104 protein-coding genes and 3 tRNA genes (2 of these 107 cut by a window edge) are annotated in these 112,199 nt (G+C 56.8%); 60 read left to right on the forward strand and 47 right to left on the reverse strand.

All coding sequences use genetic code 11. The features are described 5' to 3' along the window. The 6 genes from ACTF58_RS02710 to cysE form a co-directional block, all read left to right on the forward strand. A protein-coding gene (locus ACTF58_RS02710) for a phage tail tape measure protein (RefSeq protein ID WP_438990429.1) crosses the window boundary here: on the forward strand, window positions 1-431 show its 3' portion. The gene continues 229 nt to the left of window position 1, outside the view; the window shows 431 of its 660 coding nt (coding positions 230-660); its start codon lies beyond the left edge, outside the window; the stop codon is at window positions 429-431. A gap of 9 nt (window positions 432-440) precedes the next feature. Beyond that, complete coding sequence (locus ACTF58_RS02715) at window positions 441-1,073, forward strand: phage distal tail protein, Rcc01695 family (protein WP_438990430.1); 633 nt, start codon at window positions 441-443, stop codon at window positions 1,071-1,073. Continuing rightward, window positions 1,073-1,963, forward strand: a complete 891-nt coding sequence (locus tag ACTF58_RS02720; RefSeq protein WP_438990431.1) for a DUF2163 domain-containing protein — start codon at window positions 1,073-1,075, stop codon at window positions 1,961-1,963. The genes ACTF58_RS02715 and ACTF58_RS02720 overlap by 1 nt, the downstream gene beginning before the upstream one ends. Beyond that, window positions 1,960-2,406 carry an NlpC/P60 family protein gene (locus ACTF58_RS02725; protein WP_438990432.1) on the forward strand — a complete coding sequence of 149 codons (447 nt, stop codon included), beginning with the start codon at window positions 1,960-1,962 and terminating at the stop codon, window positions 2,404-2,406. The genes ACTF58_RS02720 and ACTF58_RS02725 overlap by 4 nt, the downstream gene beginning before the upstream one ends. Next, window positions 2,406-6,302 (forward strand): baseplate multidomain protein megatron, encoded by a 3,897-nt coding sequence (locus ACTF58_RS02730; RefSeq protein ID WP_438990433.1) that lies wholly within the window; start codon window positions 2,406-2,408, stop codon window positions 6,300-6,302. Before ACTF58_RS02725 ends, ACTF58_RS02730 begins: the two co-directional genes overlap by 1 nt. Before the next feature lie 147 nt (window positions 6,303-6,449). Further along, the gene (cysE, locus tag ACTF58_RS02735; RefSeq protein WP_438990434.1) at window positions 6,450-7,265 is read left to right on the forward strand and encodes a serine O-acetyltransferase; all 816 of its coding nucleotides are present in this window, start codon (window positions 6,450-6,452) and stop codon (window positions 7,263-7,265) included. A 98-nt stretch (window positions 7,266-7,363) separates the two neighbouring features. Here the strand turns inward: cysE and ACTF58_RS02740 are convergent, their stop codons facing one another. Both ACTF58_RS02740 and ACTF58_RS02745 read right to left on the reverse strand, forming a co-directional pair. Next, window positions 7,364-8,212, reverse strand: a complete 849-nt coding sequence (locus tag ACTF58_RS02740; protein WP_438990435.1) for an alpha/beta fold hydrolase — start codon at window positions 8,210-8,212, stop codon at window positions 7,364-7,366. Next, the gene (locus ACTF58_RS02745) at window positions 8,209-9,585 is read right to left on the reverse strand and encodes a dipeptidase (RefSeq protein ID WP_438990436.1); all 1,377 of its coding nucleotides are present in this window, start codon (window positions 9,583-9,585) and stop codon (window positions 8,209-8,211) included. Before ACTF58_RS02745 ends, ACTF58_RS02740 begins: the two co-directional genes overlap by 4 nt. A 244-nt stretch (window positions 9,586-9,829) precedes the next feature. Here ACTF58_RS02745 and hemA point away from each other — a divergent pair, with 244 nt between their 5' ends. The 3 genes from hemA (at window position 9,830) to ispG (ending at window position 13,908) form a co-directional block, all read left to right on the forward strand. After that, a complete protein-coding gene (gene hemA, locus ACTF58_RS02750; RefSeq protein ID WP_438990437.1) occupies window positions 9,830-11,053 on the forward strand; it encodes a 5-aminolevulinate synthase in 1,224 nt (407 codons plus the stop codon). A 110-nt stretch (window positions 11,054-11,163) separates the two neighbouring features. Further along, on the forward strand, window positions 11,164-12,714 hold the full coding sequence (locus ACTF58_RS02755) for a helix-turn-helix domain-containing protein (protein WP_438990438.1): 1,551 nt from the start codon (window positions 11,164-11,166) through the stop codon (window positions 12,712-12,714). Between the two features lie 72 nt (window positions 12,715-12,786). Beyond that, on the forward strand, window positions 12,787-13,908 hold the full coding sequence (gene ispG / locus ACTF58_RS02760; protein ID WP_438990439.1) for a flavodoxin-dependent (E)-4-hydroxy-3-methylbut-2-enyl-diphosphate synthase: 1,122 nt from the start codon (window positions 12,787-12,789) through the stop codon (window positions 13,906-13,908). Between the two features lie 81 nt (window positions 13,909-13,989). On the opposite strand, the gene ACTF58_RS02765 is transcribed toward ispG, so the two are convergent. Both ACTF58_RS02765 and ACTF58_RS02770 read right to left on the reverse strand, forming a co-directional pair. Continuing rightward, complete coding sequence (locus ACTF58_RS02765; RefSeq protein WP_438990440.1) at window positions 13,990-14,739, reverse strand: DsbA family protein; 750 nt, start codon at window positions 14,737-14,739, stop codon at window positions 13,990-13,992. Next, entirely contained in the window at window positions 14,736-16,067 is a 1,332-nt protein-coding gene (locus ACTF58_RS02770; protein WP_438990441.1) for a M48 family metalloprotease, read from the reverse strand. Before ACTF58_RS02770 ends, ACTF58_RS02765 begins: the two co-directional genes overlap by 4 nt. Window positions 16,068-16,120: 53 nt before the next feature. Here ACTF58_RS02770 and ACTF58_RS02775 point away from each other — a divergent pair, with 53 nt between their 5' ends. From ACTF58_RS02775 to ACTF58_RS02800, 6 genes are all read left to right on the forward strand, one after another. After that, window positions 16,121-17,260, forward strand: a complete 1,140-nt coding sequence (locus ACTF58_RS02775; RefSeq protein WP_438990442.1) for a pyridoxal phosphate-dependent aminotransferase — start codon at window positions 16,121-16,123, stop codon at window positions 17,258-17,260. Window positions 17,261-17,369: 109 nt separating this feature from the next. Then, window positions 17,370-18,539, forward strand: a complete 1,170-nt coding sequence (locus tag ACTF58_RS02780) for an N-acetylmuramoyl-L-alanine amidase (protein ID WP_438990443.1) — start codon at window positions 17,370-17,372, stop codon at window positions 18,537-18,539. 142 nt (window positions 18,540-18,681) lie between these two features. Further along, the gene (locus tag ACTF58_RS02785) at window positions 18,682-21,198 is read left to right on the forward strand and encodes a penicillin-binding protein 1A (RefSeq protein WP_438990444.1); all 2,517 of its coding nucleotides are present in this window, start codon (window positions 18,682-18,684) and stop codon (window positions 21,196-21,198) included. A gap of 85 nt (window positions 21,199-21,283) precedes the next feature. After that, window positions 21,284-22,411, forward strand: a complete 1,128-nt coding sequence (gene prfB, locus ACTF58_RS02790) for a peptide chain release factor 2 (RefSeq protein ID WP_438990445.1) — start codon at window positions 21,284-21,286, stop codon at window positions 22,409-22,411. 213 nt (window positions 22,412-22,624) lie between these two features. After that, window positions 22,625-24,037: an amidase gene (locus tag ACTF58_RS02795; RefSeq protein WP_438990446.1), complete on the forward strand. Its 1,413-nt coding sequence runs from the start codon at window positions 22,625-22,627 to the stop codon at window positions 24,035-24,037. Between the two features lie 139 nt (window positions 24,038-24,176). Next, window positions 24,177-24,947, forward strand: a complete 771-nt coding sequence (locus ACTF58_RS02800; protein WP_438990447.1) for a DUF2189 domain-containing protein — start codon at window positions 24,177-24,179, stop codon at window positions 24,945-24,947. Here ACTF58_RS02800 and ACTF58_RS02805 read toward each other — a convergent pair. Then, on the reverse strand, window positions 24,944-25,690 hold the full coding sequence (locus ACTF58_RS02805; RefSeq protein ID WP_438990580.1) for a helix-turn-helix domain-containing protein: 747 nt from the start codon (window positions 25,688-25,690) through the stop codon (window positions 24,944-24,946). The two genes, ACTF58_RS02800 and ACTF58_RS02805, sit on opposite strands and share 4 nt — an antisense overlap. Window positions 25,691-26,004: 314 nt before the next feature. Here ACTF58_RS02805 and ACTF58_RS02810 point away from each other — a divergent pair, with 314 nt between their 5' ends. Beyond that, window positions 26,005-26,343 (forward strand): hypothetical protein, encoded by a 339-nt coding sequence (locus ACTF58_RS02810; protein ID WP_438990448.1) that lies wholly within the window; start codon window positions 26,005-26,007, stop codon window positions 26,341-26,343. A 24-nt stretch (window positions 26,344-26,367) separates the two neighbouring features. On the opposite strand, the gene ilvN is transcribed toward ACTF58_RS02810, so the two are convergent. The 3 genes from ilvN to ACTF58_RS02825 all read right to left on the reverse strand — a co-directional run bounded on the left by ilvN (window position 26,368) and on the right by ACTF58_RS02825 (window position 29,893). Beyond that, on the reverse strand, window positions 26,368-26,937 hold the full coding sequence (gene ilvN / locus ACTF58_RS02815; RefSeq protein ID WP_438990449.1) for an acetolactate synthase small subunit: 570 nt from the start codon (window positions 26,935-26,937) through the stop codon (window positions 26,368-26,370). Between the two features lie 30 nt (window positions 26,938-26,967). Continuing rightward, the gene (locus ACTF58_RS02820; protein WP_438990450.1) at window positions 26,968-28,722 is read right to left on the reverse strand and encodes an acetolactate synthase 3 large subunit; all 1,755 of its coding nucleotides are present in this window, start codon (window positions 28,720-28,722) and stop codon (window positions 26,968-26,970) included. Window positions 28,723-29,065: 343 nt separating this feature from the next. Further along, entirely contained in the window at window positions 29,066-29,893 is an 828-nt protein-coding gene (locus ACTF58_RS02825) for an arginyltransferase (RefSeq protein WP_438990451.1), read from the reverse strand. Window positions 29,894-30,020: 127 nt separating this feature from the next. On the opposite strand from ACTF58_RS02825, the gene rarD reads away from it, so the two are divergent. After that, window positions 30,021-30,905 (forward strand): EamA family transporter RarD, encoded by an 885-nt coding sequence (gene rarD / locus ACTF58_RS02830; RefSeq protein WP_438990452.1) that lies wholly within the window; start codon window positions 30,021-30,023, stop codon window positions 30,903-30,905. Here rarD and ACTF58_RS02835 read toward each other — a convergent pair. Continuing rightward, window positions 30,881-31,432 (reverse strand): TIGR00730 family Rossman fold protein, encoded by a 552-nt coding sequence (locus ACTF58_RS02835; protein WP_438990453.1) that lies wholly within the window; start codon window positions 31,430-31,432, stop codon window positions 30,881-30,883. The two genes, rarD and ACTF58_RS02835, sit on opposite strands and share 25 nt — an antisense overlap. A 111-nt stretch (window positions 31,433-31,543) precedes the next feature. Between ACTF58_RS02835 and ACTF58_RS02840 the strand changes: the two genes are divergently transcribed. Together ACTF58_RS02840 and ACTF58_RS02845 are read left to right on the forward strand one after the other, a co-directional pair. Next, on the forward strand, window positions 31,544-32,620 hold the full coding sequence (locus ACTF58_RS02840) for a LysM peptidoglycan-binding domain-containing protein (RefSeq protein WP_438990454.1): 1,077 nt from the start codon (window positions 31,544-31,546) through the stop codon (window positions 32,618-32,620). A 67-nt stretch (window positions 32,621-32,687) separates the two neighbouring features. After that, the gene (locus tag ACTF58_RS02845; RefSeq protein ID WP_438990455.1) at window positions 32,688-34,487 is read left to right on the forward strand and encodes an ABCB family ABC transporter ATP-binding protein/permease; all 1,800 of its coding nucleotides are present in this window, start codon (window positions 32,688-32,690) and stop codon (window positions 34,485-34,487) included. A gap of 16 nt (window positions 34,488-34,503) precedes the next feature. Here ACTF58_RS02845 and ACTF58_RS02850 read toward each other — a convergent pair whose 3' ends face one another. Then, window positions 34,504-38,193, reverse strand: a complete 3,690-nt coding sequence (locus ACTF58_RS02850) for an efflux RND transporter permease subunit (RefSeq protein ID WP_438990456.1) — start codon at window positions 38,191-38,193, stop codon at window positions 34,504-34,506. Then, the gene (locus tag ACTF58_RS02855; protein ID WP_438990457.1) at window positions 38,190-39,470 is read right to left on the reverse strand and encodes an efflux RND transporter periplasmic adaptor subunit; all 1,281 of its coding nucleotides are present in this window, start codon (window positions 39,468-39,470) and stop codon (window positions 38,190-38,192) included. The genes ACTF58_RS02850 and ACTF58_RS02855 overlap by 4 nt, the downstream gene beginning before the upstream one ends. A gap of 258 nt (window positions 39,471-39,728) precedes the next feature. Here ACTF58_RS02855 and ACTF58_RS02860 point away from each other — a divergent pair, with 258 nt between their 5' ends. From ACTF58_RS02860 to der, 3 genes are read left to right on the forward strand one after another with little or no spacing between them, the layout of a single operon-like run. Then, window positions 39,729-40,403 carry a tetratricopeptide repeat protein gene (locus ACTF58_RS02860; protein ID WP_438990458.1) on the forward strand — a complete coding sequence of 225 codons (675 nt, stop codon included), beginning with the start codon at window positions 39,729-39,731 and terminating at the stop codon, window positions 40,401-40,403. A 39-nt stretch (window positions 40,404-40,442) separates the two neighbouring features. Beyond that, window positions 40,443-41,783 carry a PQQ-binding-like beta-propeller repeat protein gene (locus tag ACTF58_RS02865; protein WP_438990459.1) on the forward strand — a complete coding sequence of 447 codons (1,341 nt, stop codon included), beginning with the start codon at window positions 40,443-40,445 and terminating at the stop codon, window positions 41,781-41,783. A 48-nt stretch (window positions 41,784-41,831) separates the two neighbouring features. Beyond that, window positions 41,832-43,286 (forward strand): ribosome biogenesis GTPase Der, encoded by a 1,455-nt coding sequence (gene der, locus ACTF58_RS02870; protein ID WP_438990460.1) that lies wholly within the window; start codon window positions 41,832-41,834, stop codon window positions 43,284-43,286. Here the strand turns inward: der and ACTF58_RS02875 are convergent. Together ACTF58_RS02875 and serS are read right to left on the reverse strand one after the other, a co-directional pair. Then, window positions 43,283-43,987 carry a hypothetical protein gene (locus tag ACTF58_RS02875; protein ID WP_438990461.1) on the reverse strand — a complete coding sequence of 235 codons (705 nt, stop codon included), beginning with the start codon at window positions 43,985-43,987 and terminating at the stop codon, window positions 43,283-43,285. The genes der and ACTF58_RS02875 overlap by 4 nt on opposite strands. 31 nt (window positions 43,988-44,018) lie before the next feature. Continuing rightward, window positions 44,019-45,311 carry a serine--tRNA ligase gene (serS, locus tag ACTF58_RS02880; protein ID WP_438990462.1) on the reverse strand — a complete coding sequence of 431 codons (1,293 nt, stop codon included), beginning with the start codon at window positions 45,309-45,311 and terminating at the stop codon, window positions 44,019-44,021. Window positions 45,312-45,495: 184 nt separating this feature from the next. On the opposite strand from serS, the gene yajC reads away from it, so the two are divergent. The 11 genes from yajC to ACTF58_RS02935 all read left to right on the forward strand — a co-directional run bounded on the left by yajC (window position 45,496) and on the right by ACTF58_RS02935 (window position 53,324). Next, window positions 45,496-45,774, forward strand: a complete 279-nt coding sequence (yajC, locus tag ACTF58_RS02885) for a preprotein translocase subunit YajC (RefSeq protein WP_298801720.1) — start codon at window positions 45,496-45,498, stop codon at window positions 45,772-45,774. 40 nt (window positions 45,775-45,814) lie between these two features. Further along, window positions 45,815-47,476: a protein translocase subunit SecD gene (gene secD, locus ACTF58_RS02890; RefSeq protein ID WP_438990463.1), complete on the forward strand. Its 1,662-nt coding sequence runs from the start codon at window positions 45,815-45,817 to the stop codon at window positions 47,474-47,476. 3 nt (window positions 47,477-47,479) lie between these two features. Beyond that, window positions 47,480-48,448: a protein translocase subunit SecF gene (gene secF / locus ACTF58_RS02895; protein ID WP_438990464.1), complete on the forward strand. Its 969-nt coding sequence runs from the start codon at window positions 47,480-47,482 to the stop codon at window positions 48,446-48,448. Continuing rightward, the gene (locus ACTF58_RS02900) at window positions 48,435-49,193 is read left to right on the forward strand and encodes a sulfite exporter TauE/SafE family protein (RefSeq protein WP_438990465.1); all 759 of its coding nucleotides are present in this window, start codon (window positions 48,435-48,437) and stop codon (window positions 49,191-49,193) included. Before secF ends, ACTF58_RS02900 begins: the two co-directional genes overlap by 14 nt. Window positions 49,194-49,196: 3 nt before the next feature. Continuing rightward, the gene (locus ACTF58_RS02905; RefSeq protein ID WP_438990466.1) at window positions 49,197-49,550 is read left to right on the forward strand and encodes an Mth938-like domain-containing protein; all 354 of its coding nucleotides are present in this window, start codon (window positions 49,197-49,199) and stop codon (window positions 49,548-49,550) included. 10 nt (window positions 49,551-49,560) lie between these two features. Further along, the gene (gene ccmA, locus ACTF58_RS02910; RefSeq protein WP_438990467.1) at window positions 49,561-50,178 is read left to right on the forward strand and encodes a heme ABC exporter ATP-binding protein CcmA; all 618 of its coding nucleotides are present in this window, start codon (window positions 49,561-49,563) and stop codon (window positions 50,176-50,178) included. After that, window positions 50,175-50,831, forward strand: coding sequence for a heme exporter protein CcmB (ccmB, locus tag ACTF58_RS02915; RefSeq protein ID WP_438990468.1), 657 nt, complete (start codon window positions 50,175-50,177; stop codon window positions 50,829-50,831). The genes ccmA and ccmB overlap by 4 nt, the downstream gene beginning before the upstream one ends. A gap of 69 nt (window positions 50,832-50,900) precedes the next feature. Continuing rightward, window positions 50,901-51,632, forward strand: coding sequence for a heme ABC transporter permease (locus ACTF58_RS02920; RefSeq protein WP_438990469.1), 732 nt, complete (start codon window positions 50,901-50,903; stop codon window positions 51,630-51,632). Continuing rightward, complete coding sequence (ccmD, locus tag ACTF58_RS02925; RefSeq protein WP_438990470.1) at window positions 51,629-51,787, forward strand: heme exporter protein CcmD; 159 nt, start codon at window positions 51,629-51,631, stop codon at window positions 51,785-51,787. Before ACTF58_RS02920 ends, ccmD begins: the two co-directional genes overlap by 4 nt. Then, the gene (locus ACTF58_RS02930; RefSeq protein WP_438990471.1) at window positions 51,780-52,334 is read left to right on the forward strand and encodes a DsbE family thiol:disulfide interchange protein; all 555 of its coding nucleotides are present in this window, start codon (window positions 51,780-51,782) and stop codon (window positions 52,332-52,334) included. The genes ccmD and ACTF58_RS02930 overlap by 8 nt, the downstream gene beginning before the upstream one ends. Before the next feature lie 159 nt (window positions 52,335-52,493). Beyond that, window positions 52,494-53,324: a bifunctional allantoicase/(S)-ureidoglycine aminohydrolase gene (locus ACTF58_RS02935; RefSeq protein WP_438990472.1), complete on the forward strand. Its 831-nt coding sequence runs from the start codon at window positions 52,494-52,496 to the stop codon at window positions 53,322-53,324. Window positions 53,325-53,403: 79 nt separating this feature from the next. Here ACTF58_RS02935 and ACTF58_RS02940 read toward each other — a convergent pair whose 3' ends face one another. From ACTF58_RS02940 to puuE, 3 genes are read right to left on the reverse strand one after another with little or no spacing between them, the layout of a single operon-like run. After that, window positions 53,404-54,825 carry a uracil-xanthine permease family protein gene (locus ACTF58_RS02940; RefSeq protein WP_438990473.1) on the reverse strand — a complete coding sequence of 474 codons (1,422 nt, stop codon included), beginning with the start codon at window positions 54,823-54,825 and terminating at the stop codon, window positions 53,404-53,406. A gap of 53 nt (window positions 54,826-54,878) precedes the next feature. Further along, window positions 54,879-55,364 carry an ureidoglycolate lyase gene (locus ACTF58_RS02945; protein WP_438990474.1) on the reverse strand — a complete coding sequence of 162 codons (486 nt, stop codon included), beginning with the start codon at window positions 55,362-55,364 and terminating at the stop codon, window positions 54,879-54,881. Continuing rightward, complete coding sequence (gene puuE, locus ACTF58_RS02950; protein ID WP_438990475.1) at window positions 55,361-56,776, reverse strand: allantoinase PuuE; 1,416 nt, start codon at window positions 56,774-56,776, stop codon at window positions 55,361-55,363. The genes ACTF58_RS02945 and puuE overlap by 4 nt, the downstream gene beginning before the upstream one ends. Before the next feature lie 140 nt (window positions 56,777-56,916). Between puuE and uraH the strand changes: the two genes are divergently transcribed. Beyond that, entirely contained in the window at window positions 56,917-57,270 is a 354-nt protein-coding gene (gene uraH / locus ACTF58_RS02955; protein WP_438990476.1) for a hydroxyisourate hydrolase, read from the forward strand. On the opposite strand, the gene ACTF58_RS02960 is transcribed toward uraH, so the two are convergent. Continuing rightward, the gene (locus ACTF58_RS02960) at window positions 57,267-58,172 is read right to left on the reverse strand and encodes a LysR substrate-binding domain-containing protein (protein WP_438990477.1); all 906 of its coding nucleotides are present in this window, start codon (window positions 58,170-58,172) and stop codon (window positions 57,267-57,269) included. The two genes, uraH and ACTF58_RS02960, sit on opposite strands and share 4 nt — an antisense overlap. Window positions 58,173-58,270: 98 nt before the next feature. Here ACTF58_RS02960 and ACTF58_RS02965 point away from each other — a divergent pair, with 98 nt between their 5' ends. Then, the gene (locus ACTF58_RS02965) at window positions 58,271-59,530 is read left to right on the forward strand and encodes a urate hydroxylase PuuD (RefSeq protein WP_438990478.1); all 1,260 of its coding nucleotides are present in this window, start codon (window positions 58,271-58,273) and stop codon (window positions 59,528-59,530) included. A gap of 2 nt (window positions 59,531-59,532) precedes the next feature. On the opposite strand, the gene dddP is transcribed toward ACTF58_RS02965, so the two are convergent. After that, on the reverse strand, window positions 59,533-60,873 hold the full coding sequence (gene dddP / locus ACTF58_RS02970) for a dimethylsulfonioproprionate lyase DddP (RefSeq protein ID WP_438990479.1): 1,341 nt from the start codon (window positions 60,871-60,873) through the stop codon (window positions 59,533-59,535). Between the two features lie 141 nt (window positions 60,874-61,014). Between dddP and ACTF58_RS02975 the strand changes: the two genes are divergently transcribed. After that, window positions 61,015-61,767, forward strand: a complete 753-nt coding sequence (locus ACTF58_RS02975; protein ID WP_438990480.1) for a heme-dependent oxidative N-demethylase family protein — start codon at window positions 61,015-61,017, stop codon at window positions 61,765-61,767. 73 nt (window positions 61,768-61,840) lie between these two features. On the opposite strand, the gene glnA is transcribed toward ACTF58_RS02975, so the two are convergent. Beyond that, window positions 61,841-63,247 carry a type I glutamate--ammonia ligase gene (glnA, locus tag ACTF58_RS02980; protein WP_438990481.1) on the reverse strand — a complete coding sequence of 469 codons (1,407 nt, stop codon included), beginning with the start codon at window positions 63,245-63,247 and terminating at the stop codon, window positions 61,841-61,843. A 36-nt stretch (window positions 63,248-63,283) separates the two neighbouring features. Further along, window positions 63,284-63,622: a P-II family nitrogen regulator gene (locus tag ACTF58_RS02985; protein WP_438990482.1), complete on the reverse strand. Its 339-nt coding sequence runs from the start codon at window positions 63,620-63,622 to the stop codon at window positions 63,284-63,286. Between the two features lie 206 nt (window positions 63,623-63,828). On the opposite strand from ACTF58_RS02985, the gene ACTF58_RS02990 reads away from it, so the two are divergent. Beyond that, the gene (locus tag ACTF58_RS02990) at window positions 63,829-64,689 is read left to right on the forward strand and encodes an NAD(P)H-hydrate dehydratase (RefSeq protein WP_438990483.1); all 861 of its coding nucleotides are present in this window, start codon (window positions 63,829-63,831) and stop codon (window positions 64,687-64,689) included. On the opposite strand, the gene ACTF58_RS02995 is transcribed toward ACTF58_RS02990, so the two are convergent. After that, window positions 64,686-65,132 carry a Hint domain-containing protein gene (locus tag ACTF58_RS02995; RefSeq protein WP_438990484.1) on the reverse strand — a complete coding sequence of 149 codons (447 nt, stop codon included), beginning with the start codon at window positions 65,130-65,132 and terminating at the stop codon, window positions 64,686-64,688. The two genes, ACTF58_RS02990 and ACTF58_RS02995, sit on opposite strands and share 4 nt — an antisense overlap. 180 nt (window positions 65,133-65,312) lie before the next feature. Between ACTF58_RS02995 and ACTF58_RS03000 the strand changes: the two genes are divergently transcribed. After that, window positions 65,313-65,396, forward strand: a tRNA-Leu gene (locus ACTF58_RS03000). 325 nt (window positions 65,397-65,721) lie between these two features. On the opposite strand, the gene ACTF58_RS03005 is transcribed toward ACTF58_RS03000, so the two are convergent. The 10 genes from ACTF58_RS03005 to ACTF58_RS03050 all read right to left on the reverse strand — a co-directional run bounded on the left by ACTF58_RS03005 (window position 65,722) and on the right by ACTF58_RS03050 (window position 77,537). Next, window positions 65,722-66,501, reverse strand: coding sequence for an FAD binding domain-containing protein (locus ACTF58_RS03005; RefSeq protein ID WP_438990485.1), 780 nt, complete (start codon window positions 66,499-66,501; stop codon window positions 65,722-65,724). Between the two features lie 13 nt (window positions 66,502-66,514). Beyond that, on the reverse strand, window positions 66,515-68,884 hold the full coding sequence (locus ACTF58_RS03010; RefSeq protein WP_438990486.1) for a xanthine dehydrogenase family protein molybdopterin-binding subunit: 2,370 nt from the start codon (window positions 68,882-68,884) through the stop codon (window positions 66,515-66,517). Window positions 68,885-68,907: 23 nt separating this feature from the next. Next, window positions 68,908-69,393: a (2Fe-2S)-binding protein gene (locus tag ACTF58_RS03015; RefSeq protein WP_438990487.1), complete on the reverse strand. Its 486-nt coding sequence runs from the start codon at window positions 69,391-69,393 to the stop codon at window positions 68,908-68,910. Window positions 69,394-69,429: 36 nt separating this feature from the next. Further along, window positions 69,430-69,966 carry a CoxG family protein gene (locus ACTF58_RS03020; protein WP_438990488.1) on the reverse strand — a complete coding sequence of 179 codons (537 nt, stop codon included), beginning with the start codon at window positions 69,964-69,966 and terminating at the stop codon, window positions 69,430-69,432. A 389-nt stretch (window positions 69,967-70,355) separates the two neighbouring features. Continuing rightward, a complete protein-coding gene (locus tag ACTF58_RS03025) occupies window positions 70,356-71,759 on the reverse strand; it encodes an FAD-dependent oxidoreductase (RefSeq protein WP_438990489.1) in 1,404 nt (467 codons plus the stop codon). Beyond that, window positions 71,740-72,606: an isocitrate lyase/PEP mutase family protein gene (locus ACTF58_RS03030; protein ID WP_438990490.1), complete on the reverse strand. Its 867-nt coding sequence runs from the start codon at window positions 72,604-72,606 to the stop codon at window positions 71,740-71,742. The genes ACTF58_RS03025 and ACTF58_RS03030 overlap by 20 nt, the downstream gene beginning before the upstream one ends. Continuing rightward, on the reverse strand, window positions 72,603-73,223 hold the full coding sequence (locus ACTF58_RS03035) for a cysteine hydrolase family protein (protein ID WP_438990491.1): 621 nt from the start codon (window positions 73,221-73,223) through the stop codon (window positions 72,603-72,605). Before ACTF58_RS03035 ends, ACTF58_RS03030 begins: the two co-directional genes overlap by 4 nt. Next, complete coding sequence (locus ACTF58_RS03040; RefSeq protein ID WP_438990492.1) at window positions 73,220-75,283, reverse strand: hydantoinase/oxoprolinase family protein; 2,064 nt, start codon at window positions 75,281-75,283, stop codon at window positions 73,220-73,222. Before ACTF58_RS03040 ends, ACTF58_RS03035 begins: the two co-directional genes overlap by 4 nt. Then, window positions 75,280-76,974: a hydantoinase B/oxoprolinase family protein gene (locus ACTF58_RS03045; protein WP_438990493.1), complete on the reverse strand. Its 1,695-nt coding sequence runs from the start codon at window positions 76,972-76,974 to the stop codon at window positions 75,280-75,282. Before ACTF58_RS03045 ends, ACTF58_RS03040 begins: the two co-directional genes overlap by 4 nt. After that, on the reverse strand, window positions 76,971-77,537 hold the full coding sequence (locus tag ACTF58_RS03050) for a nuclear transport factor 2 family protein (protein ID WP_438990494.1): 567 nt from the start codon (window positions 77,535-77,537) through the stop codon (window positions 76,971-76,973). The genes ACTF58_RS03045 and ACTF58_RS03050 overlap by 4 nt, the downstream gene beginning before the upstream one ends. Window positions 77,538-77,681: 144 nt before the next feature. Here ACTF58_RS03050 and ACTF58_RS03055 point away from each other — a divergent pair, with 144 nt between their 5' ends. From ACTF58_RS03055 to ACTF58_RS03080, 6 genes are read left to right on the forward strand one after another with little or no spacing between them, the layout of a single operon-like run. Then, the gene (locus ACTF58_RS03055; protein ID WP_438990495.1) at window positions 77,682-78,482 is read left to right on the forward strand and encodes a GntR family transcriptional regulator; all 801 of its coding nucleotides are present in this window, start codon (window positions 77,682-77,684) and stop codon (window positions 78,480-78,482) included. Next, window positions 78,482-79,885: a 3-isopropylmalate dehydratase large subunit gene (gene leuC / locus ACTF58_RS03060; protein WP_438990496.1), complete on the forward strand. Its 1,404-nt coding sequence runs from the start codon at window positions 78,482-78,484 to the stop codon at window positions 79,883-79,885. Before ACTF58_RS03055 ends, leuC begins: the two co-directional genes overlap by 1 nt. After that, the gene (gene leuD, locus ACTF58_RS03065) at window positions 79,885-80,496 is read left to right on the forward strand and encodes a 3-isopropylmalate dehydratase small subunit (protein ID WP_438990497.1); all 612 of its coding nucleotides are present in this window, start codon (window positions 79,885-79,887) and stop codon (window positions 80,494-80,496) included. The genes leuC and leuD overlap by 1 nt, the downstream gene beginning before the upstream one ends. A 59-nt stretch (window positions 80,497-80,555) precedes the next feature. Further along, on the forward strand, window positions 80,556-81,569 hold the full coding sequence (gene dctP, locus ACTF58_RS03070; RefSeq protein WP_438990498.1) for a TRAP transporter substrate-binding protein DctP: 1,014 nt from the start codon (window positions 80,556-80,558) through the stop codon (window positions 81,567-81,569). 57 nt (window positions 81,570-81,626) lie between these two features. Continuing rightward, the gene (locus tag ACTF58_RS03075; protein WP_438990499.1) at window positions 81,627-82,127 is read left to right on the forward strand and encodes a TRAP transporter small permease; all 501 of its coding nucleotides are present in this window, start codon (window positions 81,627-81,629) and stop codon (window positions 82,125-82,127) included. Then, entirely contained in the window at window positions 82,127-83,434 is a 1,308-nt protein-coding gene (locus ACTF58_RS03080; protein WP_438990500.1) for a TRAP transporter large permease, read from the forward strand. Before ACTF58_RS03075 ends, ACTF58_RS03080 begins: the two co-directional genes overlap by 1 nt. Window positions 83,435-83,586: 152 nt before the next feature. On the opposite strand, the gene rpmE is transcribed toward ACTF58_RS03080, so the two are convergent. The 6 genes from rpmE to ACTF58_RS03110 all read right to left on the reverse strand — a co-directional run bounded on the left by rpmE (window position 83,587) and on the right by ACTF58_RS03110 (window position 88,308). Beyond that, complete coding sequence (rpmE, locus tag ACTF58_RS03085) at window positions 83,587-83,808, reverse strand: 50S ribosomal protein L31 (protein WP_438990501.1); 222 nt, start codon at window positions 83,806-83,808, stop codon at window positions 83,587-83,589. A gap of 14 nt (window positions 83,809-83,822) precedes the next feature. Further along, a complete protein-coding gene (gene rplS, locus ACTF58_RS03090) occupies window positions 83,823-84,200 on the reverse strand; it encodes a 50S ribosomal protein L19 (protein WP_438990502.1) in 378 nt (125 codons plus the stop codon). A 233-nt stretch (window positions 84,201-84,433) separates the two neighbouring features. Then, window positions 84,434-85,243 (reverse strand): tRNA (guanosine(37)-N1)-methyltransferase TrmD, encoded by an 810-nt coding sequence (gene trmD, locus ACTF58_RS03095; RefSeq protein ID WP_438990503.1) that lies wholly within the window; start codon window positions 85,241-85,243, stop codon window positions 84,434-84,436. Window positions 85,244-85,252: 9 nt separating this feature from the next. Beyond that, entirely contained in the window at window positions 85,253-85,744 is a 492-nt protein-coding gene (locus ACTF58_RS03100; protein WP_438990504.1) for a retropepsin-like aspartic protease family protein, read from the reverse strand. 87 nt (window positions 85,745-85,831) lie between these two features. Further along, window positions 85,832-86,461, reverse strand: coding sequence for a MarC family protein (locus ACTF58_RS03105; RefSeq protein ID WP_438990505.1), 630 nt, complete (start codon window positions 86,459-86,461; stop codon window positions 85,832-85,834). Next, window positions 86,458-88,308, reverse strand: coding sequence for an ABC-F family ATP-binding cassette domain-containing protein (locus ACTF58_RS03110; protein ID WP_438990506.1), 1,851 nt, complete (start codon window positions 88,306-88,308; stop codon window positions 86,458-86,460). Before ACTF58_RS03110 ends, ACTF58_RS03105 begins: the two co-directional genes overlap by 4 nt. Before the next feature lie 119 nt (window positions 88,309-88,427). Between ACTF58_RS03110 and ACTF58_RS03115 the strand changes: the two genes are divergently transcribed. Then, the gene (locus tag ACTF58_RS03115; RefSeq protein WP_438990507.1) at window positions 88,428-89,615 is read left to right on the forward strand and encodes a multidrug effflux MFS transporter; all 1,188 of its coding nucleotides are present in this window, start codon (window positions 88,428-88,430) and stop codon (window positions 89,613-89,615) included. A gap of 80 nt (window positions 89,616-89,695) precedes the next feature. Beyond that, entirely contained in the window at window positions 89,696-90,118 is a 423-nt protein-coding gene (gene ndk / locus ACTF58_RS03120; RefSeq protein ID WP_089890430.1) for a nucleoside-diphosphate kinase, read from the forward strand. 1 nt (window position 90,119) lies between these two features. Here ndk and ACTF58_RS03125 read toward each other — a convergent pair whose 3' ends face one another. Further along, window positions 90,120-90,452, reverse strand: a complete 333-nt coding sequence (locus tag ACTF58_RS03125) for a TfoX/Sxy family protein (protein ID WP_438990508.1) — start codon at window positions 90,450-90,452, stop codon at window positions 90,120-90,122. A 343-nt stretch (window positions 90,453-90,795) separates the two neighbouring features. Between ACTF58_RS03125 and ACTF58_RS03130 the strand changes: the two genes are divergently transcribed. From ACTF58_RS03130 to ACTF58_RS03145, 4 genes are all read left to right on the forward strand, one after another. Beyond that, window positions 90,796-90,872, forward strand: a tRNA-Asp gene (locus ACTF58_RS03130). 34 nt (window positions 90,873-90,906) lie between these two features. After that, a tRNA-Asp gene (locus ACTF58_RS03135) sits at window positions 90,907-90,983 on the forward strand. 25 nt (window positions 90,984-91,008) lie between these two features. After that, window positions 91,009-91,236 (forward strand): RND transporter, encoded by a 228-nt coding sequence (locus tag ACTF58_RS03140; protein ID WP_438990509.1) that lies wholly within the window; start codon window positions 91,009-91,011, stop codon window positions 91,234-91,236. 63 nt (window positions 91,237-91,299) lie between these two features. Further along, window positions 91,300-92,184 carry a glycosyltransferase family 2 protein gene (locus tag ACTF58_RS03145; RefSeq protein ID WP_438990510.1) on the forward strand — a complete coding sequence of 295 codons (885 nt, stop codon included), beginning with the start codon at window positions 91,300-91,302 and terminating at the stop codon, window positions 92,182-92,184. Window positions 92,185-92,394: 210 nt separating this feature from the next. Here the strand turns inward: ACTF58_RS03145 and ACTF58_RS03150 are convergent, their stop codons facing one another. The 4 genes from ACTF58_RS03150 to ACTF58_RS03165 form a co-directional block, all read right to left on the reverse strand. Then, a complete protein-coding gene (locus ACTF58_RS03150; protein WP_438990511.1) occupies window positions 92,395-93,693 on the reverse strand; it encodes a pyruvate dehydrogenase complex dihydrolipoamide acetyltransferase in 1,299 nt (432 codons plus the stop codon). A 12-nt stretch (window positions 93,694-93,705) separates the two neighbouring features. After that, window positions 93,706-95,091, reverse strand: a complete 1,386-nt coding sequence (locus ACTF58_RS03155) for a pyruvate dehydrogenase complex E1 component subunit beta (RefSeq protein ID WP_438990512.1) — start codon at window positions 95,089-95,091, stop codon at window positions 93,706-93,708. A 14-nt stretch (window positions 95,092-95,105) separates the two neighbouring features. Then, the gene (gene pdhA / locus ACTF58_RS03160; RefSeq protein WP_438990513.1) at window positions 95,106-96,116 is read right to left on the reverse strand and encodes a pyruvate dehydrogenase (acetyl-transferring) E1 component subunit alpha; all 1,011 of its coding nucleotides are present in this window, start codon (window positions 96,114-96,116) and stop codon (window positions 95,106-95,108) included. A 591-nt stretch (window positions 96,117-96,707) separates the two neighbouring features. Continuing rightward, entirely contained in the window at window positions 96,708-97,007 is a 300-nt protein-coding gene (locus ACTF58_RS03165; RefSeq protein WP_438990514.1) for an FtsB family cell division protein, read from the reverse strand. 163 nt (window positions 97,008-97,170) lie between these two features. Here ACTF58_RS03165 and ACTF58_RS03170 point away from each other — a divergent pair, with 163 nt between their 5' ends. Continuing rightward, the gene (locus tag ACTF58_RS03170) at window positions 97,171-97,614 is read left to right on the forward strand and encodes a PaaI family thioesterase (RefSeq protein ID WP_438990515.1); all 444 of its coding nucleotides are present in this window, start codon (window positions 97,171-97,173) and stop codon (window positions 97,612-97,614) included. A 223-nt stretch (window positions 97,615-97,837) separates the two neighbouring features. Here the strand turns inward: ACTF58_RS03170 and ACTF58_RS03175 are convergent, their stop codons facing one another. After that, window positions 97,838-99,031: a phosphoglycerate kinase gene (locus ACTF58_RS03175; RefSeq protein ID WP_438990516.1), complete on the reverse strand. Its 1,194-nt coding sequence runs from the start codon at window positions 99,029-99,031 to the stop codon at window positions 97,838-97,840. Between the two features lie 179 nt (window positions 99,032-99,210). Between ACTF58_RS03175 and ACTF58_RS03180 the strand changes: the two genes are divergently transcribed. The 3 genes from ACTF58_RS03180 (at window position 99,211) to ACTF58_RS03190 (ending at window position 101,317) form a co-directional block, all read left to right on the forward strand. Further along, window positions 99,211-99,717, forward strand: coding sequence for a peptidylprolyl isomerase (locus tag ACTF58_RS03180; RefSeq protein ID WP_438990517.1), 507 nt, complete (start codon window positions 99,211-99,213; stop codon window positions 99,715-99,717). Then, entirely contained in the window at window positions 99,710-100,270 is a 561-nt protein-coding gene (locus ACTF58_RS03185; protein ID WP_438990518.1) for a peptidylprolyl isomerase, read from the forward strand. The genes ACTF58_RS03180 and ACTF58_RS03185 overlap by 8 nt, the downstream gene beginning before the upstream one ends. Before the next feature lie 87 nt (window positions 100,271-100,357). Next, a complete protein-coding gene (locus tag ACTF58_RS03190) occupies window positions 100,358-101,317 on the forward strand; it encodes a DUF3179 domain-containing protein (RefSeq protein WP_438990519.1) in 960 nt (319 codons plus the stop codon). A gap of 113 nt (window positions 101,318-101,430) precedes the next feature. Here ACTF58_RS03190 and ACTF58_RS03195 read toward each other — a convergent pair whose 3' ends face one another. The 3 genes from ACTF58_RS03195 to ACTF58_RS03205 all read right to left on the reverse strand — a co-directional run bounded on the left by ACTF58_RS03195 (window position 101,431) and on the right by ACTF58_RS03205 (window position 104,789). Continuing rightward, on the reverse strand, window positions 101,431-102,981 hold the full coding sequence (locus tag ACTF58_RS03195) for a trimethylamine methyltransferase family protein (protein WP_438990520.1): 1,551 nt from the start codon (window positions 102,979-102,981) through the stop codon (window positions 101,431-101,433). A 281-nt stretch (window positions 102,982-103,262) separates the two neighbouring features. Then, the gene (locus ACTF58_RS03200) at window positions 103,263-103,604 is read right to left on the reverse strand and encodes a VOC family protein (RefSeq protein WP_438990521.1); all 342 of its coding nucleotides are present in this window, start codon (window positions 103,602-103,604) and stop codon (window positions 103,263-103,265) included. A gap of 9 nt (window positions 103,605-103,613) precedes the next feature. After that, a complete protein-coding gene (locus ACTF58_RS03205; protein ID WP_438990522.1) occupies window positions 103,614-104,789 on the reverse strand; it encodes a pyridoxal phosphate-dependent aminotransferase in 1,176 nt (391 codons plus the stop codon). Window positions 104,790-105,048: 259 nt separating this feature from the next. Here ACTF58_RS03205 and cysS point away from each other — a divergent pair, with 259 nt between their 5' ends. The 3 genes from cysS to ACTF58_RS03220 all read left to right on the forward strand — a co-directional run bounded on the left by cysS (window position 105,049) and on the right by ACTF58_RS03220 (window position 108,989). Next, window positions 105,049-106,488 carry a cysteine--tRNA ligase gene (gene cysS / locus ACTF58_RS03210; RefSeq protein WP_438990523.1) on the forward strand — a complete coding sequence of 480 codons (1,440 nt, stop codon included), beginning with the start codon at window positions 105,049-105,051 and terminating at the stop codon, window positions 106,486-106,488. A gap of 108 nt (window positions 106,489-106,596) precedes the next feature. Further along, window positions 106,597-108,204, forward strand: coding sequence for a citramalate synthase (gene cimA, locus ACTF58_RS03215; protein ID WP_438990524.1), 1,608 nt, complete (start codon window positions 106,597-106,599; stop codon window positions 108,202-108,204). Further along, complete coding sequence (locus ACTF58_RS03220) at window positions 108,201-108,989, forward strand: squalene/phytoene synthase family protein (RefSeq protein ID WP_438990525.1); 789 nt, start codon at window positions 108,201-108,203, stop codon at window positions 108,987-108,989. The genes cimA and ACTF58_RS03220 overlap by 4 nt, the downstream gene beginning before the upstream one ends. A 115-nt stretch (window positions 108,990-109,104) precedes the next feature. Here the strand turns inward: ACTF58_RS03220 and ACTF58_RS03225 are convergent, their stop codons facing one another. After that, a complete protein-coding gene (locus tag ACTF58_RS03225; RefSeq protein WP_438990526.1) occupies window positions 109,105-110,400 on the reverse strand; it encodes an MFS transporter in 1,296 nt (431 codons plus the stop codon). A 185-nt stretch (window positions 110,401-110,585) separates the two neighbouring features. Here ACTF58_RS03225 and ACTF58_RS03230 point away from each other — a divergent pair, with 185 nt between their 5' ends. The 3 genes in view from ACTF58_RS03230 to tatC are tightly spaced (at most 6 nt apart) and all read left to right on the forward strand, a layout consistent with a single transcriptional unit that may run on beyond the window. Further along, window positions 110,586-110,801: a twin-arginine translocase TatA/TatE family subunit gene (locus ACTF58_RS03230; protein ID WP_438990527.1), complete on the forward strand. Its 216-nt coding sequence runs from the start codon at window positions 110,586-110,588 to the stop codon at window positions 110,799-110,801. A gap of 6 nt (window positions 110,802-110,807) precedes the next feature. Next, window positions 110,808-111,464, forward strand: coding sequence for a Sec-independent protein translocase protein TatB (tatB, locus tag ACTF58_RS03235; RefSeq protein WP_438990528.1), 657 nt, complete (start codon window positions 110,808-110,810; stop codon window positions 111,462-111,464). Next, on the forward strand, window positions 111,461-112,199 hold the 5' portion of the coding sequence (gene tatC, locus ACTF58_RS03240; protein ID WP_438990529.1) for a twin-arginine translocase subunit TatC. 257 nt of this gene lie beyond the right edge of the window; only the first 739 of its 996 coding nucleotides appear in the window; it begins with the start codon at window positions 111,461-111,463; its stop codon lies beyond the right edge, outside the window. The genes tatB and tatC overlap by 4 nt, the downstream gene beginning before the upstream one ends.

Here is a 112,199-nt window from a genome sequence, read left to right on the forward strand (position 1 = left end):
TGCTTGGCACGGTGGCGCAATCCATGATCAGCGCGAGCTATTCGGCGGCTGTGAAGCCAGTGACCGATCATTTCGGCGGGCTGATTGCCAATAGTATTGGCAGTGTGATGGGCGGGATTTTCCCGTTTGCGCAGGGGGCCAGCTTTGCGCAGGGCAGGGTGATGCCGTTTGCCAATGGCGGTGTCGTGAGCAGCCCGACGGTCTTTCCGATGCGCGGCGGCACAGGGCTGATGGGCGAGGCGGGGCCAGAGGCGATTATGCCACTGGCGCGCGGGGCCGATGGCAAGCTTGGCGTCAGGGCCGAGGCGGGCCGCGCCATCAACGTGGTGATGAATATCACAACCCCCGATGCCGAAGGCTTTCGCCGCAGCCAAAGCCAGATCGCGGCGCAGATGGGCCGTGTGCTCGCCCGTGGCAACCGCAACAGATAGGAGAAAACCATGCAGTTTCATGAGGTTAGATTTCCAACGAGCCTGAGCTTCGGGGCGTCTGGCGGGCCAGAGCGGCGCACTGACATTGTGAGCCTTGCCAACGGGCTTGAGGAGCGCAACACCCCTTGGGCGCATTCGCGCCGCCGCTATGACGCGGGCATGGGGCTGCGCTCGATGGATGATATTGACGCGGTGCTGGCGTTTTTTGAGGCGCGGCGCGGGCGGATGCACGGCTTTCGCTGGAAGGACTGGACCGACTTTCAGACGGGGCGGCCTTCGCGCGAGGTCGGCTTTGAAGACGAGATCATTGCGATTGGAGATGAGGTTACGACCGTTTTTCCGCTTGTGAAGGTCTATCGCTCTGGCGAGCAGACCTATGCGCGCCCGATTGTGAAGCCTGTGGAGGGCACTGTGCGGATCGGTTTTTCGGGCGACGAGAAGAGCGAAGGGCTTGATTATACTGTAGATTATACCACGGGGCTGGTGACGTTTGTGCATCCGCCGAGCGTGGCTGTCGAGATCACCGCGGGGTTTCATTTTGATGTGCCTGTGCGCTTTGACAGCGACCAGATTGTCGCCTCGGCGGCAACATTTGAGGCGGGCGAAGTGCCAAATGTGCCGGTTGTGGAGCTTCGGGTCTGATGGGGGGCGTGAAGGGCGATCTGCTCGCGCATTTGCAGACGGGGATCACGACGGTGTGCCGCTGTTGGGCGCTGACGCGCCGCGACGGCGTGGTCATGGGCTTTACCGATCATGACGGGCCACTTGCTTTTGAGGGCATCCGCTTTCGGGCTGATACGGGGATGAGCACGACCACGCTTCAGCAGGCGACGGGCCTGTCTGTGGACAACACCGAGACCATGGGCGCGCTGAGTGATGCAGCCATCTGTGAGGCCGATATCGAGGCCGGGCGCTATGACGGAGCCGAGGTGCAGAGCTGGTTTGTGAACTGGGCTGATGTGAGCGTGCGCCACCTGATATTTGCCGGATCGATCGGCGAGCTGCGGCGGGGCAACGGGGCGTTTCATGCCGAGCTGCGCGGCCTCAGTGAAGCCTTGGGGCGGCCTGTCGGGCGCGTCTATCAGAAGCCCTGCACCGCCGTTTTGGGCGACAGGAGCTGCGGCTTTGACACGGGGCGCGAGGGCTATTTTGTCGAGCGCGCTGTCGAGGCCGTTGAGGAGGGCCGCGTCTTTCGCTTTGAGGCGATGACGGGGTTTGACGAAGCGTGGTTTGCTTTTGGCACGTTTGAAGGGCTGAGTGGCGCGTCTGAGGGGCTGAAAGGCGTTGTGAAGCGCGACTATTTTGAGGGTGCAACCCGTGTGATCGAGCTTTGGCATCCGATGCGCGCGCCGATTGTGGCGGGCGATCAGGTCCGCCTTGTGGCAGGCTGTGACAAGCGGATGGGGAGCTGTCGTGCAAAGTTTGACAACCTTCTGAATTTTCAGGGCTTTCCCGACGTTCCGGGGGACAGCTGGCTGGCCGTGCAGCCGCATAGCGCCGGCCAGACCGGCGGCGGGAGCAGACGCGCATGAGCGAGATTGCCAAAGAGGTGCTGACGGAAGCGCGGGCGTGGATCGGCACGCCGTATCATCATCAGGCCTCACAGAAGGGCGTCGGCACAGACTGCCTTGGCCTGCTGCGCGGGGTTTGGCGGCGTGTTTATGGCGCAGAGCCTGAGGCCGTGCCAGCCTATACGCCGGACTGGTCCGAGCCACAGCGCGAGGAGCGGCTCTGGGCGGCGGCGGCGCGGCATTTGCGGGCTGTGCCTTTGGCAGAGGCCGAGGCGGGGGATGTGCTTTTGTTTAGAATGCGCAGTGATGCTATGGCCAAACACCTTGGGATCCTGTCGGCCAGTGGGGCGGCGCCCAGATTTATTCATGCCTATTCGGGTCATGCGGTCTTGGAAAGCCCGCTCACCCCGCCTTGGCAGCGCCGCGTTGCGGCTTTGTTTCGTTTTCCTGAGGAGATCAGCTAATGGCAACCATACTTCTTTCTACGGCGGGTGCGGCGATTGGCGGCTCTCTGGGCGGCTCTGTTCTTGGCCTTTCGATGGCGGCGGTCGGGCGCTTTGCGGGGGCCGTGGCGGGCCGTGCGATTGACCAGAGGGTCATGGGGCAAGGCTCTGATGTGGTTGAGCATGGCCGCGTCGAGCGCTTTCGCCTCACCCGTGCGGGGGAGGGCGACCCTGTGGCGCAGGTTTACGGGCGGATGCGCGTGGCTGGACAGGTGATCTGGGCGAGCCAGTTTGCTGAGACGGTGACCACAACGGGCGGCGGCGGCGGCAAGGGCGCGCCTGCGCGGCCTGTGACCCAGAGCTTCAGTTACAGTGTGAGCATGGCGATCGGGCTGTGCGAGGGGGTGATCTCGGGGGTGGGGCGTGTCTGGGCCGATGGGGTCGAGGTCGACCCAGAAAGCCTTGGGATGCGGGTGTATCGCGGCTTGGCCGACCAGATGCCCGACCCGAAGATGGAGGCTGTGGAAGGCGCAGGACAGGTGCCTGCCTATCGCGGCACGGCTTATGTTGTGCTGGAAGAGCTGGCGCTTGAGCGCTTTGGCAATCGTGTGCCGCAGTTTGAATTTGAGGTCATGCGGCCCACGCAGGCGCATCTTGAAGATGCGGGCGAAGACATGGCCCATGCGGTGCAGGCGGTTGCTATGATGCCGGGCAGTGGGGAATATACGCTCGCCACGACCCCTGTTCGCTATGACTATGGCGCGGGGCAGGCGGCGCTTGCCAATGTCAATACGCCTGCGGGCAAGGCCGACTTTCGTGTCGCCACAGAGCGGATGGTGACAGAGCTGCCCAAGCTGAAGGCCAGCTCGCTGATTGTGAGTTGGTTTGGCGGCGATCTGCGCTGTGGGGACTGTGAGCTGCGCCCGAAGGTTGAGCAAAAGCTGCATGACGCAAGCGAGATGCCTTGGAGTGTGGCGGGGCTGACGCGGGGTCTGGCTGAAGAGGTCGTCAAGGACGCTGACGGGCGACCGCTTTATGGCGGGACGCCTTCTGATCAGTCGGTCATTGAGGCGATCACGCATCTGCGCGAACAGGGTCTTGAGGTGCTTTATTACCCATTTATCCTGATGGATCAGCAAGCGGGCAACAGCCTCCCCGACCCTTACACAGGCGCGACGGGCCAGCCAGCCTTTCCGTGGCGGGGGCGGATCACGCTGGCAGGCGAAAGCGGGACTGCCGCCGCCGATGCAGAGGTCGCGGCCTTCTTTGGCACTGCCAGCGCCAGTGACTTTTCTGTGGCCAATGGCGTGGTGACATACTCGGGCCCTGAGGAGTGGAGCTACAGTCGCTTTATTTTGCACAACGCGGCGCTCTGTGTGGCTGCGGGGGGCGTTGACAGCTTTTCTATCGGCTCGGAAATGCGCGAGCTGACGAAAATCCGCGGCGCGGCGGGCTTTGCTTCTGTGGCGGCTCTCAAGAGCCTCGCCACTGAGGCGCGCGCGCTCTTGGGGCCAGATGTGAAGATAGGCTATTGCGCAGATTGGTCGGAGTATTTCGGCTTTAACGCGGGCGGCGACCGTCTGTTTCATCTTGATCCGCTCTGGGCGGATGACAACATCAACTTTGTCGGGATTGACAACTATATGCCGCTCAGCGACTGGCGCGATGAGGCGGGCGAGGCCGACGAGGCCTATGGATCGATCTACAACCTTGAGTATCTGGAGGCCAATATCCTTGGCGGTGAAGGCTATGACTGGTTTTATCATTCGCCAGAAGCCCGCGCGGCGCAAATCCGCACGCCGATCGAGGACGGGGAACACTCCGAACCTTGGGTCTGGCGCTATAAGGACATTGTGAGCTGGTGGTCATCTGATCACCACGAGCGGGTGGATGGCGTGCGCTCTGACACGCCCACAGAGTGGATACCGCAATCCAAGCCGATCTGGTTTACCGAACTTGGCTGTGCGGCGATTGACAAGGGGACAAACCAGCCCAACAAGTTTCTGGACCCAAAATCGAGCGAAAGCAGCCTGCCGCATTATTCCAACGGGCGGCGTGACGACTACCTTCAGGCGCAATACTTGCGCGCGATGCACCGCTTCTGGGCGCGGCCCGAGAACAACCCTGTTTCGGTGGAATATGACGGCCAGATGCTGGATATGAGCCGCGCTTTTGTCTGGGCTTGGGATGCGCGGCCCTATCCGCATTTTCCAGCGCTGGAGGCTGTCTGGAGCGATGGCGGCAATTATGACCGCGGTCACTGGATTACGGGGCGGGCGTCATCGCGCAGTCTGGCTTCTGTTGTGGCAGAGCTGTGTGAGCGTGCGGGGATGACGGCCTATGATGTAGGCGATCTCAAAGGCGTGGTTGAGGGCTATGCTGTGGGGCAGGTGGAGGAGGCGCGCGCTTCGCTTCAGCCTCTGATGCTGGCCTATGGTTTTGACGCGGTCGAGCGCGACGGGCGGCTTGTGTTTTTGATGCGCGACGGGCGCATCGACCATGCACTGGAGGCGCGTGCTGTGGCGTTGAGCGAAGAGCTTGAGGCGGATGTGGAGCGGCTGCGCGCCTCGGAGGCCGAGCTTGCGGGGCGTGTGCGGCTGCGCTTTATCCAGAGCGGTGCCGATTTTGAGACGGTTGCCGAGGAGGCTGTTTTGCCTGATCAGGCCACACAGGCTGTGGCGGTCTCGGAGCTGCCGCTTGTGATGGGGCGCGGCGCTGGGCGTCAGATTGTCGAGCGCTGGTTGTCAGAGGCGCGGGTGGGGCGCGATACGCTGCGCTTTGCGCTGCCGCCCTCACGGCTTGATGTGGCGGCGGGGGATGTGCTGCGCCTCGGGTTTGAGGGCACAGAGCAGCTCTTGCGCGTTGATCGTGTCGAGATCGGGCGGGAGCAGATTGTCGAGGCGGTGCGGATCGAACCCGAGAGCTACAGCCCTTTGGATCTGATAGACGATGCGCCTTTGATGTCCGGATTTATGCCGGCTGTGCCTGTGTTTCCGCTGTTTCTCGACCTGCCGCTCATGCGCGGCGATGAGGTGCCTCATGCGCCGCATCTTGCGGTGACGGCAGAGCCTTGGCCGGGCACGGCGGCGCTTTACCGCTCAAGTGACGGGGAGGGCTATAGTTTTGACAGGTTGATCACGGCGCGCAGCACTGTGGGTGTGCTTGAAGCCCCTCTCAGAGCCGCCTGCGCAGGCCTCTATGACCGTGGCGCCGGGGTTAATGTGCGGCTGACGGCGGGGCATCTGGCCTCAGTCAGTGAGCTTGCGATGCTGAATGGGGCAAATCTGGCCGCGATTGGCGATGGCAGCCCCGAAAACTGGGAGCTGGTGCAGTTTCAAAACGCCGAACTTGTGGCCGAGAACACCTATCGGCTGACGCATCTTTTGCGCGGGCAACTTGGCAGTGACGCTTGGCAGCCTGCGGACTGGCCGGAGGGCAGCTATTTTGTTTTGCTTGACGGGCGACCCGAGCAGCTCGGTTTGCAGCCTGCGGAGCGCGGGCTTGGACGCTATTACCGTGTCGGGCCAGCGCGCCGTGGCTATGATGATCCGTCTTATACCACTGTTTTGCAGTCTTTTGACGGGGTGGGCCTCAGGCCGCTCAGCCCCTGTCATGTGCGGGGGAGTGCCGACGAGACCGGCTATCGGACGCGCTGGATCCGGCGGACGCGGATCGGGGGGGACAGCTGGGAGGCCCTTGAGGTTCCGCTCGGGGAAGAGAGCGAGCAGTATCTTGTGCGGGTCAGCCTTGGCGGCGTTGTGCGTCGGGAGACTGTTGTGACAGAGCCGAGCTGGCACTACTCTCAGGAAGATATGGCCTTGGACGGCGTTGTCGGGAGCGGATTTGAGCTTTCTGTGGCGCAACTCTCTTCAGTCTACGGTGCGGGCGCGTTTGGCACGCTTGATGTAAGTCTTTGAGGGGCACGCGAGGGGGGTGTTTGACGCGGCCAGTGGGACCTCTGGCCGCGTCTGTGCATTATTGCACATAGCTGTCGCGGGGATTTGGGTTTGTCACTCTCGTGTGGTTGGCGCTATATTGGGGCCGCAAGCGCAAAGGATAAAGTGATGCCGCAGCTCCAAACCAACCTCGCCAAGCTTGACCCTGTTTGGGCACAGATCAGAAGCGAGGCCGAGGAGGCCATCACGGCCGAGCCGCTGCTCGGCGGTTTGGTCCATGCCTGTATCCTGCATCATAACTCTATCGAGAAGGCCTTGGCCTATCGCATTTCGACAAAGCTTGCCTCAAGCGAGATGTCAGAGCAAATCTTGCGCGAAATTTGTGACGAGGCTTACGGGGCGGATGCCAGCCTTGCGATGAGTGCGCGCGCCGATATTGTCGCGGTTTATGACCGTGACCCTGCCTGTCACCGCTTTTTGCAACCGATTCTGTTTTTCAAAGGGTTTCAGGCGGTGCAGGCCTATCGTATTTCCAACTGGCTCTGGCGCGAGGGGCATAAAGACCTCGCCTATTTCTTCCAGATGCGCAGTTCGGAGTGCTTCGGGATTGATATTCACCCCGGTGCAAAGATTGGCAAAGGCATCATGATCGACCATGCGCATTCGATTGTGATCGGGGAAACCGCTGTTGTGGGGGACAATGTTTCCATGCTCCATTCCGTGACGCTGGGCGGCACCGGCAAGGAAGAAGAAGACCGTCACCCCAAGATTGGCGACGGCGTCTTGATCGGGGCGGGGGCGAAAGTGCTTGGCAACATCAAGGTTGGCAACTGCTCGCGGATTGCGGCGGGCTCTGTTGTGCTTGAGGATATTCCCGCGAAGAAAACTGTTGCCGGTGTGCCTGCCCGCATCGTGGGAGAAGCGGGCTGCGCGACGCCGTCGCAGACGATGAATCAGGTGATTGAACGCGGGTTTGACGACTGAGCCTTGGCGCTGATCCAAAGGCGTGCCTTTGGCACACAGGTTTGTGTGTGAGAGGGGCTTTGCCCCTCTTGGCCTTTGGCCAATTCACCCCAGGATATTTAGGGCAAAAAGAAAGACTGAAGGGCGTCTGCCGTCTCTTTAGGAGCGGTGTCGGGGAAGAAGTGCCCGCCCTGCATGGCTTGGCCTGTCACCTTTGAAAACCTGTCTTGCCATGTGCCGAGCACATCATAGGCTTTGGCCATGGGGCCATCGGCACCATAGAGAACAAGCGCTGGGATATCGAGCTTGCGCGCCATATCGGCGGCATCCATGGCGAAGTCGATCTCAAGGGCTGCGCGGTAGTCGTTGCACATGGCTGTGATGGTGTCTGGATCGCGCCAGCGGTCTCGGTAGGCCGCGAGCTGATCCGGGGCGAAATCCTCTAGGGCTGTGCTGCCCCAGCCTGTCAGGCAGCTTTCAAAGTAGTGATCGGGATCATGGCGGATCAGGGTTTCGGGAAAGGGCGCGGGCTGGGCCAGAAAAAACCAGTGGTAATAGGCTTTGGCGACGTCTTTGGAGAGGTCGCTGAGGAGAAGGTGGGTGGGAATGATGTCAAGAAGTGCGAGTCTGCTGATCCGTGCGGAGGCGTCAAGCGCCATGCGATAGGCGGTGCGCGCGCCACGGTCATGGCCGGCGAGCGCGAAGGTGTTATGTCCGAGATCGGCCATCAGCTCCAGCATATCACGGCCCATTTCGCGGAAAGAATAGGCCGCCACCCCTGTGGGCTTGGAGGAGGCGCCGTAGCCGCGCAGATCGGCTGTGACGATTGTGAAGTGCTCTGCCAGTTCGGGCGCGATCTCATCCCACATCGCGCGGCTTTGAGGGAAACCGTGCAGCAAAAGGAGCGGCGGGCCGTTGCCTTTTACATCATAGGCGATCTCGGCTCCCGAGCTTTTGAAGCGCTTCATTGTTTGGTCATTTCCTCGAGCACACGCGCCCAAGAGCGGATGCCTTTGTGAAAGCTTTCCAGATCGTATTTTTCGTTCGGGGAGTGGATCTGGTCGTCATCCTTGCCAAAGCCGATGAGCATGGCATCCATATCGAGGATATCCTTGAAGAAGCCCGCAATCGGGATCGAGCCGCCGCAACCGACATAGGCCGCCGCATCGGGCCATTCATCCGAGAGCGCCTTGCGGGCCTGCTCGAAGGCGGGGTGGGAGACCGACATTTGCGCGGCGGGGGCGCCTTTGTCGCCCTTGTAGGCCACCTTGTAATCAGAGGGGATATTTGCCTCCACATGGGCCTTGAGCGCGGCAACGATCTTGGCGGGGTCTTGCTGCCCGACGAGGCGGAACGTAAATTTGGCATGGGCTTTGGAGGGCAGGACCGTTTTGGATCCATCGCCCGTATAGCCGCCCCAGAGGCCGTTGACTTCGCAAGTCGGGCGCGACCAGAGCTTTTCAAGCGGGGTGCGCTCGACTTCGCCGCCTTGCTCGGTAAGGCCTATATCGCCAAGGAATTTACCATGATCAAAGCTGAGCGCCTGCCATTGGGCGCGGATCTCGTCGGAGAGCTCGGGCACATCATCATAAAACCCATCCAAGGTGATGCGGCCCGTCTCGTCATGTAGCCCTGCGATCAGGCTTGACATAACATGAAGCGGATTGCGCACAAGGCCGCCATACATCCCCGAATGCAAGTCGCGCTCAGGGCCTGTGATTTCGACTTCAATGCCAGCGAGGCCGCGCAGCATGGTGATGATCGCGGGCACGCGGCTTTCAAACAGCCCTGTGTCGCAGATCAGGGCGATGTCGGCTTTAAGCTCTTCGGCGTTGTCCTTCATGAAGGGAATGAGCGAGGGGGAGCCGCTTTCTTCCTCGCCTTCAAAGAAGAAGGTGATCTGGCAGGGCAGGGCGCCGTTGACCTCGCGCCAAGCGCGGCAGGCCTCAACGAAGGTCATGAGCTGGCCCTTGTCATCAGATGAGCCGCGCCCGCGGATCACACGGCCTGCGGGTGTGTCTTCAATTGCAGGGTCAAACGGGTCGCGGTCCCAAAGGGCGAGCGGATCAACGGGCTGCACATCATAATGGCCATAAAACAGGACATGGGGGCCGTCGCCTGCCACATGGCCAACGACCATCGGGTGCCCCGGGGTGTCGCGCTTTGTGGCTTTGGCACCGATGCTCTCAAGGTCGGCCACGAGCCAGTCGGCGGCTGTCTGGCAATGGGCTGCAAAGGCGGGATCGGTGGAAATGGAGGGAATGCGCAGAAGCTCAAGCAGGCGGTCTGTGGCGGCGGGAAGATTGGTGTCGATCTGCTCGAGCACGGCTTTGAGTGACATAGCGCTGTCCTTGGATTGAGGTAAGGTGATAGGAGCAAACCTAACTCGGGGCGCGGCAATGTCCAGACGAGAAAAGATGTAACAGAAAAGCTGGTTTTCTTGATCTGGGTCAAATAAGAAGCACGCGGCAAAATGTAGCCTGTCGCTCTAGGGTGGCGCGATGTAGAGTTATTCACTATTATGAATACGGGAATCTGCTCGCGCTCTAGCGAACACAGGACAAAAGACCAAAAGGGGATCGCGCGTGGATTATTCTGCCAAGCTCGACGAAGCGCTGAACAAACTGCACGAAGAGGGACGCTACCGGACCTTTATCGACATCGAGCGCAAGCAGGGCCAGTTTCCCCACGCGACATGGCGCAAGCCTGACGGGTCTGAGACGCCGATCACAGTCTGGTGTGGCAATGACTATCTGGGCATGGGCCAACACCCCGCTGTTATGGCGGCGATGCATGAGGCGATTGAAGCCACGGGCGCTGGCTCGGGCGGGACACGCAACATCTCTGGCACCACGGTTTATCACAAGCGCCTTGAGGCCGAGCTGGCCGATTTGCACGGCAAAGAATCGGCGCTTGTTTTCACGTCGGCCTATATTGCCAATGATGCGACGCTCAGCACTTTGCCAAAGCTTTTCCCCGGCTTGATTATTTATTCTGATGCGCTCAATCACGCCTCGATGATCGAGGGTGTGCGCCGCAACGGTGGCGCGAAGCGTATTTTCAAACACAATGATCTTGCGGATTTGCGGGCCAAGCTTGAAGCAGATGATCCGTCCGCGCCAAAGCTGATTGCATTTGAATCGATTTATTCGATGGATGGCGATTTTGGCCCGATCAAAGAGATCTGTGATCTGGCGGATGAGTTCGGCGCGATGACCTATATTGATGAGGTCCACGCGGTCGGTATGTATGGCCCCCGTGGCGCGGGCGTGGCCGAGAAGCTGGGGTTGATGGGCCGTATTGATATTATCAACGGCACGCTGGCGAAAGCCTACGGTGTGATGGGCGGCTATATCGCAGCCTCAGACAAGATGTGTGATGCGATCCGCTCTTATGCGCCGGGCTTTATCTTTACGACATCTCTGCCGCCAGCCATTGCGGCGGGTGCGGCGGCGTCTGTTGCGCATCTCAAGCAGGACCAAGGCTTGCGCGAGAAGCATCAGGAGCAGGCGGCCAAGCTCAAGCTGCGCCTGAAGGGCATGGGTCTGCCGATTATTGACCACGGCAGCCATATTGTGCCTGTGATCGTAGGAGACCCTGTGCACACCAAGGCGCTGTCGGATATGCTTCTTGAGAGCTACGGGATTTATGTTCAGCCGATCAACTTCCCGACTGTGCCGCGCGGCACGGAGCGCTTGCGCTTTACACCATCGCCTGTGCACGGTCCGCGGGAAATGGATCAGCTTGTAAACGCTATGGATGAGTTGTGGGCGCATTGTGCGCTGAATCGTGCCGAATTGGCGGGTTAAACACTCTGTTTCGTGCAAAATCCCTTGTGATGTGCTACCGATCGATCAATTAAAGGGGCAAGCCGCTGCTTTCGCAGCGCGATTCGCGATACGCGATAGGGGCAGCACGCATGATCAGGCGCAAAAGCAAGCGCAGCGATGCAAATGAGAACGTCGAACCACGCTGGTTCGATGATTTTGAATTGCGACTGGGCGATATCATGCGCGGCGAACGCGCAACGATGGGCAAATCCCTTCTCGATGTTCAGCGCGAATTGCGCATCAAGGCAGGCTATATTGCTGCCATTGAGAATTGTGATCCGGGCGCGTTTGACACACCTGGTTTCATTGCGGGCTATGTGCGCTCTTATGCGCGCTATCTCGGGATGAACCCTGACCGTGCTTTTGCCGCCTTTTGTGCGGAAAGCGGTTTTTGCACGGCGCATGGTATGTCTGATGCGGCCTCGTCCGTGCGCAAAGATACGAAACCTCCCAAACAAAAGAAGCGCTCTGAGCGTGACCCGATGTTTGAAGGGGCGACACCGTTTGCGCCCGGGGCTGAGTCGGTCTTCTCCCGCATAGAGCCGGGCGCTGTTGGGTCGCTCCTTGTTCTCGTGGCCTTGGTCGGGGCTTTGGGCTTTGGCGGCTGGACGGTTTTGAACGAAATCCAGCGGGTGCAACTGGCACCTGTTGAAAACACCCCTGATGTTTTGGCCGATCTTGACCCGCTGGCGCAGGTGCAAGCTGGTAGTGCAGACGGCTTTGGCGACATCAGCCCTGAAATGGCCTCCGCAGCAGACCGTCTTGACCGTCTTTACCGCCCTCAAGCGCTGGATGTGCCTGTTCTGGTGGCGCGCGATGCGCCGATTGTGACGCTTAAGCCAAACGAAAACGGCAGCTTTGCCAATCGCCCCGCAATAGATAGGGCCACGGGCGAAACTGTCGCGCCTGTGTCGCCTGAAGGCGTTCGGATTGTTGCGGCCCGCCCGTCTTGGGTGCGCATCAGTGACGCAACGGGGGGAGAGCTGTTCAGCGGCATTCTCAACACGGGTGATACTTTTGATGTTGCACAAACTGAGAGCGCAGCACCCGCCACGATCCGCGTCGGCGAAAGCGGATCGATCTATTATATCGTTGATGGTAAAACGCTTGGCCCGACAGGCCCACGCGGCGCGATCACAGAAGGGTTTTCGCTGGCCTCCGCCGATCTGGTCGCGGCACTGCCCGAAGCCAATCTGGCGCGCGACCTTGATCTCTCAACCGTTCTGGCAGGCCTAGGCGCGCCTTTGCCTCGCGATGTGGAGACTGTGCCGCAGGTGTTTGAGCAACAGCAAGGCGTTGTCACCGTAATAGCCACCCGTGAAGTCTGGCTGCGGGTGCGCGCCGCCTCTGGAACGATCCTGCACGAGGCTGTGATGCAGCCGGGCGATTTTTATACGGTTCCGCAAACAGCAGACCCTTCTACAATCCGCGCAGGCGACGCGGGCGCGGTCTATTTTGCGACCAACGGCAGCACCTATGGCCCTTATGGCGCACGGGGGGCCGTTGCCGACAATCTCAAGCTGACAGCCGAGACTGTGACAGCTGAGCTTGGCAAAGCTGACTGGGAAACCATCGAGCCACTGGCCCGTGCGGTGGCCCAGATGGACGCCGAGGGTGCATTTGGCGTGCTTGCCGACTAAGCCACGAGTTGCACAGTCATGGCTTTCTCCCTATGTCATGGCCATATCCGAGCTTGAGAGCATGAGGCCCCTATGTCGCTAAATCCTATCCGTCCTTGGCGTAACATTTACCGCCGCAAAAGCCGTCAGATTATGGTGGGAAATGTGCCTGTTGGAGGCGATGCGCCGATTTCGGTCCAGACCATGACCAACACACTGACGACCGACGCCAAGGCCACGATTGCACAGGTGCAGGCGGCGGCAGAGGCGGGGGCTGATATCGTTCGGGTCTCTGTGCCTGACGAAGCCAGCTCCAAGGCGCTTAAAGAGATTGTGCGCGAAAGCCCCGTGCCGATTGTGGCGGATATTCACTTTCATTACAAACGCGGGATCGAAGCGGCCGAGGCTGGCGCGGCCTGCCTACGCATCAATCCGGGCAATATCGGGGATGAGGCGCGTGTCGCCGAAGTGATCCGTGCCGCGCGCGATCACAATTGCTCGATCCGGATCGGCGTCAACGCGGGCAGCCTTGAAAAGCATCTGCTCGACAAATATGGCGAGCCTTGCCCTGATGCCATGGTTGAAAGCGGGCTGGATCATATCAAAATCTTGCAAGATCACGATTTTCACGAGTTCAAGATCTCCGTAAAGGCCTCTGATGTCTTTATGGCAGCTGCAGCCTATCAGCAGCTGGCCGAGGCGACAGATGCCCCCATTCACCTCGGGATCACGGAGGCGGGCGGGCTGACCTCTGGCACTATCAAATCCTCGATTGGCATGGGCAGCCTCCTGTGGATGGGCATTGGCGATACGATCCGTGTTTCGCTCTCGGCGGACCCGATCGAAGAGGTGAAGGTCGGCTATGAAATCCTGAAGTCGCTTGGCCTGCGCCATCGCGGCGTCAATATTATTTCCTGCCCCTCCTGCGCGCGACAAGGCTTTGATGTGATCAAGACGGTCGAGGCTTTGGAAAAGCGCCTTGAGCACATCAAAACGCCGATGAGCCTGTCAATTATCGGCTGTGTGGTGAATGGCCCGGGCGAGGCGTTGATGACAGATGTCGGCTTTACGGGCGGCGGCGCGGGCGCTGGCACGGGGATGGTCTATATGGCGGGCAAGCAGGACCACAAGCTTGGCAACTATGATATGGTTGATCATATCGTTGACCTCGTTGAAAAGCGCGCAGCAGAGCTGGACGCCGCAAGCGAGAGCTAGGCAGGGGCAGGTCTGCGCCAGAAAAAAGGCGCTCCCCAGTTGAGAGCGCCTTTTCGGTTTGAGGGATCATAATCCAAGGGTTTAGTTTGCGCGGATGGCGCCTGCTATTTCCTGCATCTGGGCGAGGGGCAGATAACCCCTCAGGATTTGATCGCCCATCACAAATGTAGGCGTCCCCGAGATATTGAGGCGCTGTCCAAGCGCACGGTTTTGCGCGATCACCGAAGTGACATCGTCACTGTCCATTTTTGCAAGAATGACGTCAGCGTCGAGCGCAAGAGAGCTTGCCAAAGCGCGCAAGACGGGTTCGTTTACGTCTGACTTGAGCGTGATCAAAGCGTCCGAAACCGCCTTATAAGCCTCATCGCCCGCAATCATTCGGGCCGCGATCGCAAAGCGGGACGACAAAACCGAGGCCTCGCCCAAAATGGGGAATTCTTTGACAATAAAGCGGATGTTTCCATCTGCTTCAATGAGTTGCGCCACTTCGTCATGGGCCTTGCGGCAATAGCCACAACGATAATCGACAAATTCGACAAGCGTCAGATCCCCTTCAAGATTGCCGCCAGCAAAAGAGTTGGCATCTTCAAAAAGATCCGCGCCGTTCACTTGCACAAGAGAGGCATCTGCATCCGCCTGTTGGCCGGCCTGACGCTCTTCCAGAACAGCGACCGCCTCCATGATCACCTCGGGGTTTTCCAACAGATAGGCGCGGATTTCGCCCTGAAAGGCGGCGCGCTCCGCATCACTCATCTTTTCAAGATCAAACGCCGCAAGCGGGCTTGTGAAAAGGCTTGCAACAAGGGCAAAGGCGGCTGTGTGTCTGATCATTTCTTTCTCCGTTGTGTATCGGCATTTTCAGAAGCTAAGAGCACATCTTGGGCACGTTGCCAACCGGGTGAGCCGCGTTTGAGCAGGCCAAGAGCGCGCTTGGCGTGAAGACTGGCGTCTTTTGGCCGGCCGAGCAACGCATAGCGTTCTGAGGTCAAGAGCGAGGCCATGCCGTTTTGCCCAAGTCGGGCATAAGCGCCGCCCAGATCGCGCAGGACCCGTGCATCACGCTGTTCCAGATTGGCCGAGCGCTCCAGATAGGGCAGAGCGGCTTTCGGGTTGCCCGACACAAGCAGGGCATGGCCGTATTGCCCAAGGATCAAAGCGTTCTTTGGCGCAAGCGTCACGGCTTTGCCATAGGCTGCGAGGGCCGCCTTATAGTTTCGACGTTCAAGCAGGATTTGGCCGTGTAACTCATGCAGATAGGGGTCTTTTGGCGCAGCGGTGATCAGGCGTTGCATCGCGCTGAGCGCCTCGGTTCCTTTCCCCGAGCGGTGCCAGGCGATTGCTTTTCGCATATCTTCGATGTCTTTATGCCCGCTGTCGCCTGCGCGGCGCAGGGTCCATTTGGGTGCACGGTAAAATGCGCCGAGCTTGCCTTTGGCGCGGGCAAACCAGTAATTGGCCGTGGGGTTGCTTGGAAAGCGGCCCTGATAGGCGCTGGTGGCGGCCTGCATGGCGCGCAAGCGGTCACGCGACAAAGGATGCGAGCGCGCATAAGGGTCTTGGCGCCCCGCAGAGAGAAGCTCTTGTCCGGCAAACATATCCATCACTTCGACAGACCCCTCAGGGTCAACCCCTGCGCGGGTGAGATAGCGGATCGCTGATTGATCGGCAGAGGCTTCCTCGGCGCGGGTGTGAGCAAAGAACGAGCGCTGTGCCGAGCTTTGAACGCCAATCCCGATGGCAAGTCCTGCGTCGGAATGGCCTGTTGCACTGGCTGCGGCGGCAAGCGCCATCCCGAAGGCCGCAAGATTTTGGGCGGCGCGCGCGTTGGCGGGGCGGCGGGCCAGATGACCGTTCGCGATATGGGCTGCTTCATGCGCGATGACGGATTGGAGCTGTTCGGCGGTTTCCAGCTTGAGCAGCAGGCCCGCATGAATGAAAATATGCTCACGATCAATCACGAAGGCATTGAGCGATGACGCATCCACCACCAAAACCGACATCCGCCCAGAAGGCAGCCCTGCCGCGTTGAGCACGGGGGTGGCGAGTTGTTTGAGGCTGTGCTCGATATCTGGATCGCGCAACAACGAGACGGCCCAAGCGGGCAAGGCAAGGGCGCACATGAGGCTTGCGGCAATAACAGATTTCAACAGGCTGCGCATTGACCTTACTCTTCACCCTCTTCAAAAGCTTTGGCCAGAGTAGGAGAAAAGTCATGCAGAACTCAAGGCGCGGTGCGGTTGATCCCTTTATTGTGATGGACGTGATGGAAGAGGCCCGCGCAGCAGAGGCGGCGGGGCGTAGTATTATCCATATGGAAGTCGGCCAGCCGAGCAGCGCGGCACCCAAAGGCGCGCGTGCCCGTCTTGGTGCAGAGATGGAGGTCTCGCCGCTGGGCTATTCGGTGGCGCTCGGCCTGCCAGAGCTGCGTGCCCGTGTGGCGCAACACTATCTTGAAAAACATGGCGTCAGCCTCTCCCCCGATCGGGTGATCATTACCTCAGGCTCCTCTGGGGCGTTTATCTTGGCGTTTACCGCCCTGTTTGATGCGGGCGCACGTGTCGGGCTTGGCGAGCCGGGATACCCGAGCTATCGCCAGATATTGAAAGCGCTGGATGTGGTCCCCGTCGGGCTGCCGACCAGCCTTGAGAATCGTTTTCAGCCGGTGCCTGAAGATTTTGCCACTGAAAAGCTTGACGGGCTGCTTGTGGCATCTCCTGCCAACCCATCAGGCACGATGCTGAGCCGCGAGGCGATGCAAGCCCTGATTGACGCCTGTGCCGCGCAAAATACCGCCTTCATCTCGGATGAGATTTATCAAGGCATTGAATATGAGGGCGAGGCCGTCTCGGCGCTTGAGCTGACGGATGATTGCTATGTGATCAATTCCTTTTCAAAGTATTTTTCGATGACAGGCTGGCGCGTTGGCTGGATGGTTGTGCCCGAGAGCCATGTCCGCCTGATCGAGCGGCTCGCCCAGAATATGTTTATCTGCGCGCCCCATGCGAGCCAGATTGCCGCCCTTGGTGCATTTGACTGTTCCGAGGAGCTTGAGGCCAATCTCAGGGTCTATACAGCCAACCGTGCCATGATGATTGAAGAACTGCCCAAGGCGGGGCTGCATAACTTTGCTCCGCCTGACGGGGCGTTTTATATTTATGTTGATGTCAGCCATATCACCCATGACAGCCGCGCGCTGGCCTCTGATATCCTGCAAAAAGCAGGCGTCGCCCTCACACCCGGGATCGATTTTGACCCCGCGCGAGGGCACACAACGCTGCGTCTGTCCTATGCGCGCTCAACCGAAGAGATCCGTGAGGGGCTACGCCGCCTTAAGGCTTATTTTACCTCATAGAAGCTTCCCTGACAGAGGCTTTCGCGCTATGCTCGCGCAAAAGAAACAGGCGGTCATGAGCGGTCCTTTCAAAGTCTTTATGTTGGTATGCGCCCTTTGGGGTGGTTTTATGACGCTTGCGCCAAACGTGAGTGCGCAAGCCCTGAGCGGCTTGGCGCGGGTTGACCCGTCTCAAAGCCACGCGGCCCAACGCGGCCAAACCGTGACACTCAAGCTCGCCTTAAGCCAGCCTGTGCCCTATCGCCTCTATACGCTCGATGCGCCGCGGCGCTTGGTCTTGGACTTCCGCGAGGTCGACTGGGCGGGTGTTTCCAAAGAGATATTCGCCAAGGCGAGCACTCTCACAGAGGTGCGCTTTGGCGGGTTTCGCCCGGGCTGGTCGCGGCTGGTGGCCGATCTGGATGCACCATTTGCGCTGTTGTCCTCCCAGATGAGCCGCGATGCCCAATCAGGGCGCGCCTTGCTCACGGTCGTTTTGAAAAAAACCAGCGCCGAGGCCTTCGCCGCCCAAGCTGGCCCGCCCAAAGGCGATGTCTGGCCTGATCCCGTCCCAACGCCCCAGCAAAAAGAAACAGGCCGGATCCTTGTGGTGCTTGATCCGGGCCATGGCGGCATTGACCCCGGGGCCTCGCGGAAAGGACAGACAGAAAAAGACCTCATGCTCACCTTCGCGCGTGAAGTTGCACAAGAGCTCAAGCGCCTGCCCAATGTTGACGTTCTTCTGACCCGCAATGACGACAGCTTTGTCTCTCTTGAGCGCCGTGTGGCTCTGGCCCATCAGGCAGGGGCCGATCTCTTTTTGTCGCTTCATGCCGATGCGCTCAGTGAGGGGCGCGCCCACGGGGCGACAGTTCATACGCTTGCGCAGGACGCGACAGATGAAGCCAGCGCGCTCTTGGCCGAGCGCCACGACCGCGCCGATATGCTCTCAGGCACAGACCTCAGCGGGCAGGATGATGTTGTGGCGGATGTGTTGCTTGATCTCGCCCGCCAAGAAACTCAGCCGCGCACCGAACGGCTCGCCAAAGCCATTGTCGGCGGATTGAAGCTCAAAGGGGCACCGCTCAACAGGCGGCCGTATCGCGCGGCGGCTTTTTCTGTTCTCAAAGCCGCAGATATTCCCTCGATCCTTTTGGAAATAGGCTTCCTCTCAAGTGATCGTGATTTTCAAAACATCATAAATGCAGAGTGGCGCAGGGCCATGGCCGAAGGCATTCGCGACGGTATCCAAGCTTGGATTATCTCCGATGAAGCGATCCGTCGTGTGGTGCGCCAATGAGGCGGGCGACAATACCGGATTTTGCGCGCGTCTTTGCACCCGTCTTGGCACTGGCGAAAACCAGCCCAGCCTCACTGTCAGTTGATTTTGACCTCGCACAGCCTTGGGCGTATAGACAGGGCGCGCGTATCAGGGGAACCATGTGTTAAGATTCTTGTTTTCGGCCCTTGGCGGCCTCTTCAGCCTTATCACGCTCGGTCTCATGGCCGTGGCGCTTTCTATTGGTGCGATTTTTTATATTTATGGTCAGGACCTTCCGAGCCATGAGAGCCTGTCGCAGTATCAGCCTCCCACGATCAGCAGGATTTATTCAGGCGAGGGGCGGATGCTTGACGAATTCGCGCGCGAGCGTCGCTTGTTTACCCCCGCAGAAGAAATTCCGCAGCTTGTGAAATATGCCTTTATCAGCGCAGAAGACAAAAACTTTTATGTCCACCAAGGCTATGACACCCGTGGCATTGCCTCTGCCGCAATCGACGCCTTGAAGGGCGGCAGTGTGCGTGGCGCCTCGACGATTACCCAGCAGGTTGTCAAAAATTTCCTGCTCTCCGCCGACCGAAAAGCCGAGCGCAAGATCAAAGAAATTATTCTCGCCACCCGGCTGGAGGAGACGCTGAACAAAGAGCGCATCCTTGAGCTCTATCTCAACGAAATTTTTCTCGGTCAAAACGCTTTTGGCGTGACCGCCGCCGCGCAGGCCTATTTCAACAAAACGCTGGGCGAGCTTGCCCCCCATGAGGCGGCCACTTTGGCCTCCATGCCCAAAGCACCGGGGCGGTTTCATCCTGTGCGCAACAAAGAGCGGGTTTTGCAACGGCGCAATTTTGTGCTCAAGGAGATGTTTGAAAACGGTTATCTGCCCGAGGCGGTCTACAAGGCAGAGCGTGATCTGCCGTTGCGCTCGGTTCAAAACGGCGACTTTGAGCCGTTCAAAGACGGGCTGCCACCGCGTGACTATTTTACCGATGAAATCCGCCGCCAGCTGTCCAGTGATTTTGGCGAAGAAGAGTTTTTCACAGGCGGTATGACCGTGCGCGCCACAATCGACCCCGAAATGCAGGCGCTCGCGGCGACGTCTTTGCAGCTGCAACTTGAGCAATTTGACCGCGAGGTTGGACTCTGGCGTGGCACGCGCAAAACCATTGGCTCGGAAAACCTTGGCCGTGAAGAAGACTGGCGCGCAGCGCTCGCAAACACGAATGTGCCGCGCGATATCCATCTCGCAGGAGATTGGCACCCCGCTGTTGTGCTCGAGATTGGCGCGCAGGCTATGCGCATTGGGGTTGAGGGCATTGTCGAGACAGAGGCCGAGCCCTTCACGGTCCCCCGTAAGGATATCTCATGGATCAAAGGTGATTTTGCCGCAAACTTCAAAATTGGCGATGTGGTGCTTGTGCGCCGTATGACCGAAGGCAAGGATGGCGAGGGCGCCTTTATCCGCTGGACCCTGCGCCAAGTGCCCGAAGTGCAGGGCGGCTTTATGGCGATGGATGTGAACACAGGCCGCGTGATCGCGATGCAGGGCGGGTTTTCCTATCAGCATTCTGTCTTCAACCGCGCCACACAGGCCAAGCGCCAGCCCGGCTCTTCCTTTAAGCCGTTTGTGTATGCCTCCGCGCTGGACAGCGGCTACACCCCCGCAACAATCGTTGTCGATGCCCCGATCGAGATCAACACCCCACAAGGCCTTTGGCGTCCGCAGAATGCCTCCAACCGGTTTTATGGCCCAACGCCCCTGCGCACCGGCATTGAACAATCCCGAAACCTGATGACGATCCGCCTTGCTCAAGAGGTCGGGATGGATGTTGTCGCCGATTACGCCGAACGCTTCGGGGTCTATGAGGGCATGGGCCGCTTTCTGGCCAACTCGCTTGGCTCTGAAGAAACTACACTCTACAAAATGGTTTCGGCCTATGCGATGTTTGCGAATGGCGGCCAGCGCGTTGAGCCGACACTGATTGACCGCGTGCAGGACCGCTACGGAAAAACCGTCTATCGCCACGATGACCGCGAATGCCCTGATTGTGCCAGCCCCACGCTGCCCCGTTCGCAAGCGCCACAGATCGTGAACAATCGCGAGCGCGTGATGAACGCCGTCACAGCCTATCAGCTGACGTCAATGATGACAGGCGTTGTCAGCCGAGGCACCGCCAGCCGAACCGTCAACCTTGGCGTGCCTGTGGCTGGCAAAACAGGCACAACCAATGACGCCAAAGATGTCTGGTTCATCGGCTTCACCAACAATATCGTCGCGGGCTGCTATATCGGCTATGACAACCCGCGCTCGCTGGGCCGTGGTGCCTCTGGCGGCGGAATGTGCGGCCCCGTCTTCCAGCGCTTCATGAGTGCGGCCATCCAGAAATACGGCGCAGGCAAGTTCCGCGCCCCGCAAGAATGCGAATTCATCAAAATTGACCGCTTCTCAGGCGCGCGCCTTTCTGACAGCGCCGAGGGCGACAATGTGGTGATCGAATGTTTCCGCGAAGGCGAGCAGATCGACTTTGGCATAACCTTTGATGGCGGCTTTGCCATGGGCGCCAATCTGCCGCTGGTGCGCGAAACAGGCTCCGCAAAACAGGTCACAACCTCAACAGGCAAAAAAGCCGTGGTCGGCCCCAAAGCCGGCTTTGGCACGCTCAGCTCTGGCGGCCTCTACTAAACCCGAAACCGCCCTGACCCTGCGCTTGCCGCTGGCTCGGCGCTGCGCTATCAGTCGGGCCTGAAATGTCATCCAAGGAAGCCCCATGCGCGCAGAAATTCAGGGTATTGTCGCCGAAATCGAAAAGTCACTGGCGCTTCTGGGCCAGCGGATGGACCGTGAGACAGCCCCCCACAGGCTCGAAGAGTTCAATGCCCGTGTGGAAGATCCAAGCCTCTGGGACAATCCCGAAAACGCCCAGACCCTGATGCGCGAGCGCCAGTCGCTGGTTGATGCGATGGAAAGCTATGACCGTATCGCTGCCGATCTGTCCGACAATATCGAACTGATCGAGCTTGGCGAAATGGAAGACGACGGTGATGTTGTTCAGGAGGCGGAAGACGCCTTGAAATCTCTCAAGAAAAAGGCAGCTGAAAAAGAGCTCGAAGCTTTGCTGGACGGCGAGGCCGATGCCAATGACACCTTCCTTGAGATCAACTCGGGCGCAGGCGGCACCGAGAGTTGCGACTGGGCCTCGATGCTCGCGCGGATGTATGTCCGCTGGGCCGAAAAGAAAGGCTATAAAGTCGAGCTGCAGGCCGAAAGTGCAGGCGAAGAAGCCGGCATCAAATCGGCCACATATAAAATCTCGGGCCATAATGCTTACGGCTGGCTGAAGTCGGAAAGTGGCGTGCACCGGCTTGTGCGCATTTCGCCCTTTGACAGCGCCGCCAAGCGCCACACCTCCTTTACCTCGGTGGGGGTCTATCCCGTGGTCGATGACAATATCGAGATCGAAGTCAATCCGGCCGACATCCGTATTGATACCTACCGCTCCTCGGGAGCAGGCGGCCAGCACGTCAACACAACTGATTCTGCGGTGCGGATCACACACGCTCCCACAGGGATTGTGGTGACAAGTTCTGAGAAATCACAGCACCAGAACCGCGATATTGCCATGAAGGCTCTAAAATCGCGCCTCTACCAAATGGAGCTTGATCGCCGCAACGCCGCGGTCAATGAAATGCACGAAAACAAAGGCGATGCAGGCTGGGGCAACCAGATCCGCTCCTATGTGCTGCAGCCCTATCAAATGGTCAAAGACCTGCGCACCAATTACGAAACCTCCGATACAAAAGGCGTCCTTGACGGCGATCTTGATGGCCTCATGGCGGCCACTCTGGCCTTGGATGTGGCGGGCAAATCACGCTCCGAAGCGCAAAGCGATAGCTGACCCCGCACCCCCCCCAAAAAAGCCGCCCCCGTCTTCCTCTTTCCCTAAGTATCCCGGGGGTGTGGGGGCTGGCCCCCACTGAAACCTGCGTGTGGGGGCTGGCCCCCAGACGCTGGTCGCCTTGTGCGCAGCACAAGGCGAAACGGTGCAATCCGCCTTGCACTCGGCGCAAACCCGCGCCAGCATATGCCAGGCGCGAAAAAGGATACGGCGATGAGTGAAATCACAAATATGACAGCCCTTGACCAATCACAGGCGATGGCCGAAGGGCAGCTCAGTGCAGCCGAACTGATGCAGGCAACCTTGCGTCAGATCGAAAAAACCAATCCCGAGGTGAATGCCATTGTCTCGCTGCGGGCCGCAGATGATCTGATGGCCGAGGCCCGCGCCGCTGATGCCGCGCCGCGCAAAGGCTGGATGCACGGTCTTCCGCTCGCCGTAAAAGATCTCGCCAATGCCAAGGGCCTTGCGACCTCGATGGGCAACCCGATGTTCGCCAAAACGATTGCCCCCAATGATGATCTGGTCGTGGCGCGGATGCGCGCCGCAGGCGCGATCATTATCGGCAAGACCAATACGCCCGAATGGGGCCTTGGCTCTCATACGTTCAATCCCGTGCACGGGGCCACGCACAACCCTTACGATCTGTCGCGCAGTGCGGGTGGCTCGTCTGGCGGAGCGGCGGCGGCTCTGGCAGCGCGCATGGTCGCCCTTGCGGATGGCTCCGACATGATGGGTAGCCTGCGCAACCCCGGCGCATGGAATAACGTTTACGGCTTTCGCCCGACATATGGCCGTGTGCCCTCCGAAACCGAGGGTGACACGTTCCTGCACCAGCTGGCCACGCTTGGCCCGATGGCGCGCACGCCGCGCGATATGGCAGCGCTGCTGGATACCCAGTCTGGCGCTGATCCGCGTCAGCCGCATGGCGCGCGCTATGATCTGACGCTGCCTGGCATCGACGCCTCTGTCAAAGGGCGTCGGATTGGCTGGCTTGGTGATTGGGGTGGCGCGTTTCCAATGGAAGCGGGCCTCATGGCCCACTCCGAAGCGGCTCTTCCCGAACTGGAAGCGCTTGGGCTTTCGGTGGAGCCTGTTCTGCCGCCGTTTTCGGCCGAAGCGATCTGGGAGAGCTGGATCACCCTGCGGTCTTGGGCCATTGCGGGAGGGTTGTCTGTCTTTTACAACGACGCTGCCAAGCGTGACCAGCTCAAGCCCGAAGCGATTTGGGAGATCGAGCGGGGGCTCTCTTTCTCGGCGATGGATGTGCACCGCGCCTCTGTTATCCGTTCACAATGGTTCAAGACCTGCGCCAGCCTCTTTGAGCGCTTTGATGCGCTCGTGCTGCCGACAACACAGCTTTACCCGTTCCCTGTGGAATGGACCTACCCCGAGGAGATTGCGGGGCAGGGGATGGACACCTATCACCGCTGGATGCAGATCGTGACACCCGTCGGCTTGCTTGGGCTGCCGTGCATCAATATTCCGCTTCAGATGGGGGAGAAGGGGTTGCCTGCGGGGCTGTCGCTCTTTGGCCCGCGCAACAGTGACGCTGCGCTGATGCAGCTCGGCGAAAGCTGGCATCAGGCCTATCGCTACGCTGAAAACCGTCCGCCGCTGGCCTGATCGGGCTGACCGCTGTCCATATAGCTTGCCATACAGGCTGCCCCATAGGCTGCCCTACACAAAAGATGAGTGAAACAAACATCTTTTTGAATGTCACCTTTGGGTCTTAGACTGTCATAATAGAGGTGGGGAGAGACAGATGAAACTCAAACAACAGGGTGTTGCAGACCTCGGGTCGGTTACGTTTTATGATTTGAAATCAGCGCTTTACAAGGGGTGGTCCGATATGCGCCGCGCCCCCCTCTACGGGTTTGTTGTCGCGAGTATTTGTGTTGCCTTCGGGTTTTTGCTGCTCTGGGTCACTCTCGCGACGGGCAAGAGCTATTGGCTGGTCTTCGCCGCCGTCGGCTTCCCCCTCTTCGGCCCCTTCACAGCGGTCGCTCTTTATGAAGTCAGTCATCGATTGGAATACGGCGAACCTCTTGTTTTTTCAGAGATTTTTGGCGTCGTTCTGGGGCAGGCGCGGCGTCAGCTGCCCTCGCTTTGTGCTATAATTCTGATGGTTTTCCTGTTCTGGTTCTTCCTCGCGCATATGATATTCGCGCTGTTTCTCGGCCTCTCCACGATGACAAATGTCTCCACTTCGCTCGATGTTTATCTAAGCTCTGACGGGCTGACCATGATCGCTGTTGGAACGCTCGTTGGCGCTTTGTTTGCGCTCTTGCTGTTCATGATAACCGTCTTTGCAATGCCCATGCTCTTGGACCGTGAAGTTGACTTTGTGAGCGCGATGATTGCCAGTTTCACTGCGGTTCAGAACAACCTGATTTTAATGGTTTTTTGGGGCGCCGTCATCGCTGTCATGACGTTTTTGGCAATGCTTCCAGCCTTCTTCGGACTTTACTTTGTCTTGCCACTTTTCGGGCACGCAAGTTGGCATCTTTACCAAGCGTCTCAAGCTCGCGCCTAGCGAAAGGCCTGTCCTGGACGCATGAGGCGTGCATGATACCCAGGCAGCTGGCTGACATCGCAAAACCCTGAATTGCGCGCCATTTTGAGGGCCTCTTTCCAACCCCCTTGAATATGTTCGACAACAAAGCGAACAACCCTCTTTCCCGTTATGCTCTCGGTTGCTGTTCGGGTCGCGTATCCCTCCCAGAAATTGTTATGAAAAGAAGGCGCTTGGGCAAGATAGCTGAAGGAACACGTGCTTGCGCCCCGCCGTGCAGCAATCAGCACAAGCCCTTGTTCTTGCTTGAGTGTTATGCCCCTGAACTCTCGGTTGTAAGTGGTGCTTGAGAGCCCTTGATCGTTCATTGCTTCTGGAAGTTCGAACCCGCGCACAAAGGCACGCCCGTCTTCCCGAAAGACCCAAAACATCCCGACAACAAACCTGTCATCCTCCACAAAGCTTGGCCTGCTAAAGCGGTAGAAGCCGTTTGGCAATTCGTCTTCTGTGACAGGATCAACCGTTTTCCCAAGGTAGTTTTGAACAGCGGGATGACCAAACAAATCGGCAGGCTTGTTTGTGATTTGCTCGACAGGTTCCAGCAGAATACGCGCATCCACATTGAAAAATGTGCATATTTTATGCAGCACATCGGGCCTTGGAAAGCTTTCGGCTGCAAGATATCGGTTAAACTGTGTGCGATTGATACCCAGCTCGCGACAGAGGCTCGCAACGGAGGGGAAAGGAGATGTTAACTTTTTCAGGTTATCTCCAAATACAGCTCTGAGCTGGACCGGATCAACAGAGTTTTTGGGAGAACGCGATGGGGGCACAGGCTTCTACTCTTTAAGATAACACAATCAACAGAATCCAATCTTACGCTTATTTTTCGAAAAAAGTAATATGAACTGCACCACTCTGATGCGATTTCACGTCTAGCATGACGCCAATTCGCGTCAAATGGGTTCAGGCAAGACACAATTATCAAGCGCACGACACTCTTTATGGAGTTCCGCTTTGTAATTTTTTTTCTAAAAATTATAATTGCGAAGGGTGTTTTTTATGATTGGGGTTTTCGATGTATGGTGTTGTCCTCTGGAGTGATCAGGCCGAGCAAAAAGCTGTGATCTGGTGCGAAGACCATGGCGATCTCGCCTATTATGGCGGCTCTGCCTCATCGCTCTTTGACGGACCTGTTCTTGACGCTGGCGATTTGATCGAATTTCAGCTCTTGGAAAGTGCCACGCTGCGTCTTGTGCGCAATCCAGAACTGATTGCCGAGCAACACGCTCCAGCAATTGCCGAACGCTTGAAAGCAACGGCAGACCCTGTCTCGTCACCGCTCCCTCAAAATTTGAAGGAGCGGCAGACAAGTATCTGTAATGTATTGCAATTCCCTGCGTTGCGGACAGCTTGAAACAGATTTAGCCGCTCGATCCCGTTAGAAATTGACGGTCCCGCGGGCCAGAGCCGCCACACCCGTTCTTGCCACTTCTGATAGCCCAAGAGGGCGCATCAATTCGCTGAACGCATCGATTTTTTCTGGTGTGCCAGTGATCTCAAACACGAAGCTTTCCAACGTGCTATCGACCACGTTGGCGCGGAAAATATCGGCCAGCCGCATGGCCTCGACACGTCGTTCGCCCGAGCCTTCCACCTTGAGCAAGGCGAGTTCGCGCTCAACAGCGGCGCCTTCCACAGTCAGATCATGCACCTCATGCACCGGCACGATCCGTCCGAGTTGTGCTTTGATTTGCTCGATCACCTGCGGTGTGCCTGTTGTCACAATTGTGATCCGCGAGCGGTGCCCCTCATGGTCGATTTCAGCCACCGTGAGGCTTTCGATATTGTAACCGCGCCCCGAGAAAAGCCCGATTACGCGGGCCAGAACGCCTGCTTCGTTGTCAACAACCACAGCCAGAGTGTGCGACTCAACATGGTCGCTGAAGGTTGGCCGCAGGTTGTAAGCCGAGTGCTTGTTAGAGCCTTTTTTAATATTGAGAGCAGACATAGTGCTTCCTTCTTTCGCTGGGTGCGCGGCTCAAACGAGCACAGCGCCGCTTGTGCTGATGGCGTCTTTGGTGCTGGCCTGCCCAAGGAGCATTTTGTTATGCGGCTCGCCTGACGGGATCATCGGGAAGCAGTTTTCATGCTTCTCCACAAGGCAGTCGAGAATGACAGGGCCGTCATAGGCGATCATTTCCTTGATGGCCTCATCAAGATCTTCAGGGTTATCAACGCGAATGCCTTTGGCTCCAAACGCTTCGGCGAGCTTCACAAAATCAGGCAGTGCTTCGCTCCAAGAGTGCGAATAGCGCTCGCCATGTAGCAGTTCCTGCCATTGGCGAACCATGCCAAGGCGTTCATTGTTCAGGATAAATTGCTTCACAGGTAGGCGGAACTGAATGGCTGTGCCCATCTCTTGCATATTCATCAACCAGCTTGCTTCGCCTGCAACATTGATGACCAGACTATCAGGGTGTGCCATTTGGACACCGATTGAAGCAGGAAACCCGTATCCCATTGTGCCGAGGCCGCCTGAGGTCATCCAGCGGTTGGGGTCCTCAAAGCCGAGATATTGCGCAGCCCACATCTGGTGTTGGCCAACCTCTGTGCAAATGTAGCGGTCATGATCTTTTGTCAGAGCCTCAAGTCGGGCAAGCGCGTGTTGTGGCTTGATGACAGACCCTGTCTGCTCGAACTTGAGGCAATCTACTTTGCGCCAGTCATTTATTTTGCCCCACCATTTCTCAAGAGCCGGACGGTTTGTTTTGCGTCCACGTGCCTTCCAGACTTTTAGAATGTCTTCCAGAACGTGACCCACATCTCCAACGATCGGTATGTCGACACGAATAACTTTGTTGATCGAGGAGGGATCAATGTCGATATGTGCTTTTTTGGAATTGGGGCTGAAGGCATCTAGACGGCCAGTGATGCGGTCATCAAAGCGCGCGCCGATGTTGATCATCAGATCACACCCATGCATCGCCATGTTGGCTTCATAAAGCCCGTGCATTCCGAGCATTCCGAGCCATTTTTCGCCTGACGCAGGATAGGCGCCAAGGCCCATGAGGGTCGACGTGATCGGAAAGCCTGTGGCGTCGACAAGTTCGCGCAAAAGCTGGCTTGCAGCGGGGCCAGAGTTTATCACTCCGCCGCCTGTGTAAAATACAGGCTTTTCTGCTTTTTCGATGGCGTCGACAAGCTCTTCGATAGAGGTCATGTCGCCCTTCACGGGCGGCTGGTACCGGCTCACCTTGGCTTTGTGTTTGGGGGTGTATTCGCCAGAGGCAAACTGCACATCCTTTGGAATATCAATCAGAACAGGACCGGGACGCCCCGAGGTTGCGACATGAAAGGCTTCATGCACAGTCGCCGAAAGAGAGGCCGTATCTTGCACAAGCCAGTTGTGCTTGGTGCAGGGGCGAGTGATGCCGACGGTGTCTGCTTCCTGAAAGGCGTCAGTTCCGATCATAAATGTTGGGACTTGGCCTGTCAGCACGACAATCGGAATTGAATCAAGCAAAGCATCGGTTAGACCGGTTACCGCGTTGGTTGCTCCCGGGCCAGATGTCACCAGCACAACACCTGGCTTGCCAGTTGAACGGGCGTAGCCCTCAGCGGCGTGCACAGCGCCCTGTTCATGGCGCACAAGGACGTGGCGAATGCCGTTTTGTTGGAATACTTCGTCATAAATTGGCAAAACTGCCCCACCAGGGTAGCCAAACACAACCTCTACGCCCTGATCCTTCAGGCATTCTACGATCATTTTTGCGCCGGTCATTTGACGTGACATATCTAAGCTCCATTCCAACTTCGTTATACGCATAAAAAAGCCCCCGATTTTCGGGGGCGCATGGGGTTACCTAAGGGTGTCCGTTACCGGCCCATGCGCCTTTTTCTCACGATGACCACTAGCTCTACCATGCTGGGTGCCTTTTGCTGCGTTTGCGAGACCTTAGAAGTGCTGGCTTGAGGCGTCAACCGCCAAAACCCGAATAATCGAACTCTGAGGGCGGGTTTTTTGTTCAATAGTTGCGTTTTGCGCCCTTATTTTGACAGAAAATCGAAAAACCGCGACGATATGCGGCATCCAACGCCACTTGATGGCGTCAGGGGTGCAAAAACGAGCGCTTGAATTATGGCTTGTGGCGGTGAGCTTGTAGATCGGGCAATGAAATATTTGCAACCTGCTCTGCGATGGGCGCGGTCGAGAGCGGGTGTGTGTCCACTTCGTGCTCTGAGGCGGTGCCAATCGGGCGCCACTCATTTTGTTTGAAGATTTCCAAGGCCGCAAAATTGGCCTTGTAGCCCATCTTTGGACTGCCAGGGACCCAATACCCCAAGTAAACATATGGCAAGTCGCTTGATCGGGCGATCTCAATATGATCCAGAATGATATATGTTCCCAAGGAGTGTTTTTCATAGTCAGGGTCAAAAAACGAATACACCATCGAGATGCCGTCTTTTAAGACGTCTGTCAGACAAACGGCCACAAGCTGTTTGGTGTCTTGGTCAACATATTCGATCACACGCGAGCGAATAGGTGTTTCCTCAATCATGGCTGCAAATTCGAAGACGTCCATATCGGCCATGCCGCCATCTGAATGCCTGCTGTCGAGGTAACGTCGAAAAAGCTCGTATTGGTCCTCTGTGGCCCATGGCGAGCTGACGCGGCGTTCAAGGCGCTGGTTACGCTTTAGGACGCGCTTCTGGCTTTTACTGGGCTTGAAGTCAGCCGTGATGATGCGGGCTGACAAGCACGCGGCACAATCTGCGCATGAGGGGCGATACAAGACATTTTGAGAGCGGCGAAATCCCTGACGGGACAGGCCGTCATTGAGCTGTTGGGCGCTCTCGCCCTGAAGAGATGTAAACAACTTGCGCTCCATCCTGTCTGCCAGATAAGGGCAAGGCTGGGGCGCCGTCACATAAAATTGGGGCGCAAACGGCAAAGTGTGTCGCATTTACCAGTGTCCTGTATGATCTGTGCAAACGATAACAACGAGTTGAAAATTCGCCAAGAATTGAATCTGGTTAAGCTTAATTAATAAACAAAATATAAAGCCAGTCCAAGAAAGCACAAAATACAACATGAAGACCGAAAGTGCAAAAGGCGTTCTGGCAATGATTGTTGCCTGTTTGATATGGGGGTTTTCCCCGCTGTATTACAAAATATTGTCCCATATCCCGCCGATTGAAATCCTCGCACATCGCACGATTTGGTCTTTTGTAATTTTTGCCGCGATTCTTACTTTGCAAGGCCGTGTTTCGGCATTGTTCGCTTTGTTTTCAACGCGCAAGAGTGTTTTGATCGTGGGGGTGGCCGCGGTCATGATTTCAACAAATTGGTTTGCGTTTATATTCTCAATTCAGGCGGGTTATGCCGTTGAGGCTGCAATGGGCTATTATATTTTTCCGCTTGTCGCCGTTTTGCTCGGCCGTGCTGTCTTTGGCGAGGCGTTGACGCGTCTGCAATGGGGAGCCGTATGCTTGGCGGCTGTGGCTGTCGCACTTCTGAGTTATGGCCTGGGTGTTGCGCCTTGGATTTCTCTGTTGGTGGCGGGGTCTTTCGGACTCTATGGGTTGGTCAAAAAGCGCCTGACTGCGGGGCCAGTTGTTTCTGTGACAGGGGAGGTCGCTTTGCTGGTGCCTGTTGCGCTTGCGGTCTTGGCAGTTGTGCATACGCAGGGACAGGGACATTTCGGGACAGCGGCTTGGGAAAACATCATGCTTATCTTCTCTGGCGTATTAACGGCGACACCCCTTATTCTGTTTTCATACGCAACACAGCGTAACAGGCTCTCTACCGTTGGAGTGCTTCAATACATAAACCCAACCGCCCAGTTTATTTGTGCGGTGGTCATCTTTGGCGAACCCTTCGGGTTTTGGCACGGTCTTGCCTTTGGGCTGATCTGGGTCGGCTTGGCGCTTTATTCGGCCTCAAGTCTGGCTCAGGAGAAGGCGCGCCGCAAATAAGCGGTCGCTTCGTTTACGCTTTTGCAAACTGTGTATAGCTTTTTGAGGCTTGGATCTGCAAAGCCTTCATCTATCACGTGATCAATCAGGGCAATCAGAGGGCCCCAGTAGTTTTCAGTGTTGAGTAAGAGGATTGGTTTTGTGTGGAGATCCAATTGTGCCCATGTGAGGACTTCGAAAAACTCGTCAAGCGAGCCAGCGCCACCAGGCAAAACAATGATTGCGTCAGCATTCATAAACATGACTTTTTTGCGCTCATGCATATTTTCAGTCACGATGAACTGTGTGAGATCGACTTTTCCGACTTCTTTTTTGAGCAGGTGGGTTGGAATAACACCAAATGTGTTGCCGCCTGCATTTTGGGCGCTGCGCGCCACGGCTCCCATCAGGCCGATGTCACCCGCCCCGTAAACCAGCCGCCAGTCTTCCTCTGCCAGAGCCGCTCCAAGGGCATTGGCGGCTTCACTATAGGCAGGAGATTTTCCTTCTCGTGAGCCACAATAGACACAGACAGAGCGGTTTTGCATGGCGGCCTCACTTTTAAGAGCTTGTTAACGGACTTCTTTTGACCACTCTTACCCATCTTGCTATGGTCGCTCAACCCGCAGGATGCGCGGCAAGGAATATTGGGGACTTCCATGAGCAAACTATCAGGTTTTATGGCGAGTAATGGGGCTGCGCTGGCCGCAACTGTGGCTGTGGTTTTGGGGCTCACGGGGATTGGCATTGTTTATAAAGACCAGTTTTTTAAGGCTGAGCCTGAGCCGAAACTAGAATTTGTGATCAAGCCCAATGATCAGCCCCAGCCTGACATCAAAGCCGAGGAGGATGCTGTTTCCAATACAGTTTCAAGCGGGCTTGCGCCTAAGTTTGATGTTGCTCGGGTTGAGCCGGATGGGCAGACCTTGATTGCGGGGGCGGCCTTGCCGGGGGAGATTGTTGAAGTGCTTCTGGATGGTTCGGTCTTGTTGGAAGTGCAGGCGGGCACAACGGGAGAATTTGTTGCTTTTGCTGAGCTTTCCGCTGATTCAAACGCGCGTGTCCTGAGCTTGAGAGGAAAAACCAGCGGGCAGGAAAGCCAAAATACGATTATTATTGCCCCGCTTCAGGCTAAAATAAGCGGTGTGGCAGAGTATGTGGCTGAGAGTATGGCAGGCAGTATGGCACGTGAAGAGACAGCCGAAACGCCAACCGAAACGCCCGTGGCTGTGCTTTTGGCGGGAGAAGATGGCGTCACGGTTTTGCAAGCTGCGGCGGCACCAAATGTGATGAGCCAGGTTGCGCTGGATGCGATCAGTTATTCTGACAGTGGCGAGGTCCAGCTTTCGGGGCGGGCGACCACTGAGGGGTTTGTGCGGGTCTATCTTGATAACCGTCCGATCAAAACCGACCGGATTGAAGCCAATGGGCAGTGGCGCTCGGATTTGCCAGATGTGGAAACGGGGATTTACACCCTGCGCGTCGATGAGGTCGATGCGGCGGGACAAGTCACAAGCCGTGTTGAGACGCCGTTCAAGCGCGAAGAGCCTGACAATCTTGTGCAGCAAGGCGGCGCAACGCTTGTTACGGTTCAGCCGGGGGCAACGCTTTGGGCGATTGCACAGAACAGATATGGCACAGGTCAGTTGTATGTTCAGCTTTATGAAGCCAACAAAGACCAGATCCGCGACCCCGATCTCATTTTCCCCGGTCAGGTGTTTGACATTCCGGAGTGAGGACCGCTGGCAATCGGCTTGAAAGGGGACTATCTCTGCGCCGCTATAGGCGAGAGGTAAGGTAAGCATGAGCAGCGATATCGAAAAACAAGAGCGTGCGTCTGGCTGGCGCACGATCAAGCGTGTCACCCCCTATCTTTGGCCTGAGGGTGAAAGCTGGGTCAAGCGCCGTGTTTTGATCGCCATGGCTGCGCTGCTGCTCTCCAAGGTGATTGCGGTTTATACCCCCGTTATCTATCGCGATGCTGTCAATGCCCTGTCGGGTGATGGGCTGTCTGATCTGATGCTTGGCGCTGTGGGGCTCACGGTTGCCTATGGTATGGCGCGGATTTTTGCGGCGGGATTTCAACAGCTCAGGGACGGAGTGTTTGCAGCTGTGGCGCAGAGGGCTTTGCGCCAGCTTGCGCTGGAAACCTTCACTCATATTCACAGACTTTCGATGCGCTATCACATCACGCGTAAAACCGGCGGCTTGAGCCGTATTATCGAGCGCGGTGTTAAGGGCGTTGATTTCTTGTTGCGGTTTTTGCTGTTCTCTGTTGGGCCGCTCATTCTCGAATTGGCGCTTGTGGCGGGCATATTCTTTTTCTTGTTTGATGTTTGGTATCTCGCTGTCGTGGTCGGGACAATTTCGCTTTATGTCTGGTTTACCTTCACGGTGACAGAGTGGCGGGTGAAGTTGCGCCGCGAGATGAACGATCGCGATACTGATGCCAATCAAAAGGCGATTGATAGCCTGTTGAATTTTGAAACAGTCAAATATTTCGGCGCGGAGCGACGTGAAGGCGCGCGCTATGATGAGGCCATGGCGGGTTATGAAACGGCCGCGATCAAGACCGCCTCATCGCTCGCTTTTTTGAACTTCGGGCAAGCGCTTTTGATCACCTGTGGCTTGATTGCAGTGATGGTCATGGCGGCGTTGGGTGTGCAGCGGGGCGATCTGACCGTGGGCGACTTTGTTATGGTGAACGCCTATATGATCCAGATCACCTTGCCTTTGAACTTTTTGGGCACGGTTTACCGCGAGATTCGCCAAAGTCTTGTGGATATGGGCGAGATGTTTGATTTGCTCGGCCAGCCTGCCGAAATCCAAGACGGGGCCAATGCCAAAGACATCAAAGTGTCAGGCGGCACGGTTGTGCTTGAGGATGTGTTTTTCGGATATGATGCGGCGCGTCCGATCTTGAAAGGGGTGAGCTTGCAAGTTGATGCGGGGGCGACTGTGGCGATTGTCGGGCCGTCGGGGTCTGGCAAGTCGACCATCGGGCGCTTGTTGTTTCGCTTTTATGATGTGTCCCGTGGCAGCGTGACAATTGACGGGCAAGATGTGCGCGATGTGACGCAAGAAAGCTTGCATGGCATCATTGGTGTGGTGCCACAAGATACGGTCCTGTTCAACGATACGATCCGCTACAATATCGCCTACGGGCGGGATGGTGCGACGGAGGAGGAGATTATTGCCGCTGCGAAAGCCGCCCAAATCCATGATTTTATTTCGGCTTTGTCCAACGGCTATGACACGGCAGTCGGCGAGCGTGGGCTAAAGCTGTCGGGCGGCGAGAAGCAGCGGGTCGGGATTGCGCGGACCTTGCTCAAAGACCCGCCTGTTTTGTTGCTGGATGAAGCCACGTCAGCGCTAGATACCGAGACCGAGCGCGAAATCCAGTCTGCCTTGCGACAGGCCGGTGAGGGGCGCACGGTTATTACGATTGCACACCGTTTGTCGACGATTGCGGATGCGGATGTGATTGTTGTTCTGGAAGATGGCGAAGTCGCCGAGCAGGGCACGCATGAGGCCCTCCTTCACCGTAAGGGGCGTTATGCGAGCCTTTGGGCGCGCCAAAGCAGTGACGAGGACGCCGCCTAAGGCGTCCTCGTCTGCTTTATTCGGCGGCCTTTATGTTGGCGCTTTTGAGGCTGCCTGACGGCTCTTCTGCGTCTGGCTCTTCTGCTTCGGGCTCGGCTGTCTGGGCGGCGTCATCGACCCTGTCCCAGATGATTTCTGGCGGGGCTATGCGCCGCACTGCTGTTTGCAGAGCCATGTCGCGCGCAACGCGGCTTGCGCTGCCGAGGGAGAGGGCTGCGAGGGCGCGGGCGGCCCAGCTCAGATAGGTCGAGATCCAGACACGCAAGGCGAGCATGGAGGGCGTGAAAACAAGCGTGAGCACTGTGGCAATGCCAAGGCCGAAGACGACCGCTGTTGCCAGTTGCTTCCACCAGAGCGCTGTCGGGCTATCAATCGAGTAGCCGCCATTGATAAAATCAAGGCTCAGGCCGAACATCATGGGCGCGAGGCCCGCCATTGTTGTTATGGTGGTGAGGAGAACGGGGCGGATGCGGTCTTCTGCGGTGCGCACGATGGCTTCGACGCGCGGCATATAAGAGGAATACTCCTGATAGGTATCAATCAGAACAATATTGTTGTTCACAACGATCCCTGCCAAGGCGACGATACCTGTGCCTGTCATGATGATCGAGAACGTCTGATCCATCACCAACATCCCGATGAGCACGCCTGCTGTGGACAGAACCACCGCCAAGAGAACGAGAACAGAGTTATAGACGCTGTTGAACTGGGCCAGCAAAATGATGAACATCAGGCCAAGGGCGCCCATAAAGGCAGAGCCGAGGAAGGCTTGGCTTTCGGCTTCGTCTTCCTGATCGCCGGTCCATTCCCATGCGACGCCGTCGGGAAGCGGGGTGTCATTGAGCCAGTCTGTGAGGGCTTCTATTCTGTTGGCTGGTGTCAGGGGGAGGGCTGCGAACCCTTCTCTTTTGCTTTTGACTTGTAGCTCTTCGTCGTCAGACCACTGTGCCGCAGGGATAAGACGCGTCTCGCCTGTCTCGGCGTTTGTCAGGAGCATCGTGGCGCTGGCGACGCCTGCTTTCACATCAAAATAGCGCATCTGGTCAGAGCGGTTGATTTCGGCGAGTTTGGCAACGGGTTTGCGTGTCAGGAAGTTTGACAGAGGGATCAACCCGTCTTTGGTGCGCAGCTTGAGGGTGTCTAGCGTGCTTAAGACGCGGTCTTGCTCGGGCAGGCGAACACGGATCTCGATCTCTTCATCAGAGCTGTCGACGCGCATTGTGTCCAGAAGAATGCCACGGGTGACGAGCTGGATCATGCCGCCAATGGTTTGCACGTCGGCCCCGTAACGGCCCGCTTCTTGAACGTCGACATCCAGTTGCCAGTCGATCCCGGGGAGGGGGAGTGTGTCTTCTTGCAGCGTCAGGCCTGCTGTTTCGTCAAACTTTTCCCGAACCAGAGACGTGGCCTTGATCAGGGTCTCCCAGTCATCGGACTTCAGCCGCAAATGAACCGGCTTGGCCGAGGCAGGGCCGCGCGACGCGGCGAGGATTTCGATCTTTGTGCCGGGGAGGGCGGATAGCTGTGCGGTCAGCTCGTCCAAAACCAGATCGCCGTCAAGATCGGGGCGCTCGCGACGGTCTTCCCATGGGATTGTTTCAAACTGGATTTGACCGATCGTATCCTTCGGGGGCTGGGCGCCGCCTGTGTTGGTGTTGAGGCCGCTGTCGCCCGCAAAGGAAAACGCATTGTCCACACCAGGGTGGGCGAGCACAATTTGCTCGGCGCGTTTGATCAGGGTGTCTTTTTGCTCCAGAGACAGGTTGCCTCTGGCGCGGACATAGACAATGGCCATTTCGGGCTCGGATTCGACGAAGAATTCTGTGCCGTTGTTGTTGGCTCCGTAATAGCCAAAAACGGACATCACGAAGAAAAATACGGCCGCCACAGACACGACGGGCATGATCGGGTTGCCTGTTATCAAATGAATGAACTGGCCGAAATATGTGCGCCTTCGCCCTGCGACGACGGCTTTCTTCTTCCACGTGACTTGGGCCGCGCCCAGTGTGACCGAGGCGGCAAAGCAGCCCAGCATAAAGAGGACGATCCCTGGCAGGAGTGACATCACCCCAGACGCCACAGGGCTGCCGCCAAAGAGATAGCCCGGGTTGAGCGTTTGCATGGCCCCCAGAAACACCATGTAAAGCGAGGGGACAACCAAGGCGGCCCGAAGCCACCATGGCGCTGCGGCGCGCAGTTTGTCGGACGTGTGCCCGAACAGGCGGCTCATGCGGCCTGTGACGCCGCCCATGACGGGGAGGTAGATCAAGGCCACAACCAAGGAGGCTGACAAAACAAAGATCAGCGTGACAGGCAGCATTCCCATGAATTGCCCCGGCACACCGGGCCAGAACAGCATCGGCAAAAAGGCACAGAGAGTTGTGGCCGTCGAACTGACAACAGGCCAGAACATCCGCTTGGCGGCCTCGACATAGGCGTGCATCGGACCTGTGCCTTCGGAAATACGTTTGTCAGCATATTCAACCACAACAATGGCGCCATCCACCAACATACCCACGGCCAGAATAAGACCGAACATAACAATGTTGGAAATCGTCACACCCATCAACGCCAGAAGCGCAAAGCAGAGCAGGAATGATGTTGGAATGGCGAAGCCGACAAGCAAGGCCGGGCGCACGCCCAGAGCGGCGAGGATCACAATCATAACCAGCGCAATTGCTGTTAGAACCGAGCCTTCCAGCTGTGAAATCATTGAGCCAACCACGCGGGATTGGTCATTGGAGGTTCCGACATAGACGGCTGATTGCAGTTCGGGCGGCCAGTCTGCATTGGCCTCTTTGACCACGGCTTTGACAGCGTCGGCCATATCCAGAAGATTGAAGCCTTTGCGTTTGACCACCTGAAGTGCCACCGTGGTTTCGCCGTTAAAGCGCGCGGTTCCCAGTCTGTCTTCAAAGGTCAGACGGATTTCGGCAAGATCGCCCAAAGTGACGATACGGTCGCCATTGACCTTAACGGGCAGGCTGTAAATATCTTGTGGTTCATCAAAGCTCGACGGGATTTTGACTGCAAAAGCTCCCGTGGCGCTTTCCACTTCGCCCGCTGCGATCAGCTGGTTGTTGTTGCGCACAACGTTGATCAGCTCGCCTGCGGTTACGTTATAGGCCTCAAGCTTGAGCGGGTCGATCAGGACTTCAAGCATTTCATCACGCTTGCCGGCAATGCCTGCCTCAAGCACGGCGTCCAAGCTCTCGATTTTGTCCTTTAGGTCTTCGGCCACGCGCGACATGGTGCGCTCGGGCACATCTCCGGTCAGATTGATGATCAGGACGGGAAATTCGGAAAAGTTGATCTCGTTGATCGAGTATTTTTCGGCTCCGTCAGGAAAGGCTGCTTCGGCGGCGTTCATGGCTTCGCGGACATCGGCCATGACGGCTGATTTGTCCCAGCCAAATTCAAACTCGAGGAAGACACCAGCATAGTTTTCTGCGGCGGTGGATGACATGGACTTTAGCCCGTCCAGATCGGCCACCTCGGTTTCGATCACTTTGACAAGCAGTGTCTCGCTATCACTTGCCGAGATGCCGGGGAAGGGCACAGAGACAAACAGCCCCGGGATTTGAATGTCGGGCTCGCCCTCTTTGGGCAGGTTTGCGTATGCGAAGCCGCCGACCAGCAGAGACAAGCCGATAAACGCCAAAATCATTCGGGCGCGGGATGCGGCCCAGTCAACCAAACCTGTCATTGTGCGATATCCTGATACTCAGGCGCGACAGGCACACCCTGAATGACATATTCCTGACCGATGATGATAATGTCGGCTTGCTCGGGCAGCCCTGTCAGCCAAACGCCCTTTGTGTCGTCGCGCAAGAGCGTGACCTCTTGAAACTGGGCGTTCATCTTCTCGTCCACAAGGCGCACGCCCAAGAGGCCGCTGTCATTCAGGGTCAGAGCGGATTGCGGGACCAGATGCGCGGTGCGCCCCTCGGCACCAATCAGGATTTCGGCGGTTTGGCCGTCGCGGATTGTCAGCTCAGGGTTTGGAACTTCAATTTCGACACGAAAGGTTCGGGTGAGCTGGTCGGCGCTGCGGCCAAGGAAGCTGACTGTTCCCGTGAGCAATTGCCCTGTTGTGAGGCGGCCACCAGCTTTTGCGCCGACTTTGACACGGTTGACCTGTGCCTCTGGCACGAAGCCGACAAGCTTGATCGGGTCAAGCTGAATCACAGTGGCGCAGGCGCCGCCCGGTTGAATAAGCGAGCCGAGCTCTGCCGTATCGCTTTCAAGCAGGCCTTTGAACGGCGCTTTGATCTCGAGGCGGGATATTTCTTTTTCTGATGCGGCGACGTTGGCTTGGGCGGATTCTATCGCCGCTTGAACGCCAAGCATTCCTGACTGAGCCGTTTTTAAAGCGGCTTCGGCAGACTTTACCGCGGCTTCTGCGCCGCGCACTGCCGCAGCTGTGGCAGCCACGCGCGAATCCGAGGCAAAGCCGCCTTTGGAGAGTTTGCGGGCGGCATTGTCATTGATTTGGGCTTCTTCGAGCTGGGCCTTGGCTTGTTCAAGCTGCGCGGCGGCGCGAGGAACTTGTGCTTCTGTCTGGGGAATGCGGGAGCGGGCTTCGGCCAGACGCGCTTGGGCTTCGGCGAGGCTTGATCTGCGGGTGCCTGCGTCGAGCTGGCACAGGATTTCGCCTTGTTCGACAAAGGTGCCTTTGCGCAGAGGTTCGGAAACCACCAATCCTGATGTTTCGGAGCGGACATCAACATCGCGGGCGGCTTCTGTTTGGCCGCGCAAAATGATGGCGCTGTCTATTTCTTGAGCCATGGAGCGAATGGCAATTACCCCCACGCGCTGGCGTGCATCGTCGTCTTCGACCACATCCTGAGAGGCTGACGGGCTTGTTTCTGTCTCTGTTGCATCTGTGCCTTTTGCAAAGCTCAAAAGGGCCTCTCGTTGAACGACGAGAAAGAATAGAAAGACAGTGACCAGAATGGCTGTCAGAATTGGGACTAACCGCATTGCGCGCCTCTTTGTTAGGTAGATGGCTTATATTTTAGCCCTTTGATTGGGTATACGACCCCAGAGTTTGGATAGATCAGTTTTGCTAAACTGTCTAGTTTAGTTTGGGCCTGTTGGTGTGTCTGCTGGTGTGTCTGCGCGGGCGGGGGCTGCTTCTGCTTCGGGCGGAGAGGGGCGTAGGATATGTGCCACGTGACGGCAGGTCTTGGCACTGGGCAGCCAAGGCTGTAAGAGGATCAAAAGCATGAGGGCCAAGGCGTGAGCGATACCGATAGTTTTATTGAGGAAGTGACGGAAGAAGTCCGTCGAGACAGGCTGTTTGCCTGGATGAAGCGGTATGGCTGGATCGTCATATGTGCTGTGCTGGTGATTGTTGGGGGCGCGGCTTTCAACGAATATCGCAAGGCGCAGATTACGGCCCAGACGCAAGCTTTTGGCGATGCTATTCTGAGCGCGTTGGACAATGATGATCCTGAGGCGCGTGCGGCAGCTTTGGCGACAGTCAGCGCGAGTGGCGCTGGTGCGCAGTCTCTTTTGGGGCTGCTCCAATCCAAAGAACAAATCGAAGCAGGCAATTTGGAAGCGGCGAAGCAGGTGCTTCAGTCGGTGTCAGATGACAGTGAGGCTCCGATTATTTACCGTCAGGTCGCGAGCTTCAAGCTTTTGTCTTTGCAGGCCGATGATCTGGATTTGAGTGACCGTCAGGCGGGCTATGAAGCGCTGATGGGGGGCAATCCGAACCTTCAAATTCTGGCAGAAGAACAGCTTGCTTTGATCTTGATCGAGCAAGGTAATACGCAAGAAGCGATTGCGGCATTGACGCGCATCGTTCAGAATGAGCAGGCCACGGCAGGGTTGCGCCGCCGGGCGACGCAGCTCATTGTTGCGCTTGGAGGCACTGTTCCTGACTTGGCGGACGTGCAAAGCGAGTAATGGGCTTAGACGCCTGAAAAAGGCCAGAGGGTGAACTCGATGAAGAAACATTTGCCAAGCTTAGGACCTTTCGTTTTGGGGGCTGCCTGTTTGCTCGCGTTGACGGGGTGTGAAGAGCCAGAGACGATCTTGGCGGGCAAGCGGGAAAATCTTCGCGCCGAGCAGAGCGACTCAAGCCTTGTGGTGCGTGATCCGTTCGCTCCAAATCTCAGCGCGCCTGTTTCCGTCGGCCCCGAGCAGGCGAATACCGCGTGGCTTCAGCGGCACAATAGCCCGAAGACCCGCATTCAACATCCCGCATTCAGCGGCGCGATTGTGCCTGTCTGGAGCGCAGATATCGGCTCGGGTGACAGCCGCTATGGTCGGATTACATCGGAGCCTGTGGTTTATAACGGTAAGGTTTTCACGCTTGATTCCGAAGCGCGCGTGAGTGCGACGAGCACCTCTGGGAGCGCGGTGTGGAGTGTGAGCCTTGTGCCTGAAAGAGACGCAGGCCGCGATGCAACGGGCGGCGGGCTTGCGGCGTCTGAGGGCGTGATATTTGTCACCTCCGGATTTGGCACTGTGACGGCGCTTGAGGCCGAAACCGGCGATCAGCTCTGGCAGCAAAAGCTGCAAGCCTCTGGCACAGGGCTGCCGACCGTGCGTGACGGGATTGTCTATCTCGTCGCGGGAGATGCTACCGCTTGGGCGCTCAGTGCCCAGAGCGGGCGCGTTTTGTGGCAATTGGGCTCGACGGCGGACAAGAACAACATTCTCGGGGGCGCGGCACCTGCTGTTTCTGATAGCCTTGTGGTTTTTTCCTTTGGCTCAAACGAGTTGCAGGCGGCCTTCAAGCAGGGTGGATTGCGTGTTTGGGACACTGTGATCTCTGGACAAAGGCGTGGATATACGCGCAGCCGTATCAGCGATATTACAGGAGACCCTGTAATATCGGGTGGGCGCATCTTTGCCGGCACACAATCGGGCCGCATGGTTGCGCTGGAGGCGGACAGCGGCGCGCGTCTTTGGACGGCAGAAGAAGGCCCTATGAGCCCAGCTTGGGTAGTGGGGGGCGCTGTTTTTCTGGTGTCTGATGGAAACGAACTTGTTCGGCTCGACGCAGACACGGGCGAACGGGTTTGGGGCACGAAACTGCCGTTCTTTACCAAAGACCGCCCCAAGCGTCAGAACACTGTCTTTGCCCATTATGGGCCTGTGCTGGCGGGCGGGCGACTGTATGTTACCTCCAGTGATGGCCTGATCCGCGCTTTTGATCCGACAAATGGCGTGTTGCTTCAGACAGGTGAGATCCCCGGTGGAGCCACCACAAGCCCGGTTTTTGCCGATGGCATGATGTTTGTTGTGAGCGGCAAGGGTCAACTTTTCGCTTTCCGTTGAGATGAAACTCGGATAGGTGCGGCTTTCCGCGACTGGAGCGCTTTTAGAATGAGCTTTACTTTGGCCATAGTCGGCCGTCCCAATGTTGGCAAATCAACCCTTTTCAACCGTCTGGTTGGGAAACGGCTTGCTTTGGTTGATGATCAACCTGGTGTGACGCGCGATTTGCGGGAAGGGGAGGCGAAGCTCGGCGATCTGAAATTTACGGTGATTGACACCGCAGGTCTGGAAGATGCGACCGATGACTCGCTTCAGGGCAGAATGCGGCGGCTCACGGAGCGCGCGGTGGAAATGGCCGATGCTTGCTTGTTTATGATTGATGCGCGCGCAGGCGTAACCCCGACTGACGAGGTTTTTGCCGACATTCTGCGCCGTAAAGGCTCGCCTGTTTTTGTTGCGGCCAACAAAGCAGAAGGCATGGCGGCGGATGCGGGCGTTATGGAAGCCTATGGCTTGGGTCTTGGTGATCCCATTCGGCTCTCCGCCGAGCACGGCGAGGGCCTCAACGAGCTCTATTCGGCGCTGATGCCACTTGCGGACCAATATGAAGAGCGCGCCAAAGAGGATGCGCCCGAAGTTGATGTGACCGTCCATGAGGACGAGGATGCGCCGGATCATACTCCGACAGTGAAGAAGCCGCTTCAGATTGCTGTTGTGGGGCGCCCGAATGCGGGCAAGTCTACGCTGATCAATAAAATTCTGGGCGAAGACCGCCTTCTCACTGGACCCGAGGCTGGTATCACACGCGATGCCATCTCGCTGACGCTGGAGTGGTCTGGCACGCCGGTCAGAATATTTGACACGGCTGGAATGCGCAAAAAGGCCAAGGTTCAGGACAAGCTTGAAAAGCTCTCTGTGTCTGACGGTTTGCGTGCGGTTAAATTTGCTGAAGTTGTGGTTGTTTTGCTAGATGCGGCCATTCCGTTTGAACAACAGGATCTTCGCATCGCCGACCTGGCGGAGCGGGAAGGGCGAGCTGTTGTTGTTGCCGTGAACAAATGGGACGTTGAGGACGACAAGCAAGACAAGCTCAAGGAGCTGAAAGAAGCCTTTACGCGTCTGCTGCCGCAATTGCGGGGTGCGCCGCTGATCACGGTTTCGGCCAAAACGGGACGCGGGCTTGAGCGCTTGCATGATGCTGTGCGCAAGGCGCATGATGTTTGGAACAAGCGCATTACCACGGCACATTTGAACCGCTGGCTTGATGGTATGGTGCAGGCGCATCCGCCGCCCGCGCCACAAGGCAAGCGCATCAAACTGCGCTATATGACCCAAGCCAAAACGCGCCCACCCGGATTTATTGTGATGTGTTCACATCCTGACAAAATGCCTGCGGCTTACTCGCGGTATCTTGTGAACGGGTTGCGCGAAGATTTTGATATGCCTGGCACGCCGATACGCCTGACCATGCGGGGGCAGAGCGATAAAAACCCCTACAAAGGCCGCAAGAAAGCGCCGCCCTCAAAGCTGCGCAAGCACACTCTGGGCCGCAAGAAAGACTAGCCTTTCAAGCCTTTCAGAAGGCCTATGAGCAGGTAGGTTATGCCAACTGCACAAAGGCCAAGCACGCTTGTGTTCAGCGGCTCCAGATTGCTGATGACAACTCCGATCAAGGCCCAAATGACAGCAAGGGGGTAGGAGAGAGACTTGGGGCAAGCCTTTTGCATGGCAACCGCAATGACGAGTGCAAGGAAGAGGCCAATATAGGCGGCCATTCCTGACGTGGTATAGCCATAGCCCGCCAAGAGAAGGCCGATCGAGACGCTTGACGCCGCTGTGAGCCAGCCTGCATAAGCGCCGATTGGCTCTCTTTGCCACCAGATATCCTGATCACTGGCCCGCAAAAACGCGGCGAGCGCGGCGAGGAGCATGATCCAGATTTGCACCGTGGCCCAGATCACAGATATCTGGGCGACAGCGATCCATGATGTGCCCAAAGCGAGGCTGATCAGCAGGGCGGGTCGTGCGGCATCCCAAGCGGGGTCATGTCTGCGTTTGAAAAAGCCAAACCCTGTGCCTGCGATAAGCCAGAGATACAGCACGCCCCAAATCGAGAAGGCATAGCCTGCGGGCTGAATCGGCGGATCAATTTGCGGCACAGGAAATTGACTGGCCTCAAATCCATTAAAGCCCGTTGTGAAAAACGGCGAGACGGCAAACAGAACCGCTGCTGCAAAGGTCGCGATGGGAAAATATCGGGTCATCAGATCAGGCTAGGCGCTAAACCTTATGGGTTCAAGACAGGGTTCCGTCAGGGTTCATAACGCTTTTGCCGCCGAGATAGGGCGTGAGAACGTCGGGAAGCTTGACCGAGCCGTCTTCTTTTTGGCCGTTCTCCAAAACGGCGATGAGGGCGCGGCCAACAGCCAGACCCGAGCCATTCAGCGTATGGACATATTGCGGCTTGCCGCCGTCGGCGGGCTTGAAGCGGGCTTGCATTCGACGGGCCTGAAACGCGCCACAGACAGAGACGGAGCTGATCTCGCGGTATTTGCCTTGGCCAGGCAGCCAAACTTCGATGTCATGGGTTTTGATCGCGCCAAAGCCGATGTCTCCCGTGCAGAGCACAACTGTGCGATAGGGCAGTTCTAGCTTTTCCAGAATGCCTTCGGCGCAGCGCGTCATGCGGTTGTGCTCTTCAAGGCTTTTGTCTGGGTGGGTGATCGACACCATTTCGACTTTCTCAAACTGGTGCTGGCGCAACATTCCCGAAGTGTCGCGACCCGCGCTGCCCGCTTCGGAGCGGAAGCATTGCGTATGGGCGACAAAACGGCGTGGGAGGCTGCTTTCTTCAACCGTCAAGCCATTGACAATATTGGTCAATGTGACTTCGGCTGTGGGCACGAGCCACCAGCCATTGGTGGTTTGATAGCTGTCTTCGCCAAACTTGGGCAGCTGACCTGTGCCATACATCATTTCTTCTTTGACGAGCACAGGGGTCCATGTTTCGGTCAGGCCGTTTTCTTCGATATGTGTGTCGAGCATAAACTGCGCCAAAGCGCGATGAAGGCGCGCAACGGAGCCTGACAAAACGACAAAGCGGCTGCCCGAGAGTTTGGCTGCTGTTTCAAAGTCCATGCCGGTTTTGACGCAGTCCAGATCAAAATGCTCGCGGGCTGCAAAGCCCAGCTCTTTGGGCGTTCCCCAGCTGTGAACCTCTGTGTTGTCATCTTCGTCGGCCCCGTCAGGGACATCAGAGTGCACCAGATTGGGCAGGGCGGCGAGCATTTCCGTGAGCGCTGCGTCAAGCGCCTTGGCTTCGGCCTGCATTGCGCCGACAGCGGCTTTTTGGGCGGAAACCTCATCACGCAGGCTTTCAAACAAGGCTGTGTCGCCTGAGGCTTTTGCTGCGCCGATATCTTTTGCGGCCTTGTTTTGGGCCGCTTGCGCTGTTTCGGCCGCCAAGATTTTGGTACGGCGCTCTTCGTCGAGCTTCAAAATCTGATCTGAGACAGGCGGAAGCCCTCGGCGCGCCATGGCGGCGTCAAAATCGCTGGGGTTTTCACGGATCACGCGAATATCATGCATCTCACTTGTCCTTTTGAAGAATGAGTCTTGTTGCCGCCTTATGACCGATTTTGCAGGCGAAGGTAAACGGGTGATTGTCGGTGGGCCTGATCGCCTTTGCCCATTGCAAACAATCGATATCGAGCATAGGTAGGTCTCGATTTAAAAGGGCTTTGCCCTCAACCAGACCACGACGGGGGCGTATATGAGACCTGGTGACTTGCTGATGTTGGCCGCGATTTTCGCGATTATGTATTTCCTGCTGATCCGACCACAGCAGAAGAAGATGAAAGAGCATCAACAGATGATCGAAAACATTCGCCGTGGTGATCAAGTGATCACGCAAGGCGGAATTGTTGGAAAAGTTGTCAAAGTGCGCGACGATGGCGAACTTGAAGTTGAGATTGCGGACGCTGTTAAAGTGCGTGTGATCAAGGGCACGGTTGCTCAGGTTTTGAACAAAACAGAACCAGCCAAAGCGTAAACTTTACCAAAGCACTCAAAAGACACGAGGCGGAGTCCGAATGCTTCAGATTGATAGATGGAAACGGGTTCTTATCTGGCTCGTGGTGGTTGCTGGTGTTTTGCTTGCTTTGCCGAACGGGTTTTACACCCGTGTCGAAACCCACAATGATGCGGTCAAAGCCATTGAGGCGGGCGGCACGGCTGCCGGCCTTGAGGAGCAGGCCGCACTTTGGCCGAGCTTCTTACCGTCTAGCTTGGTGAATTTGGGGCTTGATTTGCGCGGCGGGGCACATTTGCTTGCCGAAGTGAAAGTGCAAGATGTCTATGCTGCCCGTATCAAGGGCAGCTGGCCGGAAATTCGGGATCTGCTGCGCGAAGAGCGCGCAACTGTTGGCACGGTGCGTCTACAGAAAAGTGCGAGTGACGAGCTGCGCATAAAAATATCCAAGCCCGAACAGCTTCAAAACGCGGCCAGCCTGATCAGGGGGCTTGCGCGCCCCGTTTCGGGCTTGGCCGCGGCAGGAGCCAGCGATATTGAAGTCACTGTGGAGGGCGACGCTATTGTTGTGCGCCTCTCGGAGGCGGAGAAGATTGCCACGGATGAACGCACGGTGCGTCAGTCGCTTGAAATTATTCGCCGCCGTATTGACGAAGTGGGAACGCGCGAGCCAACCATTCAGCGGCAGGGCGCTGACCGCATTCTCATTCAGGTTCCAGGCCTTGGAAGTGCAGGCGAGCTGAAAGCTATTATCGGCACCACCGCGCAACTCACGTTTCATTCTGTTGTGAGCCGAGCCAGCAGCGCGGACGAACCCGCAGGCGCAGGGAACTATGTGCTGCCCTCGCTGGATGAAGAGGGCGTTTACTATGTGCTGGAGGAGGCTTCTGTTGTCTCTGGTGAGGATCTTGTCGACGCACAGCCCGACTTTGACCAAAACGGGCGGCCGGCTGTTTCGTTCCGCTTCAATACCTCTGGGGCGCGGCGCTTTGGCGATTATACCGCCGAGAATATCGGCTCTCCCTTCGCGATTGTGCTCGACAAGGAAGTCATTTCGGCGCCTGTCATTCAAAGCCATATCGCAGGCGGTTCCGGGATTATCACCGGTAACTTTTCGCTTGAAGAGAGCACAAAGCTTGCGGTTCTGTTGCGTGCGGGTGCTTTGCCTGCGGGGCTTGAGTTTTTGGAAGAGCGCACGATCGGCCCTGAGCTGGGCGCGGATAGCATTGAGGCCGGCAAGCTTGCCTGTATCGTGGCCTTTGTCGGTGTGCTGATCTTTATGGTCTTGAGCTACGGAACCTTCGGGGTTTTCGCTAATATTGCTCTTATTTTTAACGTGGTTCTGATCTTTGGCTTGCTCTCTATGTTGGGCGCGACTTTGACCCTTCCCGGGATCGCGGGAATTGTCTTGACGATCGGTATGGCTGTTGACGCCAATGTGCTGGTGTTTGAGCGTATTCGCGAAGAGTTGAAGTCTGCAAAAGGCCCAGCCCGCGCGATTGACCTTGGATATGAAAAGGCACTGTCGGCTATTATCGACGCCAATATCACGACCTTTATCACCGCCGTTATTCTCTATGCGGTTGGCTCCGGTCCGGTGCGTGGCTTTGCCATTACACTCGGGCTCGGGATTCTGACATCGGTCTTCACCGCCATTTTTGTAACGCGGCTGATTGTTGTGATCTGGTTTGAGCGCCGTAAACCCAAAACGATAGAGGTCTGAGCCATGCGATTGAGACTTGTTCCAAAAGAAACAAACGTGGATTTCTTCGCGCGTTACAAGCTTTGGCTTGGGATTTCGGCCTTTATGATGATTGTTGCGTTCGCGAGCTTTGCCTTGCAAGGGCTGAACTATGGTATTGATTTCAAAGGCGGAACGACAATTCGCACCGACAGCAGCCAAGAAATTGATATTGCCGCATACCGGAATGCTATCGAGCCATTAGAGCTGGGAGATGTCACGATCACCGAAGTTTTTGACCCGAGTTTCGGGGCCGATAAAAACGTCGCCATGATCCGTATTCAGGCACAAGACGGCGAAGAGGCGGTTACCACTGCTGTTATTGAGGCGGTGGAAAAAGCGCTTAAAGAGCAGGCTCCAGACATCACATTCAGCTCTGTCGAGAGTGTCGGGCCAAAAGTGTCTGGCGAGCTTATTCAGACGGCAATGATTGCGGTTGTGTTGGCGATTGGTGCGGTTCTGATTTACATCTGGCTGAGATTTGAATGGCAATTCGCTGTCGGAGCGGTTGTGGCCTTGGTGCACGATGTATTGCTGACCATCGGGATCTTCTCAGAGCTTCAAATCAGGTTTGATCTGGCGATCATCGCTGCGCTTCTGACCATTGTTGGCTATTCGCTCAACGATACGGTTGTTGTGTTTGACCGCGTGCGTGAAAACCTGCGCAAATACAAAAAGAAACCGTTGAAAGAGGTTATGAACATCTCGATCAATGAAACCCTCAGCCGAACCATGATGACGTCGGTCACAACACTCTTGGCGCTGATCGCCTTGTTTGTGCTTGGGGGAGATGTGATCCGTGGATTTGTGTTTGCCATGATCTGGGGCGTGATTGTCGGCACATATAGCTCTATTTTTGTTGCCTCAACAATATTGCTCTGGCTTGGTGTCAAGCGCGATTGGACGAAATCCAATGATACCACGGGCAATCAATTCGCCAATGTTGATGCCTGACCTGCTCCGTCAGGCTGTCGCGCTAGACAGCTTGGGCTGGTTGTTGGTGGTGGTCTTCTTGGCAGGCATGGTGCGTGGATTTTCCGGCTTTGGAACGGCAATGATTTTCATTCCGTTTGCCAGCAAAGTCATGGAGCCTGTTTCTGTTTTGATTGCGTTAACCGTGATGGATATTTTTGGCCCCATACCCAATTTGCCTCGTGCGTGGCGCGATGGTGAGCCCGCGAGCGTTGCGCGGCTGGGGCTTGCCACATTAATATCATTACCTTTGGGAGTTTACCTTCTCCTTGCTGTGCCGACAGAGGTGTTTCGATATGCGGTTTCGATACTGGCAATCGTGGTGCCGATTTCCTTGTTGGCGGGGCTGCGCTACCGTGGTGAGATTACACCAAAGGTTCTATATGCAGGGGGCGCAGTCGCGGGGATGACGGGCGGAGCCGTCGGACTGCCAGGACCGCCTGTTATCATGCTGTTTGCGGCCAGCACGAAGGCTGTGGGTGTGATCCGCGCCAATATTATGATGTATTTGTTTATCTTTGATATTTTCCTGTTGTTTTGGTTGGGTGTGAAAGGGCAGCTTGCCGTCTTTCCTGTTGTTCTGGGGCTTTTGTTTTTTGTGCCCTCAGTGGCCGGAAATGTCTTGGGCGCTGCCATTTTTGACCCTGCGCGCGAAAAGCTGTATCGGGGGATTGCCTATGCGGTGATTTTCACGGCGGCACTGACCTCACTACCTCTCTGGGATTGAAATATGAAACTCACTGAAATGCACTTTTCTGAAGCCCAGCCTGTCGAAAGCTATGGGGCTGGTTTTTTCAAAATCGGCGGGCAACGTGTTGAAGGCGGAATGCTTGTCGCAAATGAAAGCGTGCAGTCTTGGGCGGGTTATGAAGAGATAGAATCCCTCCTTGCGCTTCAAGGGCGGGTGGACGTTATTTTTGTAGGAACAGGCGCGGAAATTACGCATTTGCCGGCAGATATGAGGCAAAAAATAGAGCAAGCCGGCATGGGAATCGAAGTTATGAATTCGCCCTCGGCTTGTCGCACTTATAATGTGCTTGCAGCAGAGGGGCGGCGCGTCGCTCTGGCGGCGTTACCTGTCTGAGGATTGAAGAATGGAACTTCAGGTCGATAAACTCTGCGTTGCGCGTGGCGGTTTGGCTGTGTTGAAGGATGTGAGCTTTACAGTCAAGTCGGGCCAGGCGCTTGTGTTGCGCGGTCCTAACGGGATCGGAAAAACCACTTTGTTGCGCACGCTCGCAGGGCTTCAACCTGCACTCTCTGGTCGGGTTAGTCTTGAGGCGGAGGATATGGTCTATGCTGCTCATGTGGATGGCATCAAAACAACGCTCACGGTGAAAGAGAACTTGGTGTTTTGGGCGCAAATTTTTGGAACTAAGACCATTGATCAGGCGATTAACGCATTTTCGCTTTCCGACTTGATAGATAAACCTGCGGGGATGCTGTCGGCGGGGCAAAAACGCCGGCTTGGACTGGCGCGCCTGATGGTTACGGGACGGCCTGTCTGGATTTTGGACGAACCGACGGTTTCTTTGGACCTGACGGCCGTGGTTATGTTTGGAGATGTGATCCAGACACATCTGGAAGGCGGAGGGCTGGCCATTATGGCAACCCATATTGATCTTGGCTTGAAAAATGCAATGTCGTTGGAGCTGGGAGGCTATAAGGCAGTTTCGGCGCTTCAGGATGATTTTGACGAGGCGTTTTTATGATTGCTCTGCTGAATCGTGATTTGCGCCTTGCGATGCGGGCTGGCGGGGGCTTTGGCCTTGGGCTGTCGTTCTTCCTGATTGTTGTGGTGCTTATTCCCTTTGGCGTTGGGCCTGAAACAAGCCTCTTGGGGCGTATTGCGCCCGGGGTATTATGGGTTGCGGCGCTATTGGCGTGTCTCTTGTCGCTGGACCGGATGTTTGCGCTCGATTTTGAAGACGGCTCGCTTGATCTGTTGGTGACGTCACCTTTGCCGCTTGAGGGGATCATTACTGTCAAAGCGATTGCGCATTGGCTCACAACAGGCTTGCCGCTTGTTGCGGCGGCACCTGTTTTTGCACTTTTGATGAGCTTGCCGGCGAATGGCTATTTTGCTTTGGTCCTATCGCTTTTGATTGGAACGCCTGCGCTTTCGGTGATTGGCGCATTTGGGGCAGCCTTGACTGTCGGGATCAAGAGGGGCGGGCTTTTGTTGAGCCTTTTGGTCTTGCCGCTCTATGTGCCAACTCTTATTTTCGGAGCTGAGGTCGCGCGGCGGGGGGCTGAAAGCCAGCCCTATACATCTCCACTGTTGTTGCTGGCAGGGATCAGTTTTGCTGCGCTGGCTTTGCTGCCCTTTGCCAGTGCTGCTGTGCTGAGGGTGAACTTGCGGTGATGTGGCATCTCGGCACTGGTGTTTGGCAACAAATTCAGGCATGGGAATGCGTAACAAGGGAAGAGATCTATGGCGTCGATTTGGGAATATGCTAATCCGCTTAAGTTTATGCGCACAACGGAGGCTGCTCTCCCCTTTATCGGGTGGGCGGCGGCTCTGTGTCTGGTCTGTGGTCTTGTGTGGGGGTTTTTCTTCACACCTGACGACTTTCGCCAAGGCTCAACCGTCAAGATTTTTTATGTCCATGTTCCAAGCGCGATGATGGCGATCAATATCTGGGTTATGATGTTGATCACCTCTCTTGTCTGGATTGTGAGGCGGCATCATGTCAGCGCTCTTGCTGCGCGAGCAGCTGCGCCTATTGGGGCGGTTATGACGCTGATTGCGCTCTTTACGGGCGCGGTTTGGGGCCAGCCGATGTGGGGCACATGGTGGGCATGGGATCCGCGGCTCACCTCTTTCCTGATCCTGTTTTTGTTTTATTTAGGCTATATGGCGCTTTGGACTGCGATCGAAGACGACGATACAGCCGCCGATCTGACTAGCATCCTGTGTCTGGTCGGGTCTGTTTTTGCCCTTCTGTCACGCTATGCTGTGAACTTCTGGAACCAAGGCCTGCACCAAGGGGCGTCCCTGTCGCTTGATAAGAAAGAGAACGTCGCGGATGTCTTTTGGTATCCTGCGCTGGTGTCGATTGCTGGCTTTGTTCTTTTGTTCTTTGCTTTGGTGATTGTGCGCACAAATACAGAAATCAGAGCCCGCCGTGCACGGGCGCTTTTGGCGCGGGAGCGGCTGGGATGATGCCTGAACTTGGGAAATACGCAGTTGAAGTGCTTTCGGCTTACGGCGTTTCGCTGAGCCTTTTGCTGGCGCTTGTGGTGGGGAGCGTCATGCGTGCCCGCCGTGTGAAGGCCGAGCTTGAAGAGATCGAAGAGCGGAGTAAGCCACGTGGCTAAAATTTCTCCCGCCATGCTGGTGCCGCCTGTTCTGTTTCTGGGGTTTGCAGTCTTGATGTTAGAAGGGTTGAAGCTTGAAGACCCTAACGCCTTGCCATCTGTTCTGGAAGGCAAGGCGGCGCCTCATGTTGAGGTGTCTGCGCTTGGCGACCTGCCTACCTTCAGTGACGAGACTTTGAGCAGCGGAGGAGTTAAGCTTGTTAACTTCTGGGCCAGTTGGTGTGCCCCTTGCCGTGTAGAGCATCCTCATCTTGAAGCTTTGGCGGAGGCGGGTATTCCCATTTATGGCGTGAATTATAAAGATAAAGCGCCCAATGCCCTCAAGTTTTTGGCCGATTTGGGCAATCCTTACAAAGCGGTCGGCGCCGATGAGGCGGGGCGGATGGCGCTCAATTGGGGCGTTTATGGCGTGCCTGAAACCTATGTTATCAATTCAGACGGCGTCATTGTTTTGCGCTTTGCCGGCCCGATTACCAAACGTGCGATCGAGACTGAAATTTTACCCGCGATAGAAGCCGCAACCACGGCAACAGACGCACGCGACTAGGCCGCTTTGCTCTTGCTCTGTATTCCGTGTCCTGACAGTTGCACGGCCGATTTCAAGTAAATATTGATAATCCTTCAGGGTATTGGGCGCTGAAAAGGATTGGAAATATTGGGTGAAGGCGTTTCTATAGGGCGAAATATCACTGAAGAGGCTAGGCCATTGAAGACACCAGAGTATTATGCGCCCCAAGGCGGGCTTGCGCCTCAAACCCAGCTTTTGACTGATCGGGCTATGTTTACCGAAGCTTATGCCGTTATCCCCAAGGGAACCTTCAGTGATATTGTGACGAGCCTCTTGCCGTTTTGGAGAGACGCGCGCTTCTGGGTCATTGCGCGGCCTTTGTCTGGTTTTGCGGAGACATTTTCCCAATATATTGCTGAAGTTTTGCCTGGCGGCGGGAGTGAGCGGCCCGAAACCGAAGAGGGCGTCGAGGCGGTTCTTTTTATCGTTGAGGGGGCTATGACGCTCACCCTTGAAGGGCGTGAATACGTCATGGAGACGGGCGGATATGCGTATTTGCCGCCAGATGCGGCTTGGTCTTTGATCAATCATACTCAAGAAGCAGTAAAGTTCCATTGGGTGAGAAAACGCTATCAAGCTGTATCGGGATTGGACGCTCCTGAGAGTTTTGTCACCAATGAGACGACTATCGCACCGACAGCTATGCCAAATACAGACGGGAAATGGGCGACGACACGGTTTGTTGAGCCCAGTGATTTGCGTCATGATATGCACGTGAATGTTGTGACGTTCCAGCCTGGGGCTGTGATCCCTTTTGCTGAAACCCATGTGATGGAGCACGGTCTCTATGTCTTGGAGGGGAAAGCTGTTTACAGGCTCAATCAGGATTGGGTTGAAGTCGAGGCGGGGGATTTTATGTGGCTGAGAGCCTTCTGCCCACAGGCCTGCTATGCGGGGGGGCCAGGCCCGTTTCGCTATCTTTTGTATAAAGATGTGAACCGTCACATGAGCTTTCCAAAGCCTCTCTGAGAGTTCTGACCTATTCTCAAAGTAAAAAAATCGGCGCCATTGAGCGCCGATTTTCATTTTGTGCCTTAAGGCTGTCGGTTTATTTAAGCGATCCGCTGCCGTGGCCGGCGTGTCCGCCAGAGACCTCTTCTGTCGCCTCATCTGCCAATTCTTCTGGCAAGATCAGGTTCAGGATAATGGCAATGGCAGCCGCAGGCAGAAGTCCCGATGTGAGCAAGACCTGAGCGGTTTGTCCCATATGCTGAAGGGCGTTTGGCTCGAGTTGAAGGCCAAGGCCAATCGAGAGTGCGATTGCAAAGATCACCATATTCCGGCGGTTCCAGTTGACGTCCGAGAGCATCGAGATGCCTGCCGCGACAACCATCCCGAACATAACAATCACGCCGCCGCCCAAGACTTCGATGGGCACGGTGCGAATGATGCCGCCAACTTTGGGAATAAGCCCGCAGATGATCAGGAAAATGGCTCCACAGGTGACGACATGACGGCTCATAACGCCTGTCATGGCGATCAGGCCGACGTTTTGGCTGAAGGAGGTGTTTGGAAAGCCCCCAAAGATTCCGGCGATAGCTGTGCCGAAACCGTCAGCATATGTTGCGCCTTGGATTTCTTTGTCGGTTGCTTCGCGTCCAGCACCGCCTTTGCAGATACCTGAGACATCGCCCACAGTTTCAATCGCTGAAACGAAGGCCATCAGGCAGAAGCCTATGATGGCTGCTACAGAGAACTCAAAGCCGTATTTGAAGGGTTGCGGCATGGCAAAGACCGCCGAGCGCTCCCAAGATGTGGCAATTGCATCAAATGTGAGCATCCCGACTGCGAGAGCATATACATAACCAACGACCAGCCCGATCAGAACCGCTGAAATAGACAGCATCCCACGTGTGAAGAACTTCAGGCCCAAGGTCACAACAATAACCACCAGAGCGGCTGACCAGTTGAGCAGGGAACCGTATTCTGGCGTGCCCATGGCAGGAACGCCACCCGCAGCGTATTGAATGCCAACTTTGACCAATGCGAGACCGATCATTGTGACAACAAGGCCTGTCACAAGCGGGGGTAGGGCGAAGCGGATTTTGCCAATGACTGTGCCCAAGAGCGCATGAAACACGCCGCCGATCAAGACGCCGCCAAAGAGCGCGGCCAATGCGTCAACGCCTTTCCCTGCCACCAGCGGGATCATGATCGGCAAAAAGGCAAATGATGTGCCTTGAACAATCGGAAGAGCCGCACCGACTGGTCCGAGCGTAAGGGTCTGCAGGAGCGTTGCAACGCCGGCAAATAGCATCGACATTTGAATGAGATAAAGCAATTCAGGGAAGTCAGGGGAATTGGAGCCAAACCCAAAACCTGCCGCGCCTGCGACAATGATGGCAGGGGTCACGTTGGAGACAAACATCGCCAAGACGTGCTGTATTCCAAGCGGGATCGCCTTTGAAAGCGCGGGTGTATAATTCGGGTCCTTGAGTTGTTCTGGTGTCCCTATTGAAGTGTCAGCCATGGTATCCTCCTATTGACTGTTGGTCTGCCCGCTTCTTTTGGCGGGTGTTTTAATTATGGATTCACAATATATGGGGTAGAAAAAAGGAACTCTTCTAGATTTGGTGTATCACCAATGCGGTCGATAACGATGTATTGACCTGCTTCTTTGACGGGTGCGAGCACGCCATGCCAGACGTTGCGGTGAATATTGATCGTCTGATGAGGCTCTGAGAGAAAAACACGAGGGGTTGAAGGCTTGCCATCTTCATCATCCGCAACGCTCACCAGCATAGGAACCCCTGACAGGGGCACGAAGGCTTGGCTGCCATCGGGGTGGCGCTCCATCATATCTAATGTGTATGGAAACTGCCGCGCTTGGGCGTCAAAGATGCTGATCCCTGCGCGCCCTGATCCGAAGTCGAGTTTGGCAAGGTCGTGATGACGCCCGCAGAGGCCTTGATTGATAAGCTTGTCTGCGGCTCCGCTGATTTCGATCACATCGCCATAAGGGGCAAAGCTCTCTTGAGTGAGGGGGGCGGGGGATAAGTAAACGGTCATGAAAAATGATCCTGAAGTCGAAACTGAGCAATGCGTTCAACTTGACGGCAAGCTTCGGAAAACTCTTGATCATTTGCATTGTGAATGCGTGTTTTAAACGCCTCTAAGATCGTGGCTTTGGTGTGATCTCTCACCGCGATAATAAAGGGAAAGCCATGTTTGGCGACGTAATCGTCATTGAGCTGCATAAAGAGCTTTCGCTCATCATCACTGAGGTAGTCCAAGCCGGCACTGGCTTGCTCTGCTGTGCTCTCATCTGTCAGCTCTCCGGCTGCTGCAAGCTTTCCCGCAAGGTCAGGGTGGGCCTTCAAGACAGCCAAGCGTTCTAAGTGTGTGGCCGAGCGGAAGACACGGCAAAGTGCGTTGTGAACACCTGCAGCACAGTCATGGGCTGGCCCAAGTTCAAGCGCCCAAGCCCGCTTCGCGACCCATGGCGAATGTTCAAAAATACCGCCAAAGGCCTCGATAAAGCGCTCTTGGCTCATTGCACTCGGTCGTTCGGTGCGCGTGTGGGGGTGTGTTGCGGCCCAATGCTGTGCAATCTCAAGGCGGCGTGGGCACCACACATCGTCATGCTGTTGCAGGTGTTTGATAAAGCGTTTGAGGCCCGCAATTTTCCCCGGGCGGCCGATCAGGCGGCAATGAAGACCGACCGACATCATTGCGGGGCGGCCCTTTTGGCCCTCCTCATAAAGCGCATCAAAGGCGTCTATAAGATATTGGCCAAAGTCATCGCCTGTGACCCAGCCAGGCGCCGTGGCAAAGCGCATATCATTGGCTTCAAGTGTGTAAGGAATGATCAATTGGTCATGATCGCCGACCTCCAGCCAATAGGGGAGGTCATCATCATAGGTGTCTGAGATATAATCAAACTGGTGTGTTTCAGAGACCAGTCTAACAGTGTTTTCCGAACAGCGCCCCGTATACCAGCCGCGCGGCGCTGTGCCGACAACCTCGGTGTGTAGCCGTATGGCCTCAACAATGGCGCGACGCTCTTCGTCTTCGGGCATATCTTTGTGCTCAACCCATTTTAGCCCGTGACTGGCGATCTCCCAATCGGCGTCTTTCATGGCCTGAACTTGTTCAGGACTGCGCGCCAGAGCGGTGGCGACACCATAGATGGTCAAAGGGATGTCGGCTTCGGTGAAGAGGCGATGGAGCCGCCAGAACCCTGCGCGAGCGCCGTATTCGTAAATGGATTCCATATTCCAGTGGCGCTTTTCGGGCCATGGGGCTGCTCCGGGAATATCAGACAGAAAGGCTTCTGAGGCGGCATCTCCGTGCAAAACACAGTTCTCACCGCCTTCTTCGTAGTTGAGCACAAATTGAACTGCTACTTTTGCTTTGTTGGGCCAAGCTGCATAGGGCGCGTTTTGGCCATACCCCAGCATATTACGTGCGTACCGTTTCACTTGACGCCTCCGAGTTTTCTTAGTGTTTACTCTTAAACAATTCTTGAGACTTTATCTAAATTTTTGAAAGAGCTTTTTGTCGATTATTGGTGTAATGAGCGAGCCTAACGGCCATCAAGGCCTCGCAGAGGGAGGCGAAAATGACTGGATATCTCACAACACACGTTCTGGATACGGCGCTTGGGGCGCCCGCGGCGGGCCTCAAAATCGAGCTGTTCAGAATTAAAAACGAGGAGCGTAAGCACCTCAAGACATTGGTCACCAATGAAGATGGGCGCACGGATGTGCAGATTTTGCCGGAAGCCGAGTTTGAACTTGGCGTCTATGAGCTTGTCTTCCATGCGGGTGCGTATCTTGACACGCTTGGGATTGCGGCTCCATCCCCGCGGTTTCTGGATGTCATTCCGCTCCGTTTCGGGATGTCTCAAGCGTCGCATTATCATGTGCCTTTGCTGCTCTCACCCTTCGGCTATTCAACGTATCGGGGCAGCTAAGAGGGCATCGCGGCTGTTATGTGCTCAACCATGAAATCGATGAACAAGCGCGCTTTAGGGTCTTGGCGACGGCGGTGCATATAGAGGCAGGCGAGCTGGATGGGGAGCGGCGGCTCATCTTGCAAAACAGGGACCAGCCGCCCTTGTGCCAAATGCTCTGAGACTTCAAAGACAGGCTTGAGAATGATGCCATAGCCTTCCAGCGCCCAGTTGGTGAGAATTTCACCATGATCGGTTTCATACGGGCCAGAAACAGTCACCCGCTTTGTGCCACTCTGGGTTTGTAGCGGCCATTGAAACTCTGGCGCGCCAGGGTAGCGCAAATTCAAACAGTCATGCGCATCGGTTTTGAGATCGTCGCTGCTCTTTGGCAGGCCGCGTTTTTCCAGATAGTCAGGTGAGGCGCACAGCACGCGCGGGCAATCAGCGATTTTGCGAATGCGAAGATTGCTGTCTTGGGGAACGCCTAGAAAAAAGGCCGCATCAAGGCCTTCTGCGGCCAGATCAAGTTTGCGATCAGACAAGCGCAAGCGGATGTTAATGAGTGGATATTGCTCGTGAAACTTTGGCACAGCAGGGGCTATGAACTTTTGCCCAACGCCCAACGGCGCGGCGACATAGAGGGTGCCGCGTGGCGAACGGGTGATGTCGTTGATATCTGCTTCAGCGTCTTCGACGGCTTCAAGGATTTTGAGCGCGCCTTTGTAAAAAGTGTTGCCTTGCTCTGTCGGGTTTAGCAATCGGGTTGTGCGTTGAAACAGACGGACGCCCAAATGGTCTTCAAGTTGTGAAATTCTGGAGGAGGCAACGGCCGCCGAAATGCGCAAATCACGCGCTGCGGCAGACATATTCCCAAGTTCAAAAACTCTGACAAAGGTCTGGATGTTGTCTAGATAGGCCATCTATTATTTGACTTTTTTTGAAGCTCTTTGGGTGTTTTATGCAATACAGGATAAATCCTCAGTAAGCTAGTTAATAGGAAAGCGTCAAAGGAGCGGAAATGTACGAATTTGCAATTATGTGGGACTGGATCGGCTTTGCGATCCGTTGGCTTCATGTGATCACGGCTATTGCGTGGATCGGTTCGTCTTTTTATTTCATCGCGCTCGACTTGGGCTTGCGAAAGACACCTCATTTGCCTGTGGGGGCACATGGGGAGGAGTGGCAGGTGCATGGCGGGGGCTTTTACCATGTTCAGAAATATCTGGTCGCTCCGGAAAATATGCCTGACCATCTGACGTGGTTTAAATGGGAGAGCTATGCGACATGGCTTTCTGGCGCGGCGCTTCTCATGGTTGTCTATTGGGTTGGGGGGGAGCTGTATCTGATTGATGCGGCCAAAGCCGATATCAGCCTTTTGCAAGGTATCTTGATTTCGGCTGCCTCGCTCACTGTCGGGTGGATTGTCTATGACGCGCTTTGTAAATCAAAGCTTGGGGAAAGCCCGACTGTCCTTATGCTTTTGCTGTTCTTGCTTTTGGTAGCTATGGGCTGGGGATATAACGAGATTTTCACAGGGCGGGCCACGCTTCTGCATCTGGGGGCGTTTACGGCAACGATCATGACCGCCAATGTCTTTTTTATCATCATGCCAAACCAGCGCATTGTGGTGAAAGACTTGCAAGAGGGGCGCACGCCAGACGCAAAGTATGGCAAGATTGCCAAGCTCCGCTCGACCCATAACAACTATCTGACTTTGCCGGTTATTTTTCTGATGCTCTCAAACCATTACCCGCTCGCATTCGCCTCGGAGTATAATTGGGTGATTGCGGCGCTTGTTTTCCTGATGGGGGTGAGCATCCGGCATTATTTCAACTCGATGCACGCGGGCAAAAACCGCCCGCTTTGGACATGGCTGGTCACTGGGCTGCTCTTTGTTGCGATCATGTGGCTTTCCACTCTGCCACTGAAATTTGACACGCTGGAGCAGTCAGAGGCGCGCGCCTTGAGCACCACAGAGGAGATATTCGCGTCGGCAGAGGGGTTTGAAGAGGTGTCAGATATCGTGTTGGGCCGCTGTTCCATGTGTCATGCGCGCGAGACGTTTTATGACGGTGTGCCCCGTGCGCCCAAAGGCGTGCATCTTGAAACAACCGCTGACATCGCTGCCTATGCGCGCGACATCTATCTTCAGGCGGGTGTGACACGAGCCATGCCGCCTGCCAATGTCACCTATATCGAACCAGAAGAGCGCGCAGCGATTGTGCAGTGGTATCGCACGGCGGCAAGCCAGCTTCCGCTTTTGCTGGCCACACGCTGACGTCAGCGCCCCATCAGAGCGTCATCAAACGGGTAGGAGGTTAGGTTTTCATAGCCGTCTTCCGTGATCAGAACCTGATCTTCGAGCTTTATCGAAAAGTCGCCCCCGACCTCGCCTACGGCCGCTTCGACACAGAGCACCATGCCTGGCTCAAGCGCATAGTCAAAAGCGCCTGCGACGGCTTGGTCAGGGTAGGCCACAAGCGGCCACTCATCACAGAGTCCGACACCGTGCATCAGACAGCCGTATTTTTGGGCCTGAAACTTGTCGTCAAGTCTGTGGGTGTTTGCCGTCAGCTCGGGGATGGTCACTCCCGGTTTCAACATCTCCATATTGGTCATTATATGCTCATGGGCGTGCTGCATGGCATAGATCATATCGGCACGCGGTTTTTGATCGCCGATCCACCACGTGCGGCTGATATCAATGCAAATGCCGTAGGAGCCGATCAGGTCGGTATCAAAGGCGACAATCTCGTTATTCTGAACGATGCGCGGCCCGCATTCCTGAAACCACGGGTTCGTCCGCGGGCCCGAGGCGAGCAGGCGTGTTTCGATCCACTCTCCGCCGCGACGGATATTTTCTGCATGAAGCACGGCCCAGATATCATCTTCCGACGTAGAGCCGAGCGGCACATTCAGGCGCGCGAAATCTTCCATGGCTTTTACGGCGGTTTCACAGGCATGGCTTGCGCAACGCATGGCCAATATTTCATCGGGCCCCTTTACGGCGCGTGTTTTCTCGGTGACTTCTTCCCCTTCCATGATGTCAAAGCCCTGCGCTTCCAGAGCGCGATAGCCATGCAGCATCGCCTTATCAACGGCGAGCTTCTTATTGTCTCCTGAGTGTTCTGCCATGAGAATACGCACCTCATTGGCAAAGACATCTGCGGCGACATCGACTTTGTCGCCGCGATCAAAGTAGAAGAGGTCGGCACCAGAGCGTTGCTCTCGCACCAAAGGGTTGAACTCGCTTAGGAATGGAGAGTTTTTATAATCCCAGATCACCATATATCCGTCTGCACAAAGTAGCACGGCGCGAAACGGGTTGTGGGTATTCCAGAGCTGCATATTTGTGCTGTCGGTGGCGTAGCGAATGTTGAGCGGATCAAACATGAGCAAACCACCGTAGCCTCTTTTTACGATCGCTTGTGTCAGTCGTTCCCAGCGGAATTTGCGCATGGCGGCAAGGTTTGGCGGGGTCAGGCCTGCCTTTTCCCATTCGCCAAAGGCAAGTTGCGTCGGCCCGATTTCGACGCGGTTCTTGTCGTTTGGGGATCCATCGGCCAAATGAGTGCCTTTGCTCGGATCAATCTTGCGCGTATCGCGATAATGTTCGTTCATGTCATTGGCCTCCCGTTTCGAGAAGCTTGCGAACAAAAAGGGGGGGGCTGGCCGCTTGTTTGCGGCTTGACTGTGTCGTTTTCATTCTCATGTTTGACTGTTGCCTCTTGAAAAGCTGGTGTTGAAGCGTTCAATACGGCCATGATTTTGAACCAGAGCATTCCTTACGATCCATTATCCCCGAAGCCACTGCCCGGGATGTCGCCCCTCGATCCGAAGGATTGGCTGCGTGTGGATGAAACATATGCCGCCCAGCTGGCTGAAAAAGCTCGCGTTGTTGCGGCCGACAGAGACATGGTTCTGGCTTTAGATGAAGCGGCTCGCCCTGCGGCGGAAGAACTCTTGGATATGGTTGTTTCGGCGTTGAGCGACATAGACGGTTTCTATTTGCAAAACATGATGATGCGCTGCCCTGATGGTCGCAACGTGGCCGTTGATCGGGCAGACCCTATGCTGACGCTTTCAAGGCTGATTCAGGAAGACTTTTGTATTTTGCAAAAGACTGGAGATGAGCACGTGCTCACGGGGGCTGTGTTGTGTTTCCCTGCAAGCTGGTTGCTGGCTGAGAAGTTTATGCAGCCTTTGATCGGAATTCATGAACCCGTTGCCTCTTATGATGCGGACATAGCGCGGCGGGTTCAGCGGCTGTTTGATGGTGTGCGTGTGGCGCAGCCGCTTTGGCGGTTTAACGCATTGTGGTATGCAGACCCGGCTTTGCATCAGCCGCGCTCTGCCCATAGCCGCCGCGACGAGCGGTTTGTGGAAGCCGCACAATATATGCGCTCGGAGCTGCAAACGATCCGCCGTTTGCCAGAAACGGATGCGGTTGTATTTGGCATTCACACCTATGTTTTGACGCAAGACAGCCTGAACCGCCGAGCGGCTCTGGCGTAATTAACGAGGCTTGACAGTAGCTAACAAAAAAGGCCCGCCGTTTCTGGCGGGCCTTTCTCGTAATCAGGTCTGTTTAGCAGCTGTAATACATACCGAATTCCACAGGGTGGGGGGTATGCTCATAGTGCAAGACTTCTTCCATCTTGAGGGCAAGATAGCCTTCAATTTGGTCTTTCGTGAAGACATCACCTGCCAGCAGGAAGGCATGATCTGCCTTGAGGCACTCAAGAGCTTCACGGAGCGAACCGCAAACTGTTGGGATCCCTTCAAGCTCTTCGGCTGGAAGATCATAAAGGTTTTTGTCCATGGCTTCGCCCGGATCAATTTTGTTTTTGATACCGTCAAGGCCGGCCATCAAAAGGGCTGCAAAGCAGAGGTAGGGGTTTGCAGACGGATCAGGGAAGCGGGCTTCTACGCGCTTGGCTTTGGGCGATTCTGTCCATGGAATACGCACACAGCCTGACCGGTTGCGGGCTGAATAGGCACGCAGAACAGGCGCTTCAAACCCTGGGATCAAACGCTTGTAGCTGTTTGTCGACGGGTTGGTGAAGGCGTTGAGCGTTTTTGCGTGCTTGAGAATACCACCAATAAAGTAGAGCGCTTCTTGGCTCAGATCAGCGTATTTATCGCCTGCAAAGAGGGGCTTGCCATCTTTCCAGATCGACATATTTACGTGCATCCCTGTGCCGTTGTCGCCATAGATCGGCTTTGGCATGAAGGTTGCTGATTTGCCGTAGGCGTGCGCCACGTTGTGGATCACGTATTTATACTTCTGGATCTCGTCAGCTTGCTTTGTCAGCGTGCCAAAAATGAGGCCAAGCTCGTGCTGACAAGACGCCACTTCGTGGTGATGCTTGTCAACTTTCATTCCGAGGCTCTTCATGGTCGAGAGCATTTCAGAACGCAGGTCTTGTGCGTCATCAATCGGGTTCACAGGGAAGTAGCCGCCCTTGAGGCCCGGGCGATGGCCCGAGTTGCCCATTTCATACTCAGTGTCGGTGTTCCATGAGGCATCAACAGCATCAACTTCGTAAGATACCTTGTTGATTTTGTTTTCGAAACGAACATCATCAAAGATGAAGAATTCAGCTTCTGGCCCCATATAGGCGACATCACCAATACCTGATTCTTTGAGGTAGGCTTCGGCTTTTTGAGCTGTGCCGCGCGGATCGCGCTCGTAGGCTTCGCCAGTATCAGGCTCGACAATCGAGCAATGAAGGCAGAGCGTTTTTTCGGCATAAAATGGGTCGATATAGGCGCTTGCCGTATCGGCAATCAGTTTCATGTCCGAGTTTTCAATCGATTTCCAGCCCGCGATTGAGGAGCCATCAAACATAAAGCCTTCTTCGAGGAAGTCTTCATCAACCAGATCAACATCGACAGTTACGTGCTGAAGTTTGCCGCGAATGTCGGTGAATCTGATGTCGACATAGGCAACGTTTTCGTCCTTTAGCGTCTTGAGAACGTCTTGTGTGCTCATTCTCTTGGTCCTTTTCGTTTGCGGTAAGAAAGTAAATTAAAGCGCTTCTGGGCCGGTTTCGCCGGTCCGGATGCGTATGGCTTGCTCGACTGGGGAGACGAATATTTTTCCATCCCCTATTTTGTCTGTTTTGGCGGCGTCAACGATAGCTTCGACGGCTTGATCGACCAGATCGTCATCAACAACGATCTCGAGCTTCACTTTAGGCAGGAAATCAACGACGTATTCAGCGCCACGGTAAAGCTCTGTGTGGCCTTTCTGGCGCCCGAAGCCTTTGACTTCGATCACAGAAAGCCCCTGAACGCCGACATCTTGCAGCGCCTCTTTGACTTCATCGAGCTTGAAGGGCTTGATAATGGCTTCGATTTTTTTCATCACTCGGCCTCCTTAATCACGGTTCACAGCTTGAAAACACTTTTCACAGAAAGCCTCAAACGAATAGGATGCCTGATGAGCGTCATATGCGGGTCCAACCGATATGTGCCTATTTTTTGTGCGTTTAGATGTAAATTTAAGCGATTATGAATCCGCCTGTGCTGTCATATCTTCACTCCGATGAAGGCCAACGAAAGAAGCCCCTGATGAGCCGAACTCCAAGATTAATCACCCAGAAAAGCATCGGAATTGCTGAGCTGGGCAAGCAGAGAGATCATAAGTTCACTTACGGTCATGCGCTTATTGTGTCGGGTGGGGCGGGCAAAACAGGGGCGGCGCGGCTGGCTGCGAGAGGTGCTTTACGAATTGGGGCAGGGCTTGTCACGTTGGGCGTGCCTCATGAGGCGCAGTGTGAGGCGGCGTCACAGCTGACCTCAATCATGCTGACGGGTGTTGAGACGCAGGCTGATTTGCGTGACACTTTAACAGATGGTCGGATCAATGCCCTCTGTCTTGGCCCCGCCTTGGGGTTGGAGCGGGCCAGACGCCTGTTGCCTGAGGCGCTTGCGGTCCATCGTCCAACAGTATTGGATGCTGATGCCTTATCTGCCTTTGAGGCTGCGCCTGCGTCCCTGTTTGCAATGCTTCACGAAAGCTGTGTTTTAACGCCTCATAGTGGTGAATTCGGGCGTATTTTTCCTGATATCTTGGGAAAAGTGAGTGCGCTTGAGTGCTCTAGAGCAGATGGCGTCCGAGAGGCGGCTGCGCGGGCAGGGTGCATTGTTCTCTTAAAGGGAGTTGATACGCTTATCGCGACGCCAGACGGGCAGTGCAGCCTGCATAGCGCAGCTGGCCTGCGTGCTGCGCCTTGGCTTGCCACCGCCGGAGCGGGAGACGTATTGGCGGGGTTTATAACAGGGTTAATGGCGCGCGGCTTTACCCCGTTTGAGGCGGCCAAAACAGGCGTGTGGCTGCACGTTGAATGCGCACTTGCTTACGGGGCAGGGCTTATTGCAGAGGATTTACCTGAAGTATTGCCAGATGTTTTTAAAGCGTTGCAGGTTTAAGCCACAAGCCTGAGCTTGGAGAGAGTGCGCTCGCAAGCCAGCTCTAACCCGTCCACATAAATGATATGAGGCGCGTCAAAAACCAGCTGAAACAGCCGCGTTTTTTGATTGCCTAGATAGTGAAAAGACCTGCCGTCTATCAGGTGTTTCACAGGAATAAGAGCCGATTTTTCGCGGGCCGATACGTGCTTGTGCGCCTTGCGCAGCAGCAGTTTCTGATCCGCAGGTAAGATGACAGCCTGTTCAGGGCTGTTTCGTTCCAGAGCGCTACGTTCGACCCGCACCATTGGGCACAGAAGGTCAATAACCTCCATATGGCAAAGCGCTGCCATGCCTGTATCCCGAGTGATAATACGATCACCTTCTGTCAGGAATTCCACTGGCAAGGCGCCATCCTGTGTGAGGACCGTACTGCCAATCAATACGCCAGTGCTGTCGGACAAAGTCCGAGCCTGCGCAGAGTCTTCTGCTAAAAAGGGCTTCATTTTGCACCCGTATGTTTTTTACTGCCTCAATTATTAGAAAAGATACGGCAAGAAACTGTAAATGTCGCGTTTTTTTCGCCATACAGGCGCAATTTCCACTCGCAAATCGTTTTGCCCTTGGCTATACGCAGCCCTGTTGCGGGTGTGGCGGAATTGGTAGACGCACCAGATTTAGGTTCTGGCGCCTATGGCGTGGGGGTTCGAGTCCCTTCACCCGCACCATTCAAGAATTTCTTAACATCACATGAGACGATTGGTCGAGTTAGGGGATTGGTTGAATTGGGTGTGCTTTTTTTTGCGCTTCGAGGACCTCTTTAACCTGTCGGTATTCGGTCTCCATTGATGAGGAATACGACTGGTTATCCGCGTGCGTAGGCGTTGCACCTCGGAACAATCGCAGCGGAGTTCAGATCCCATTAAGCTGGGCGACATAGCACTCTGCCGCGACCAAACGCCGCCGATATGAGGCGCATGGGGGCGGTGGCAGCACATTATGAAAAGAGGCCCAGCCAAGCGGGCAAGGCCTCTTTTATTAAGTATGACGCTATTACGCTGCCGCCTTGACGGCCCTTTGCGTCATGACTTTGACCAGATGCGCACGATACTCTGAAGAGCCGTGCAAATCTGAGATCATGTTATCCGCCGCGAGAGCCAGCCCTTCGAGTGCGGGGGCAGAGAAATCAGCAGTTAATGCAGCCTCCGCCTCTTTCCATCGGAAAACCCCTTCGTTTGAAGCCCCTGTCACGGCCACGCGCACACCACTTTTGGTTTGGGCAACAAACACCCCAACCAGCGCAAACCGTGAGGCAGGTTGAACAAATTTTTGATAATTTGCCTTCTCGGGGATCGGGAACTTTACGGCAGTCACAATTTCGCCTTCGTCCAAAGCCGTTTCAAACATTCCTTGGAAAAAATCGTCTGCCGAAATTTCGCGCGTGTTTGTGACAATCGTTGCGCCAGTGCCCAAGGCGGCTGCAGGGTAGCAAGCCGCTGGATCGTTGTTTGCGATTGATCCACCGAGTGTGCCACGGTTCCGCACGGCAGGGTCGCCAATATGGGCGGCCAGATCCGACAGGGCTTTAAATGTCCCGTCTGCGGCCACGTCGGCGTGGCAGGTTGCGCCGCCAATGGTGAGAACGCCGTCTGAGGCGCACAAGCCCTTCAGTTCGGCAATCCCGCTGAGCGAAACCAGCTTGGAAGGGCTTGCAAGCCGCGCCTTAAGTGTCGGGATCAGCGTTTGCCCGCCGCTCAAGGCCTGTGCCTCATCTGTCAGGGCAGCGACAGCCTCTGCAAGTGTTTCAGGGCGCTCTATGTCAAATGCATACATCTGCTTTTTCCTCTCAAGCGTTTTGCATAGCCGTCCACACCCGGTGAGGTGTAACAGGCATATCAATATGGGTTACGTTTTTGCCGCCAGACTGCATGGCATCGATCACCGCGTTGATGACTGTGGGCGGGGAGCCGATTGCGCCAGCCTCACCACAGCCTTTCACGCCCAAAGGGTTGTGAGTGCAGGGTGTGCCCTGACTGTGATCTACCTTGAAAAATGGCAGATCGTCCGCGCGTGGCATGGTGTAATCCATATAGGAGGCACTCAACAGCTGACCGTCTTCATCGTAGGTGGTGTTTTCCAGCAGCGCCTGGCCAATACCCTGTCCAAGCCCGCCATGGACTTGTCCAGTCACAATCATCGGATTGATCACATTGCCAAAGTCATCCACTGCGGCAAAACGGTCAACACGGACCTTTCCTGTTTCCGGGTCAAGCTCGACTTCACAGCAATAGGCCCCTGAGGGGTATGTAAAGTTGGCAGGGTCATAAAACGCGGTTTCCTCCAGACCGGGTTCAATTTGCTCAAGGGGGAAGTCATGCGGAATATAGGCTTTTAAGGCGACCTCGCCGAACGGCACCGACTTATTGGTTCCGATGGCAGAAAAGACCCCATCCTCAAAGCTGATGTCTTTATCAGTGGCTTCCAGCATATGAGCCGCAATCTTTTTGGCCTTGGTGATGACTTTTTCAGTGGCGCGCACAACCGCCGAGCCACAAACCGCAAGAGAGCGCGACCCATAGGTGCCCATCCCGAACGGAATTTTGGACGTATCGCCGTGCACGATATCAATGCTCGCGGCATCAATGCCCAGCATATCGGCAACCACTTGGGGGAAGGCGGTTTCATGGCCTTGCCCGTGGCTGTGGGCCCCGACCATGACAGAAATATTGCCTGTCGCGTTCACCCGCACAGTCGCTGCATCATAAAGACCAACGCGTGATCCAAGGACACCCACAAGATTTGAAGGCGCAATGCCACAAGCCTCGATATAGGCATTTACACCCAATCCACGCAAAAGCCCTTTGGCTTCAGACGCTTTGCGACGGGCCGCAAAGCCAGAAAGATCGCCGACCGCCTCCATTTTGTCCATTAACGCGTCGTAATTGCCGCTGTCATACTCAAGACCTGCTGCGGAAGCATAGGGGTATTGGTCTGGTTTGATAAAGTTTTTGCGGCGCAAAGCGATTGGATCCATGCCCATTTCACGGGCAGCCATATCAATCACCCGTTCCAGAGAATAGGTGGCCTCGGGCCGGCCTGCGCCTCGGTATGCATCCACTGGTGCCGTGTTGGTAAAGACGGCTTTCACGTTTACATAGACGTTAGGCACTGTGTAGTTGCCGGCCATGAGCGTGCCATGCAAAAACGTTGGCGTGGCTGTCGAGAAGTTCGACAAATAAGCGCCGACATTGGCCAAGGTCTCTGTTCGGAACGCCAGAAAATGACCGTCCTTATCAAGCGCCAGTTCAATTGTTGTTACGTGGTCTCTTCCATGCGCATCAGTGAGGAAGGCTTCCGTCCGGTCTGCTGTCCAGGTTACGGGGCGGTTCAGTTTTTTGGCCGCCGCCAAGACGAGGGCTTCTTCACCGTAGTGATATATTTTTGAGCCAAAGCCTCCCCCAACATCAGGCGCAATCACGGTGAGCTTGTTTTCGGGAATGCCCAAAACAAACGCCGAAATAAGCAGGCGGGTCAGATGCGGGTTTTGGCTGGTGGTGTGCAGGATATACTCGTCATTGCCCCGGTGATATTCGGCGCGCGAACTGCGTGGCTCCATGGCGTTTGGCACCAGACGGTTGTTCACCAATTCGAGTCGAGTGACATGATGCGCGCTCTTGATGGCGGCATCAGTTGCCGCGCGGTTGTCTTCGATCCAGCCCCAGTCAAAGCACTGGTTGGTGCCGATTTCGTCATGCACAAACGTGGTGGCGCTTAAAGCCTCTTTCATGTTTACGACAGCAGGGAGTTCTTCAATATCGGCCTCGATGGCTTCAATTGCATCCATTGCCTGCTCTTTGGTTTCGGCAATAACGGCAGCGTAAGCATCTCCGACGTGGCGCACTTTACCGTGCGCCAGAACGGGGCGCTTTGGCTCGTGCATTGGCGTGCCGTCTCGCGAGTTGATGAGCCAACCGGCAGGGTTTCCACCCACTTCTGTGAAGTCATCACCCGTAAAAATTGCAAGAACACCAGGCATGGTAGACGCGTGGCTGATATCAATGTTTTTAATCACCCCATTTGCCACATTCGAACGGGCAAACACGGCCACTGCTTCACCAGAAGCTTGAATATCGTCTGTATAACGTCCCGCGCCAGTCAAAAACCTGACGTCTTCGCGACGCACTGTTGCTGCGCCAATTCCATCATCTTTGGGCATAATATATCCCCCCTCTAGAGTTATTATTCGGCTGCGATGCTGGAAACGTCTTGTCCAGACGCAGCAAGAACCGCTTTGACGATATTGTGATAGCCGGTGCAGCGGCAGATATTGCCCTCAAGATACGCACGCACTTCTGCTTCGCTGGGCTTGGGGTTTTCCTTTAACAAGGCTGCCGTTGTCATCACCATCCCCGGTGTGCAAAAGCCACATTGCAGGCCGTGATGGTCTTGAAAGGCTTGCTGAATAACGTTGAGCGATCCGTCTTCATTGGCCTGACCCTCAATTGTTGAAACCTCTGCGCCGTCGGCTTCTGCGGCAAACATCGTGCAGGATTTAACAGCCCGACCGTTTACATGGACCAAGCAAGCTCCACATTGTGATGTGTCGCAGCCAATATGTGTTCCGGTCAGCCTCAGATCTTCGCGCAAAAAAGCGGAAAGCAGGGTGTTGCCTCCGACATCACGCGAAACAGACACCCCATTCACGCTCATTGTTACTTTCGTCATCAGATTCCTCCCATTAAGTCTTTTTATAAAAGTGTCTTAGCCCCTAAGCCGTTTGAACCAGCCTTTTTTCTGAGTATCTCCAACACTTTGGTCACTCTCATGATCCTCAGCCTCCGTATCATCTGACGGGTCAGGTTCGCTTACGGCAGTTGAGAAATTTTCAAAGAATTGATCCGCCATTTTTTTGGCGAAACCGTCAATAATCCGGCTGCCCAATTGGGCCAGCTTACCGCCGACTTTAGCTTCCACATCATAGTGTAAAATCGTTGTATCATCGACCAGTTCCAGGCGCACATCTGCGGTGCCCTTGGCAAAGCCTGCTGCGCCACCCTTGCCCTCGCCGGTAAGCGTCAAGCTTTGGAGTGCAACCATGTCGCTGAGCACAACACTGCCCTTGAAAGTGGCTTTGACGGGTCCAACCTTCTGCACAACGGTTGCCTCATATCCGTCTTCGGCAGATCCACTTATCTCTGTGCATCCTGGCACAGATGCTTTCAATACATCTGGGTCAAGCAGTGCAGTCCAAACGGTTTCTCCATCAGCTTTGATGACCTGACGTCCACTTAACTTCATGACGCATCCCCTGGTTGTGCTTTTCAGGTTAGGCAAACTGGGGAACATGAGTCAAATAAAACTGCACTTTTCTGACAATTGGACGTTCTGTTTGAGGTGGTTTCTGACCTAATTGTATTAGGTGCAGGTCTAGATATCAGAGCAGAGAGTTGGGCTGTGAGTTATAGTGTGGCACCGGTTTGAGCTGAATACAGCTACAACATGATGGTCCCAGAGCCTATGAGATGTAATCATTCCGTCTGAACTGGTGTTCTGCCACATTACCTTTGCGTCTGGCATTTTGGCAAAAGCTTGTTCTCGTAAGCGACGCGGTCTGCTGTTGTTTTGCGGGTCAGCCTGCATGGTTGTGAGGTTCCCAACAGATATATAAGACTTCGAGGGTAGTGGTTTTATTTTGTGTGCAAAGTGATATCGGCCAGTCTCTCGAACTTATGGCTTCCTGCGATGCTGCCTAAGACCGCTGCTGCAAGCAAGCCGTTGCCTGACAAGTAACCGCTGTCTGAGCTGCCCGAGACACCGCAAGCGGCCCCTCCGCCCGCGTATAAATTGGGGATGGAGCTGCCGTCTTTTGTCATCACCCGAGCGGAAGTGTCAACGCGCAGTCCGCCCTGTGTGTGAAAGAGCGCACCCGTGACGCGCACACCGCAGAAGGGAGCGCAAAGAGCGGTGTCTCCGAAGGATCGTCCAAAACGGTCGGAGCTGTTTTGTGGGATGTCGGCAATTGTATTGCACAAAGCTAGAGCTGGCAGGCCAAGAGCATGGGCGAGGCCTTCGAGTGTTTCGGCGCTTTTGATGGCTCCTTGTGCTTCGGCGCGTTTGAAGTCCTCAAATTGCCGCGCGATTGCGGCGATGCGACCATCAAATATGGCATAAGCCTCGCCATCTGGTTGGGACAGAACGGCGCGCGCGGCTTCGGAGTAGCCTTGCGCTTCGTTCCAGAACCGCTCGCCCGCGGCGTTGACCTGAACGCCGCCCTCTGTGATCGTCGCCCATGTAATGAGAATGCCATGCGGATGGGCGACGTTTCCGTGCCCTTGATAGGCCTCGAGATGTTCGGTTGCTGCGCCGATCTGATCTGCCCAAAGCACAGCTTCCCCACGGTTGCCGTCATGGCCAAACCAAAGCCCGTCTTCAATCTGGGGCATATGCTTTGACACCAGAGACCGGTTGCCGCCAAAGCCGTTGCAGGCAAGGATCAACTTATCGCAACCAATCGTCTCAATGCCGCCGTCTGGGCGCTGAGCGGCAATCCCGTGGACCGATCCATCTGCGAAATAGAGCGTCTCTGCACGGCGTTCGCAGATAATGTCGATACCTGCCCGCTCTGCGGCGCTTCGTAATGTGTCAATCAGTTCGCTGCCCGCACGCGTAGGGAGCCCGTGCATACGGCGGCTTGAGTGACCCGGGTAGTCAAAGTCATCAACGAGCGAGAAGGGGAGGCCGTGTGTTTCTGTTAACCAGTCTATCACCGGCGCAGCATTTTGCGCCAAAAGATCAACCAGATGCTGGTTGTTTTCTTGATGGGCCTTGGCCTGAATGTCGGCGGCGAACTGAGCGGCGCTATCTTTGACACCAGCTGCCTTTTGCAGTGTTGTCCCCGCAGCGGGGATCAATCCGGCAGAGAGCGCCGTGGAGCCTGACGGAACGGCATCGGCTTCGATCACCAGAACCTCTTGCCCAGCCTCGTTTGCGGCAAGTGCCGCAATCAGGCCACAGGCACCAGCCCCGATAATAAGGGTTTCCACAGCAAGATCAAAAGCCTCGGGTGGTGTCTTAACTGTCGGAGCCGTCATAACGTGCGCCTTTTTTGAGCATTTCAGCTGTGCCGATCACGGTGTTGAGGCCGTTGAAGTCAAACATTTGTTCGGCGAAGGGTTTGTTGGAGCCATGTTTGGCAAGGCTTTGATAATAGTCCTGTGCCGTGCGTGCGAGCGCCCGCACGATACCACCCGGAAAGATCACGATCGAAAAGCCAAGGCCTTCCAGATCATCCGCGCCTGTGATCGGCGTTGCGCCGCCTTCGACCATATTCGCCAGAAGCGGAATGCGTTTGGAGAAGCGCTCTGCGATGTGTTCAAGCTGGGCGCGGTCTTGTGGGGCCTCGATGAACAGCACATCTGCCCCTGCTTCAAGATAGGCCTCGGCGCGATCTTCGGCAGCTGTGAAGCCCTCGACGGCAATGGCGTCGGTGCGCGCAATGATGAGCGTTTCTTCAGAGGCGCGAGCGTCGGCCATGGCCGCAATCTTGCCGACCATTTCTTCAGCGGAGATCAGAGATTTGTCAGCCAGATGGCCACAGCGTTTCGGGTAGGTCTGGTCTTCCATTTGCAGCGCGGATGCGCCTGCTCGTTCATAAAGCCGCATGGTGCGTTGCGCGTTGAGAGCGTTGCCAAAGCCTGTATCGGCATCAATGATCACAGGCAGCGAGCTGCGATCTGCAATCAACGTCATAGTATCGGCCATCTCGGAGGCGGTTGTTAGCCCGATATCGGGCCGCCCCAGACGCGTATAGGCCACCGCGGCTCCGCTCAGGTAAAGCGCCTCAAAGCCTGCGGCTTCTGCAAGCGAGGCTGTCAGCCCGTCATATACGCCTGGGGTGACCATGATTTCTTTGTTCTGAAGGCGTGTCTTGAGGCTCATGATGTGCCCTCGATCAAGGCCAGCGCTTTGGCGCAGCTCATTTGCTTGGTGACCGTACCAAGCGAAAGAAGTGTGGCGTCATGCACCTCGGCTTTGAATGCGGCGCAGCCGTCTGTTAGCATAATGGTGTCGATGTTGCGCAGATGTGCATCACGCAGGGTTGAGGCTACGCCTCCATTTGTGACGATCCCACCGACAATAAGATGATCAATGGCTGTGGCACGCATCAGATATTCTAGCCGCGTTTGGTAAAACGCTGAATATGCCACTTTTTCGATCACAAAATCTGCGGGCTGAAGACTGTCCACAAGTGTGTGCCCGAAACATCCAGGGGCAAAATCACCCTTACTGAGGAAAGGGCGAAGCTCTTTCAGATGCGGGGCGATAAGAGGTTCGCCGTCTTTATCGGGGACCAGCGTGAACTGCGCAGAGAAATAACGGCCACCCTTGGCTTGAAGAGCTCGAGCCAGAGGCGCGATACGATCGGGGAGGGCGGTTATGCTTGCAGCACTTTGGCCGGCGCGCCCGTAGGCGCCTTCGGGATGGAGAAAGTCATTTTGCAGATCAATCGTCAGCAGTGCGGTGCGCGAAAGGTCCCATGTGCTTGGATCACTCATGATCGCTCCTCCAAAGGTTCGATTATTGTATTGCCGAAGCGGTCAACGCGGCCTTGCAAGTGAGGCTCAATCAGCACTGTGGTATCAGGCTGTGTCAGGATTGCGGGGCCTGTGATTATGGTTCCCACGGGCAAGGCAAGGCGATCATATATTGCGGTGTCATGCCACGTGTCACCAAAATGCACTTGGCGCTTCCCTATCGCTTTGGCGCTTCCTCCCTCTGATGGTGCTAGGGTGCTGAGGTCGAATTTGGGACGTTTACCCGTCACAGCGCTGCGCAGGTTGAGGATACGTCGCACGCCGTTTTGCAACAGCCTGCCATAGGTTGCTGTATATGTCGCATCAAAAGCCTTTTCGATCTCGGCCCGTGTCGGGGCTGTTACACTGTGCCCGTCGGTCTTCACCGTGAGGGGAACAGAAACAGTATGTGTTTGTCCGACGTAGGCCATATCGAGCTCAAAGCTTAGTTCGCGAGCTTCGAAGTTTGTGCGCGCGGCATCAAGTAACGCCATGCCTTGATCTGCGTGTGTTTGCATGAAATCGCCCAATGTGGCCTCATCCAGCGTCGCGACGAGTGAGTTAATGGTTTGTACAAAATCCTGCCGCATATCTGCAATGACGCAGCCCATTGCAGAGGTCACCCCCGGATAGCGCGGGACAATGGCCCGTGCGATGCCAACTTCAGCCAGCATTGCGCCCGAATGAAGCGCGCCACCGCCGCCAAAAGGCATAAAGGCAAAATTCTTCGGATCAAATCCGCGCTCGATACTGACAAGGCGGATTGCGCCAGCCATACGGCTGTTTGCAACTCTTAAGACTGCCTCGGCAGCTTCGAGTGTCGTGAGGCCCAAGGGGCGGCCCACGTGCTCATCAATCGCGTGGGCAGCGGCGTCGACATCAAGGCGTTCAAGCTTGCCGCCAATCGGATTGTCAGGGTCAATGCGTCCCAAAACAACATTGGCATCTGTTACTGTCGGGCGGGTGTTGCCAAGACCGTAGGCGACAGGCCCAGGGTTGCTACCTGCACTCTCGGGGCCGATGTTGAGCAAGCCGCCCTTGTCGACCCAAGCGATGGAGCCACCGCCTGCGCCAATCGTGGTGATCTCGATCATAGGGTTGCGCACGACCATGCCAAAATCAATCGAGGTCTGAGGCGAAAGCATGGAGTGCCCGTCTGAAATCAAGGATACGTCAAAACTGGTACCGCCCATGTCGCCCGTGATGACATTTTCAAAGCCTGCGGACTGGGCAATATAGGCCGCCGCAATCACACCCGCAGCCGGCCCCGACAGGGCCGTGCGAACAGGCAGACGGCAGGCCGTATCGACAGCCATAACTCCGCCGTTTGATTGCACGATCATGAACTCGCCATCAAAGCCACCAGCTTTAAGCGCATTTTCCAAACGGCCTAGATAGCCGGACACCTCGGGCTGAAGATACGCATTGAGGGCCGTGGTCGAAAACCGTTCAAACTCGCGGATCTCAGGCAATATCTCGGAGGATGCCGAGACGTGCTCATTGTGCCAAACCTCGCGGAGCACAGCGACTGCCGCATCTTCGTTTGCGGTGTTGGCATAGGAATTGGCAAATAGGATCGCGACCCCTTCGCAGCCATTGGCGTGCAGGGTTTTGGCTGCGGCGCGCACAGCATCAAGATCAACGGGGGTGCGCACTGTGCCGTCCGCCAGCGTGCGTTCAGGCACTTCAAGGCGGTTGCTGCGGTCTACCACGGGCTCGAAATCCCCGCGAAGACCCCATGTGCGGGGACGATCTCGGCGACGCATTTCGAGCACATCGCGCAGGCCTTGGGTGCAGATCACACCTGTTTTTGCGCCTTTGCGCTCCAGCAGCGCGTTGGTCCCTGCTGTCGTGCCGTGAACAACGACTGCAATTTCGGAAAGATCACTGACTTCACGCCCGATTCCGTCCAGAAACCCATCCGATTGATCTGGCCGTGTGGTGGGAACTTTGGCCACGCTGGCCGTGCCTTGGGCTTCGTTGAGAACAAAAACATCTGTAAATGTGCCACCAACGTCGACCCCAATCATAAGACCGCTCATGTTCTGCTCTCCCGCCAGTCTGTTCCGTAGGCGGCATCCGCCGCGGCTTCGCTCACCAATCCGCGTGCGACGTCGCGTGCGATGGCTGTATGGTTGCGCTCACCCGCCTTCCCATAGCCTCCGCCACCCGGCGTTTGTAGGCGCACGGCCTGACCTGCTTTTAGCTGTATCCCTCGCATTTTCGAGGCCAACGGCGGGCTGTGCCAGCCGTCATCCTGTTCGTATTCAAACGCATTTAGTGCGGCGTCATTGCCGCCTGCGATCCCCTTAGGGGCAAAGCGGCCACGCTCTCCGAAGAGGAAAGCCTCTGCACCGTTTTCCTCAAGCACTTCAATTTCATATATTGCGCCGATGCCGCCGCGGTGTGCGCCTGCGCCTGCGCTGTCTGGGCGCAGCGCCCATGTTCTGAACATGACAGGGTAGGCGGCTTCCAGAATTTCCAATGGTGGGATTGTGGCGGTCGAGATTGGCGCGTTGCCGTGGTTTAGACCGTCCGTCTCGATAGAGCCACCGTGCCCGCCGCCATAAAAGGAGAACATGACCCAAGGCTGGCCGTTCTTGCGCTTGCCTGCAATGGAGAGCGCGTTGATTGTGCCATAGGCGTTGGCCACGACCCGTTCGGGCGCTGCCTGTGCAAAGGCTGAAAACACCACGTCGATCATGCGCAAGATCGTTTCCGTGTAGCCGCCCGTCGGGGCGGGGAACTTGGCCGCCAAAAGGCTGCCTTCTGGCACGATCACTTCAATAGGGCGCATGACCCCGGCGTTTGCGGGCAGGGCGGGGAAAATATGTTTGACCGCCACATAGGCTGTTGCCACAGTTGTGGGCAGAGCAATGTTGACTGGGCCAGCGCATTGCGGGGCCGAGCCTGTGAAATCAAGGCGCATGGTGTCCCCGTTGATTTCGAGTGCGATTTTGATCTTGAGGGGCTCATCACTGATCCCGTCGTTATCGAGGTAATCCTCAGCTTCCCAGCGACCATCTGGTAGATCGGTAAGTTCTGAGCGCATGAGCGCCTCAGCACGGTGGCCCAGAGCTTCAAGTGCTGCTGTGATTGTATCGCCGCCGTATTCATCCAGCAGCTCGTCCATCCGCTTCACACCAAGATCGAGCGCGCCAAGTTGGCCATTCAGATCGCCCATCGCCGATTGTGGCAGGCGGGTGTTGCGCAGCAGAATGTCAATAATGTCCTGATTGAGCTTGCCTGCGTGTGCGAGCTTTACGGGCGGCAGGTTGAACGCTTCTTGGAAAACATCCGTGGCCGCAGGGTTATAATTGCCTGGAACTGCGCCACCCAAATCATGCCAGTGACCGACAGAGGCGAGATAACAGAAGAGCTTACCCTCCCGGTAATATGGGCGCACGAGGCGCATATCTGACAAGTGTGTGCCGCCGATATGGGCATCGTTGAAGATGTAAATGTCACCATCTTCCAAATCGCCATCCTTGGCGGCCTTCTCAATCACGGCTTTGACTGCGAAGGACATCACGCCAACGAAAATCGGCAATCCTGATTTGCCTTGCACCAGAGTGTCACCAGACACTGCATGATATAGCCCGTGGCTGGCGTCATGCGCCTCGGCGATAATCGGGTTGAAGGCCGCGCGAAACAATGTTGCGTCCATTTCATCGGCAATTTGTTCCATCCTGCCTGCAAGCACAGACAGCGTTATGGGGTCAATCTCGCTCATGTCGTTGCCCTCACTTCGGCCATATCGTTCCAAACATCCTGCTTGGTGATCTTTCCATCAATCACTTCAAACCGGTCAACAAAGCGGATGCCTTCAAAAGAGCTGTCATCATGGTATTCGCCTTGCAACGTGCCGCGGCAATAGACAACGGAGGCATCTCCTGCGCTCTGCATTGCATCAAAACCTTCGTAGGTTTTGGTGACAAACTTGTAGCGTGGCTTGGACCAAGCGATCAGCTCGTCAAGTGTCGTCATCGGTTCGGTGCCTGGGAAGGTCATTGTGAAACCTTCACCCAACACTGCGTTAGCTTTTGCCAGATCACGCGCTTCCATGGCTGTGAGGTAATTTTTGACGATCACCGTCGGGTCGGGCCGCGCCGCCGCTGGAACGCGCTGGATGCGACCGCGATAATAATTTTCAGTTGGTATGTCATGGATCATGACTGTGACAAGCTCTGGCGATGCGGGAACCACGAATCGCACGGCATCTGTAAGGGCTTCGCCAAGGCGTTGTTTTTCTTCTGGATTATAGCCTTCCAAAACGTGCAGCTCAACTACAGGCATCGCTGTCTCCTTCGTATAATTTGTATTACCTGTAATACATATATTGTATCTTGCCAGAATTTTTTTTTGGATATTTTGAATACTAATCCTTGCTTTTGGAAGGAACACATCTACGCTCACCCACGCAGAATTGGGGAATCATGGATGCGGGCTGAAGCTGTTCAGATATTGCCAGAAGGGGTCAAGGCGCGTCGCGTTTACCTATCTTTGCGGGACCAGATCACTGCTGGCGACTTGCGAGATGGCGAGACATTGCCGGGTGAGCAAAAGCTTGCGGAAGCCTTTGGTGTCAGCCGCGTGACAGTGCGTAGAGCGCTTGAAGCACTGGCGCAAGGCGGTCTGATTGAGCGCCGTGCTGGCAGTGGCACAAGAGTTCGGGCGCGCCCCGCAGCAGGCCAGCGCGCCGCGATGAATTTCAATACTCTGATGCCGCAGCTTGTCGAGATGGGTCAAAAAACGACAGCGCGGCTATTGTCTTTTTCGTATAGCGCTGCCCCTGATTTTGTTTCTTCTGCAATGGGATTTGAGCGGGACACAAAGGTTCAGATAGCAACGCGGGTCAGGTTTGCGGGGGATGTTCCGTTTTCTCATTTGACGACCTATGTTCCAGCCCAGATTGCGCAGAATTATTCAGAGAACGATCTAGCCACGACGCCACTGTTTCAGCTGTTGGAGCGCAGTGGTGTGAAGATAAAGGAAGCACACCAATCCGTCAGCGCAACTCTGGCTGGCCCTGAAGTTGCCGAGGCGCTTGAGGTCGAAGTTGGTTCTGCGTTGTTGTCTTTGCGCCGTGTTGTGCGGGATGTGAATGGCGCTGGTGTCGAGTATCTAGCGGGGCTTTACCGGCCTGATATGTTCCGGCTTGAAATGCCGCTCTCGCGTGTTGGCCACGGCTCTACGCGCCATTGGGAGCCTGCCATTGGTCAGGATGAGGGAGGCACGTGATGTCGATCCCGCAAACCATGCTGGACAAGCTTTGGGCTGCACACGAAGTCGTGCAGCGAGAAGATGGCGTTTCGCTGCTTTGGGTTGACCGTCATTTGGTTCATGAAGGCTCGCATCATGCTTTTGCCAAAATCAAAGAACGCCGGTTGCCTGTCGCTGAGCCTGATCTGACCTTTGCTGTCGTCGACCATTATGCGCCCACACGCGGGCGCTCAAAAATTGCTGATCCAGAGATATCACGCATGATAAATACGCTGCGTGAGAACGCGGCTGAAAACAATATTCGTCTCTATGATCTGGATGATCCAAGGCAAGGTATCGTTCATGTGGTCGGCCCAGAAGAGGGCCTGACCCTGCCTGGATTGCTGCTCAATTGTGGGGATAGTCATACCTCAACCCATGGTGCATTTGGTGCTCTTGCCTTCGGCATTGGCGCGACCGAAGTCGCCCATGTGCTTGCGACCCAGACGGTCTGGCAGCGCAAGCCAAAATCCATGAGGATTACCGTCGAAGGGGCTTTGAGGCCAGGCGTCTCGGCCAAAGATATTGCTTTGGCATGGATTGCAAAGCTTGGGACCGACGGGGCGCAGGGCCATGCAGTGGAATACGCGGGCGCTGCGATCAGAGGTCTTTCGATGGAAGGCCGTATGACGCTGTGCAACCTATCGATAGAAGGCGGTGCGCGCTTTGGTCTCATCGCGCCTGATGAGACAACTTTCGCATATATCAAGGATCGCCGCTTTGCCCCAAAAGGTGCGGCTTGGGAAACCGCCTGCGCAGATTGGCGCGGGCTGTCCGGTGACGAAGGCGCCGCGTTTGACCGTGAGGTGGCTCTGGATGCCTCCGAAATTGCGCCCACTGTAACTTGGGGCACAAGTCCGGAACAGGCGCTGCCAATAACGGCCTCATTGCCTGAGGCGTCTGATGTGCCGCCTGCCAAAGCAGAAGCGGCCCGTGCTGCGCTTGAGTATATGGGGCTCAAGGCTGGTCAGACGCTTGAAGGCACGGTTGTCGATCAGGTGTTTATCGGCTCTTGCACCAATGGGCGGATCGAAGACTTGCGCGCAGCGGCACAGGTTCTTAGGGGGCGCAAAGCAAAAATACCTGGTCTCGTGTCTCCGGGTTCGGCGCAAGTCAAAGCTCAGGCGGAGGCTGAAGGGCTTGACCAGATATTCACTGAGGCTGGCCTTGATTGGGTCGCCTCTGGATGTTCGATGTGCGTCGGGATGAATGGTGATCTTGTTGGCGAGGGAAAACGCTGTGCGTCCTCAACCAATCGCAACTTCAAAGGCCGCCAAGGCCGCGGTGCGCGCACGCATCTGATGAGCCCTGCAATGGTGGCCGCGGCTGCGATAACGGGAACGCTGACTGATGTGCGCAAACTTCTTGAGGGGCAGATCTGATGGCAGGGTGGAGCACGCATAGGGGCAGGGCGGTGAGCCTGCCGCAGGCCAATATAGACACTGACCAATTGATCCCTGCGCGTTTTATGTCAGTGCCGCGGGCGCAAGGTTATGGCCCCTATCTATTGCACGATCTGCGACGAGACGAAGCGGGTGATTTGAAGGCTGATTTCCCGCTTAATGCGCATGACGCAACCAGTGTGTTGGTGGCAGGTCGCAATTTTGGCAGCGGATCTTCGCGCGAGGCGGCGGTCTATGCGCTTATTGATGCGGGCATCCGAGCAGTGGTTGCGCCAAGTTTTGGCGATATTTTTGCTGCAAATGCTGTGAACAACGGGCTGTTGCCCGCTCAGATTGACGAGGCAAGCTGTGAGATGCTGGCTGACAAGCTTGGGGGCCGCTCTCAAGACATCGTGATTGATATTGGCGCGCGGAGTCTTCTGCTCGGCTCTATTGGTGCGCAGTTCGCGCTTGATGACAGTTGGGCGCTGAAACTGATCAACGGTTGGGACGACATCGATCTTACACGCAATCATGGCGTTGCCATTGCCGCGTTCAAAAACATTCGACATCAAACCACCGCTTGGGCCTGGCCCAGCGGAGCGGATTGAAAACCGCCATCAGCGCGGGAAACGGGGGCGCAAGCCTCAAAACAGTGGAGAAAGAAACGATGAAGATGAAACTACTGGGGAGCCTCCTTGCGGGGGCAACGCTCGTCGCGGGCACGCTCAAAGCCGAAGAGACAATCTCTGCGGTTCACGCCTTTCCTGAAACTCTGATTTATACCAAGAGCTTTTTGAGCTTTGTTGATAAGGTGAATGAAGCGGGCGCTGGCGTCATCCAGATTGATGTGCGCGGCGGGCCAGAAGCCATTGGTATGTTCCAACAGCCTGATGCTGTGCGCGACGGGATCGTTGATATGGTCTATACGCCTGGCTCGTTTTATGGCGGTGCTCTGCCAGAGAAAGACGCCATGGTGGCATCCAATCTGACAGCAGTTGAAACGCGCGCCAATGGCGGCATTGCTCTTATTGACCAGATCCACCAAGAGAAAATGGGCCTGAAGTATTTGGGCTGGTTTGACAGTGGTGTGTGCTACAATCTCTGGACACGTGAAGAGCCTAAGTTTGATGCAGCTGGCAATCTTGAAGTCGACGGCCTCAAGCTGCGCGGCAACAACGTTTATAACGCCTTCTTCACCAACTACCTTGGCGCGCAGGTCATCGATTTGCCAACAGGCGAAGTTTACTCCGCCCTCCAGCGTGGTGTTGTAGACGCAACAGGCTGGACGCAGATTGGCTTGATTGATCTCAAGTGGAACGAATTCCTGAACTACCGCATCGAGCCTTGCTTCTTCTCGACAGATCTCGGCGTGATTGTGAACAACGAAAAGTGGAACTCCCTGTCTGATGAAGCCAAGAAAATCCTTCAGGATGTCGCGATCCAGCATGAGAAAGACAGTGTTGAAGCCTTGCGCGCCAAGCGGGACGAAGACTTTGCCGCGCTTGATGCGGCTGGCATGAAGGTGATCTCGCTTCAAGGTGAAGCCAAAGCCAACTACCTTGGTGCGGCCCGTGAGAAAACGTGGGAGCGTATGAAAGAGGTTATGGCCGGACAGCCAGGCGGCACCGGAAACTATGATCGCTTGATTGAGCTGTTCTACGATCTTGACGCAGCAAAATAAGTGCTTTTGCAGGCCTGCCGCTTAGCGGTGGGCCTGCGTTTTCTTGAAAGAAGAGCCATGATCAACACCACATATAAAACGCTGCTCTACGGAATGGCCACTATTTCGGGCCTGACGCTGGTCTGGATTATGCTATCTGTGATCGCCTCTGTCGTGATGCGTAATTTTGGGCTTCAGCCTTTTGCATGGCTTTTCACTTCGGCTGAATATGGCCTTCTCTACATGACCATGTTGGGTGCGCCCTGGCTTGTGCGTGAGAAAGGGCACGTTCATATCGAACTGCTCACGGCGGCGTTGTCGGAAGGGCCGCGTCAATTACTGAGCCGCGCTGTCGCTTTGGCCTGCGTTGTGGTTTGCGCTATTCTCACTTGGAAAGGCATAGAGCTGGTTTTGACCAATCTTGAACGAGGTGATTTTGACACCCGCGCCTATTATTTTCCGCGCTGGTTGCTCACAATTGCTTTTCCGCTCTCATTTGGCCTGATGGCCATCGAATTTTCACGCTTCGTATTTGGCTCAGAGCTGATGCACAGCGGTGAAGCAGGGATACACGAATAATGGAATGGTTTGAGGCACTTGCCCTGCTATTGGGCACAATCATGCTTCTGATGGCTGTTGGTATGCCGATTGCTCTGGCCTTTCTGGCGGCCAATATCATCGGCGCATGGATCTTTATGGGCGGAGAGCGGGGCATCACCCAGTTGTTGAACAACGGCCTTGGCTCGCTGACAAAATATGCACTGATGCCGATCCCGTTGTTTCTGCTTATGGGAGAAATATTTTTCCATACGGGACTTGGCGGGCGGATGTTTACCGCGATTGATAAACTGCTGGGCCGTCTGCCAGGTCGCCTAAGCTATGTCACGGTTTTGGGAGGCACAGCGTTTTCAACCCTGTCTGGCTCCTCCATGGGCTCAACGGCCCTTCTGGGCTCTCTTATGGTCCCTGAGATGAGCCGTCGTGGCTACAAATCCCATATGAGCATTGGCCCGATCCTCGGCACGGGCGGTCTTGCGATTATCATTCCACCCTCTGCTTTGGCTGTGCTTCTGGCGACGCTGGCACAGATTGATGTGGCGGCGCTCCTCCTTGCGGGTGTGATCCCGGGCCTTGTGCTGGCCGGATTTTATATTGCGACGATCTGGATTCAGACCAAGATCGACCCGACGGCTGCGCCTGCGTATGAAGTCGAAGATCTTTCCTTGGCCACCAAAATCGGACTGCTCCTCAGGGAGGTAATCCCAATGGTGAGCGTGATGATCATTATCATTGTTCTTATGATACAGGGGGTTGTGACCCCATCAGAAGCCGCGGCCTTTGGCGTTTTGGGCGTGCTTGTCCTTGCGGCGCTGTTTCGTTGTCTCACGTGGGAGGCAATGAAAAAGTCTGTCATCGGGGCTTTGCGGGTAACGTTGATGGCCTATCTTATCGTGTTTGGCTCGGCAACCTTCAGTCAGCTTCTCGCCTTTTCGGGGGCCTCTCGTGGGCTGGTCAGCTGGGCCACCAGCTTTGATCTAGCGCCCCTTGCCATGCTGCTGGTGATGTTTGCTGTGCTCTTGCTACTCGGGATGTTCATGGAGCAGATCTCGATTATGCTGCTCACTGTGCCGATCTTTTTCCCGCTGGCCCAGACGCTCGGATTTGATCCGATCTGGTTTGCGTTGATCATGCTTCTCTCTCTTGAGATCAGTTTTACAACGCCACCCTTCGGGTTGCTATTGTTCGTGATGAAGGGGGTGTCCCCGCCGGGGACGACAATGCGAGAGATATACACCTCTGCCTTCCCATATATTTTCTGTTCTTTGTTTTTGGTGGTGTTGCTGATTGCCTTTCCTCAGCTAGCCCTGTGGCTGCCATCACTTTGAACTCGGACAATCCCGCGACTTGTGGAGGGTTCAGAACAGCTTTGCTTCCCGTCTCGGATGCATCATGGGGGCACCGCATTTTCAAAAATAGCCTCCAAAGCAAAACGCCGCCCCGAGAGGAGCGGCGTTTGTTTTTGTGACCTGGGGGCTGATTAGAAGCCGAGGCCTTCGTATTTCTTTTTGAACTTCGATACGCGTCCGCCAGCGTCGAGAAGGCGCGAGTTGCCGCCTGTCCATGCTGGGTGAACTGTCGGGTCGATATCAAGGGAAAGCGTATCGCCTTCCTTGCCCCATGTGGAGCGCATCTTGAGGATCGTGCCGTCTGTCATTTTGACGTCGACGAAGTGGTAATCGGGGTGGATATCTTTTTTCATGGTCTCTCTCCCGCTTACGCTTCTGCGCGTGGCTTGTAGTTGGTATCTTCGACGATGCGGGCTGATTTGCCGCGACGTGTCCGCAGATAGTAGAGCTTGGCACGACGCACACGACCGCGACGCACAACTGTGATCTCGTCGATGTTGGTTGAGTGGAGTGGGAAAACCCGCTCTACACCTTCGCCGAAGCTGATTTTGCGCACGGTGAACGAGCCGTCAATGCCTTTGCCGTTTTTACGGCTGATGCAAACGCCTTCGTAGTTCTGGACACGTGTGCGCGCGCCTTCTGTCACTTTAAAGCCAACGCGGATAGTGTCGCCTGCTTTGAAGTCAGGAATTTTTTTCCCGAGCTGAGCGATTTGCTCGGCTTCGATTTCTCTTAGAAGGTCCATTGACCATCTCCTAATTTTGCTCGCGGTTTATCCACGAAGTTTTCTCGCGTCCTGTCGCTCCGTGTCTTCTGTCGGGTCCGCATATTGCGCCCGCCGGAGTCAGTCCAACATTGCTTGTCATCTTGCTTGTGTAAAAAGCCGCGCCGAAGAAAACGCAAAGCACAAACAGCCCCGAGCCACAAAAGTGATTCCGAACTCGTGCCTTCTAGGTGCGATAGGTCTTTAGATCAAGGCTAATCTGTCGTTTTTGCGGCCAAAGCAGCTTGCCACATATCAGGGCGGCGGGCTTTGGTGAGGGCTTTCGACATTTCTTGGCGCCATTTGGCAATTTCGCCATGGTGGCCTGACATCAGCACATCGGGAATGTGACGTCCCTGCCATTCGGCGGGTTTGGTATATTGGGGATGTTCAAGGAGGCCATTGGAGTGGCTTTCCTCTTCTGCACTATCTGCATTGCCAAGCACCCCCGGGATCAGGCGCACAGAGGCGTCCAGAAGCGCTTGGGCCGCGATTTCGCCACCTGTGAGGACATAATCGCCCATAGACACCTCAAGGACGCCATAGTGCTCCAAAACCCGCTCATCGACGCCTTCAAAGCGACCACACAACAACGTCACACCTTTCCCCGCCGCAAGGCTCTTTGCCATCGACTGGGTGAACGGCTTACCGCGCGGGCTGAGATAGATCAGGGGCAGGGGCACTTGGGCACGTTGCTTGGCCGCTTCAATAGCTGCGCTGACCACATCGGCGCGCAAGACCATGCCCGCGCCGCCACCCGCAGGCGTGTCGTCTACGTTGCGGTGTTTGCCAATCCCGAAGGGGCGCAAGTCGATCGCATCAAGCTGCCAAAGCCCGTCTTTAAGCGCTTTGCCTGTGAGGCTCTGGCCCAAGACGCCCGGAAAACTATCGGGAAACAGCGTGATAACTTGTGCCGTCCATGTGTTTGCGAGCTGTTCGTCTTCCATCAAGGCGCGTGGCTTGAAGGAGGGGCGCAGGGTTTTGCGGCCATGCGATTTATGGGTGTGTTTGTCGGTATCAGTCATGGCAAAGCCTTAGCGTTCAAGCCGAAGTATGTCACGGGTGATAATGATCTTCTCATATCGTCTGAGGTAGCTCATCCCGAGAAGAGAGCCTTCAAGCTCTCCCTCGTTGACATAGGCGCGCAGATTTTGGTCCTGAAGCCCGTCAACATCAAAGGTTTCAAGGACCACAGGCGCAATACGGACTGTGCCGTTGGCTGTGTTGGCGGTATGAATATACGCAAGCTGATCGGGGCTGAGGCCTGCGCGGGTGGCATCTGATTGGCTCAGGACTATACCTGTCGCTCCCGTATCAACGACAAAGCGGATCTGAACGCCGTTGATCTGTGCCGTGAGATAGTAATGCCCGTTGGCTTCCCGCGGTAATTCTATCACGCCAAGGGAGGCGTCAACGCTTTGGGTGTTGCGAAAGGGAGATATGAGACGGTCACCAAAGCTATAAACGCCCAGCGCAATCGCAATCACCATCACCCAACGCAGCATTTCTTGCCCAAGGGGTGTCATGTGCTGTCGCTTCGGCCACACGCGCCAGACAACGAGGGCCACCAGAACGAGCGCGAGGATAAGAAGGCCAGTCCAGAGGTCCACTGCTCAACCGCCCGCAAAACCGAAGGCGCGCAGCCCATCAAGCACAAATTGGACCGCAAGTGCCGCCAAGAGCATACCCAGAAGGCGTGTTGCGACATTAATACCTGTCTTGCCCAAGGCGCGTTCGAGCAGGGCTGAAGCCTGAAGCGATAAAAACACCACAAAGAGCACCACGGCGACAATTCCGATGACGGCAAATGTGCCTGCGAGTCCGGGGGCTTGACCTGCCAATAGGATCACGGACGCAATCGCACCAGGGCCTGCGAGCAGGGGCACGGCCAGCGGAAAGACCGAGGGATCGTGACTTGGATCAGGCTCATCGCTTGCTTGGTCTTCACGCCGCTTGGTGCGCCGTTCAAACAGCATTTCAAGCGCTGTCAGAAACAGAAGAATGCCGCCTGCGACGCGGAAGGCAGGCATGGATATACCGATAAAATGCATCAAGGCTTCGCCAAAAAAGGAAAACGCGGCGAGAATGAAGAACGAAACAAGACAGGCTCTTAGCGCGATCCTGCGGCGCTCGGGCGTTGGGATGCCTTGGGTGATCGTCGCGAAGATCGGGGTGAGAGCGATCGGGTCAATGATCACAAAAAGCGTTGCAAATGCGGTGATGACAAAGGCGGATGTGATCATGCCTCTGCGGCCTCAAGCTTGGCGAGTGCGCCCTCCCAGAGCGCTTCGGCACGTTTGAGCGCGACTTTCAGTTCGCCATCTTTGCGCTGAAGCTCGGGAACGGCGTGTTTGCGCTCGGAGTAAAGCGTTGGATCGGCCAGCATCTCGTCCATACGGGCGCGCATTCGCTCAAGCTTTTCAACGCGCTCTTCGCATTTGCGGACTTCGGCGCGCAGCTCCAGAACAGACAAACGCGGCGCGCGTTTGGGCTTTGGCGTTTTTTGCGCTTCAACCTTTTTGTCTGATTTTTTTTCAGGCGCGCCAAGCAGGAGAGCACGATAATGTTCCAGATCGCTGTCATAGGGCTTCACGGCTCCGTCTTTGACGAGCCAGAGACGGTCGGCAACAAGGCTCAAGAGGTGCATATCGTGGCTGACGAGGATCACGGCGCCTGTATAGGCTGTGAGCGCCTCGACAAGGGCTTCACGGCTTTCGATATCAAGGTGGTTGGTCGGTTCATCAAGGATCAACAGATGCGGGGCATCAATCGTCGCCAGCATCAGCGAGAGCCGTGCTTTTTGTCCGCCCGAGAGCTTGCCAACAAGCGTTTCGGCTTGTTCGGCACCAATGCCGAAGCCCCCCAGCCGCGCACGCAGGCGCGCAGGCGTCTCGGAGGGGCGCAGTCGGCGGATGTGATCGATCGGGGTTTCGTCAATAAAGAGCTCATCGACCTGATGCTGCGCAAAGAAGCCAACGCGCAGTTTTGAGGAGGTGACCATTTGCCCCTTCATAAGCGCCAACCGACCTGACAGGAGCTTGGAGAGCGTTGATTTGCCTTCGCCGTTACGCCCCAGAAGGGCGATGCGGTCGTCCTGATCTATCCTGAGATCAAGATGGGAGAGGATCGCCTTGCCATCATAGCCAACCGAGCCGCCTTCAACGCGGATAATGGGCGGAGAGAGTTCTTCAGGCGACGGGAAGGTAAAGCGCTTGAGCGCCGCTTCCTCCGGGGTTGTGATCGGCTTGAGCTTGGCAATGGCCTTGATACGCGATTGCGCCTGAACGGCTTTTGAGGCCTTTGCGCGGAAACGGTCCACAAAGCTTTGAAGATGGGCCTTGCGGGCTTCGATCTTGCGGTTTTCGGAGGCGGCAACAGCAAGACGTGCGGCGCGCGTCTCGGCAAATGTATCGTAATTGCCTTGATAGAGCGTGAGCTTTTTGTCTTCCAAGTGCAAGATTGCCCCAACCGCTCGGTTGAGCAGGCCACGGTCGTGGCTGACGATCAGGACGGTATGAGGATATTTCGCCAGATAGCTCTCAAGCCAAAGCGCGCCTTCAAGGTCGAGATAGTTCGTCGGCTCATCGAGCAGCAAAAGGTCTGGCTCAGAGAAGAGAACCGCCGCCAATGCGACGCGCATCCGCCAGCCGCCTGAAAAAGCAGAACAGGGCTGGTGCATCTCATCGGCTGTAAAGCCAAGGCCACGCAGGATCGTCGAGGCGCGGGCTTCAGCGCTCCATGCGTCAATATCGGCGAGGCGCGTCTGGACCTCTGCAATGCGAGCAGGATCGGTGCTGGTGTCGGCAAGAAGCTCTGCGCGCTCCTTATCGGCGGCCAGCACGGTGTTGAGCAAAGATACCTCATTGCCTGGCACTTCTTGGGCCACGCCGCCAATGCGGGCACGGGAGGGCAAACTAAAGGAGCCTGTATCCAGAGGCATTTCACCTCGGATCACGCGGAACAGCGTGGTTTTGCCAGTGCCGTTGCGCCCCACGAGGCCAACTTTATGGCCTGTCGGAATGGAGACTGAGGCGTCCTCGATAAGGTTTCGGCCTGCGACGGAGTATGATATGTTTTCAAGCTTGAGCATTTGGGCGGCTTAGCAGAGCTTCGCGCGCCTTGCCAGTGCTGAAACAGCATGACCACAAGGCTTGTGAGAGGATCAAAAGGGGCGTAACGCTTGTGCATTAGAACACAGGTTAACAAACCATGCCCTCTGCCTCTGGCCCGCGCCGACCCAAGCTGATCACGCTCATTCTTCTGACCGCGCTCTCTGTCTTGTCGCTCAATATGTTCCTGCCCTCACTGGCGCAGATGGCCGCAAGTTTTGACGTAAGCTATGCTGTTATCTCGGTTGCGGTGGGCGGATATATGGTTGTGTCTTCCGGACTTCAGCTGATCATTGGTCCCTTGTCGGATATCTATGGGCGAAGGCCTGTTATCCTTGTCGGAATGGCGGTTTTCGCGCTCGCGTCTCTGGGGTGTTATTTTGCAAATGATGTCATGCTTTTTCTGGCGTTTCGGATGCTACAGGGTGCGGTGATTTCAGGTATGGTTCTGAGCCGTGCTGTTGTGCGCGATATTGCACCGCCCGAAGAAGCGGCGCGGCTCTTGGGAGTGATCGGCACCGCTATGGCGCTTGCACCCTTGATGGGGCCTGTGCTTGGCGGCTTTCTGGGCGAAACATTTGGTTGGCGATCCAACTTTATGGCCTATGCGCTGATGGGCGTGCTTATGCTGGCTCTGTCATGGCGCGATCTGGCCGAGACAAATCTTGCGCCGTCTGCAAGCTTCACGGCCCAGTTCCGCTCTTATCCAGAACTCTTTAGGAGCCATATTTTTTGGGCCTATTGCCTTTGTCTTATTGGTTCTGTTGGCGGGTTTTATGCTTTTCTCGGAGGGGCGGCCCTTGTCGGCGAGGGGCTTTTCGGGCTGACGCCCTCACAGCTTGGTATTGGCATTGGCTCGATCTCGGCAGGCTTCATGCTTGGAAATTTCCTGACAGGGCGGCTGTCGGGGCGTGTTTCGATGCTCAGGCTTATGTTGTGGGGGCGGCTCTCGGCGACGTTCGGGCCATTGGCTGTTATTTGTATCATGGCGCTTGGCGCTATGAATTTCTGGGTGATGTTTGCGGGGGCACTCTTTGTTGGTCTGGGCAACGGGCTGACTTTGCCTGCCGCCAATGCAGGGGTGATGTCGGTCAATCCACGGCTGGCAGGGAGCGCCTCGGGGCTGTCTGGCGCGATCACCATTCTGGGCGGCGCAGGCGCAACAGCGCTCACAGGTGCGCTCGCGGGTGGCCCGCTTGGGGCATATGTTCTCCTTGGGCTGATGGCCGCAAGCTCGGGGTTGGGGCTTCTGGCCGTGCTCTGGATCGGACGGCTCGAGCGGGTTTAACATTCGCTTTTCAAAGTGGATGCAGCGTGATAGCAGAGCGCCAAATCAACACCTAGCAAAGCAATAGGAGCCTTAAGCACATGGCCATTCAACGCACATTCTCAATCATCAAACCAGACGCAACAAAGCGTAACCTTACAGGCCAGATTGCGGCCAAATTCGAGGCCGCTGGCCTGCGTATTGTTGCATCAAAGCGCATCCAGCTGACACTGGCGCAAGCACAGCAGTTTTATGGTGTGCACTCGGAGCGTCCGTTCTTTGGGGAGCTTTGTGAATTTATGATTTCGGAACCGATCGTGGTTCAGGTTCTGGAAGGCGAAGATGCGATTGCCAAGAACCGTGAAGTTATGGGCGCAACAAACCCTGCCGATGCCGCCGAAGGCACGATCCGTAAGGAGTTTGCTCTTTCAATAGGTGAGAACTCGGTTCACGGCTCGGACGCACCAGAAACAGCCGCAGAAGAAATCGCATTCTTCTTCTCGGGTCTTGAGCTGGTCGGCTAAACTAGCCTTTCCTCTCCACCACCCCGATTGCATCAAGGGCCGCCTCAAGCCGAGTGCGGCCCTTGTCATGTCCGGTGGCTTTCAAAGCGTCAAAACGCTTGCGAAGCTCTTGTTTTTCCTTGCCTTTACAGTCGTTCCATGGCCGCCCTTGCAGGGCCATATGCAGCACATAATAGACGATAAAATGAGGCCGCGCGCCAGCTTCGAGAAGCCGCGCATAGGCAGCGTCTGCGCCCATGGTCTGAAACGCCTCGACCGAAGAAACCCCCGCATTCTGGAGCGAAAGCTCCATGGCGGGGCCGATATTGCGCAGGGTTGAAAGCGGCGTTTTCATGCGTTGAGGCTATCTCAAATGCGGCCAGAGGTCATCTTAAAGTGAGGCGTAATCGGTTATGACTGGAGGCTTCGCGGGAGGCTGATTTCGGGTTTGTTTCGGGCTTGGGCGCGGTTTTTGCGATTTTGGCATAAAAACCTCCTTTTTGCAGAGTTTGAAAATAAATTTCAAAAAAATTTTGCGTCAAACAACCGGCCAAAATAAGGCGAAACTGTGAAACGCTGCGGGCCGTGACCTGTGAGGCACAATTTTTGCGAAAAGAGGGGGTTTGAACGCTTGACGCGGGGAGGGGGTGCGCATATGACCTCCCTCACGCTTTGGAGCATCCGAAGTGTTGCAGTGAGCGGTTGTAGCTCAGTTGGTTAGAGTACCGGCCTGTCACGCCGGGGGTCGCGGGTTCGAGCCCCGTCAACCGCGCCACACTGCACACGTTAGGATGCCCCGTTGCTGATGCGCGGTTGTAGCTCAGTTGGTTAGAGTACCGGCCTGTCACGCCGGGGGTCGCGGGTTCGAGCCCCGTCAACCGCGCCACTTTCTTCCTTGTAAGGATCAGACGATGCGAAAGGCTTTGAAACATATTTCATGGCCGATTTCGCTTCTTTTGGCCCTCACATTGGGGCTGGCGCCCTTCTTTCCCGAGCCTCACATCTGGGAGAAGCTGAAGCTTCTCGCTGCGGGCGCGCTCAGCGCTCCTGTTGATATCTTTGATCTTTTGATGCATGGCGCGCCTTGGCTGCTGCTCGTGGCAAAGCTTGTGGAATATGCCTCGCGCTCAAAAAATTGATTCTCATTTTCTGCGCCAGCGGATAGTCTGAAGAAGACGCCCAAAAACAGAGCGAGCAGAGTAATGAGTGACACGAATTCCCATAATATCGCAGCCGTAACCATGCTGCGCGACGACCTTTTTTATCTGAAGATTTGGCTGGCCTATTACGGCGAGATGCTGGGGCGGGAAAACTGCTATATCGTCAACCATGGCCATACGCCCGAAGTTGCTGAAATGGCCAAGGGCTGCAACATTATCGGCATTCCCGGATACCACCACAAAAACTTTGATATGAAGCGCTGGCGGCTTCTCAACAACATCGTGCAGGGGCTGAACGCCTATTATGACCACGTGATCGTGGGGGATGTGGACGAGCTTGTGGTGCTTGATCCCGATCTTGGACGCCTGCCAGACTGGCTCAGAAAGCAAAAGCTGCGCCAAGTCATCACACCGCTTGGGCTTGAGGTCATCCACAGGATTGATCTTGAGGAAAAACCGATTGAAAACAATGTCCTCGGGCCGCGCTCTTATGTCAGGCTTGCGCCCTATTACTCCAAGCCCTGTATCCTCTCGACGGGGGTCAAAATCGCCCGTGGCGGGCATTATACCCAGTATGACCAGATCAATTCGCCTGAGGGGCTTTACCTCTTTCATCTCAAATATTGCGACTTTGCCGAATACAGCCGCGCGATGGACCGTCGCAATGCAGTCACCGAAGAGATCGGGCTGGGCAAAAAACGGACCTCGATTGGCGGGCATTGGTTTGCGGATGCGCGCGGGGAGGACCGCGAGACATTTGAGCGGATTGGGGGCTATGCGCTTCAGGAGGGCTTTGACACCCGCGCTTATCGGAAGGTTATGATCGAGAGTTTTGAGCCACGTGGCGACACCGGCTTTTATCAATTTGACCGTCCGCAATATGAGCTTCAGTTCAAGCTGCCCGAGCGGTTTGTCGGGCTGTTTTGAGGCGGGGTCGTGTGCCGTTAAGGCGCAGCGTAGGGCTGCGTTAACTTTTGACAGAGCTGGGTGATTCTAGGGGGGTGATATGTGTGCACATCCCGTGCACCATGTGTGCACCGCCAAAACAGCGTTTTTGCGAAAAGCCCAAACGTAAACGCCGCGCACGGTCTGAGAACCTTTGCGCGGCGTTTGTTAATCTTTGAGGCCCTTTTGCGCTTAGGCGAGCATTGCCATCGGATTTTCGAGGTTGTCGACGATATGCTTGAGGAGTTCGGCCCCAAGCGCGCCGTCAATCACGCGGTGATCGACCGACATTGTCACGGACATGACTGTCGCGACTGTGACTTGACCATCGTCGCCCACAACGGGCTTTTTCACACCCGCGCCAACGGCCAGAATGCCTGCGTGGGGCGGATTGACGATGGCGTCGAAGTTGTCGATGCCCATCATCCCAAGATTGGAGATGGCGAAGCTGCCTCCAAGGTATTCGTGCGGCGCAAGCTTGCGGTCGCGCGCGCGGGCGGCGAGGTCTTTCATCTCGGTGGAGAGCGTAGAGAGCGACTTCATCTCGGCGTCTTGCAAGACAGGTGTAAAGAGGCCGCCTTCGATGGCGACGGCCACGGCGACATCTGAGGCTTTCATCTGAAGCACACGGTCGCCCGCCCAGACGGCATTGGCCGTGGGCACGGCTTGCAGCGCGAGGGCTGTGGCCTTGATGATGAAGTCGTTGACCGAGAGTTTCACGCCACGGGCCTCAAGCTGTGTGTTGAGCTGGGCGCGGAAGCTGAGAAGCGCATCAAGCTTGATGTCGCGGCGCAGGTAGAAGTGCGGCACGGTTTGCTTGGCTTCGGTGAGGCGGGCGGCAATGGTCTTGCGCATCCCGTTGAGGCTGATTTCTTCATACTCGCGGCCCTCATAGGCGCGGGCGACCATATCGGCGCTTGGGCTTGAGGGCATGGCGGCGGGCGCGGCGGCGGCGGCGGACGCGGCGGCTTGTGGCGCTGGCGCGGCACTTGGCTGTGCGTCCATCACATCGGCTTTCACGATCCGGCCTTTGGGGCCTGAGCCTGTGACAGTGGCCAGATCAAGGCCCTTGTCAGCGGCGATCCGGCGCGCGAGGGGGGAGGCGAAGATGCGCGTGCCGTCTTTTTGAGGCGCGGCGGGGGCTGGCACGCTGGCGGCGGCTTGGGGTGCGGGTGTGGCCTCGGCTGGAGCGGCTGGTGCGGCGGCGGCTTTGGGGGCAGGGCTTGCGCCCATATCCGAGGCGCTTTCGCCGTCTTCGAGCAGAACGGCTATGACCGTGTTGACCTTTACGGCCTCTGTGCCTTCAGCAACCATGAGCTTGCCGATGACGCCTTCGTCGACGGCTTCAAACTCCATTGTCGCTTTGTCTGTCTCAATCTCGGCGAGAAGATCGCCCGAGGCGACGGTATCGCCTTCTTTGACGAGCCATTTGGCGAGCGTGCCTTCTTCCATGGTGGGAGAGAGGGCGGGCATGAGGATTTCTATTGGCATGATCGCGCTCCCTTAGCGGTAGGTGACTTGTTTGACGGTGGCGACGACCTCATCGGTTGTCACCAGCGCGTGTTTTTCAAGATTGGCAGCATAGGGCATGGGAACGTCCTTGCCTGTGCAGCTCAAGACGGGCGCGTCGAGATAATCAAACGCGCGGGTCATGATGGTTGCGGCGAGGTGGTTGCCCATGGAGGCGACAGGCCAGCCTTCTTCGACGGTGACGCAGCGGTTGGTTTTCATCACCGAGGCGATGACTGTGTCATAATCAATCGGGCGCAGGGTGCGCAGATCAATCACTTCGGCTGAGATGCCCTCTTCGGCGAGCTTTTCGGCGGCTTCCAGCGCGTAGGTCATGCCGATGCCGAAGGAGACGATTGTGACGTCTGTGCCTTCGCGCCAGATGCGGGCTTTGCCAAACGGAACTGTGAAGTCATCCATGACCGGCACATCAAAGGATTTGCCATAGAGGATCTCGTTTTCAAGGAAGATCACAGGGTTGGGATCGCGGATCGCGGTTTTCATGAGGCCTTTATAGTCAGAGGCCGAGTAGGGCATGACGACCTTGAGGCCCGGGATCTGCGCATACCATGCGGCATAGTCCTGTGAGTGCTGCGCACCAACGCGGGCGGCGGCGCCGTTGGGGCCACGGAAGACCATAGGCGCGCCCATCTGACCGCCGGACATATAGAGTGTCTTGGCGGCAGAATTTATAATATGATCAATGGCTTGCATGGCGAAGTTAAACGTCATGAACTCGACAATCGGCTTGAGGCCACCAAAGGCTGCGCCGACACCGATCCCGGCAAAGCCGTGCTCTGTGATCGGCGTATCTATGACGCGTCGGGGGCCGAACTCTTCGAGCATCCCTTGGGAAATTTTGTAAGCACCTTGGTATTCGGCGACTTCTTCGCCCATCAAAAACACTGTGTCGTCACGGCGCATCTCTTCAGACATCCCGTCCCGCAGGGCTTCGCGGACGGTTTGCTGCTTGAGTTCTGTGCCTTCGGGCCAGTCGGGCGCGAGATTGGCCACAGGCGCAGCTTCAGGCGCGGCGGCTTTGGCAGCGACGGGTGCAGCAGCGGCAGGGGCGGCAGGCGCTTCGGCGGCGGGGGCCGCAGCCGCAGCCGCAGCCACAGGCGCGGCGCTCATGTCTTCGCCCTCTTCGCCAATGAGGGCGATCGGGGTGTTCACTTTGACGCCTTCTGTGCCCTCGGCAATCAGGAGTTTGCCGATGACGCCTTCGTCGACGGCTTCAAACTCCATCGTGGCTTTGTCGGTTTCGATTTCGGCAAGAATATCGCCCGATTGGACGGTATCGCCTTCTTTCACCAGCCATTTGGCGAGCGTGCCCTCTTCCATGGTGGGCGAGAGGGCGGGCATGAGAATTTCGATGGCCATTGTATGTGTCTCCCTCAGGCGTCTTGTGGAATTTCGGCGGCGTAAATATCGGTCCAAAGCTCGCTCAAATCGGGCTCGGGGCTTTCTTTGGCGAAGTCGGCAGAGGCGTTGACCACGGCCTTGATCTCTTTGTCGATCTCTTTGAGCTCATCCTCGCTGGCGTGTTTGCCTGTGATCAGCATCTCGCGGATGTGCTCGATACAGTCCGATTTCTCGCGGATTTTCTGGACTTCTTCGCGGGTGCGGTATTTGGCGGGATCCGACATGGAGTGACCGCGATAGCGATAGGTCATCATCTCGAGAATATAGGGGCCTTTGCCAGCGCGGCAGTGCGCGACGGCCTTTTCGCCCGCGTCTTTCACGGCCAGAACATCCATGCCGTCAACGGCCTCACCGGGAATGCCAAAGGCGACGCCGCGGGTGTGGATGTCGGGGGAGGAGGTCGAGCGCTGCTGGGAGGTGCCCATGGCGTATTGGTTGTTTTCGATCACAAACACGACAGGCAGCTTCCAAAGCGCGGCCATGTTGAAGGTTTCATAGACCTGACCTTGGTTGGCGGCACCGTCGCCAAAGTAGGTAAAGGTGACGTTGTCATTGCCTTTATACTGGTCGGAAAAGGCAAGACCCGCCCCGAGCGGCACTTGTGCCGCAACAATGCCGTGGCCGCCGTAGAAGTGCTTCTCGGCGGAGAACATATGCATCGAGCCGCCTTTGCCCTTGGAATAGCCGCCCTCGCGGCCAGTCAACTCGGCCATAACGCCGTTTGGATCCATGCCGCAGGCGAGCATATGGCCGTGATCGCGGTAAGAGGTGAGGCGCTTGTCGCCCTCTTTGGCAGAGGCCTCAAGCCCGACCACAACGGCCTCCTGGCCGATGTAGAGATGGCAGAAGCCGCCAATCAGGCCCATGCCATAGAGCTGACCTGCTTTTTCCTCGAATCGGCGGATCAGAAGCATATCGTGGTAATAGGCTTTCAGCTCTTCTGCCGAAGTGTTTGATTTGGCTTTGGTTTTGCGGGTGGCCATAGGCGTACGCCCCTTTCGTAAACAGATAGTTTAGCGTTAAACCATTTGTTACACGAAATTATCTTGCGTGGCGAGATTTATTTTGACGCAGGCGGATTGAGGGCGGCGTTTTGCCAGACGGCGGGGTGAGGTGGGCAGGCGGGCTTTAGCTAGGGGCCAGCCCCCCAGACCGCAGTTTAGCTGGGGGGCCAGCCCCCCAGACCCCCCGGGATATTTCGGGCAAAAAGAAAGGCGGGCGGCGGTTGGAGGATCTGGGGTGGGGGCGAGGCTGAGGCTGAATTGGGAGTGGAGGTGTGGAAGGAGGATCTGGGGGGCGATGAGGACCTCTTGGGGTGTGAGGTTGCTATCGGGCGCAGCCAACGCAAGGCCGATCTGGCAGGTGCAGTTTTTCTGAGACTTGGCAGGTGCGACATCAACGGCGATCAAATGCAGACGGCGCGCGTGCGGCGCGGCGCTCTGGGGCGCGGGGAGGCGGTATGACATTGGGCAACACTCGGATCTTGGGCGCGTGTTGATGTCAGACGGGCAGGCGCGGCTATCTAGCGCTGGAGCGATGAGTTGCTCGGGGCGGCGGGCTGCGCGGCAGTTGGCCTAGCGGATGACGATTTCGTCGGCGCGCACGTAGCCGAGGATGTCGCGGGCGCGTTCGGAGAGGAGGTCAAGATCGAGGTAGTCGTCAGAGAGGCGGGTGGTGAGGTTTTCCATCCGCGCGACACGGGCCTCTAGGGAGGCCAACTCGCGGGCGAGGGTTTTTTGCTCGGCCATGATTTCGGCATGGCGGAAGAGACCGTAGTCGCCCTGAATGGCGGCGAAGGTAAAATAAAGCGTCAAACTGAAAGCAACTGCGAAAAATACCAATGGCCCGAGGGCGGGCGTTTTGCGGGATGTCATTGTCTGCCTCATTGCGCGGTTGCGCTTTTGTCGTGTGGCCTCTGTCGGGCTGGATAGACTTTGGCACAGGGCGCGGGGAAATGGAAGCTGTGACGCGGGGTTTTCGTTGGCTTTCATGTGGTTGCGAGTCCTTATTGCCACAAATGGTTTGGTGGAGGCTTGGATGCAGACCTATGGCGATTATGAGGCGCGGGTGCGTGCGAGCTTTGCGCGACAGGCGATGATGTCGACGCTTGGCGTCGAGATTGTGTCGGTGGGCGCGGGGGAGGTTGTGTTTGAGATGCCCTTTGCGGCAGATTTCACCCAGCAGCACGGGTTTTTGCACGCGGGGGCGATTACGACTGTGCTGGATTCGGCGGCGGGGTTTGCGGCGCTGTCTGTGATGCCTGAGGCGGCCGGTGTCTTGACGATCGAGTTGAAGAGCTCGCTGATGCGGGTGGCCAAGGCGGCGCGGTTTCGCTTTCACGGGCGGGTGCTGAAGGCGGGGCGCTCGGTCTGTTTTGCCGAGGCGGTGGCTTACGGGCTGGAGGGGGAGGAGGCTGTGGAGGTGGCACGGCTGACGGGGAGTATGATGGTTGTGAGCGGGCGTGAGGGCGTGAGCGGGTGAGGCTTTAGGGCAAGTGGGGGAGCAGGGCCCCGCGCTGCAGGACAGGCGGGTCACCTTGCCCCGCACCACAGATCAGTCGGGGGACCAGTCCCCCGCACCGCAGGACAGGCGGGGGACCAGTCCCCCGCACCCCCTGGGATATTTTTAGAAAGAAAAAGGAGGGGTGCGAAAAAGGGGGCGTGGAAGCGCGTGTTGAGTGGAAGGGGGGTAGAAAAGGCGGGGGTTAACCGCCGAGGGCGGCGACGCCAGGGAGGGTTTTGCCTTCCATCCATTCCAGAAAAGCGCCGCCGGCTGTGGAGATATAGCTGAAATCATCCGCCACGCCTGCGGCGTTGAGGGCGGCGACGGTATCGCCGCCGCCGGCCACTGTGACGAGCGCGTCGTTGCGGGTGAGGGCGGCGGCTTTTTGGGCGGCGGCCAGTGTGGCGGTGTCAAAGGGGGCGATTTCAAAGGCACCGAGGGGGCCGTTCCAGATCAGGGTTTTCAAGCTTTCAAAGGCGGTCAGGATCGCGGCTGTAGAGGCTGTGCCTGCGTCAAGGACCATCTGGTCGCTGTCCAGCCGTGTTTCGGGGCCAAGCGGGAGCGTTTCAAAGGGCGCGCCTGCTTTGAAGGCGCGCGCGACGGCACCGTCTTGTGGCAGAATGATCGTGCAGCCTGTGGTTTTGGCTTTTTCCATGATCTCGCGGGCGGTGTCGAGCATATCGGCTTCGACCAGAGAGGCGCCAAGTGCGGCGCCTTCGGCCATAAGGAAGGTATTGGCCATGCCGCCGCCGATGATCAGCACATCGAGTTTTTCCACGAGGTTTGACAGAAGGTCGAGCTTGGTGCTGACTTTAGCACCGCCCACAACCGCGCCGACGGGGCGTTTGGGCTTGGCGAGGGCGCTTTCAAGTGCTGTCAGCTCGGCCTGCATGAGGCGGCCTGCGCAAGAAGGCAAGAGGCGCGCGACACCCTCTGTGGAGGCATGGGCGCGGTGGGCGGCGGAGAAGGCATCATTGCAATAGACATCAGCGAGGCCTGCGAGGCGCGCCGCAAAGGCGGGGTCATTGGCCTCTTCGCCCGCGTGAAAGCGGATGTTTTCGATCAGGATCACTTCGGCGGCGCGGGCCTCTTCGGGGAGGTTTTCGGCGGCCTCCAGCGTCTCGACGAAAGACACTTTGCGCCCCAGCGCTTTTTCGAGCGCGGGCAACACGACCCGCAGGCTGAGATCGAGCACGGATTTGCCTTTGGGGCGGCCGAAATGCGCCACGAGCAAGGGCGTGCCGCCTTTGGCAAGGATCGTCTCGACTGTGGGCACAATGCGCTCGATGCGGGTGGCGTCCGAGACGAGGCCGTTCTGGACGGGGACGTTGATATCAACCCGTGTGAGCACGCGTTTGCCCTTGAGATCGAGATCGTCCAGTGTCATCCAGCCCATGCTGTGCTCCTTGCTGTGTCTTATGCCTGTTTGGAGTGGGGTTTCGCGCGATTGGCGGCGCGCGTCAAGCGTGGCATCGTCGTGGCATCGTCTTTGGGCGCGGGCGGGCTTGCCGAGCGGCGCTTTGGAGCTTAGGTATCTCTCCAATCATTTTGACCAGATCCAGTAAGGAGCGCCTGATGGCCGACTATAAAGACCCCGAAAACACAATCTTGATCGAGCTGAAGGATGGCACGGTTGTCATCGAGCTGATGCCAGATATTGCGCCTGCGCATTGTGAGCGCATGAAAGAGCTGGCGCGCGCTGGCAAATATGACAACGTGGCGTTTCACCGTGTGATTGACGGCTTTATGGCCCAGACAGGCGATGTGGAGCACGCCAATATGGAAGTTGATTACAACCCCGGCCGCGCGGGCACGGGTGGCTCTGATCTGCCTGATCTGCCTGCAGAATTTGGCCGCATCCCGCACGCCCGTGGCAGCATTGGTGCGGCGCGCTCGGCCAATCCGAACTCGGCCAACAGCCAGTTTTTCATCAACTTTAAAGACAATGATTTCCTCAACGGTCAATACACTGTCTATGGCCAGGTCACGAGCGGTATGGAGCACGTGGACAAAATCGAGCGTGGCGAGCCGCCGGTGAATCCGGATCGGATGATCTCGGTGAAAGTGGCGGCCGATGCGTAAGTTTGGCTATGTAAGTGTGGCGGCCGCGTTTTTGGCCGCCAGCCCTGCCTTTGCCACCGGCCTCAAAGTCGAGGTTGCGGGCGAGGCCAATGGCGTGATCCTGATCGATTTGCTGGAGGATGTTGCCCCCAAGCACGTGGAGCAGATTGCTGCGCTCGCGGCAGAAGGCCAATATGACGGGGTGGCGTTTCACCGCGTGATTGAGGGCTTCATGGCGCAGACGGGGGATGTTGTGAATGGCAAGATGGAGGGTGGCAATATGGCCATGGCGGGAACGGGCGGCTCGGACCGCGCGGATCTGCCTGCGGAGTTTTCCGACATTCCTTATGAGCGTGGTGTCGTCGGGATGGCCCGTTCGGCCAATCCGAACTCGGCCAACAGCCAGTTTTTCATCATGTTCACCGAGTATCCTTCGCTTAACGGGCAATATACCGTTGTGGGCCGTGTGACGGAAGGGCTTGATGTGCTGGATCAGATCAAGCTGGGCACAGGGCGCAATGGCGCTGTGTTGGGGGCGCCTGATTATATGAAGAGCGTGACTGTCACCGAGTGATATGACGCGGTGATCACCTTTGCGTGGGGCGGCTAGGCAAGAGCCGCCCCATCGCGCAAGCTTTCTGTGACAGATCGGGAGGCTGCTATGAGATTTCTTTATATTACAGTGTTTGCGCTTTGGGGCGCGGCGGCGGCGGCGGACCCGAGCTTTTGGAAGCACGCGTGGCCCAAGACCGACTTTTCAAAGACGAGCGTTGAAAACTGGGTTGAGATCATGTCGGGGGGGCCTGGCAGGGACGGTATCCCTGCGCTCAGTGATCCCGAGTTTGTGACGGTTGCGGCGAAGACGGGGCTGGGTGCGCGGGAGGCTGTGATCGCGCTGGAGCTGTCGGGCGAGGCGCGGGCCTATCCGCTGCGCTATCTCATGTGGCACGAAATTGTGAATGACGAGATTGCTGGTGTGCCTGTTGCGGTGACGTTTTGCCCGCTGTGTAACTCGGCGGTGAGCTTTGATCGTCGCGTGGGCGGGCAGGTGCTCACGCTTGGGGTGACGGGGAAGCTGCGCGCCTCTGATATGGTGATGTATGACCGTGAGAGCGAGAGCTGGTGGCAGCAGGCGACGGGCCTTGGCATTGTTGGCGAGATGACGGGGGTTGAGCTTGGCACGCTGCCAAGCTGGATGGAAAGCTGGGAGAGCTTTCGCGCGCGCAACCCCGAGGGGCTTGTTATGGCGGAGCCTGAGCATCGGCGGCCTTATGGGCAGAACCCCTATGTGGGCTATGACAGCGCCGCGCGGCCGTTTCTCTATTCGGGTGAGACCCCGCCGCATGGGATACATCCTCTGATGCGTGTGGTGCGTGTGGGGGAGCGGGCTTGGCCCATGGACAGGCTGGCGGAGGCGGGAGAGCTGCGCGAGGCGGGGGTTGTGATCAGCTGGCGCGCGGGCAAGGCCTCGGCCTTGGACAGCACCACGCTGGCGGCGGGGCGCGATGTGGGCATGGTGCGGGTGCGGGACGCTTCAGGGCAAGATCTGGCGCATGATGTGATGTTTGCCTTTGCTTATCATGCCTTCTGGCCTAAGGGCGCATGGATGCTGGGGGAGTAGGGATTGCGCACCAGACGCGCCAAAAGAGGCGGGGGATCTGTCCCCCGCACCACAGAAAAAGCGGGGGACCAGTCCCCCGCACCCCCTGGGATATTTTTAGCAAAAAGAAAGGGTTAGACGCTTAGGTGGATGTTGAAACGGGCGCGCAGGGCGGCGTCTGTGGCGGGGTCAAAGGCAGAGCTGGCGCGGCGCGACAGGATCTCGTGTTTGCGCGCGGTGGCTTTTTCCACGAGGTCTGGCTTGTCTTTTTCGACCCACTCCTTGGGCGAGGTTCTGTCGCCCAATGTCGGGTAGACATGGTCGGTTTGCATCCTTGAGAGGGTTCCGTCTGTGCCGAGGTAGTGGCCCGGGCCGCCGAGGCAGACTTCGCGCATTTGATCCAGCGCGAGGGTGGTGTCATCGACTTCGATGCCGCGCACGCAGCGCTGGGCCTGGCCTATGAGATCATCGGCGAGAATGAGGCTTTCATGGCAGAAGCCGAGCAGGGAGGCGTGCATTCCTGCGGCCTCATAGACCATGTTGCAGCCTGCGAGGCCAGTCATGACGTTGGAGCACATCTGCTCCCAGCCTGCCTGCATATCAGGCAGTTTGCTGTCGCTTGCGCCGCCTGCGGCGCCGCCGGGGAGGCCGTAGAACTTGTGCATCTGGGCGCAACCTGCCGAAAGCAGCGCTTGCTCGCCTGAGCCAACGGTCATTGCGCCTGTGCGCAGATCAAGGCCGAAGGGCCATGTGCCGAAAATGGCCGGGTGGCCGGGGGCGATGGCGTTGACATAGACGATGCCGGCGAGGCATTCGGCTGTGGCTTGGACAATCGCGCCTGCGATGGTGCTGGGCGCTGTGGCCCCCGCCATGCCAGCGGAGAGGAGCAGCACGGGCATACCGCCTCTGATACAGGCTTCCATGACTTCGCAGGCTTCGGTGGCGAATTTCATGGGCGGGACGACGAAGCAGTTTGAGTTGCTCAGGAAGGGGCGCGCGCGCCAGTTGCTTTCGCCGCCTGCGATCATGTGCAGCATCTCAAGCGCGTCGGGCACGAAGGATGGCTCTGTGAAAGAGGTTCCGATGTGTTTGGTTGAGCCAGCGCAGCAGGCGTAGATGGTGTTGAGGTCCATCTCGCGGTTGTCGGTGATGTCGCGGCAGACCATGGGGCGCTGGATGAAGTGGACATTGTCAAGCTCATGGGCGATCCGCGCGGCGTCGTGCAGGTCTTGCACGGTGCTGTGGCGGTAGCTGCGCCCGTCGGGTTCGACCATATTCACGGCGGCACCTGCGGTGCCGTAGTGGACACGTGCGCCCTCAAGCTTGAGGTCATGGGCGGGGTCGCGGCCAAAGAGGGTGATCGAGGTGGCGGCTTTGGCGAGCATATCTTCGACAAGGGCGCGGGGGAAGCGGATGCGCCCGTCCGCGCCGAGGATTGCACCTGCGCCTGTGAGAATTTCGACGCCAGAGGGGGGCGCATCGCAGAGGCCGATGGTTTCGAGCGCCTCAAGGGCGGCCTCGTGGATTTTGAGCACATCGGCATCTGTCAGGGGCTTGTAGCGGCCACCTTCCATACCCGCGCGAATGGGGCGCGTTGCGGCATCCAGCGGCGCGGCACGGGCGGCGCGGCGGGCGTTGCGGCCACCAGAGCGGGCGGATGTTTTGATGGGTGTTTGATCAGTCATGGGAGCGGTCCTTTGGACGGGGTGTTGCGGGTTTGAGGATAGGATCAAACGCGAAACGGGCCGCCACGGGCCGCGCGGCCACGCTCTGCACCAATGGTGCGAACAACAAGAGAGATAGTGCAAAACGGAGCCTGCATGGCGCGCCTTTCAAGGTCTATGACTTGAGTAGGGCGTTTTCGCAGAGGCGATTCTGTCTTGAGTGCGACATTCTGTCGTTTTTGGGCCAGGTCTGGCCAGGTCTGATCTGTGCAGACCTGTGCGGCGCACGATTGAGGGCTGGGTTATGTGGCGCTCCAGACGGCCATTGCCGTTCCGCCCGGTTCTTTGAACTCAAAGCGTCGCCCGCCCGGGAAGGCATAGATCTCGGCCGTGATCTCGGCCCCTGCGGCGCGTATTCTATCGAGCGCGGCTTCCAGATCCTCTGTTTTGAGGACAATCAGGGGGGCGCGCAGGGCGGCGCGCTCAAGGCCGCCGCCTGTGCCTGCGTTTTGAATATCGCGGTAGTCGGGGCCATAGGGCACAAAGCTCCAGCCGAAAGCCTCGGCAAAGAAGCTTTCTGTCGCTTCCAGTCGGGGCGAGGCAAATTCGACATAGTCGATCTTGAGGGGGTGCGGCGCGCTCATGGCCTGAGCTTAGGCGAGGGCGGCGCCAAAAGCCGCGATTTCTTTGATGGCGGCTTCAAAAGGCGCGTCGGGAATGGTCATGGCGATGCGCACATGACCTGCGGCGGCGCTGCCGAAGCTTTCGCCCGGCATCACGGCAATGGCGCGTTCCATCAGGAGCTTGTCGGCGAAGTCATCGCCCGAGAGGCCCGTCGCGCGGATATCGAGCATGAGATACATCGCCCCCGAGGGCTTTGAGAGGCGGATGGCGTTCTGGCCCTCCAGCGCTTTTTGGGCGAGGGCGCGGCGGCGCTGGAAGGGGGCGCCGATCTCGGCCTCAAAGTCCTCGCCAAGGCCCAGCGCGAAGAGGGCGGCGCGCTGGGTGAAGCCTGCGACGCCGTAGTTTGTGTTTGTCAGAAGGTTGAGCACATGGCCCATGGCCGCCTCTGGTCCGACGAGCCAGCCGACGCGCGAGCCTGTCATGGCGTGGCTTTTGGACATGGAGCCGACCACCAATGTGCGCTCTGCCATGCCCTCAAGGGCGCGGATCGAGATATGCTCGCCCTCCCAGACCTGTGTGTCATAGACTTCATCGGAAATCACGATGAGGTCGTGTTTGATGGCCACGGCGGCGATGGCCTCAAGCGTTTCGCGGTCATAGACTGCGCCTGTAGGGTTGTTGGGCGAGTTGATCAGCAGGGCTTTTGCGCCCGAGCCTGCGGCCGCAACATCAAGGGCCTCGAATGTGGGCAGAAAACCGTTGTCGGCCTCGGCTGTGACCGCCAGTGGCACGCCGCCGACAGAGCGGATCGTGCCGGGGTAGGTTGCGTAATAGGGGTTTATGTAGAGGGCTGTGTCGCCTGCGTCGAGCGCGGCGCGGAAGGCCGCAAAGAGCGCGGCTTGGCCGCCCGCTGTGATCAGCACATTGTCAGGTGTGGTGATCACCCCCGTGCGCGTGGTGAGGCGGGTCGCGACCGCTTGGCGCAAATCCTCGATGCCGGGGACCATGGCATAGCCTGTGGCGCCGCCGAGGGCGGCGGCGTGCATGGCCTCAAGGATGCGGGTGTCGGTTTTGATATCGTGCTCGCCGATGGTCAGCTCGGTGATGTGATGGCCCTCGGCGATCATCTTGCGCGCTTTCACGAACAGATCCCAGCCGTCGGAGCCGCCGCCTGTGATGGTTGTGATGGTGTTGGACAAGCGCATAGGGGCCTCGCAGCTGTTAGGGTGAGTCTCAAGTTGGCCCATGGGCCAAGCTTTGCGGCTCAATGTCAACTCGGGGGGCGGTTTTTCTTGGCAGGGGGGCGCGGATCGGCTATCGCTCGATTTATGAGAAGAGAGATTTGCAGTATTTGTTGCATCATCACCTGCTGAGAGATCAGGCGGGCCGTTCTTCTTATTCCATCTCATTGTGTAAGTTGTTAAGCCCGCCAGAAGAGCGCAGTTGCGCGCATGAGGGCCGACTATGACACCGAACCAGACGACCGGGATCAAGCTATACAACACCAAGACCCGCAAGAAGGAGGTCTTTACCCCGTTCAAAGCGGATGATGTGCGGATGTATGTCTGTGGGCCAACGGTTTATGACCGTGCCCATATCGGCAATGCGCGCCCTGTGATTGTGTTTGATACGCTCTATCGCCTGCTGCGCCATGTTTACGGGCAAGAGCAGGTGACTTATGTGCGCAATTTCACCGACGTTGACGACAAGATCAACGCCAAGGCCGCCGAGACGGGCCGCACGATTGGCGAGATCACCGAAGAGACGATTGCTTGGTATCTGGAGGACATGGCCGCCGTGGGCGCGCTTGAGCCTGATCATATGCCGCGCGCGACGGGCTATATTGGCGAGATGATCGCGATGATCGAGACGCTGATCGAGAAGGGCCATGCCTATGCGGCGGAGGGCCATGCGCTGTTTCGGGTGCGCTCTTATGAGGCGTATGGCGCGCTCTCGGGGCGGGATGTGGACGATATGATCGCGGGGGCGCGTGTGGAAGTTGCGCCCTATAAGGAAGACCCGATGGATTTTGTCCTTTGGAAGCCCTCAAGCGCGGACCAGCCGGGGTGGGACAGCCCTTGGGGCCGTGGACGGCCTGGCTGGCATATTGAATGCTCGGCGATGGCGAAGGCTCTGCTTGGCGAGACTTTTGATATTCATGGTGGTGGGCTTGATTTGCAGTTTCCCCACCATGAGGACGAGATCGCCCAGAGCTGCTGTGCCAACGGAACCAGCGAGATGGCGCGCTTTTGGATGCACAACGAGATGTTGCAGGTCGAGGGCAAGAAGATGTCCAAGAGCTTGGGCAACTTCTTCACGGTGCGCGACTTGCTTGCGCAGGGTGTTCCGGGGGAAGTGATCAGGTTTGTGTTTCTCTCTACGCATTATCGTAAGCCGATGGACTGGACGGAGAAGAAGCGGGAGGAAGCGGAGAAGACGCTGAGGAAGTGGACGCTTGCGCTTACTAGCGATGGACTGATTAACAAACGTCTGGGAGATGGGGCCGCAGATCAAGGCGTGATAGACGCTATTTCCGATGATTTGAATACACCGCTGGCGATTGCACGCTTGCATGAATTATTCAAAAGCGCCGAAACGGATAGTGACTTAGCCAACTTCAAGGCCTCATTGGTTTTGTTGGGGTTAGGGGAGCGAGTTAATCTTGGTGCTTCGAAAACCTTCTCAGACATTGTGGTAAAAGCCCAGTTTCCAGAGCTTCAGACACTTTCGGACAATTTGGCAGTTGCACGAGACGAAGCGATGAAAACGAAGGACTTCAGTGAAGTCGATAGGCTCAAAGCGGCGTATATCGAGGCTGGCTTGGAAGTCAGAATGAGCAAAGCTGGAGTTGATGTATTGAGAGGCGAAAGCTTTGACGCCGCAAAGCTGGAGGGGCTGCTATGATGCTTTTCACCACAAAGGGCAGCCCCCGACCGCGGGTGGGGGTGAAGCCCCCGCCCATGGGGGCGGTCGGGGGCTGTCCGTGCCAAGAGCACGGACGAGGAGCACCTCATGACTGAGCGTCTTTACATCTACGACACAACGCTGCGTGACGGCCAGCAGACCCAAGGCGTGCAATTTTCCACGCCTGAGAAGCACCGCATAGCTGCGATGCTGGATGAGCTGGGGGTCGATTATATCGAAGGCGGCTGGCCGGGCGCAAATCCGACAGACAGCGACTTTTTCAACGAAGCGCCCAAGACGCGGGCGCGCTTTACCGCCTTTGGCATGACCAAGCGGGCAGGGCGCTCGGCGGAAAACGACGATGTGCTCGCCGAGGTGATGAACGCGGGCACAGACCATGTCTGCCTTGTTGGCAAGACCCATGACTTTCATGTCAAAACGGCGCTCGGCATCAGCCTTGAGGAGAATGTCGAGAACATCCGCGCCTCTATTGCTTATGTCGTGGCCGAGGGCCGTGAGGCGCTGTTTGATGCCGAACATTTCTTTGACGGCTATAAGGCCAACCCTGCCTATGCGCTTACCTGCCTGAAGGCTGCAATTGACGCGGGCGCGCGCTGGGGGGTGCTGTGTGACACCAATGGCGGGACGCTGCCCCATGAGGTCTATCAGATCACCCGCGCGGTGATCCAAGCGGGGGTCGCGGGCGACAAGATCGGCATTCACACCCACAACGACACGGAAAACGCCGTGGCCTGCTCTTTGGCTGCGATTGACGCGGGCGCGCGGCAGGTGCAGGGGACGCTCAATGGCCTTGGAGAGCGCTGTGGCAATGCGAACCTGACGACGCTCATTCCAACGCTGCTTTTGAAAGAGCCCTACGCCAGCGCCTATGAGACGGGCGTGAGCCACGCGGCACTGTCAGGGCTGAGCCGTATCAGCCGCACGCTCGATGATATTCTCAACCGCGTGCCGATGCGTCAGGCGGCCTATGTGGGGGCAAGCGCTTTTGCCCATAAGGCGGGGCTGCACGCCAGCGCCATTCTGAAAGACCCAAGCACCTATGAGCACATTGCGCCCGAGAGTGTGGGCAATGCGCGCATCATTCCGATGTCCAATCAGGCAGGCCAAAGTAACTTGAGGAAGCGCCTAGAAGACGCTGGCCTCAAAGTGAAAAAAGACGATCCGGCGCTGGGGCTGATCCTTGATCAGATCAAGGCCCGCGAGGCCGAGGGCTATACTTACGATAGCGCTCAGGCGAGTTTTGAGCTTCTGGCGCTGCGTGCGCTCGGGCAGATGCCCGACTTCTTTGAAGTGAAGCGCTACCGGGTCAGCGTCGAGCGGCGCAAGAACAAATACAACCAGACGGTTTCGCTGTCTGAAGCGGTTGTGGTGCTCAAGGTTGACGGCGAAAAGCGCCTCTCGGTGAGCGAAAGCATGGATGAGACAGGCTCTGATCGCGGGCCTGTGAATGCGCTCGCCAAGGCACTGGCCAAAGACTTGGGCCGCTATGGCGAGGTGATTGCCGATATGCGGCTGGTCGACTTCAAGGTGCGCATCACCCAAGGCGGCACAGAGGCCGTGACCCGTGTCATCATTGACAGTGAAGACGGGCAGGGGCGGCGCTGGAGCACGGTTGGCGTTTCGGCCAATATTGTGGATGCCAGTTTTGAAGCGCTGCTGGACGCGGTGAATTGGAAGTTGTTGCAAAGCACATGAGCACGCAAGAGACAGATCATATCGCCGCCAGTATTTCTGCCTGTGCGGATATCGTTCACAAGGGCGACCCCGCACGCTTTCGCGCCGCCATGGCCGCGCCGCTTGGCTTGCGCGAAAAGCTTTTGGTGCTCTATGCCTTCAATGTCGAAGTGGCGCGCGCGCCTTGGGTGACGAAAGAGGCGATGATCGCGGAGATGCGCTTGCAATGGTGGCATGACGCCTTGGGCGAGATCGCCGCAGGCGGGGCTGTGCGCCGCCACGAGGTTGTGACGCCGCTCGCCGAACTTCTCACACCTGATCAAGCGCTTGGCTTGCAAAGCCTGGTTGAGGCGCGACGGTGGGATATCTATCCGGATGCTTTTGCCGATGAGGCCGCCCTTTGGGCGCATTTGCACGCGACCACAGGCGCCTTGATGCGCGCAGCGCTCGGGCTGGCGGGCGCCACAACAACGCCAAAGCTTGATGAGGGCCTCAAAGCGGTGGCGCTGGCGGGGTGGCTGACAGCTGTGCCCGCCCTGATCGCACAAAACCGCCACCCTTTGCCTGAGGTCTCGGAGGGCGCCATTATCCGTCTCGCCTCTGAAGCGCTCGCAAAACTCAAAACAGCCCGCAACCAGCCCCTCCCCAAGCTGGCGCGCCGCGCCCTTCTGGCGGGCTGGCAGTCAGAGCCTCTGCTCAAACTCGCCTGCACCGAGCCAGAGCGTGTGCTGAACGGAACACTTGAGCTGGCCCCGTTCCGCGCCCAGCTCCGCCTCGCACGGCTTGCTCTCACCCACCGCTGGTAGGTCTTTTTCTTTCTGAAAATATCCTGGGGGTGTGGGGGCAAAGCCCCCACTTGCAACTGTGTCTGGGGGCAAAGCCCCCAGTTGGTCGGATTTTCGCGAAGCGAAAATTCGAGGCCTAATCTTTGGGCCGCAACACCAGCCAGATCAGCGCGCCGCCTGCAAGCATCAGAAACGGCGCCATCGCCAGATTGACCGAGACCCAGCCCGCCTGAGCCGATGTGCCCGAGCAGTTCATCAGCCCGCCCGAGGCCAATGACGCCACAAAGACCCCGCCAAAGACGATCAGGTCGTTCATACCCTGCACGCGGCCGCGCTCGTGGGGGGCGTGGCTGCCCGCCAGCATTGTGGTTGCGCCGATAAAGCCGAAGTTCCAGCCGACCCCCAAGAGGATGAGCGCCACAAAGAAGTGCTCCAGATCAACGCCCATGAGCGCCACAGCGCCCGCGGCTGCCAGAATAAACAGCCCGAGTGCGACGATCTTTTCCGCCCCGAAGCGGGCAATCAGGTGACCCGTGAAGAAGCTCGGCACATACATCGCCAGAACGTGCGCGGTGACAACATAGCCTGCGATAAACTGGAACTGATCGCGCAGTGACCCTGCGGGCACCACCCCTTCGATCCAAGCGGGGATATCGGTTTCGCCGCCGACGCCACATCCGACAACGGCCAGAGGGGTCGAGGTCATGACAAGGTTCATGAGCGCATAGGAGACCATGGCCGAGATGATTGCCACAGCCACCACAGGGGTTTTGAGCAAGTCAACCCGCGAGCGCCCGCGCGGCGCATCATGGGCTGGCACGGCCGGTTTGGGGATGTCCAGAAACAGAAACAGAATCGAGCCAAGGATATTGACGGCCATCACGGCAAGGTAGGTTCCGACAAAGGGCACGGCCCCGAAGGCGAGGGAGGAATAATTGCCAAGCTGCGGGCCGATAATGGCCGCAAGCAGCCCGCCGGCCATCACATAAGAGATCGCTTTGGGGCGATAGGCATCAGAGGCGGTATCGGCGGCGGCAAAGCGGTAAAACCCTTGCGCAGACATATAAATGCCCGTGATGAAGCTGCCGAGCAGATACAGCCCGAAGGAGGCATGATAAAGACCAAAGGCGGCGATCGCTGCGCCGAGCGCGCCTGCGAAAGCCCCGAGCATAAAGCCTGCGCGCCGCCCGTAGGCCTGCATGAACCCGCTCAGAGGCGTTGCCGCGAGCATGGAGCCCAGCACGATCATCGAGATCGGCAGGGTGGCAAAACAGAGGTTGGTCGTGAGCATTTGGCCTGCGAGGCCGCCGACTGTGAAAATCATCGGCATTTGCGAGCCGAGAAGCGCTTGGGCAAAAACCAAAATCCAGACATTGCGCTTGGCGCGGGTGTGGCTCTCTTGGTTGTTAACGGGTGAAGCTGTTTGTGTCATGGAGACTGGCTAGCCCCTTTTGGAGGGCCTCGCAAGCGCCATGGCGGCGGCTGTCAGCGCTAACGCAGGCATTTTTCAGCCGCCGCGGCGCTATTGCGTCTTTTCACTTTGCTGCATAGGGCTTAGATAAGGTGGGCAAAGTTACGGCACAGCGCCCAAGCGCGCGCCGACCAAGGGAGAAAGACATGCTCAACAATATCGGCCTGCCCGGCCTTCTTCTCATCGCTGTTGTGGTGCTCGTGCTGTTTGGCCGCGGCAAGATTTCGTCGCTTATGGGCGAAGTTGGCAAAGGCATCACCGCCTTCAAAAAAGGCGTCAAGGACGGCACCGAAGAGCTTGAAAGCCAGATGGCGGATGAGGCCAAGGACGTCACGCCTGCCGAAGACAAAGACAAGGCGTAAGGCTTTATGTTTGATCTTGGCTGGACCGAGCTTCTGGTCGTTGGCATCGTCGCGCTGATCGTCGTTGGCCCCAAGGACCTGCCTGTGCTGTTTCGCAGGGCGGGGGAATTTGTCGGCAAAATGAAGGGCATGGCGCGTGAGTTTTCCACCGCGATGAACAATGCCGCCGACGAAAGCGGGATGCGTGACACGGCCAAAAGCCTGCGCGATATTGCCAACCCCTCGAAAATGGGCCTCGACGGGATCAAGGACGCGGTGAAAGACGCCGCCAAATGGGACCCTGAGAGCGAGACAGGCAAGCTTGCCGCCAAGCGTCAGGCCGAGCGGGACCGCATGGTGGAAGAGGCCAACGCCTCGGCCGCCGAGACCGCCAAGCAAGTGCGCGAGGCCCATGCGGCGCGCGAGGCTTCCAAGAACGCCAAAGCCGCACCCGCACAGAAAGCCGCCGCCAAAAAGGCCGCGACGACGAAAAAGCCCGCCGCCAAGACGGCAGCGAAAAAGCCTGCCGCGAAAGCGGCGCCCAAGGCGGTTGCGAAACCAGCGGCCAAACAGGCTGCCAAACCTGCCGCGAAAACGGCGTCTAAACCTGCCACAAAACCTGCCGCGAAAAAGCCCGCTCCCAAGACCAAAGCCAAAGCGAAGCCTGCTGGAGATAAAGCATGAGCCAGTCCGACACGCCCGACGATATGGACGCCTCCAGCGCGCCGCTGATCGAGCATCTGGCCGAGCTGCGCACGCGGCTGATCCGCTCTGTTCTGGCGTTTATTGTCGGGATTGTTCTGGCCTTTACCGTTGCCGAGCCGATCCTTCAGTTCCTTCTGGCCCCGATTGAGGAGACTCTGCGCAATTTGGGCGACCCCTCGCCAACGCTTCAGTATACCTCGCCGCAAGAATATCTTTTCACGCTGTTTCGCATCTCTATGGTGTTTGGTTTTGCGCTCGCCTTTCCAGTGATTGCCTTTCAGATGTGGCGCTTTGTGGCGCCTGGTCTTTACAAGAACGAGCAGGGGGCATTTTTGCCCTTTATCATAGCCTCGCCGCTCATGTTCCTGCTCGGCGCGTCCTTTGCACAGTTTGTTGTGACGCCGCTGGCGATGCAGTTTTTCCTTGGCTTTGCCGACGTCAGCTCGATCTTTGCCAACCTGATGGCGCGCACCGTCGATAGCCTGCCCGTCGCCGCCGCTGTTGTGCCCGAGACGAGCGAGGGCGTAAAAATCACCTTTTTCGGGAAGGTCAACGAGAGCCTTGATATCACTCTGAAATTCATCATTGCCTTCGGGATGTGCTTCCAGTTGCCTGTGCTTTTGACCCTGATGGGCAAGGCGGGGCTTGTGAGCGCCGCGGGCCTTGGCGCGGTGCGCAAATATGCGATGGTGGGGATTTTGCTCTTGGCCGCGC

Origin of the sequence: Lentibacter sp., from assembly GCF_965657785.1 — a bacterium.
Classification (GTDB): domain Bacteria; phylum Pseudomonadota; class Alphaproteobacteria; order Rhodobacterales; family Rhodobacteraceae; genus Lentibacter.

Excerpts from the sequence above, each read along its gene's own strand:
- ACTF58_RS02720 (WP_438990431.1), top strand. The coding sequence starts at position 1,073 with ATGGGGGGCGTGAAGGGCGATCTGCTCGCGCATTTGCAGACGGGGATC.
- ACTF58_RS03180 (WP_438990517.1), top strand. The coding sequence starts at position 99,211 with ATGGCCGACTATAAAGACCCCGAAAACACAATCTTGATCGAGCTGAAG.
- ACTF58_RS02770 (WP_438990441.1), bottom strand. The coding sequence starts at position 16,067 with ATGCGCAGCCTGTTGAAATCTGTTATTGCCGCAAGCCTCATGTGCGCC.
- ACTF58_RS03080 (WP_438990500.1), top strand. The coding sequence starts at position 82,127 with ATGGAATGGTTTGAGGCACTTGCCCTGCTATTGGGCACAATCATGCTT.
- rpmE (WP_438990501.1), bottom strand. The coding sequence starts at position 83,808 with ATGAAAAAAGATATCCACCCCGATTACCACTTCGTCGACGTCAAAATG.
- ACTF58_RS03225 (WP_438990526.1), bottom strand. The coding sequence starts at position 110,400 with ATGACACAAACAGCTTCACCCGTTAACAACCAAGAGAGCCACACCCGC.
- dctP (WP_438990498.1), top strand. The coding sequence starts at position 80,556 with ATGAAGATGAAACTACTGGGGAGCCTCCTTGCGGGGGCAACGCTCGTC.
- tatB (WP_438990528.1), top strand. The coding sequence starts at position 110,808 with ATGTTTGATCTTGGCTGGACCGAGCTTCTGGTCGTTGGCATCGTCGCG.
- ACTF58_RS03035 (WP_438990491.1), bottom strand. The coding sequence starts at position 73,223 with ATGAGTGATCCAAGCACATGGGACCTTTCGCGCACCGCACTGCTGACG.
- rarD (WP_438990452.1), top strand. The coding sequence starts at position 30,021 with ATGAAGACCGAAAGTGCAAAAGGCGTTCTGGCAATGATTGTTGCCTGT.
- leuC (WP_438990496.1), top strand. The coding sequence starts at position 78,482 with ATGTCGATCCCGCAAACCATGCTGGACAAGCTTTGGGCTGCACACGAA.
- ACTF58_RS02945 (WP_438990474.1), bottom strand. The coding sequence starts at position 55,364 with ATGACCGTTTACTTATCCCCCGCCCCCCTCACTCAAGAGAGCTTTGCC.
- secF (WP_438990464.1), top strand. The coding sequence starts at position 47,480 with ATGCGATTGAGACTTGTTCCAAAAGAAACAAACGTGGATTTCTTCGCG.
- ACTF58_RS02800 (WP_438990447.1), top strand. The coding sequence starts at position 24,177 with ATGAAACTCAAACAACAGGGTGTTGCAGACCTCGGGTCGGTTACGTTT.
- ispG (WP_438990439.1), top strand. The coding sequence starts at position 12,787 with ATGTCGCTAAATCCTATCCGTCCTTGGCGTAACATTTACCGCCGCAAA.
- ACTF58_RS03140 (WP_438990509.1), top strand. The coding sequence starts at position 91,009 with ATGCGAAAGGCTTTGAAACATATTTCATGGCCGATTTCGCTTCTTTTG.
- ccmD (WP_438990470.1), top strand. The coding sequence starts at position 51,629 with ATGATGCCTGAACTTGGGAAATACGCAGTTGAAGTGCTTTCGGCTTAC.
- ACTF58_RS03230 (WP_438990527.1), top strand. The coding sequence starts at position 110,586 with ATGCTCAACAATATCGGCCTGCCCGGCCTTCTTCTCATCGCTGTTGTG.
- ACTF58_RS02780 (WP_438990443.1), top strand. The coding sequence starts at position 17,370 with ATGACGCTTGCGCCAAACGTGAGTGCGCAAGCCCTGAGCGGCTTGGCG.
- ACTF58_RS03170 (WP_438990515.1), top strand. The coding sequence starts at position 97,171 with ATGCAGACCTATGGCGATTATGAGGCGCGGGTGCGTGCGAGCTTTGCG.
- ACTF58_RS03195 (WP_438990520.1), bottom strand. The coding sequence starts at position 102,981 with ATGACTGATCAAACACCCATCAAAACATCCGCCCGCTCTGGTGGCCGC.
- ACTF58_RS03220 (WP_438990525.1), top strand. The coding sequence starts at position 108,201 with ATGAGCACGCAAGAGACAGATCATATCGCCGCCAGTATTTCTGCCTGT.
- glnA (WP_438990481.1), bottom strand. The coding sequence starts at position 63,247 with ATGAGCACACAAGACGTTCTCAAGACGCTAAAGGACGAAAACGTTGCC.
- ACTF58_RS02905 (WP_438990466.1), top strand. The coding sequence starts at position 49,197 with ATGAAACTCACTGAAATGCACTTTTCTGAAGCCCAGCCTGTCGAAAGC.
- secD (WP_438990463.1), top strand. The coding sequence starts at position 45,815 with ATGCTTCAGATTGATAGATGGAAACGGGTTCTTATCTGGCTCGTGGTG.
- ACTF58_RS02715 (WP_438990430.1), top strand. The coding sequence starts at position 441 with ATGCAGTTTCATGAGGTTAGATTTCCAACGAGCCTGAGCTTCGGGGCG.
- ACTF58_RS03110 (WP_438990506.1), bottom strand. The coding sequence starts at position 88,308 with ATGCTCAAGCTTGAAAACATATCATACTCCGTCGCAGGCCGAAACCTT.
- ACTF58_RS02975 (WP_438990480.1), top strand. The coding sequence starts at position 61,015 with ATGATTTTGAACCAGAGCATTCCTTACGATCCATTATCCCCGAAGCCA.
- ACTF58_RS03115 (WP_438990507.1), top strand. The coding sequence starts at position 88,428 with ATGCCCTCTGCCTCTGGCCCGCGCCGACCCAAGCTGATCACGCTCATT.
- ACTF58_RS02835 (WP_438990453.1), bottom strand. The coding sequence starts at position 31,432 with ATGCAAAACCGCTCTGTCTGTGTCTATTGTGGCTCACGAGAAGGAAAA.
- ACTF58_RS03025 (WP_438990489.1), bottom strand. The coding sequence starts at position 71,759 with ATGACGGCTCCGACAGTTAAGACACCACCCGAGGCTTTTGATCTTGCT.
- ACTF58_RS02825 (WP_438990451.1), bottom strand. The coding sequence starts at position 29,893 with ATGCGACACACTTTGCCGTTTGCGCCCCAATTTTATGTGACGGCGCCC.
- ccmA (WP_438990467.1), top strand. The coding sequence starts at position 49,561 with ATGGAACTTCAGGTCGATAAACTCTGCGTTGCGCGTGGCGGTTTGGCT.
- ACTF58_RS02940 (WP_438990473.1), bottom strand. The coding sequence starts at position 54,825 with ATGGCTGACACTTCAATAGGGACACCAGAACAACTCAAGGACCCGAAT.
- ACTF58_RS03040 (WP_438990492.1), bottom strand. The coding sequence starts at position 75,283 with ATGAGCGGTCTTATGATTGGGGTCGACGTTGGTGGCACATTTACAGAT.
- ACTF58_RS03075 (WP_438990499.1), top strand. The coding sequence starts at position 81,627 with ATGATCAACACCACATATAAAACGCTGCTCTACGGAATGGCCACTATT.
- pdhA (WP_438990513.1), bottom strand. The coding sequence starts at position 96,116 with ATGGCCACCCGCAAAACCAAAGCCAAATCAAACACTTCGGCAGAAGAG.
- ACTF58_RS02765 (WP_438990440.1), bottom strand. The coding sequence starts at position 14,739 with ATGATCAGACACACAGCCGCCTTTGCCCTTGTTGCAAGCCTTTTCACA.
- ACTF58_RS03055 (WP_438990495.1), top strand. The coding sequence starts at position 77,682 with ATGCGGGCTGAAGCTGTTCAGATATTGCCAGAAGGGGTCAAGGCGCGT.
- ACTF58_RS03045 (WP_438990493.1), bottom strand. The coding sequence starts at position 76,974 with ATGAGCGAGATTGACCCCATAACGCTGTCTGTGCTTGCAGGCAGGATG.
- ndk (WP_089890430.1), top strand. The coding sequence starts at position 89,696 with ATGGCCATTCAACGCACATTCTCAATCATCAAACCAGACGCAACAAAG.
- ACTF58_RS03100 (WP_438990504.1), bottom strand. The coding sequence starts at position 85,744 with ATGACACCCCTTGGGCAAGAAATGCTGCGTTGGGTGATGGTGATTGCG.
- ACTF58_RS02990 (WP_438990483.1), top strand. The coding sequence starts at position 63,829 with ATGAGCCGAACTCCAAGATTAATCACCCAGAAAAGCATCGGAATTGCT.
- uraH (WP_438990476.1), top strand. The coding sequence starts at position 56,917 with ATGACTGGATATCTCACAACACACGTTCTGGATACGGCGCTTGGGGCG.
- ACTF58_RS02855 (WP_438990457.1), bottom strand. The coding sequence starts at position 39,470 with ATGCGGTTAGTCCCAATTCTGACAGCCATTCTGGTCACTGTCTTTCTA.
- cysE (WP_438990434.1), top strand. The coding sequence starts at position 6,450 with ATGCCGCAGCTCCAAACCAACCTCGCCAAGCTTGACCCTGTTTGGGCA.
- ACTF58_RS03200 (WP_438990521.1), bottom strand. The coding sequence starts at position 103,604 with ATGAGCGCGCCGCACCCCCTCAAGATCGACTATGTCGAATTTGCCTCG.
- cysS (WP_438990523.1), top strand. The coding sequence starts at position 105,049 with ATGACACCGAACCAGACGACCGGGATCAAGCTATACAACACCAAGACC.
- ACTF58_RS02965 (WP_438990478.1), top strand. The coding sequence starts at position 58,271 with ATGTACGAATTTGCAATTATGTGGGACTGGATCGGCTTTGCGATCCGT.
- ACTF58_RS02875 (WP_438990461.1), bottom strand. The coding sequence starts at position 43,987 with ATGACCCGATATTTTCCCATCGCGACCTTTGCAGCAGCGGTTCTGTTT.
- ACTF58_RS03050 (WP_438990494.1), bottom strand. The coding sequence starts at position 77,537 with ATGCCTGTAGTTGAGCTGCACGTTTTGGAAGGCTATAATCCAGAAGAA.
- ACTF58_RS03165 (WP_438990514.1), bottom strand. The coding sequence starts at position 97,007 with ATGACATCCCGCAAAACGCCCGCCCTCGGGCCATTGGTATTTTTCGCA.
- ACTF58_RS02985 (WP_438990482.1), bottom strand. The coding sequence starts at position 63,622 with ATGAAAAAAATCGAAGCCATTATCAAGCCCTTCAAGCTCGATGAAGTC.
- ACTF58_RS02730 (WP_438990433.1), top strand. The coding sequence starts at position 2,406 with ATGGCAACCATACTTCTTTCTACGGCGGGTGCGGCGATTGGCGGCTCT.
- trmD (WP_438990503.1), bottom strand. The coding sequence starts at position 85,243 with ATGACTGATACCGACAAACACACCCATAAATCGCATGGCCGCAAAACC.
- ACTF58_RS02845 (WP_438990455.1), top strand. The coding sequence starts at position 32,688 with ATGAGCAGCGATATCGAAAAACAAGAGCGTGCGTCTGGCTGGCGCACG.
- ACTF58_RS03145 (WP_438990510.1), top strand. The coding sequence starts at position 91,300 with ATGAGTGACACGAATTCCCATAATATCGCAGCCGTAACCATGCTGCGC.
- ACTF58_RS02920 (WP_438990469.1), top strand. The coding sequence starts at position 50,901 with ATGGCGTCGATTTGGGAATATGCTAATCCGCTTAAGTTTATGCGCACA.
- ACTF58_RS03150 (WP_438990511.1), bottom strand. The coding sequence starts at position 93,693 with ATGCCAATAGAAATCCTCATGCCCGCCCTCTCTCCCACCATGGAAGAA.
- ACTF58_RS03185 (WP_438990518.1), top strand. The coding sequence starts at position 99,710 with ATGCGTAAGTTTGGCTATGTAAGTGTGGCGGCCGCGTTTTTGGCCGCC.
- ACTF58_RS02820 (WP_438990450.1), bottom strand. The coding sequence starts at position 28,722 with ATGTCACGTCAAATGACCGGCGCAAAAATGATCGTAGAATGCCTGAAG.
- ACTF58_RS02745 (WP_438990436.1), bottom strand. The coding sequence starts at position 9,585 with ATGTCACTCAAAGCCGTGCTCGAGCAGATCGACACCAATCTTCCCGCC.
- ilvN (WP_438990449.1), bottom strand. The coding sequence starts at position 26,937 with ATGTCTGCTCTCAATATTAAAAAAGGCTCTAACAAGCACTCGGCTTAC.
- ccmB (WP_438990468.1), top strand. The coding sequence starts at position 50,175 with ATGATTGCTCTGCTGAATCGTGATTTGCGCCTTGCGATGCGGGCTGGC.
- ACTF58_RS03205 (WP_438990522.1), bottom strand. The coding sequence starts at position 104,789 with ATGCGCTTGTCCAACACCATCACAACCATCACAGGCGGCGGCTCCGAC.
- rplS (WP_438990502.1), bottom strand. The coding sequence starts at position 84,200 with ATGGACCTTCTAAGAGAAATCGAAGCCGAGCAAATCGCTCAGCTCGGG.
- cimA (WP_438990524.1), top strand. The coding sequence starts at position 106,597 with ATGACTGAGCGTCTTTACATCTACGACACAACGCTGCGTGACGGCCAG.
- serS (WP_438990462.1), bottom strand. The coding sequence starts at position 45,311 with ATGCATGATATTCGCGTGATCCGTGAAAACCCCAGCGATTTTGACGCC.
- ACTF58_RS03155 (WP_438990512.1), bottom strand. The coding sequence starts at position 95,091 with ATGGCCATCGAAATTCTCATGCCCGCCCTCTCGCCCACCATGGAAGAG.
- ACTF58_RS02810 (WP_438990448.1), top strand. The coding sequence starts at position 26,005 with ATGTATGGTGTTGTCCTCTGGAGTGATCAGGCCGAGCAAAAAGCTGTG.
- prfB (WP_438990445.1), top strand. The coding sequence starts at position 21,284 with ATGCGCGCAGAAATTCAGGGTATTGTCGCCGAAATCGAAAAGTCACTG.
- ACTF58_RS02865 (WP_438990459.1), top strand. The coding sequence starts at position 40,443 with ATGAAGAAACATTTGCCAAGCTTAGGACCTTTCGTTTTGGGGGCTGCC.
- leuD (WP_438990497.1), top strand. The coding sequence starts at position 79,885 with ATGGCAGGGTGGAGCACGCATAGGGGCAGGGCGGTGAGCCTGCCGCAG.
- ACTF58_RS02795 (WP_438990446.1), top strand. The coding sequence starts at position 22,625 with ATGAGTGAAATCACAAATATGACAGCCCTTGACCAATCACAGGCGATG.
- ACTF58_RS02840 (WP_438990454.1), top strand. The coding sequence starts at position 31,544 with ATGAGCAAACTATCAGGTTTTATGGCGAGTAATGGGGCTGCGCTGGCC.
- ACTF58_RS03005 (WP_438990485.1), bottom strand. The coding sequence starts at position 66,501 with ATGTATGCATTTGACATAGAGCGCCCTGAAACACTTGCAGAGGCTGTC.
- ACTF58_RS03105 (WP_438990505.1), bottom strand. The coding sequence starts at position 86,461 with ATGATCACATCCGCCTTTGTCATCACCGCATTTGCAACGCTTTTTGTG.
- ACTF58_RS03015 (WP_438990487.1), bottom strand. The coding sequence starts at position 69,393 with ATGACGAAAGTAACAATGAGCGTGAATGGGGTGTCTGTTTCGCGTGAT.
- yajC (WP_298801720.1), top strand. The coding sequence starts at position 45,496 with ATGAGACCTGGTGACTTGCTGATGTTGGCCGCGATTTTCGCGATTATG.
- ACTF58_RS02725 (WP_438990432.1), top strand. The coding sequence starts at position 1,960 with ATGAGCGAGATTGCCAAAGAGGTGCTGACGGAAGCGCGGGCGTGGATC.
- der (WP_438990460.1), top strand. The coding sequence starts at position 41,832 with ATGAGCTTTACTTTGGCCATAGTCGGCCGTCCCAATGTTGGCAAATCA.
- ACTF58_RS02900 (WP_438990465.1), top strand. The coding sequence starts at position 48,435 with ATGTTGATGCCTGACCTGCTCCGTCAGGCTGTCGCGCTAGACAGCTTG.
- ACTF58_RS02755 (WP_438990438.1), top strand. The coding sequence starts at position 11,164 with ATGATCAGGCGCAAAAGCAAGCGCAGCGATGCAAATGAGAACGTCGAA.
- ACTF58_RS03125 (WP_438990508.1), bottom strand. The coding sequence starts at position 90,452 with ATGAAAACGCCGCTTTCAACCCTGCGCAATATCGGCCCCGCCATGGAG.
- ACTF58_RS03010 (WP_438990486.1), bottom strand. The coding sequence starts at position 68,884 with ATGCCCAAAGATGATGGAATTGGCGCAGCAACAGTGCGTCGCGAAGAC.
- ACTF58_RS02850 (WP_438990456.1), bottom strand. The coding sequence starts at position 38,193 with ATGACAGGTTTGGTTGACTGGGCCGCATCCCGCGCCCGAATGATTTTG.
- ACTF58_RS02740 (WP_438990435.1), bottom strand. The coding sequence starts at position 8,212 with ATGAAGCGCTTCAAAAGCTCGGGAGCCGAGATCGCCTATGATGTAAAA.
- dddP (WP_438990479.1), bottom strand. The coding sequence starts at position 60,873 with ATGAACGAACATTATCGCGATACGCGCAAGATTGATCCGAGCAAAGGC.
- ACTF58_RS03020 (WP_438990488.1), bottom strand. The coding sequence starts at position 69,966 with ATGAAGTTAAGTGGACGTCAGGTCATCAAAGCTGATGGAGAAACCGTT.
- ACTF58_RS03175 (WP_438990516.1), bottom strand. The coding sequence starts at position 99,031 with ATGGGCTGGATGACACTGGACGATCTCGATCTCAAGGGCAAACGCGTG.
- ACTF58_RS03030 (WP_438990490.1), bottom strand. The coding sequence starts at position 72,606 with ATGAGCCTCAAGACACGCCTTCAGAACAAAGAAATCATGGTCACCCCA.
- ACTF58_RS02960 (WP_438990477.1), bottom strand. The coding sequence starts at position 58,172 with ATGGCCTATCTAGACAACATCCAGACCTTTGTCAGAGTTTTTGAACTT.
- ACTF58_RS02775 (WP_438990442.1), top strand. The coding sequence starts at position 16,121 with ATGCAGAACTCAAGGCGCGGTGCGGTTGATCCCTTTATTGTGATGGAC.
- ACTF58_RS03190 (WP_438990519.1), top strand. The coding sequence starts at position 100,358 with ATGAGATTTCTTTATATTACAGTGTTTGCGCTTTGGGGCGCGGCGGCG.